The sequence below is a fragment of the Nonomuraea rosea genome (assembly GCF_039539705.1).
Classification (GTDB): Bacteria; Actinomycetota; Actinomycetes; order Streptosporangiales; family Streptosporangiaceae; genus Nonomuraea; species Nonomuraea rosea.
In genome coordinates, this window is the sequence record NZ_BAABDQ010000002.1 from 55,928 (window position 1) to 170,550 (window position 114,623).

96 protein-coding genes and 1 tRNA gene (2 of these 97 running past the window's edge) are annotated in these 114,623 nt (G+C 70.7%); 58 read left to right on the plus strand and 39 right to left on the minus strand.

What is annotated here, in order from left to right; genetic code table 11:
* Window positions 1-521 carry the start of a molybdopterin oxidoreductase family protein gene (locus ABEA43_RS04335; RefSeq protein WP_345558898.1) on the minus strand. Its footprint begins 1,381 nt before the window's first position, so the window shows 521 of its 1,902 coding nt (coding positions 1-521); its start codon is at window positions 519-521; its stop codon lies beyond the left edge, outside the window.
* Between the two features lie 38 nt (window positions 522-559).
* Window positions 560-1,537, minus strand: coding sequence for a 2-dehydropantoate 2-reductase (locus tag ABEA43_RS04340; RefSeq protein WP_345558900.1), 978 nt, complete (start codon window positions 1,535-1,537; stop codon window positions 560-562).
* A gap of 195 nt (window positions 1,538-1,732) precedes the next feature.
* On the opposite strand from ABEA43_RS04340, the gene ABEA43_RS04345 reads away from it, so the two are divergent.
* From ABEA43_RS04345 to ABEA43_RS04375, 7 genes are all read left to right on the plus strand, one after another.
* Window positions 1,733-2,944 (plus strand): molybdopterin molybdotransferase MoeA, encoded by a 1,212-nt coding sequence (locus tag ABEA43_RS04345; RefSeq protein WP_345558902.1) that lies wholly within the window; start codon window positions 1,733-1,735, stop codon window positions 2,942-2,944.
* A gap of 88 nt (window positions 2,945-3,032) precedes the next feature.
* On the plus strand, window positions 3,033-4,706 hold the full coding sequence (locus ABEA43_RS04350; protein ID WP_345558904.1) for a thiamine pyrophosphate-binding protein: 1,674 nt from the start codon (window positions 3,033-3,035) through the stop codon (window positions 4,704-4,706).
* A 12-nt stretch (window positions 4,707-4,718) separates the two neighbouring features.
* Complete coding sequence (gene frc / locus ABEA43_RS04355; protein ID WP_345558906.1) at window positions 4,719-5,942, plus strand: formyl-CoA transferase; 1,224 nt, start codon at window positions 4,719-4,721, stop codon at window positions 5,940-5,942.
* Entirely contained in the window at window positions 5,942-8,053 is a 2,112-nt protein-coding gene (locus tag ABEA43_RS04360; RefSeq protein ID WP_345558908.1) for an acetate--CoA ligase family protein, read from the plus strand. Before frc ends, ABEA43_RS04360 begins: the two co-directional genes overlap by 1 nt.
* A 169-nt stretch (window positions 8,054-8,222) precedes the next feature.
* A complete protein-coding gene (locus ABEA43_RS04365; RefSeq protein WP_345558910.1) occupies window positions 8,223-9,629 on the plus strand; it encodes an Nramp family divalent metal transporter in 1,407 nt (468 codons plus the stop codon).
* Window positions 9,629-10,120: a hypothetical protein gene (locus ABEA43_RS04370; RefSeq protein ID WP_345558912.1), complete on the plus strand. Its 492-nt coding sequence runs from the start codon at window positions 9,629-9,631 to the stop codon at window positions 10,118-10,120. Before ABEA43_RS04365 ends, ABEA43_RS04370 begins: the two co-directional genes overlap by 1 nt.
* An 11-nt stretch (window positions 10,121-10,131) precedes the next feature.
* Window positions 10,132-11,106 carry a TerC family protein gene (locus ABEA43_RS04375; RefSeq protein ID WP_345559842.1) on the plus strand — a complete coding sequence of 325 codons (975 nt, stop codon included), beginning with the start codon at window positions 10,132-10,134 and terminating at the stop codon, window positions 11,104-11,106.
* Between the two features lie 51 nt (window positions 11,107-11,157).
* On the opposite strand, the gene ABEA43_RS04380 is transcribed toward ABEA43_RS04375, so the two are convergent.
* The 3 genes from ABEA43_RS04380 to ABEA43_RS04390 form a co-directional block, all read right to left on the minus strand.
* Window positions 11,158-11,337 carry a hypothetical protein gene (locus ABEA43_RS04380; protein ID WP_345558914.1) on the minus strand — a complete coding sequence of 60 codons (180 nt, stop codon included), beginning with the start codon at window positions 11,335-11,337 and terminating at the stop codon, window positions 11,158-11,160.
* A 79-nt stretch (window positions 11,338-11,416) separates the two neighbouring features.
* Window positions 11,417-12,154 (minus strand): GntR family transcriptional regulator, encoded by a 738-nt coding sequence (locus ABEA43_RS04385; protein WP_345558916.1) that lies wholly within the window; start codon window positions 12,152-12,154, stop codon window positions 11,417-11,419.
* An 85-nt stretch (window positions 12,155-12,239) separates the two neighbouring features.
* Window positions 12,240-13,481, minus strand: a complete 1,242-nt coding sequence (locus ABEA43_RS04390) for an MFS transporter (protein WP_345558918.1) — start codon at window positions 13,479-13,481, stop codon at window positions 12,240-12,242.
* A 90-nt stretch (window positions 13,482-13,571) separates the two neighbouring features.
* Between ABEA43_RS04390 and sucC the strand changes: the two genes are divergently transcribed.
* The 6 genes from sucC to ABEA43_RS04420 are packed head-to-tail and all read left to right on the plus strand — an operon-like array spanning window position 13,572 to window position 20,565.
* Complete coding sequence (gene sucC / locus ABEA43_RS04395) at window positions 13,572-14,702, plus strand: ADP-forming succinate--CoA ligase subunit beta (protein ID WP_345558920.1); 1,131 nt, start codon at window positions 13,572-13,574, stop codon at window positions 14,700-14,702.
* On the plus strand, window positions 14,702-15,649 hold the full coding sequence (gene sucD, locus ABEA43_RS04400; protein WP_345558922.1) for a succinate--CoA ligase subunit alpha: 948 nt from the start codon (window positions 14,702-14,704) through the stop codon (window positions 15,647-15,649). Before sucC ends, sucD begins: the two co-directional genes overlap by 1 nt.
* 23 nt (window positions 15,650-15,672) lie before the next feature.
* Window positions 15,673-16,446: a hydroxypyruvate isomerase family protein gene (locus ABEA43_RS04405; RefSeq protein ID WP_425570160.1), complete on the plus strand. Its 774-nt coding sequence runs from the start codon at window positions 15,673-15,675 to the stop codon at window positions 16,444-16,446.
* On the plus strand, window positions 16,443-17,303 hold the full coding sequence (locus tag ABEA43_RS04410) for an NAD(P)-dependent oxidoreductase (protein ID WP_345558926.1): 861 nt from the start codon (window positions 16,443-16,445) through the stop codon (window positions 17,301-17,303). The genes ABEA43_RS04405 and ABEA43_RS04410 overlap by 4 nt, the downstream gene beginning before the upstream one ends.
* Window positions 17,300-19,021, plus strand: coding sequence for a glyoxylate carboligase (gene gcl, locus ABEA43_RS04415; RefSeq protein ID WP_345558928.1), 1,722 nt, complete (start codon window positions 17,300-17,302; stop codon window positions 19,019-19,021). The genes ABEA43_RS04410 and gcl overlap by 4 nt, the downstream gene beginning before the upstream one ends.
* Before the next feature lie 11 nt (window positions 19,022-19,032).
* Entirely contained in the window at window positions 19,033-20,565 is a 1,533-nt protein-coding gene (locus tag ABEA43_RS04420) for an aldehyde dehydrogenase family protein (RefSeq protein WP_345558930.1), read from the plus strand.
* Between the two features lie 12 nt (window positions 20,566-20,577).
* Here ABEA43_RS04420 and ABEA43_RS04425 read toward each other — a convergent pair whose 3' ends face one another.
* Window positions 20,578-20,922, minus strand: a complete 345-nt coding sequence (locus ABEA43_RS04425; protein ID WP_345558932.1) for a DUF6703 family protein — start codon at window positions 20,920-20,922, stop codon at window positions 20,578-20,580.
* 59 nt (window positions 20,923-20,981) lie between these two features.
* Here ABEA43_RS04425 and ABEA43_RS04430 point away from each other — a divergent pair, with 59 nt between their 5' ends.
* The 3 genes from ABEA43_RS04430 (at window position 20,982) to ABEA43_RS04440 (ending at window position 26,078) form a co-directional block, all read left to right on the plus strand.
* Window positions 20,982-21,269 (plus strand): antibiotic biosynthesis monooxygenase family protein, encoded by a 288-nt coding sequence (locus ABEA43_RS04430; RefSeq protein WP_345558934.1) that lies wholly within the window; start codon window positions 20,982-20,984, stop codon window positions 21,267-21,269.
* 94 nt (window positions 21,270-21,363) lie between these two features.
* Entirely contained in the window at window positions 21,364-22,749 is a 1,386-nt protein-coding gene (locus tag ABEA43_RS04435) for a glycine--tRNA ligase (RefSeq protein WP_345558936.1), read from the plus strand.
* 218 nt (window positions 22,750-22,967) lie between these two features.
* Complete coding sequence (locus ABEA43_RS04440) at window positions 22,968-26,078, plus strand: M14 family metallopeptidase (protein ID WP_345558938.1); 3,111 nt, start codon at window positions 22,968-22,970, stop codon at window positions 26,076-26,078.
* Window positions 26,079-26,160: 82 nt separating this feature from the next.
* Here ABEA43_RS04440 and ABEA43_RS04445 read toward each other — a convergent pair whose 3' ends face one another.
* The gene (locus ABEA43_RS04445) at window positions 26,161-27,081 is read right to left on the minus strand and encodes a dienelactone hydrolase family protein (RefSeq protein WP_345558940.1); all 921 of its coding nucleotides are present in this window, start codon (window positions 27,079-27,081) and stop codon (window positions 26,161-26,163) included.
* A 146-nt stretch (window positions 27,082-27,227) separates the two neighbouring features.
* Here ABEA43_RS04445 and ABEA43_RS04450 point away from each other — a divergent pair, with 146 nt between their 5' ends.
* Genes ABEA43_RS04450 through ABEA43_RS04480 form a run of 7 tightly spaced genes read left to right on the plus strand, consistent with a single transcriptional unit; the run spans window position 27,228 to window position 33,076 of the window.
* A complete protein-coding gene (locus ABEA43_RS04450) occupies window positions 27,228-27,374 on the plus strand; it encodes a hypothetical protein (RefSeq protein ID WP_345558942.1) in 147 nt (48 codons plus the stop codon).
* Window positions 27,371-28,375 carry an AAA family ATPase gene (locus ABEA43_RS04455; RefSeq protein ID WP_345558944.1) on the plus strand — a complete coding sequence of 335 codons (1,005 nt, stop codon included), beginning with the start codon at window positions 27,371-27,373 and terminating at the stop codon, window positions 28,373-28,375. The genes ABEA43_RS04450 and ABEA43_RS04455 overlap by 4 nt, the downstream gene beginning before the upstream one ends.
* Window positions 28,372-29,421, plus strand: coding sequence for a DUF58 domain-containing protein (locus ABEA43_RS04460; protein WP_345558946.1), 1,050 nt, complete (start codon window positions 28,372-28,374; stop codon window positions 29,419-29,421). Before ABEA43_RS04455 ends, ABEA43_RS04460 begins: the two co-directional genes overlap by 4 nt.
* Window positions 29,418-30,359, plus strand: coding sequence for a VWA domain-containing protein (locus ABEA43_RS04465; protein WP_345558948.1), 942 nt, complete (start codon window positions 29,418-29,420; stop codon window positions 30,357-30,359). The genes ABEA43_RS04460 and ABEA43_RS04465 overlap by 4 nt, the downstream gene beginning before the upstream one ends.
* Window positions 30,338-31,234 carry a S1C family serine protease gene (locus ABEA43_RS04470; protein WP_345558949.1) on the plus strand — a complete coding sequence of 299 codons (897 nt, stop codon included), beginning with the start codon at window positions 30,338-30,340 and terminating at the stop codon, window positions 31,232-31,234. The genes ABEA43_RS04465 and ABEA43_RS04470 overlap by 22 nt, the downstream gene beginning before the upstream one ends.
* Window positions 31,235-31,244: 10 nt before the next feature.
* A complete protein-coding gene (locus ABEA43_RS04475; protein WP_345558950.1) occupies window positions 31,245-31,910 on the plus strand; it encodes a response regulator transcription factor in 666 nt (221 codons plus the stop codon).
* On the plus strand, window positions 31,907-33,076 hold the full coding sequence (locus ABEA43_RS04480) for a HAMP domain-containing sensor histidine kinase (RefSeq protein ID WP_345558952.1): 1,170 nt from the start codon (window positions 31,907-31,909) through the stop codon (window positions 33,074-33,076). Before ABEA43_RS04475 ends, ABEA43_RS04480 begins: the two co-directional genes overlap by 4 nt.
* On the opposite strand, the gene ABEA43_RS04485 is transcribed toward ABEA43_RS04480, so the two are convergent.
* On the minus strand, window positions 33,073-34,425 hold the full coding sequence (locus ABEA43_RS04485) for a cytochrome b (RefSeq protein ID WP_345558954.1): 1,353 nt from the start codon (window positions 34,423-34,425) through the stop codon (window positions 33,073-33,075). The two genes, ABEA43_RS04480 and ABEA43_RS04485, sit on opposite strands and share 4 nt — an antisense overlap.
* Before the next feature lie 230 nt (window positions 34,426-34,655).
* On the opposite strand from ABEA43_RS04485, the gene ppdK reads away from it, so the two are divergent.
* The 3 genes from ppdK (at window position 34,656) to ABEA43_RS04500 (ending at window position 38,697) form a co-directional block, all read left to right on the plus strand.
* Complete coding sequence (gene ppdK / locus ABEA43_RS04490; RefSeq protein ID WP_345558956.1) at window positions 34,656-37,289, plus strand: pyruvate, phosphate dikinase; 2,634 nt, start codon at window positions 34,656-34,658, stop codon at window positions 37,287-37,289.
* Window positions 37,290-37,401: 112 nt separating this feature from the next.
* Entirely contained in the window at window positions 37,402-37,878 is a 477-nt protein-coding gene (locus tag ABEA43_RS04495; protein ID WP_345558958.1) for a GbsR/MarR family transcriptional regulator, read from the plus strand.
* A gap of 45 nt (window positions 37,879-37,923) precedes the next feature.
* Window positions 37,924-38,697 (plus strand): alpha/beta fold hydrolase, encoded by a 774-nt coding sequence (locus ABEA43_RS04500; RefSeq protein WP_345558960.1) that lies wholly within the window; start codon window positions 37,924-37,926, stop codon window positions 38,695-38,697.
* 48 nt (window positions 38,698-38,745) lie between these two features.
* Here the strand turns inward: ABEA43_RS04500 and ABEA43_RS04505 are convergent, their stop codons facing one another.
* Window positions 38,746-39,285 carry a GNAT family N-acetyltransferase gene (locus tag ABEA43_RS04505; RefSeq protein ID WP_345558962.1) on the minus strand — a complete coding sequence of 180 codons (540 nt, stop codon included), beginning with the start codon at window positions 39,283-39,285 and terminating at the stop codon, window positions 38,746-38,748.
* Between the two features lie 99 nt (window positions 39,286-39,384).
* Entirely contained in the window at window positions 39,385-41,124 is a 1,740-nt protein-coding gene (locus ABEA43_RS04510) for a DUF4832 domain-containing protein (RefSeq protein ID WP_345558964.1), read from the minus strand.
* A 225-nt stretch (window positions 41,125-41,349) separates the two neighbouring features.
* On the opposite strand from ABEA43_RS04510, the gene ABEA43_RS04515 reads away from it, so the two are divergent.
* Complete coding sequence (locus ABEA43_RS04515; protein ID WP_345558966.1) at window positions 41,350-42,081, plus strand: phosphotransferase; 732 nt, start codon at window positions 41,350-41,352, stop codon at window positions 42,079-42,081.
* Window positions 42,082-42,164: 83 nt separating this feature from the next.
* Here ABEA43_RS04515 and ABEA43_RS04520 read toward each other — a convergent pair whose 3' ends face one another.
* Window positions 42,165-43,658, minus strand: a complete 1,494-nt coding sequence (locus ABEA43_RS04520) for a M48 family metallopeptidase (RefSeq protein WP_345558968.1) — start codon at window positions 43,656-43,658, stop codon at window positions 42,165-42,167.
* Between the two features lie 81 nt (window positions 43,659-43,739).
* Here ABEA43_RS04520 and ABEA43_RS04525 point away from each other — a divergent pair, with 81 nt between their 5' ends.
* Window positions 43,740-44,960, plus strand: a complete 1,221-nt coding sequence (locus tag ABEA43_RS04525; protein WP_345559843.1) for a deoxyguanosinetriphosphate triphosphohydrolase — start codon at window positions 43,740-43,742, stop codon at window positions 44,958-44,960.
* 76 nt (window positions 44,961-45,036) lie between these two features.
* Window positions 45,037-46,194: an NAD(P)/FAD-dependent oxidoreductase gene (locus tag ABEA43_RS04530; RefSeq protein WP_345558970.1), complete on the plus strand. Its 1,158-nt coding sequence runs from the start codon at window positions 45,037-45,039 to the stop codon at window positions 46,192-46,194.
* On the opposite strand, the gene ABEA43_RS04535 is transcribed toward ABEA43_RS04530, so the two are convergent.
* Window positions 46,160-47,044 carry a peptidoglycan DD-metalloendopeptidase family protein gene (locus tag ABEA43_RS04535; RefSeq protein WP_345558972.1) on the minus strand — a complete coding sequence of 295 codons (885 nt, stop codon included), beginning with the start codon at window positions 47,042-47,044 and terminating at the stop codon, window positions 46,160-46,162. The genes ABEA43_RS04530 and ABEA43_RS04535 overlap by 35 nt on opposite strands.
* A 211-nt stretch (window positions 47,045-47,255) precedes the next feature.
* On the opposite strand from ABEA43_RS04535, the gene dnaG reads away from it, so the two are divergent.
* Both dnaG and rpoD read left to right on the plus strand, forming a co-directional pair.
* Entirely contained in the window at window positions 47,256-49,097 is a 1,842-nt protein-coding gene (gene dnaG / locus ABEA43_RS04540; protein WP_345558974.1) for a DNA primase, read from the plus strand.
* A gap of 604 nt (window positions 49,098-49,701) precedes the next feature.
* Window positions 49,702-50,805, plus strand: a complete 1,104-nt coding sequence (gene rpoD, locus ABEA43_RS04545) for an RNA polymerase sigma factor RpoD (protein WP_425570163.1) — start codon at window positions 49,702-49,704, stop codon at window positions 50,803-50,805.
* A gap of 118 nt (window positions 50,806-50,923) precedes the next feature.
* Here rpoD and ABEA43_RS04550 read toward each other — a convergent pair whose 3' ends face one another.
* Genes ABEA43_RS04550 through ABEA43_RS04580 form a run of 7 tightly spaced genes read right to left on the minus strand, consistent with a single transcriptional unit; the run spans window position 50,924 to window position 59,148 of the window.
* Window positions 50,924-51,730 (minus strand): transporter substrate-binding domain-containing protein, encoded by an 807-nt coding sequence (locus ABEA43_RS04550; RefSeq protein WP_345558978.1) that lies wholly within the window; start codon window positions 51,728-51,730, stop codon window positions 50,924-50,926.
* A complete protein-coding gene (locus ABEA43_RS04555) occupies window positions 51,727-53,085 on the minus strand; it encodes a hypothetical protein (RefSeq protein ID WP_345558980.1) in 1,359 nt (452 codons plus the stop codon). Before ABEA43_RS04555 ends, ABEA43_RS04550 begins: the two co-directional genes overlap by 4 nt.
* Window positions 53,082-53,747: an FHA domain-containing protein gene (locus ABEA43_RS04560; RefSeq protein ID WP_345558982.1), complete on the minus strand. Its 666-nt coding sequence runs from the start codon at window positions 53,745-53,747 to the stop codon at window positions 53,082-53,084. The genes ABEA43_RS04555 and ABEA43_RS04560 overlap by 4 nt, the downstream gene beginning before the upstream one ends.
* Window positions 53,747-55,033, minus strand: a complete 1,287-nt coding sequence (locus ABEA43_RS04565) for a vWA domain-containing protein (RefSeq protein ID WP_345558983.1) — start codon at window positions 55,031-55,033, stop codon at window positions 53,747-53,749. The genes ABEA43_RS04560 and ABEA43_RS04565 overlap by 1 nt, the downstream gene beginning before the upstream one ends.
* Window positions 55,026-55,844: a PP2C family protein-serine/threonine phosphatase gene (locus ABEA43_RS04570; RefSeq protein WP_345558985.1), complete on the minus strand. Its 819-nt coding sequence runs from the start codon at window positions 55,842-55,844 to the stop codon at window positions 55,026-55,028. The genes ABEA43_RS04565 and ABEA43_RS04570 overlap by 8 nt, the downstream gene beginning before the upstream one ends.
* Window positions 55,841-57,985: a serine/threonine-protein kinase gene (locus ABEA43_RS04575; RefSeq protein WP_345558987.1), complete on the minus strand. Its 2,145-nt coding sequence runs from the start codon at window positions 57,983-57,985 to the stop codon at window positions 55,841-55,843. The genes ABEA43_RS04570 and ABEA43_RS04575 overlap by 4 nt, the downstream gene beginning before the upstream one ends.
* Window positions 57,982-59,148 carry a hypothetical protein gene (locus ABEA43_RS04580; RefSeq protein WP_345558989.1) on the minus strand — a complete coding sequence of 389 codons (1,167 nt, stop codon included), beginning with the start codon at window positions 59,146-59,148 and terminating at the stop codon, window positions 57,982-57,984. Before ABEA43_RS04580 ends, ABEA43_RS04575 begins: the two co-directional genes overlap by 4 nt.
* A 179-nt stretch (window positions 59,149-59,327) precedes the next feature.
* On the opposite strand from ABEA43_RS04580, the gene ABEA43_RS04585 reads away from it, so the two are divergent.
* The 3 genes from ABEA43_RS04585 to ABEA43_RS04595 are packed head-to-tail and all read left to right on the plus strand — an operon-like array spanning window position 59,328 to window position 61,263.
* Window positions 59,328-59,486 (plus strand): hypothetical protein, encoded by a 159-nt coding sequence (locus ABEA43_RS04585; protein WP_345558991.1) that lies wholly within the window; start codon window positions 59,328-59,330, stop codon window positions 59,484-59,486.
* Window positions 59,487-59,518: 32 nt separating this feature from the next.
* Complete coding sequence (locus ABEA43_RS04590; protein ID WP_345558993.1) at window positions 59,519-60,793, plus strand: amylo-alpha-1,6-glucosidase; 1,275 nt, start codon at window positions 59,519-59,521, stop codon at window positions 60,791-60,793.
* Window positions 60,790-61,263, plus strand: coding sequence for a hypothetical protein (locus ABEA43_RS04595; RefSeq protein ID WP_345558994.1), 474 nt, complete (start codon window positions 60,790-60,792; stop codon window positions 61,261-61,263). Before ABEA43_RS04590 ends, ABEA43_RS04595 begins: the two co-directional genes overlap by 4 nt.
* Before the next feature lie 239 nt (window positions 61,264-61,502).
* On the opposite strand, the gene ABEA43_RS04600 is transcribed toward ABEA43_RS04595, so the two are convergent.
* Window positions 61,503-61,820 (minus strand): YtxH domain-containing protein, encoded by a 318-nt coding sequence (locus tag ABEA43_RS04600; protein ID WP_345558996.1) that lies wholly within the window; start codon window positions 61,818-61,820, stop codon window positions 61,503-61,505.
* Between the two features lie 125 nt (window positions 61,821-61,945).
* Here ABEA43_RS04600 and ABEA43_RS04605 point away from each other — a divergent pair.
* A tRNA-Asn gene (locus ABEA43_RS04605) sits at window positions 61,946-62,020 on the plus strand.
* Window positions 62,021-62,182: 162 nt separating this feature from the next.
* On the opposite strand, the gene ABEA43_RS04610 is transcribed toward ABEA43_RS04605, so the two are convergent.
* Complete coding sequence (locus tag ABEA43_RS04610) at window positions 62,183-62,368, minus strand: hypothetical protein (protein ID WP_345558998.1); 186 nt, start codon at window positions 62,366-62,368, stop codon at window positions 62,183-62,185.
* Between the two features lie 29 nt (window positions 62,369-62,397).
* Window positions 62,398-62,583 (minus strand): hypothetical protein, encoded by a 186-nt coding sequence (locus tag ABEA43_RS04615; RefSeq protein ID WP_345558999.1) that lies wholly within the window; start codon window positions 62,581-62,583, stop codon window positions 62,398-62,400.
* A 74-nt stretch (window positions 62,584-62,657) separates the two neighbouring features.
* On the opposite strand from ABEA43_RS04615, the gene ABEA43_RS04620 reads away from it, so the two are divergent.
* The 4 genes from ABEA43_RS04620 to ABEA43_RS04635 all read left to right on the plus strand — a co-directional run bounded on the left by ABEA43_RS04620 (window position 62,658) and on the right by ABEA43_RS04635 (window position 66,544).
* A complete protein-coding gene (locus ABEA43_RS04620) occupies window positions 62,658-63,914 on the plus strand; it encodes a sensor histidine kinase (protein WP_345559001.1) in 1,257 nt (418 codons plus the stop codon).
* Window positions 63,902-64,513 (plus strand): response regulator, encoded by a 612-nt coding sequence (locus ABEA43_RS04625; protein WP_345559003.1) that lies wholly within the window; start codon window positions 63,902-63,904, stop codon window positions 64,511-64,513. The genes ABEA43_RS04620 and ABEA43_RS04625 overlap by 13 nt, the downstream gene beginning before the upstream one ends.
* An 84-nt stretch (window positions 64,514-64,597) precedes the next feature.
* A complete protein-coding gene (locus ABEA43_RS04630) occupies window positions 64,598-65,014 on the plus strand; it encodes a hypothetical protein (protein WP_345559005.1) in 417 nt (138 codons plus the stop codon).
* A 453-nt stretch (window positions 65,015-65,467) separates the two neighbouring features.
* A complete protein-coding gene (locus ABEA43_RS04635; protein ID WP_345559007.1) occupies window positions 65,468-66,544 on the plus strand; it encodes a nitric oxide synthase oxygenase in 1,077 nt (358 codons plus the stop codon).
* A gap of 9 nt (window positions 66,545-66,553) precedes the next feature.
* On the opposite strand, the gene ABEA43_RS04640 is transcribed toward ABEA43_RS04635, so the two are convergent.
* On the minus strand, window positions 66,554-67,279 hold the full coding sequence (locus ABEA43_RS04640; protein WP_345559009.1) for a tyrosine-protein phosphatase: 726 nt from the start codon (window positions 67,277-67,279) through the stop codon (window positions 66,554-66,556).
* Between the two features lie 52 nt (window positions 67,280-67,331).
* Here ABEA43_RS04640 and ABEA43_RS04645 point away from each other — a divergent pair, with 52 nt between their 5' ends.
* Window positions 67,332-68,105: an enoyl-CoA hydratase-related protein gene (locus tag ABEA43_RS04645; RefSeq protein WP_345559011.1), complete on the plus strand. Its 774-nt coding sequence runs from the start codon at window positions 67,332-67,334 to the stop codon at window positions 68,103-68,105.
* A 5-nt stretch (window positions 68,106-68,110) separates the two neighbouring features.
* On the opposite strand, the gene galK is transcribed toward ABEA43_RS04645, so the two are convergent.
* Entirely contained in the window at window positions 68,111-69,226 is a 1,116-nt protein-coding gene (gene galK, locus ABEA43_RS04650; RefSeq protein WP_345559013.1) for a galactokinase, read from the minus strand.
* A gap of 43 nt (window positions 69,227-69,269) precedes the next feature.
* Between galK and ABEA43_RS04655 the strand changes: the two genes are divergently transcribed.
* Entirely contained in the window at window positions 69,270-70,202 is a 933-nt protein-coding gene (locus tag ABEA43_RS04655; RefSeq protein WP_345559015.1) for a 1-aminocyclopropane-1-carboxylate deaminase/D-cysteine desulfhydrase, read from the plus strand.
* Here ABEA43_RS04655 and ABEA43_RS04660 read toward each other — a convergent pair.
* The 3 genes from ABEA43_RS04660 to ABEA43_RS04670 all read right to left on the minus strand — a co-directional run bounded on the left by ABEA43_RS04660 (window position 70,136) and on the right by ABEA43_RS04670 (window position 71,870).
* Window positions 70,136-70,807 (minus strand): DUF6766 family protein, encoded by a 672-nt coding sequence (locus ABEA43_RS04660; RefSeq protein WP_345559017.1) that lies wholly within the window; start codon window positions 70,805-70,807, stop codon window positions 70,136-70,138. The two genes, ABEA43_RS04655 and ABEA43_RS04660, sit on opposite strands and share 67 nt — an antisense overlap.
* Window positions 70,808-70,886: 79 nt before the next feature.
* Window positions 70,887-71,270, minus strand: coding sequence for a hypothetical protein (locus tag ABEA43_RS04665; protein ID WP_345559018.1), 384 nt, complete (start codon window positions 71,268-71,270; stop codon window positions 70,887-70,889).
* Window positions 71,271-71,324: 54 nt separating this feature from the next.
* A complete protein-coding gene (locus ABEA43_RS04670; protein ID WP_345559020.1) occupies window positions 71,325-71,870 on the minus strand; it encodes a hypothetical protein in 546 nt (181 codons plus the stop codon).
* Window positions 71,871-71,989: 119 nt separating this feature from the next.
* Here ABEA43_RS04670 and ABEA43_RS04675 point away from each other — a divergent pair, with 119 nt between their 5' ends.
* The 5 genes from ABEA43_RS04675 to ABEA43_RS04695 all read left to right on the plus strand — a co-directional run bounded on the left by ABEA43_RS04675 (window position 71,990) and on the right by ABEA43_RS04695 (window position 81,068).
* A complete protein-coding gene (locus tag ABEA43_RS04675; RefSeq protein ID WP_345559022.1) occupies window positions 71,990-77,086 on the plus strand; it encodes a hypothetical protein in 5,097 nt (1,698 codons plus the stop codon).
* A gap of 64 nt (window positions 77,087-77,150) precedes the next feature.
* Window positions 77,151-77,873, plus strand: a complete 723-nt coding sequence (locus ABEA43_RS04680; protein ID WP_345559024.1) for a helix-turn-helix domain-containing protein — start codon at window positions 77,151-77,153, stop codon at window positions 77,871-77,873.
* Window positions 77,870-80,353 carry a PEP/pyruvate-binding domain-containing protein gene (locus ABEA43_RS04685; protein WP_345559026.1) on the plus strand — a complete coding sequence of 828 codons (2,484 nt, stop codon included), beginning with the start codon at window positions 77,870-77,872 and terminating at the stop codon, window positions 80,351-80,353. Before ABEA43_RS04680 ends, ABEA43_RS04685 begins: the two co-directional genes overlap by 4 nt.
* A 50-nt stretch (window positions 80,354-80,403) precedes the next feature.
* Window positions 80,404-80,556 carry a hypothetical protein gene (locus tag ABEA43_RS04690; protein WP_345559028.1) on the plus strand — a complete coding sequence of 51 codons (153 nt, stop codon included), beginning with the start codon at window positions 80,404-80,406 and terminating at the stop codon, window positions 80,554-80,556.
* A gap of 86 nt (window positions 80,557-80,642) precedes the next feature.
* On the plus strand, window positions 80,643-81,068 hold the full coding sequence (locus tag ABEA43_RS04695; RefSeq protein WP_345559030.1) for an SRPBCC family protein: 426 nt from the start codon (window positions 80,643-80,645) through the stop codon (window positions 81,066-81,068).
* Window positions 81,069-81,132: 64 nt separating this feature from the next.
* On the opposite strand, the gene ABEA43_RS04700 is transcribed toward ABEA43_RS04695, so the two are convergent.
* The gene (locus ABEA43_RS04700) at window positions 81,133-83,109 is read right to left on the minus strand and encodes an APC family permease (RefSeq protein WP_345559032.1); all 1,977 of its coding nucleotides are present in this window, start codon (window positions 83,107-83,109) and stop codon (window positions 81,133-81,135) included.
* A 196-nt stretch (window positions 83,110-83,305) separates the two neighbouring features.
* Here ABEA43_RS04700 and ABEA43_RS04705 point away from each other — a divergent pair, with 196 nt between their 5' ends.
* Window positions 83,306-85,351 (plus strand): GTP-binding protein, encoded by a 2,046-nt coding sequence (locus ABEA43_RS04705; RefSeq protein WP_345559033.1) that lies wholly within the window; start codon window positions 83,306-83,308, stop codon window positions 85,349-85,351.
* Here ABEA43_RS04705 and ABEA43_RS04710 read toward each other — a convergent pair.
* The 4 genes from ABEA43_RS04710 to ABEA43_RS04725 all read right to left on the minus strand — a co-directional run bounded on the left by ABEA43_RS04710 (window position 85,348) and on the right by ABEA43_RS04725 (window position 88,952).
* Window positions 85,348-86,079, minus strand: coding sequence for a helix-turn-helix transcriptional regulator (locus ABEA43_RS04710; protein ID WP_345559035.1), 732 nt, complete (start codon window positions 86,077-86,079; stop codon window positions 85,348-85,350). The genes ABEA43_RS04705 and ABEA43_RS04710 overlap by 4 nt on opposite strands.
* A gap of 42 nt (window positions 86,080-86,121) precedes the next feature.
* On the minus strand, window positions 86,122-87,111 hold the full coding sequence (locus ABEA43_RS04715) for an alpha/beta hydrolase (RefSeq protein ID WP_345559037.1): 990 nt from the start codon (window positions 87,109-87,111) through the stop codon (window positions 86,122-86,124).
* A 70-nt stretch (window positions 87,112-87,181) separates the two neighbouring features.
* Window positions 87,182-88,039, minus strand: coding sequence for an intradiol ring-cleavage dioxygenase (locus tag ABEA43_RS04720; protein ID WP_345559038.1), 858 nt, complete (start codon window positions 88,037-88,039; stop codon window positions 87,182-87,184).
* 91 nt (window positions 88,040-88,130) lie between these two features.
* Window positions 88,131-88,952, minus strand: a complete 822-nt coding sequence (locus ABEA43_RS04725) for an intradiol ring-cleavage dioxygenase (RefSeq protein ID WP_345559040.1) — start codon at window positions 88,950-88,952, stop codon at window positions 88,131-88,133.
* Between the two features lie 327 nt (window positions 88,953-89,279).
* On the opposite strand from ABEA43_RS04725, the gene ABEA43_RS04730 reads away from it, so the two are divergent.
* The 4 genes from ABEA43_RS04730 (at window position 89,280) to ABEA43_RS04745 (ending at window position 97,540) form a co-directional block, all read left to right on the plus strand.
* Window positions 89,280-90,668 (plus strand): glycoside hydrolase family 43 protein, encoded by a 1,389-nt coding sequence (locus ABEA43_RS04730; RefSeq protein WP_345559041.1) that lies wholly within the window; start codon window positions 89,280-89,282, stop codon window positions 90,666-90,668.
* Window positions 90,665-93,910 carry an MGH1-like glycoside hydrolase domain-containing protein gene (locus tag ABEA43_RS04735; RefSeq protein ID WP_345559043.1) on the plus strand — a complete coding sequence of 1,082 codons (3,246 nt, stop codon included), beginning with the start codon at window positions 90,665-90,667 and terminating at the stop codon, window positions 93,908-93,910. The genes ABEA43_RS04730 and ABEA43_RS04735 overlap by 4 nt, the downstream gene beginning before the upstream one ends.
* Window positions 93,911-94,070: 160 nt before the next feature.
* The gene (locus ABEA43_RS04740; RefSeq protein ID WP_345559045.1) at window positions 94,071-96,182 is read left to right on the plus strand and encodes an ATP-binding protein; all 2,112 of its coding nucleotides are present in this window, start codon (window positions 94,071-94,073) and stop codon (window positions 96,180-96,182) included.
* A 134-nt stretch (window positions 96,183-96,316) separates the two neighbouring features.
* Complete coding sequence (locus tag ABEA43_RS04745) at window positions 96,317-97,540, plus strand: cytochrome P450 family protein (RefSeq protein WP_345559047.1); 1,224 nt, start codon at window positions 96,317-96,319, stop codon at window positions 97,538-97,540.
* Window positions 97,541-97,587: 47 nt separating this feature from the next.
* Here the strand turns inward: ABEA43_RS04745 and ABEA43_RS04750 are convergent, their stop codons facing one another.
* Complete coding sequence (locus ABEA43_RS04750) at window positions 97,588-99,843, minus strand: pectinesterase family protein (RefSeq protein WP_345559048.1); 2,256 nt, start codon at window positions 99,841-99,843, stop codon at window positions 97,588-97,590.
* Window positions 99,844-100,068: 225 nt separating this feature from the next.
* On the opposite strand from ABEA43_RS04750, the gene ABEA43_RS04755 reads away from it, so the two are divergent.
* Window positions 100,069-102,990: an endo-1,4-beta-xylanase gene (locus ABEA43_RS04755; protein WP_345559050.1), complete on the plus strand. Its 2,922-nt coding sequence runs from the start codon at window positions 100,069-100,071 to the stop codon at window positions 102,988-102,990.
* Between the two features lie 104 nt (window positions 102,991-103,094).
* Complete coding sequence (locus ABEA43_RS04760; protein ID WP_345559052.1) at window positions 103,095-104,120, plus strand: LacI family DNA-binding transcriptional regulator; 1,026 nt, start codon at window positions 103,095-103,097, stop codon at window positions 104,118-104,120.
* A 285-nt stretch (window positions 104,121-104,405) separates the two neighbouring features.
* Here ABEA43_RS04760 and ABEA43_RS04765 read toward each other — a convergent pair whose 3' ends face one another.
* From ABEA43_RS04765 to ABEA43_RS04780, 4 genes are all read right to left on the minus strand, one after another.
* A complete protein-coding gene (locus ABEA43_RS04765; RefSeq protein WP_345559054.1) occupies window positions 104,406-104,804 on the minus strand; it encodes a RidA family protein in 399 nt (132 codons plus the stop codon).
* A 582-nt stretch (window positions 104,805-105,386) separates the two neighbouring features.
* Window positions 105,387-106,049 (minus strand): hypothetical protein, encoded by a 663-nt coding sequence (locus ABEA43_RS04770; RefSeq protein WP_345559055.1) that lies wholly within the window; start codon window positions 106,047-106,049, stop codon window positions 105,387-105,389.
* Between the two features lie 187 nt (window positions 106,050-106,236).
* On the minus strand, window positions 106,237-107,028 hold the full coding sequence (locus tag ABEA43_RS04775; RefSeq protein WP_345559057.1) for a class I SAM-dependent methyltransferase: 792 nt from the start codon (window positions 107,026-107,028) through the stop codon (window positions 106,237-106,239).
* Window positions 107,029-107,264: 236 nt separating this feature from the next.
* Complete coding sequence (locus ABEA43_RS04780) at window positions 107,265-108,038, minus strand: hypothetical protein (protein ID WP_345559059.1); 774 nt, start codon at window positions 108,036-108,038, stop codon at window positions 107,265-107,267.
* A 797-nt stretch (window positions 108,039-108,835) separates the two neighbouring features.
* Here ABEA43_RS04780 and ABEA43_RS04785 point away from each other — a divergent pair.
* The 4 genes from ABEA43_RS04785 (at window position 108,836) to ABEA43_RS04795 (ending at window position 111,891) form a co-directional block, all read left to right on the plus strand.
* Window positions 108,836-109,417, plus strand: a complete 582-nt coding sequence (locus ABEA43_RS04785) for a DinB family protein (RefSeq protein WP_345559061.1) — start codon at window positions 108,836-108,838, stop codon at window positions 109,415-109,417.
* A 97-nt stretch (window positions 109,418-109,514) separates the two neighbouring features.
* Window positions 109,515-109,982, plus strand: coding sequence for a DUF5946 family protein (locus tag ABEA43_RS68105; RefSeq protein ID WP_425570192.1), 468 nt, complete (start codon window positions 109,515-109,517; stop codon window positions 109,980-109,982).
* A gap of 119 nt (window positions 109,983-110,101) precedes the next feature.
* Window positions 110,102-110,689 (plus strand): RNA polymerase sigma factor, encoded by a 588-nt coding sequence (locus tag ABEA43_RS04790; RefSeq protein WP_345559063.1) that lies wholly within the window; start codon window positions 110,102-110,104, stop codon window positions 110,687-110,689.
* On the plus strand, window positions 110,689-111,891 hold the full coding sequence (locus ABEA43_RS04795) for a hypothetical protein (protein WP_345559065.1): 1,203 nt from the start codon (window positions 110,689-110,691) through the stop codon (window positions 111,889-111,891). Before ABEA43_RS04790 ends, ABEA43_RS04795 begins: the two co-directional genes overlap by 1 nt.
* A 15-nt stretch (window positions 111,892-111,906) precedes the next feature.
* Here the strand turns inward: ABEA43_RS04795 and ABEA43_RS04800 are convergent, their stop codons facing one another.
* Complete coding sequence (locus tag ABEA43_RS04800) at window positions 111,907-112,977, minus strand: LacI family DNA-binding transcriptional regulator (protein ID WP_345559067.1); 1,071 nt, start codon at window positions 112,975-112,977, stop codon at window positions 111,907-111,909.
* Window positions 112,978-113,115: 138 nt separating this feature from the next.
* On the minus strand, window positions 113,116-114,108 hold the full coding sequence (locus ABEA43_RS04805) for a hydroxyacid dehydrogenase (protein WP_345559069.1): 993 nt from the start codon (window positions 114,106-114,108) through the stop codon (window positions 113,116-113,118).
* A 272-nt stretch (window positions 114,109-114,380) separates the two neighbouring features.
* Between ABEA43_RS04805 and ABEA43_RS04810 the strand changes: the two genes are divergently transcribed.
* Window positions 114,381-114,623, plus strand: the beginning of a protein-coding gene (locus ABEA43_RS04810) for a glycoside hydrolase family 43 protein (protein WP_345559071.1). The gene runs 1,251 nt beyond the window's last position; the window shows 243 of its 1,494 coding nt (coding positions 1-243); the start codon lies at window positions 114,381-114,383; its stop codon lies beyond the right edge, outside the window.

Consider the following 114,623-nt stretch of genomic DNA (forward strand, 5'->3'; position numbering starts at 1 on the left):
TCGCGGGCCACCGCGTGGGCGAGCGGGATGTCGGTGCCCACGTTGAGGCCCAGCCACAGGTCGGCCCACTGGGCGGTGCCGGTGCGCCGCGGATCGACCGCGAACATCCGCGCGCCCTTGCGGATCCCCTTCAACACGTGCTGGAAGAAGATGGGGTGGGCGTTCCGCGCCGCGGAGCCCCACATCACTATCACGTCGGTGTCCTCGACCTCCTGGTAGGAGGAGGTGCCGCCACCGCTGCCGAACACCGCCGACAGCCCCGCCACGCTGGGCGCGTGACAGGTGCGGTTGCAAGAGTCCACGTTGTTGGTGCCGATCACGACGCGGGTGAACTTCTGCCCCACGTAGTTCATCTCGTTGGTGGAACGGGCACACGACAACATCGCGAAGCTGTCGGGGCCGTGCCTGGCGACGTTGCGCCGGAACCCCTCGGCCGCGCGCTCCAGCGCCTCGTCCCATGTCGCTTGGCGCAGTACGCCGTTCTCGCGCACCAGTGGATGGGTCAGGCGGTCATAGCTCATGATCCCTCCATTCTGTATACAGGCTACGGTATTCCCAGCTAGACCGCTCGGACAAGGTTCTCGTTCAGCAGATCGCTCACCGCGTGGATCGCACGCAGCGTCGGCACGTCGGCCCCGGTGAGGTCGGCCAGCTCGACCACCGCGGCCAGCAGCACGTCGAGCTCCAGCGGCTTGCCCTTCTCCAGATCCTGGAGGGTGGAGGTCTTGTGCTCGCCGGCCTTCTCCGCGCCCTTCAGCCGGCGTTCGATCGAGATGCCGGGGTCGCAGCCGACCCGCCGCGCCACCTCGACCGTCTCCCGCATCATGGCCACGACCAGCTCTCTGGCGCCGTCGTGCCGGCAGATCCCGGCCATCGTCGCCCTGGCCAGCGCGCTGATCGGGTTGAAGGAGATGTTGCCCATCAGTTTGATCCAGACGTCCCGGCGCAGGTCGCGCTCCACCGGGCACTTCAATCCGCCCGCGACGGCGGCCTCGCTGAAGGCGGCGCACCGGCCGGTCAGCTCGCCGTCCGGCTCGCCGATGGAGAACCGGGTGCCTTCGAGGTGGCGGATCACGCCAGGCGCCTCGATCTCGGTGGCGGCGTAGACGACGCAGCCGATCGCGCGGTGCAGCGGCAGCGCGGCCGTGACCGCGCCGCCAGGATCGACGCTCTCGATGCGGTAGCCCTCGTGAGGGCCCTTGAGCCCGTGGAAGTACCACCACGGGATGCCGTTCTGCGCGGCGATGATGCTGGTGGTGCCGTGCAGCAGCGGCTCGATCATGGGGCCGGACGCGGCGTAGCTGTTCGCCTTGAGGCCCAGGAAGATGTGGTCCACCGGGCCGATCTGGGCGGGGTCGTCGGTGGCATGGGGATGGGCGACGAAATCGCCCCTGGGGGTGAGCACCCGCACACCGGCGCTGCGGATGGCCTGCAGATGCTGGCCTCTCGCGATGAGGTGGACCTCGACTCCCGCCCGGTGGAGGGCGGCTCCCACGTATGCGCCGATGGCGCCGGCGCCAAGAACAGCGACCTTCATGCGCGCTCCGTTCTCGCGTCGGATCGTACGTACTGGCCCCCGTAACTTTGCGGCGGGCCGCTGGACGTGACCCGCCGTAACTTGTGGCGGGCCGCTGGACGCGACCCGCCGTGCATTCGGTATACAGTATGGAAAAAGGTGGGTCAAGGAGCGGTGCCTATGCCCGATGTTCGGCATGATCCAGTGGTGGAAGCGATGTCATGGACCTCGGCGCGAGCGCTCGCGGCCGGGGCCGCCCGTCCGTTGGAGCCCTCGTCGGTGCCCCTTTCCGAGGCGCTCGGCTCCCGTCTCGCCGCGCCCCTGCGGGCCCTGGTCGCCGTGCCGGGGGTGGACGTCTCGGCGATGGACGGCTACGCGGTGACGGGGGAGGGACCCTGGCGCATGGTGGGGCGGGTGCTGGCCGGAGGCTCCTTGTACGAGGCGGAGCTGCGGCCGGGGGAGGCGGTGGAGATCGCCACCGGCGCCCCGGTGCCCGCCGGGACCGAGGCGGTGCTGCCCTGGGAACGCGTCACGGTCGCCCCGCACTCCCGGGGGGACGCGGTGCCTCGGATGCAGGCGGCGACGCCCGCCTGGGGCGAGGACGTGTGGATCGAGGGCGTCGCGGAGGCGGGGCGGCACATCCGGCGCCGGGGCGAGGACATCGCCGAGGGCGCCGTCGTGCTGGGCGCGGGCGCGGCGGTGACGCCCGTGCTGCTCGGGCTGGCCGCCGGGCTCGGGCACGACGAGCTCCTCGTACGGCCCAAGCCGCGCGTGGCGGTGCTGGTCACCGGGGACGAGGTGGTCCAGGAAGGGCTCCCGGCGCCAGGACGCGTGCGCGACGCCATCGGGCCGTTCCTTCCCGGGCTGGTCGAGTGGGCCGGCGGGCAGGTGACGAGCACCCTCCGGCTCCCCGACGGCCCCCTCCCGCTGCACGACGCCCTCGCCCCGTCCGCCCCTGCTCCATCCGACGTGCTGGTCGTCTGCGGAGCCTCGTCCAAAGGGCCCGCCGATCACCTGCGGAAGGTGCTCGGCGACCTGGGCGCGGACGTGCTGGTCGACGGCGTGGCCGTGCGTCCTGGCCACCCGCAGCTGCTGGCCAGGCTCCCCGCCGGGCGCCTGCTCGTCGGGCTGCCGGGAAACCCGTTCGCGGCCCTCGCCGCCGCCCTCACGCTGCTGGCCCCCATGCTCCGCGAGCTGGCCGGCACGCCGGCCCGCCACGAGACGAGCGCGCTGGCCGGCCCGGTACGTGCGCACCCGCGCGACACCCGCCTGGTCCCGGTACGGCGGTCGAGCCGGGGCGCCGTTCCCGTGGGCCACGACCGGCCAGGTTCGCTCTGGGGAGCGGCGCTGGCCGACGCGCTGGCCGTCGTCCCGCCGGGGTGGTCCGGTGACCAGGTGGAGCTGATCGAGTTGCCCGCTGGGGTCTAGACAGGCCCATCACGAGGGAGTAAGCATTGCGTTCATACGGTATGCAGTATGCGGAAGACAGCGCGGTCCGTTGCCAGGAAAGGGTGGCATGATGTCTGAAACGATCTCTGGTGGTCATCTCGTAGCCAAGGCGCTCAAGGCCGAGGGCGTGGAAGTGATCTACACGCTCTGCGGCGGCCACATCATCGATATCTATGACGGCTGCGTCGATGAGGGCATCGAGGTCATCGACGTACGCCACGAGCAGGTGGCCGCGCACGCCGCGGACGGCTACGCCCGCATCACCGGCAAGCCCGGCTGCGCGGTGGTCACGGCGGGGCCGGGCACGACCGACGCGGTCACCGGCGTGGCCAACGCCTTCCGCGCGGAGAGCCCCATGTTGCTCATCGGCGGGCAGGGAGCGCTGAGCCAGCACAAGATGGGCTCACTGCAGGACCTGCCGCACGTGGACATGATGACCCCGATCACCAAGTTCGCCGCGACGGTGCCCAGCACGGAACGCGTGGCCGACATCGTGTCGATGGCCTTCCGCGAGTGCTATCACGGCGCTCCGGGGCCGTCGTTCCTGGAGATCCCGCGTGACGTGCTCGACGCGAAGATTCCGCTGGAGAAGGCCCGCATCCCCGAGCCCGGCCGCTACCGGGCCTCCACCCGGCAGGCCGGCGACCCCGAGGCGATCGAGCGGCTGGCCGACCTGCTGGCCCACGCGGAGAAGCCGTGCATCCTGCTCGGGAGTCAGGTGTGGACGTGCCGGGCGACGGACGCCGCCATCGACTTCGCCAGGACACTGAACGTGCCCGCGTACATGAACGGCTCGGGCCGCGGCACGCTGCCGCCGGGCGACCCGCACCACTTCCAGCTCAGCCGCAGGTACGCCTTCACCGAGGCCGACCTGATCATCATCGTCGGCACCCCGTTCGACTTCAGGATGGGCTACGGCAAGCGGCTGTCGCCGACCGCGACCGTGGTCCAGATCGACCTCGACTACCGCACTGTCGGGAAAAATCGGGACATCGACTTGGGGATCGTGGGCGACGCCGGCCTCATCCTGTCGGCGGCGGCCCAGGCGGCCAGCGGCCGGATCGAGGGCCCGGCGGGCAGGCGCAAGGAGTGGATCGACGAGCTGCGCGCGGTCGAGACCAAGGCGTACGAGAAGCGCCTGCCCCGCCAGCTCTCCGACGCCCAGCCCATCGACCCCTACCGCCTGGTCCACGAGATCAACGAGTTCCTCACCGAGGACACGATCTACATCGGCGACGGCGGCGACATCGTCACCTTCTCCGGCCAGGTCGTCCAGCCCAAGTCGCCCGGCCACTGGATGGACCCGGGCCCGCTCGGCACGCTCGGCGTCGGCATGGCCTTCGCGATGGCCGCCAAGCAGGCCAGGCGCGACAAGGAGGTGCTGTGCCTGTTCGGTGACGGCGCCTTCAGCCTGACCGGCTGGGACTTCGAGACGATGGTCCGCTTCGACCTGCCGTTCATCGGCGTCATCGGCAACAACTCCTCGATGAACCAGATCAGGTACGGCCAGGCCGCCAAGTACGGCGCGGACCGCGCCCGCGTCGGCAACACCCTCGGCGACATCCGCTACGGCGACTTCGCCAAGCTCCTCGGCGGCCACGGCGAGGAGGTGCGCGACCCCGCGGAGATCCGTCCCGCGCTGGAGCGGGCCAGGGAGTCGGGCAAGCCCTCGCTGATCAACGTGTGGGTGGACCCAGAGGTCTACGCCCCCGGGACCATGAACCAGACCATGTACAAGTAGGGGTTTCTCGACATGAAGGCTCTCGAAGGTGTCCGCGTCCTCGACATGACCCACGTCCAGTCCGGCCCGTCGGCCACCCAGCTGCTCGCCTGGCTCGGCGCCGACGTGGTCAAGCTGGAGGCCCCGACCGGCGACATCACCCGCCAGCAGCTCCGGGACGTGCCCGGGGTCGACAGCCTCTACTTCACGATGCTCAACTGCAACAAGCGCAGCATCACCCTCAACATGAAGAGCGAGCGCGGCAAGGAGCTCTTCACCGAGCTGGTGCGGAGCGCCGACATCCTGGTGGAGAACTTCGGCCCCGGCGCGGTCGACCGCATGGGCTTCACCTGGGAACGCCTCCAGGAGCTCAACCCCCGCCTGATCTACGCCTCGATCAAGGGCTTCGGCACCGGCAGGTACGCCAAGTTCAAGGCGTACGAGGTGATCGCCCAGGCGATGGGCGGCTCGATGAGCACCACGGGCTTCGAGGAGGGCCCGCCGCTGGCCACCGGATCCCAGATCGGCGACTCGGGCACCGGCATCCACGCGGTCGCCGGCATCCTGGCCGCCCTCTACCAGCGCGAGCAGACGGACCGCGGTCAGCGCGTACAGGTGGCCATGCAGCACGCCGTGCTGAACCTGTGCCGCGTCAAGCTGCGCGACCAGCAGCGGCTGGCGCACGGGCCGCTGCGCGAGTACCCGAACAAGACGTTCAACGACGAGGTGCCCCGCTCGGGGAACGCCAGCGGCGGCGGCCAGCCCGGCTGGGCGGTGCGCTGCGCCCCCGGCGGCCCGAACGACTACATCTACGTGATCGTCCAGCCGGTCGGCTGGAAGCCCATCTCGTCCATCATCGGCCGCCCCGAGCTGGCCGAGGACCCCGAGTGGGCGACCCCGGAGTCGCGGCTGACCAAGCTGGACAAGATGTTCCAGCTCATCGAGGAGTGGACGATCCGCCACGACAAGTGGACGGTGCTCGACCGGCTCAACGCCGAGAACATCCCCTGCGGGCCGATCCTGTCCACCAAGGAGCTGGTGGAGGACGTGTCGCTGCGCGACGAGGGCATCGTCGTCACGGTCGACCACCCGGAGCGCGGCGAGTTCGTGACCGTCGGCAGCCCGCTGCAGCTCTCCGACTCGCCGGTGGACGTCATCACCCCGCCGCTGCTCGGCGAGCACAACCAGGACATCTACGGCGAGCTCGGCGTGAGCGCCGATGAGCTGGCCCAGCTGAAGACGAACGGAGTCATCTAGTGGTCCGGGAAGTCATCGAGAAGGCGCTCGCCGAAGGGCGCACGGCGCTGACCGCGCCGGAGGGTCGCAAGCTGTGCCAGGCGTACGGCATCGCCACCCCCGGCGAAGGGCTGGCCACCTCGGCCGACGAGGCGGCGCGGCTGGCCGTGGAGATCGGCCTGCCGGTCGTGTTGAAGATCGTCTCGCCCGACATCCTGCACAAGACCGACGCCGGCGGCGTGCTGGTCGGCCTGAAGACCGAGGCGGAGGTGCGCGAGGGCTACGACAAGATCCTCGTCAACGCCCGCGCCTACAACCCCGACGCCACGATCGACGGCATCCAGGTGCAGCAGCTCGTCAACGGCGGGCACGAGGTCATCGTGGGCGCCGTCACCGACCCCACCTTCGGCAAGATCGTCGCCTTCGGACTGGGCGGTGTCCTGGTTGAAGTACTCAAGGACGTGACCTTCCGGCTTGCCCCGGTTTCGGGTGATGATGCCCTTGCGATGCTGGACGACATCAAAGCGGCTGAGGTGCTGCGCGGTGTCCGTGGGGCCGAACCCGCCAACAGGGCGGCGCTCGCGGCGCTGATCGAACGCGTCGGCCAACTGGTCTCCGACTTCCCCGAGATCACCGAGGTGGACCTCAACCCCGTCTTCGCCGACGCGAACGGCGCGGTCGCCGCCGACGTGCGGGTCCTCATCGGGGAGCCGCCCGCCGAGGTGCCCAGGCTGCCGCGCGAGGAGATCCTGCGGCAGATGACCCGGATCTTCAAGCCGCGCGCGGTCGCCGTCATCGGCGCCTCCGCCGAGAACGGCAAGATCGGCAACTCGGTCATGCGCAACCTCATCGACGGCGGCTACCAGGGGAAGATCTTCCCGATCAACCCGAAGGCCGACGAGATCATGGGGCTGACGGCGTACAAGAGCGTCTTGGACGTGCCCGGCGACGTGGACGTGGCCGTGTTCGCGATCCCCGCCAAGTTCGTCGCCCCGGCGCTGGAGGAGGTCGGCGAGAAGGGCGTGGCGGGCGCCATCATGATCCCCTCCGGGTTCGCCGAGACCGGGAACGTCGAGGGGCAGCAGGAGATCGTCGAGATCGCGCGCAGGCACGGCGTGCGGATGCTCGGCCCCAACATCTACGGCTACTACTACACGCCGGAGAACCTCTGCGCGACGTTCTGCACCCCGTACGACGTCAAGGGCAGCGTGGCGCTGACCTCGCAGAGCGGCGGCATCGGCATGGCCATCCTGGGCTTCAGCCGGACCACCAAGATGGGCGTCTCGGCCATCGTCGGCGTCGGCAACAAGGCCGACGTGGACGAGGACGACCTGCTGACGTTCTTCGAGCAGGACGACAACACCAAGGCCGTGGCCATGCACCTGGAGGACCTCAAGGACGGGCGCGGCTTCGTCGACGCGGCCCGCAGGGTCGTCAAGGAGAAGCCGGTCATCGTGCTCAAGGCCGGGCGCACCGCGATGGGCGCGCGGGCCGCCGGATCCCACACCGGGGCGCTGGCCGGCGACGACAAGGTCTACGACGACATCCTGCGCCAGGCCGGGGTGGTGCGCGCGCCGGGGCTCAACGACATGCTGGAGTACGCCCGCGCGCTGCCCGTCCTGCCCGCGCCCAAGGGCGAGAACGTCGTCATCATCACCGGCGCGGGCGGCTCCGGCGTGCTGCTGTCCGACGCCATCGTGGACGCCGGGCTGACGCTCATGGAGATCCCGGACGACCTGGACGCGGCCTTCCGCGCCTACATCCCGCCGTTCGGCGCGGCGGGCAACCCCATCGACATCACCGGCGGCGAACCGCCCTCGACGTACGCGAACACGGTCCGGCTCGGCCTGTCCGACGACCGGATCCACGCTCTCGTCCTGGGCTACTGGCACACGATCGTGACGCCGCCGATGGTCTTCGCCGAGCTCATCGCCCGTGTGGTGGCGGAGGAGCGGGCGAAGGGAAACGTCAAGCCGGTCGTGGCGTCACTCGCCGGCGACACCGAAGTTGAGGAGGCCAGCGAGTACCTGTTCGAACATGGCGTGGTCGCATACCCGTACACGACTGAGAAGCCTGTGGCAGTCCTCGGCGCGAAGTACCGCTGGGCCAGGGCTGCCGGACTGCTGAGCTAAGAGCCGAGCGAAGCAGCTATCCAGGCGAGGGGGCTATTCGGGGCAGCGGACGAGAAAGGCAACACACCCCCCAGGAGGTCCGTAGGTGGATACATCGAATACACCCCCGGCGACGGCCACGCCGCCGGTCGAGGATCAACGAGTATGGAAAGCGGGCCGGCTTGAGCCGATGCCCATCAGGAAGCTCCCCGACGCGCCTCCCTCGGTGCACATTCTCGGGCCGACGGTGTTCCTCGTCGCCCTGGGCGTGGGCATGGGCGAGTCGTACATGTGGCCCCGCCTGGTGCTGCTGTTCGGGCCGGAGATCAGATGGCTGTTCCTGATCGGTGTCACCCTGCAGGCCGTGGTGATGCTGGAGATGGCGCGCTACGCCATGGCGACGGGAGAGAGCATCTTCTCCGGCGCCGCCCGGGTGTTCAAGCCGCTGATGTGGTTCTTCTTCGTCGTGGCCATCGCCGTCTACATCTGGCCGGGACACCTGTCAGCAGGGGCGGCGGCGTTCGAGGAGATAACCGGGATCCCCTGGATGGTGACCGCCGTCATCGGGTTGATCCTGGTGGGCGTGGTCTTCAGCTTCCTCAAGGTGATCTACAACGTCCTGGAGAACCTGCTGTCGTTACTGATCGGCACCCTCGTGATCGGCACGGCCGTCGTCGCGGCCATGGTGGGCACCTGGGCCGACGTGGTCAGCACGATCAGCGGCATGTTCTCCTTCGGCTACCTGCCGGCGGAGGCCATGACGGCGGCCTGGTTCCCGGTCATCGTGGGCGCCTGCGCCTTCGCCGGACCGTCGGGCATGCAGCAGATGTGGTACACGCTGCACCTGCGTGACTCCGGCGCCGGCATGGGCTCGCACATCCCGCAGGTCCGCGGGCTGCGCCACGCCGGCGAGGAAGAGGAGATGCCCGCGCGCGGGTTCATGTTCGACACCGAGGACCCGGCCGAGATGGCCAAGTGGAGGGGCTGGCGCCGCTGGGTCACGTTCGACGCGCTGCTGCTGTTCTGGGGCATCACCATGCTGGTCACGATCTCCTTCACGGTGATCGCCCAGTCGGCGGTGCGGCAGAACCCGGCCGTGCGGACCGTCATCCAGGGAGACGACCGGGAGGTGGCGCTCAGCGCCATGTCCGACGCCGTCTCCGCGGCAGGCAGCTCGGTGCTCGGAGGGCTCTTCCTCGGGTTCATCGCGCTGATCGGTCTGAACGCGACGCTGGGGCTGTTCGACTCCTTCTCCCGCGGCCAGGCTGACATGACCTACAACTTCGTCCGCGGGGCGAAGAAGCTGGGCATGTCGCGCCTGTACGGGATCTTCCTCTGGGGCGTCATCCTCTTCGGCATCCTGATCCTGCTGTTCGGGCCGGCCGACGGTCCCAGCGGAATCCTGGACACGCTGGCGTTCCTGTCCACGTTCGCGATGGGCGCGTACTGCGTGACCTTGCTGCTCGTGAACAACCGCATGCTGCCGAAACCGATCAGGCCCAAGTGGTGGACCAACGTGATCATCGGGTTCGGTGCGGTGTTCTACCTCGGCATGCTGCTCTACAGTCTGTTCGCCTTCGGCGTGGTCGTGGGCTGATGGACGGACGGCACAGCCTCGAACTCGCCCTGCCTGGGGCGTCGATCGGAGCCGTCGCCGGAGCCATGGCCGGTGGGCTGACCCTGCTCGCGGGGCAGCCCATCGGGATGGCCACGCTGTCGGCCCTGGCGCTCGCCGTACCGCTCGCCCTGTTCGGCGGCCTGTACGGCGTGCTACTCGGCCACGGCGTGTTCCGGCCCGGCACCTTCGGGCCGGTCGGCCTGTACTGGCTGGCGGCCTTCCCCGTGTCCAGGCTCATGCAGGAGAGCCTGGCCGGGACGGGCGGCCTCGCCGACGGCGTGCTGACGTTCCTGGCCTACCAGGCGATGGTGAGCCTCGGCTTCGCCATCGGCTTCCTCTGGCTGCACGAACGCCTCATGCCGCACTGGCTCGTCCGCCGTGCCGCCGGCAATCCGATCGCGAAGGAGCTGCTCGACCACTATCTCCGCTTCGCCCACATGATGCGGTCGCGGAAGGGAGGGCGTCGATGACGGTGGCGGCGATGGACCTGCCTCTGTGGATCTGGCTGGCCACGATCGGCGGCTTCTGCGTCGTGCTCGCCTTCGACTTCTTCCTCGTCGCCCGCAACCCGCACGAGCCCACGTTCAAGGAGTGCGTGGCCTGGGTGTCGTTCTACGTCGGCCTGGCCGTGGCCTTCGGCTTCGGCCTGCTGATCCTGTCGGGCCCCGCGCACGGAGGGGAGTTCTTCGCCGGCTGGATCACCGAGTACTCGCTCAGCGTGGACAACCTCTTCGTCTTCCTGCTGATCATGAGCAGGTTCCAGGTGCCGCGGCAGTATCGCCAGAAGGTGCTGCTCATCGGCATCATCCTGGCGCTCCTCATGCGCGGCGCGTTCATCGCCGCCGGTGCGGAGGCGGTGACCAGGTTCGACTGGCTCTTCTACGTGTTCGGCGCCTTCCTCGTCTACACCGCGTGGAAGCTGATCGGCCACGAGGAAGAGGAGGCGGAGTTCTCCGAGAACCTCGCGCTGCGCGCGGTGCGCCGGGTCCTCCCGACCACCGACACCTACCACGGCGGCCGGCTCACCGTGCATCTCGGCCGGCGCATGGTGACCCCGATGCTGATCGTGATGGTCGCCATCGGGACCACCGACCTGCTGTTCGCGCTCGACTCGATCCCGGCCATCTTCGGGCTCACCAAGGAGCCCTATCTGGTGTTCACCGCCAACGCCTTCGCCCTCATGGGGCTGCGGCAGCTCTTCTTCCTCATCGGCGGGCTGCTCGACCGGCTCGTCTACCTGAGCAAGGGGCTGTCCGTGGTGCTCGCCTTCATCGGTGTGAAGCTGATACTCGAAGCGCTGCACCACGACGGCGTCGCGTGGGCGCCGGAGATCCCGATCCTGGTCTCTCTCGGCGTCATCCTCGGCACCCTCGCCGTCACCACGGTGCTGAGCCTGCTCAAGTCGGCTCGTGACGCCAAGGCGGAGGAGGTGGAGCCGGAGCCCGCCGAGCGCTGACGGCTGCTCAGCTCACTGGCCGCGCGGGGGCGGAGGCGCCCCTGCCGCGGCTCAGTGGCGCGGGCTCTTCTGCTGTACGTCCTGGCCGGCGGTCCACTGGCGCAGATAGCGGTCGGCGTCGTCGGCGGAGTAGTGCTTCTTGAGCGCGGTGCTCAGCCCGAGGCCGATGGCTCTGCCGTCGGCCGACTGGCCCGCGGGATCACCGAGGAGAAAACGGATGAACGCCTTCATGGTCATGCACCTCCTGTCTGTTCGGCTCCATCCTCTACCCGAGGTGTTTCGAAGCATGTGGACTTCTGTGAACGTCACGTCAACCTAGCTGCCGCGGCCGGCGGCGGCGCACCGGCTTGGGCGCGGGCTCGACCGGCTCGCTCTCGCGCTGCTCCATGTAGGAGGCGCGGGTGTGCTCGGTGTGCTCCTGCATGATCTTCGCGGCCTTGCGCTCGTCGCCGGCCTCGATGGCGTCGATCAGCGACGTGTGCTCCTCCCACGAGGTCATGCCGCGCTGGCGGGCCACCGGCGTGTGGTACCACCGCACCCGCCTGGCCACCTGGCTGGCCAGCTCGGCCAGCACCGCGTTGCCCGACAGGGCGGTCACCAGGGCGTGCAGCTCGGAGTTGGTCGCCACGGCGGAGTCGACGTCGTCGGACTCGACGGCCGCGATGCCGCGCGCGCACAGGGCGCGCAGCCGCTTGACGCCGTCCTCGCCGGCGTGCTGCGCGGCGAGCCTGGCGGACTCGGTCTCCAGCAGCGTGCGCACGGCGAGCAGCTGGTCGGCCTCCGCCAGGGTCGGGACGTGCACGAACGCGCCCTGACCCGGGTGCAGATCGACCCAGCCCTCGCCGCTGAGCTGCTGCAGCGCCTCGCGGACGGGCTGCCTGGACACGCCGAGCAGCTCGGCCAGCTCACTCTCCACGAGATGCTGTCCTGGCTTGAGCTGGCTGGAGACGATGAGCTCTTGGATAGCCTCGATGACGCTCTCCCTGAGCGTGGCGGGGCGGGGAATCTTGGCGGCCGCCGTCTGACCGGCCTGATCCGACAGCAACATGTTCATGTCTCCAGAGCAGCTTTAAAGTTTTTCGTCGACTGCCTACAGCATACCGTCCGGGGGTTGCCCGCGGTCGTGAGTCTCATCACAAGGGAATGGTGGCGGGCAGACCCGGGATCCGCAGGCGCGGGGTGGCCAGGGCGGGCAGCGCGGCGAGGGCGGCGGCGGCCAGCAGGGCGCTCGCGGGGGCGCTCAGCGCGAGCAGGGCCAGGGCGACGGCGCCCGCTCCGGCCAGGGCCTTGGCGCTGTAGACGACGGCGTGGATCTCGCCCGCGCGCTCGGCGCCGAAGAGCTCGCGGACGAGGCTGGCGATGAGCGGGTAGAACGCGCCCCCGCCGAGCCCGGCGAACACGACCCCCGCCCACAGCAGCACCCCGGCGCCCGTCGCTGCTGTTACGGCGGTCGCCAGAAGGAGCTGCCCGGCGGCGAGCGCGGTCAGGACGGCGGCGAGCACGTGCCTGCGGCCGAACACCTCCGAGCAGCGCATGGCCACCGACCGCCCGGCCCCGTTGAGCGCCACGAGGACGGCCACGGCGCTCCACGACCCGGTGCCCGCGACCACGATGACGTCGAACACCGACACCGCTCCCGCGCAGGTCAGGATCAGGGCGAGCGCGGGCAGCGTACGCGTGCGCAGCGCCTGGGCGAGCCTGAACTGCCTGGCCGGCTCCGGGGTCGTGCGCAGCCGCGCCGCGTCCAGGGCGTGCGAGCGCGGGTCCACGTCGCCCGGCCACCACAGGGCGGGCGGCAGCCGCAGGTGCCTGGCCGCGATCCCGATCACGCCCGCCGCCAGGACCGCCGCGACCAGGAAGGCGGCGGACGTGGCGGACGGGTCGATCCCGGCCCAGAGCAGCAGGGGCGCCGCGCCGTACCCGAAGGCGCCGGTGATCAGGCCCACCCGGCCGGCCGGACGTTCCGGGTACCAGGCGGCGACCACCTCGGCGCAGGCCCCGTAGACCAGGCCCGCGCCGAGCCCGCCGAGCAGCGCGTAGCCGATGAGCGTGATCGGCCATCCGGCGGGGAACGCCGCCGCGGCCAGGCCCAGGCCGCTCAGCGCGGCTCCGGCGGCCAGGCAGGCGCGCACGCCCAGGCGGCCCCGGCGTACCAGGTGCAGGGCGGGGAGCGCGCCGGCGGCCTGGCAGGCGATCCAGACGGCGAGCAGGGTCAGGCTCGCGGCCTCCTTGGCCAGGAGGGCGGCGTAGCCGTACTGGAGCGGGCTGATCGCGGCCATGGCCGCCAGGGCCAGCCAGAACATGCGCGGACGGTCGGCGGGGACGGGCCCGGGGAGGTACGAGCGGCCGCGCCAGTCTCTTACTGCATTCTCCATACTGTATGGAATATCCAGAAGACAGACGGTCTGTCGAGACCCTAGACGGAGGATATTCCATACGGTATACCGTCTACAAAGGAGGCTCGAATGGACCTGTACGAGTATCAGGCGAAGGAGCTCTTCGGCCGTCACGGCATCCCGGTTCCCGCGGGCAGGGTGGCGGCCACCCCCGCCGAGGCCCGTGCGATCGCGGCCGAGCTGAACACCCCCGTCGTCATCAAGGCCCAGGTGAAGACCGGTGGGCGCGGCAAGGCAGGCGGCATCAGGACCGCGGCGGGCCCGGTCACCGCCGAGATCGAGGCCGATCGCGTCATCGGAATGGACATCAAGGGGCACATCGCGCACAGCGTGCTGGTGGAGGCCGCGACCGTGCCCTTCGAGGAGTACTACGCGGCTTTCCTGGTGGATCGTGCTGAGGGTGGCTTCCTGGCGATGGTGTCGGGCCAGGGCGGCATGGAGATCGAGGAGCTGGCGGCCACCGACCCCGACGCCCTGGTGCGCCTGCCGATCGACCCGGTGACGGGGGTGGACGCGGACACCGCGCGGCTGCTCGCGGCCAAGGCGGGCCTGCCGGAACAGGCGCCCGAGGTGCTGGAACGGCTGTGGCGGGTGCTGGTCGCGGAGGACGCGCTGCTGGTCGAGGTGAACCCGCTGATCTGCACCACCGACCAGCGGATCGTGGCACTCGACGGCAAGGTCACCCTGGACGGCAACGCCGCGTTCCGGCACTCCTGGGCGTACGCGGAGGACGCCGCGGGGCTGGAGGCGCAGGCCAGGGCCAAGGGACTCAACTACGTCAAGCTGGACGGGAACGTCGGCGTCATCGGCAACGGCGCCGGGCTGGTCATGAGCACGCTCGACGTGGTGGCGGGCGCGGGCGCGGCGCCCGCCAACTTCCTGGACATCGGCGGCGGGGCCTCCGCCAAGGTCATGGCCGACGGGCTGGAGATCATCCTCGCCGACCCGGACGTCCGCTCGGTGCTGGTCAACGTGTTCGGCGGCATCACCGCCTGCGACGCGGTGGCGAACGGCATCGTGACCGCGCTCGGGCTGCTCGGCGAGCGCGGCCTGGGCCGGCCCATCGTCGTACGGCTGGACGGCAACAACGCCGAGGTGGGCCGGCGGATCCTGAGCGACGCCAGGCATCCGGCGGTCCGGCAGGTCTCCACCATGGACGGCGCCGCCGAGACGGCGGCCAGACTCGCGGCAGGTGCGTGATGGCGATCTTTCTGACCAAGGACAGCCGGGTGCTCGTCCAGGGCATGACGGGCGCGGAGGGCACCAGGCACACGGCCCGCATGCTCGCCGCCGGCACCGACGTCGTGGCCGGCGTGACGCCCGGCAAGGGCGGCAGGTCCGTCGACTTCGGCGAGCGCACGGTGCCCGTCTTCGGATCCGTCGCCGAGGCGGTGTCGGAGACCGGGGCGGACGTCTCGGTGATCTTCGTGCCGCCGCGGTTCACCGGCGCGGCCGTGGAGGAGGCCGTCGCGGCGGAGGTGCCGCTGTGCGTGGTCATCACCGAGGGCGTGCCCGTGCACGACGCCGTGCGCTTCCGCGCCCTGGCGAACGGGCGCAGCAGGATCATCGGCCCCAACTGCCCCGGGCTGATCAGCCCCGGTCAGTCCTCGGCCGGGATCATCCCCGCCGACATCACCTCGGCCGGCCGGATCGGGCTGGTCTCGAAGTCGGGCACGCTGACCTACCAGCTCATGTACGAGCTGCGCGACCTCGGCTTCTCCACCGCCGTCGGCATCGGCGGCGACCCGGTCGTGGGGACCACGCACATCGACTGCCTCCAGGCGTTCCAGGACGACTCCGGGACGGACGCCATCGTCATGATCGGCGAGATCGGCGGGGACGCCGAAGAGCGGGCCGCCGCCTACATCGCCGCCCACGTCACCAAGCCGGTCGTCGCGTACGTGGCCGGGTTCACCGCGCCCGAGGGCCGGACCATGGGGCACGCGGGGGCGATCGTCTCCGGCTCGTCCGGCACCGCCCAGGCCAAGAAGGAAGCCCTGGAGGCGGCGGGCGTCCGCGTCGGCCGCACCCCCTCCGAAACCGCCCGCCTGATGCGCTCGGCCCTGTCCCGGGTTTGCGAGGGAGTGCCGTCGGCTGGAGGAGCGGCGGGAGCGCAGCGACCAGAGCGGGGGAAGACGACGGCATGAGGCGACCGAGCCCGCCTCACGGAGTGAGGCCATTGAACGCAGCCCTCAACCTTTCCATTCTGCTGACCGACCTGCCGCTGCTCGAACGGCCGGCCGCGGCCGCCAAAGCGGGGTTCGACGCGGTCGAGCTGTGGTGGCCGTTCGACACGCCCGATCCGGGCGGCGCGGAGCTGGCCGCGCTGCGCCAGGCCGTCGAGGACGCCGGAGTCCGCCTCGTCGGGCTGAACTTCGACGCCGGCGACATGGCCGCGGGCGAGCGCGGCCTGCTGTCCAGCCCCGAGGGCTCGGCCAGGTTCCAGGCGAACATCGACGTCGCCGTCCGGCTGGCCGGCGAGCTCGGGTGCGAGGTGCTCAACGCCCTGTACGGCAACGGGCCGGGCGACGACAGGGACCTGGCCGTGGCGAACCTGAGGAAGGCGGCGGACGCGGCGGCCGGCATCGGCGCGACCGTGGTCGTCGAAGCCCTCAACTCCCACGAGAACCCGAAATATCCGATCACGTCGTCGCAAGCGGCGTTCGACCTGATCGACGAGGTGGACAGGCCGAACGTGGCCTTCCTGGCCGACCTGTACCACCTGCACCGGATGGGCGAAGACGTCCTGGCGCTCATCGACGCGCACAGCGGCAGGTTCGGCCACGTCCAGATCGCCGACGACCCCGGAAGAGGCCGGCCGGGCAGCGGGCGCATGCCGTACACGGAGATCTTCGCGCGGCTGGCGGCGGCCGGCTACCAGGGGCACATCGGCCTGGAATACCGGCACGAAGGACCGGGCGCGTTCGACTGGAGGCAGCGATGAACATCGGGTTCGTGGGCTTGGGGATCATGGGCAGCCCGATGGCCGCCAACCTCCTCAACGCCGGGCACGCGGTGACCGGCTACGACGTGAGCGACGAGCGCGTGGAGCAGCTCGCCGGCCTGGGCGGCAAGGGCGCGTCGAGCGTGGTCGAGGCGGTCGGCGGCGCGGACGTGGTGATCACCATGCTGCCCGACTCGCCGCAGGTGGAGGAGGTGGCGCCGCTGGTCATCGAGTACGGCCGCCCGGACCTCCTCTACATCGACATGAGCACCATCAAGCCGGAGACCTCCCGCGGGGTCGCGCGCCGGGCGGCGGCGCAGGGCGTACGCGCGCTGGACGCCCCGGTCAGCGGCGGCGAGCGGGGCGCGATCGACGGCACGCTGTCGATCATGGTCGGCGGCGCGGCCGAGGACGTCGAGGCGGCCAGGCCGGTGCTGTGGTCGCTCGGCACGACGGTCGTGCACGTCGGCCCGGCGGGTGCGGGGCAGACCGTGAAGGCGGCCAACCAGCTCGTCGTCGGCGGCATCTACGGGCTCGTGTCGGAGGCGATCGTGCTGCTCGAAGCCTCCGGCGTGGACCCGATCGCCGGGCTCGACGTGCTCGCGGGCGGCCTGGCGGGCTCCAGGATCCTGGAGCTGAAGCGGCACACCATGGTCAAACGGGAGTTCGCCCCCGGATTCCGGATCGACCTGCACCACAAGGACATGGGCATCGCCGTCGCCGCCGCCCGCGAGGCCGGGGTCAGCCTGCCGCTCACCGGCCAGGTCGCCCAGCTCGTGGCCGCGGCCAGGGCGCAGGGCCACGGCTCGCTCGACCACTCCGCTCTGCTCAAGGTGATCGAAAGGCTGAATGGATGAAGCGCATCCCGTGCATGGAGGCCGTGGTCGCGGTGCTGGAGTCGGAGGGGGTGGACACCGTCTTCGGCATCCCCGGCGCGGCCATCCTGCCCCTCTACGCCGCTCTCCAGCACAGCTCGGTCAGGCACATCACGGTACGCCACGAGGAGGGCGGCACCCACGCGGCCGACGGCTGGTCCCGGGTGACCGGGAACGTCGGCGTCTGCATCGGCACCTCGGGACCGGCCGGCACGAACATGATCACCGGCCTCTACACCGCGCTGGCCGACTCGATCCCGATGATCTGCATCACCGGGCAGGCGGCCACCTCCAAGCTGCACCAGGAGGCGTTCCAGGCGGTCGACATCGTGGAGATCGCCAAGCCGGTGACCAAGTGGGCGGTGCAGCTCAAGGAGCCCGCCCAGGCGCCGTGGGTGTTCAGGGAGGCGTTCAGGATCGCGCGCTCGGGCCGTCCTGGACCGGTGCTCATCGACCTGCCGATCGACGTCCAGCGCGGCTCCTGCGTGTACGACCGCGAGCTGGACGCGCCGCTGCCCGTCGAGGTGCCCGAGCCGCTGCCCAGGGCCCTGCACAGGGCCGTGGACCTGCTGACCGGGGCCAGGCGGCCGATCATCCTGGCCGGCGGCGGCGTGATCATCGCCGACGCCTGCGACGAGCTGCGCGCGCTGGCCGAGCACCTCCAGGTGCCCGTGCAGGTGACGCTCATGGGCAAGGGCGCCTTCCCCGAGGACCATCCGCTGTTCGCGGGCATGGCGGGGACGCAGACGCAGACGCGGTGGGGCAACGCCGCGTTCCTGGAGAGCGACCTCGTGCTGGCCGTGGGCGCCCGGTTCGGCGACCGCCACACCGGCGACCTCGACGTCTACCGCCGGGGGCGCACGTTCGTGCACGTGGACATCGAGCCCATGCAGATCGGCCGGGTCTTCGAGCCGGACCTGGGGATCGTCGGCCATGCCAGGCCGGTGCTCGCGGGGCTGCTGGACGAGGCGCGCGGGCGTACGGGGCCACGGGAGCCGGGCAAATGGGCCGGCCGGGTCGGCGAGCTGCGGCGCACGATGGCCAGGCGCGACGACTTCGACGACGTGCCGATCAAGCCGCCGAGGGTGTTCAGGGAGATCAACGACTATTTCGGCAGGGACACCACCTTCGTCACCGCGATCGGGCTCTACCAGATCTGGTCCGGCCAGTTCCAGACCACGTACCTGCCGCGCCGCTACCTGGTCTGCGGGCAGGCGGGGCCGCTGGGCTGGGAGGTGCCCGCGGCCATGGGCGTGAAGCTGGCGCATCCAGAACGGCAGGTCGTGGCCGTGGTCGGCGACTACTCCTTCCAGTTCCTCATGGAGGAGGTCGCGGTGGCGGCCCAGTACCGGATCCCGTTCGTCATCGTGATGATCAACAACGAGTACCTGGGGCTCATCAGGCAGGCCGAGCTCCCGTACGACATGAACTTCGCCGTGGACCTGCACTACGGCGAGGGCGGCATCGACCACGTCAAGGTCATGGAGGCCTTCGGCTGCCCGGCGCGCCGGGTGGAGCTGCCCGGCGACCTGCGCGACGCGCTGGCCTGGGCCTCGGCCGAGCCCGCGCGGGAGCGGCTGCCGGTGCTGGTGGAGGTGATGGTGGAGCGCGAGGCGAACGCCGCCATGGGGCCTTCGCTGGAGGCGATCAAGGAGTTCGAGCCGCTGCCCGAGCTCATCACCGCCGACTGGTCCGACTGAGGAGGGGCCGCATGCAGCTCAAGCCTGGCACGGCCTGGCCCGACGCCTACGAACGATGCTGTTCCGCCGCCCCGGAGGCCTTCCACGACGACCGCGTGCTGAACCACTGGGGCGGCATCTGGCACCGCGACGGGCGTCCTGTGCCCGGGTTCTCGCCCGTGGACGGCACCGCCATCGCCGGCCTGCCCAGGCTCGACCGGGCGGGCGCCGGGCGGGCCGTGGCGGGCGCCGCCGAGGAGCACAACCGGTGGCGCTACCTGCCGCTCGCCGAGCGCAAGGCGATGGTGTCCGCGGCGGTGGAGTCGATGGCCGCCCACCGCGACCTGCTGGCCCTGCTGCTGGTCTGGGAGATCGGCAAGCCGTGGAAGACGGCCTGCGCCGACGTGGACCGCTGCCTGGACGGCGTGCGCTGGTACCTGACGGAGATCGACCGCATGGTGGCCGGCCGCGTGCCGCTGCCAGGGCCGGTCAGCAACATCGCGAGCTGGAACTATCCGATGAGCGTGCTCATGCACGCCATGCTCGTCCAGGCGCTCGCCGGCAACGCGGTGATCGCCAAGACGCCCACGGACGGCGGGCTGTGCTGCCTCACCCTTGCCTGCGCGCTCGCCGTCCGTGAGGGGCTGCCGTTCACGCTGGTCAGCGGGGGAGGGGCGGAGCTGTCGCCGGTGCTGGTCGGCGCGCGCTCGCTGGGCTGCGTGTCGTTCGTGGGCGGCAGGGACGCGGGGGCGAAGGTGGCGACCGGGCTGGCCGACCTCGGGCGCAGGCACGTGCTGGAGCAGGAGGGGCTCAACTGCTGGGGCGTGTGGGAGTACGGCGACTGGGACCTGCTCACGAGGCAGATCCGCGCGTCCTTCGACTACGGCAAGCAGCGGTGCACCGCCTATCCGCGGTTCGTGGTGCAGCGGTCGCTGTTCCACGAGTTCCTGGGGGCGTATCTGGGGGCGGTGGGCTCGCTGCGCTTCGGTCATCCGCTGGCGGTGGCCGAGCCGGGCGATCCGCTGCCGGAGCTGGACTTCGGGCCGCTGATCAACGCCTCGAAGGCCAAGGAGCTGGCCGATCAGGTGGACGAGGCGGTCGCGCGGGGCGGGGTGCCGGTGCATCGGGCGGAGCTGGCTGCCGGACATTTCCTGCCGGGGCAGGATATTTCCGCTTACGTGGCTCCGACCGCGCTGCTCAACCCGCCGCGGTCCTCCCCGCTCTTCCACGCCGAGCCGTTCGGGCCCGTGGACACGTTCGTGCTGGTGGACACCGAGGCGGAGCTGCTCGCGGCGATGAACGCCAGCAACGGCGCCCTGGTGGCCACGCTGTCCTGCGAGGAGGAGGAGACCTTCCACCGGCTCGCGCCCGAGGTGCGGGCGTTCAAGGTCGGCCACAACAAGCCGCGCTCGCGCGGCGACCGCGAGGAGCTGTTCGGCGGGCTCGGCGCGTCGTGGCGCGGCGCGTTCGTCGGCGGCGAGCTGCTGGTGCGGACCGCCACCACGGGCCAGGACGCCGACGAGCGCCTGCCCGGCAACTTCCCGCACTACACGCTGCTGCCTTGAGCAGGGTGCAGCTCAGAACGCCCCGAAGCGGGTCGCCACCAGCAGGACGAGGAAGGTCAGCATGGCGACCCGCAGCAGTTTCCCGCCGATCCCCAGCGACGGCCACGACAGATAGCCCAGCCAGCCGATGAAGGCGATCACCGGCAGCACGGCCACCCCGCCGATCGGGTTCGCCACCGCGAACCCGGCCAGCAGCAGGATCACCAGCACTACGGGCGCCACCCACCGGGGCACCTGCGTGAAAAGGAACGTCATCGGCACCGCGCTGCGCTGCTCCACGGCCTTGCGCAGGCCGGTCGCACCCGGGGTGAAGAACTGCTCGCCCTGGGGCAGCGGGCGCTTGTTGTCACGAGCCACCCCCAGAGCCTACGGGAGTTCGCGCGTCAGGCCGGGCGCAGCGCCTCTAGGCTGGTCGCGTGCTCGCAGTGATCCGATACACCGTTCCAGAGTCCCAGTCCCAAGACTTCCTCAAGCAGGGTCACACGATCCTCGACACCTTCGCCGCCCAGCCGGGCTATCAGCGGGGCAGGCTGGCCCGTTCGGTCGACGAACCCAATCTGTGGGCTCTGGTCAGCGAATGGGAAGGCGCGGGCTTCTACCGAAGAGCGCTCTCCGCCTCCCGGATGGCGATGTATCCCTTGATGATCCTGATGGTCAACGAACCCAGTGCGTACGAGGACGTCTATACGCAGGACGGGGCCTAGCGATACTCGCGCGCGAGAGCGGCGGGCGTCCCCTAAGCTGGGATCTCACCGATTTCACCTCGCCGACCTCCAGCCGGAAAGAGAATCAACCAAAATGGCACGACGCACCGACGTCATGGACACCATCGTCAGCCTCGCCAAACGCCGCGGGCTCGTTTACCCGTCGAGCGAGATCTACGGCGGACTGCGCGCGTCGTGGGACTACGGTCCACTGGGTGTCGAGCTGAAGAACAACGTCAAGCGGCAGTGGTGGCTGTCGATGGTCCAGTCGCGCGACGACGTCGTGGGCCTCGACTCCTGCGTAATCCTGGCCCCCGAGGTCTGGCGGGCCAGCGGTCACGTCGAGACGTTCACCGACCCGCTGACGGAGTGCCTGTCCTGTCACAAGCGCTTCAGGGCCGATCACCTCATCGAGGCGTACGAGGAGAAGAACTCCAAGACGCCGGAGCACGGCCTGGCCGACATCACCTGCCCCAACTGCGGCAACAAGGGCACCTTCACCGAGCCCCGGCAGTTCAGCGGCCTGCTCAAGACCTACCTCGGCCCGATCGAGGACGAGTCGGGCCTGGCCTACCTGCGGCCGGAGACCGCGCAGGGCATCTTCATCAACTACCTCAACGTGCAGCAGTCGGCGCGCAGGAAGATCCCGTTCGGCATCGGCCAGGTCGGCAAGTCCTTCCGCAACGAGATCACGCCGGGCAACTTCATCTTCCGCACCCGTGAGTTCGAGCAGATGGAGATGGAGTTCTTCGTCAAGCCGGGCACGGACGAGGAGTGGCACCAGTACTGGATCGACGAGCGCTTCCGCTGGTACTCCGACCTGGGCATCAACAAAGACAACCTGCGCCTTTACGAGCACCCCAAGGACAAGCTGTCCCACTACTCCAAGCGCACGGTCGACGTCGAATACCGCTTCAACTTCACCGGTTCTGAGTGGGGTGAGCTGGAGGGCATCGCCAACCGCACCGACTTCGACCTGACCGCCCACTCCAAGGCGTCGGGCGTCGACCTCAGCTTCTTCGAGCAGGACACCGGGGAGCGCTACGTCCCCTTCGTCATCGAGCCGGCCGCCGGCGTCGACCGGGCCACGCTGACGTTCCTGCTGGACGCCTACAGCGAGGACGAGGCGCCCAACGCCAAGGGCGTCCTGGAGAAGCGCACGGTCATGCGGCTCGACCACCGGCTCGCGCCGGTCAAGGCCGCGGTGCTGCCGCTGTCGCGCAACGCCGACCTGTCGCCGAAGGCCCGCGACCTGGCCGCGCAGCTGCGCCGCAGGTGGAACGTGGAGTTCGACGACGCGGGCGCGATCGGCCGGCGCTACCGCCGCCAGGACGAGATCGGCACGCCGTTCTGCATCACGGTCGACTTCGACACCCTTGAGGACCACGCGGTGACGATCCGCGAGCGCGACTCGATGGCGCAGGAGCGCATCTCGATCGACGGCGTGGACGCCTACCTCCGCCAGCACCTCAACGACTGATCGCGGACCACTCCGCCGGGCCGCCCGCCACCGCGGGCGGCCCGTGCTTTTTGCGGGCCTCACCCGTTTCGCGTGCTCTTACGTAATCGGACACCGATCGGATCACGCGAGACCAAGAGTGACCACATGTGGCCGTCGTGATTGACAAGCCTCCGACGTACGCGGACATTGCGGGCATCCCTTTGCGGCATTCGGGGGCCTGATTTCTCGGAGGCGCGATGAAGCGCACGCTCATTTTGATCGCCGGCATGCTTCTCTTACTCGGCTCGTTCACGGTCCCGCCCGCCTCGGCGGTGCCGAAGCCGTCGGCGGGGCCCGACGGCGTCTTCGTCTACACCGGCGAGCTCACCGCGGACCAGCTCACCAAACTGGTGGCGGCGGGCATCGACCGCGAGGAGATGAGGATCGTCAAACGCGCGGACGGCAAGGTCACCATCGAGGTGATCCTCGCCTCCGCGCTGGCGGACAAGCTCGCCGGGCAAGGTGTCACCCTGAAGGCCCAGACCGCTGCCGCCTCCAGGCTGGCGGCGAAGGGCGACGGGGTCTTCAAGCGGTACGCGGGGGCGGGCGGCATCCGCGAAGAGATCATCGCGGCGGCCAACGCCAAGCCCGGCATCGCCAAGGTCGTCACCATCGGCACCTCTCTCAACGGCACGCCGATCACCGCGATCAAGGTGACCAAGGACGCCCGGGGCGTGGCCGACGGCAAACGCCCGGCGATGCTCTATTCGGCCGCCCAGCACGCCCGGGAGTGGATCACGCCCGAAATGATACGGCGGCTGCTGCACCACTTCCTCAACGGCTACGGGAGCAGCCCCGAGCTGACGCAGCTCGTGAACACCACCGAGCTGTGGTTCGCCCCGGTGCTCAACCCCGACGGCTACGACTACACCTTCACCCCCGACAACCGCCTGTGGCGCAAGAACCTGCGCGACAACGACGGCGACGGGCAGATCACCAGCGCCGACGGCGTGGACCTCAACCGCAACTTCACCTACAAGTGGGGCTACGACAACGAGGGCTCCTCGAACGTCCTGTCCAGCCAGACCTACCGCGGCAAATCACCGGCCTCGGAGCCGGAGACCCTGGCCATCGACAACCTGGCCAAGCGGGTGAAGTTCCGGTACATGCTGAACTACCACTCGGCGGCCATGCTGCTCCTCTACGGCGTCGGCTGGCAGCAGGCCACCCCCTCGCCGGACGACCTGATCTTCGAGGCGCTGCTCGGCGACGACGCCAACCCGGCCGTGCCGACGTACGACCCGGACATCGGCGCCGAGCTCTACACCACCAACGGTGAGAGCGACGGCCACATGACGAACGTGCGGGGCGTCATGTCGATCACGCCCGAGATGTCCACCTGCGAGGCGGCGGCCGAGAGCGACCCGAACGACGAGTGGGAGCTCGCCGACTGCGCGGGCGGACTCGGATTCACCTTCCCCGACGACGAGGCGCTGATCCAGGCCGAGTTCCTGAAGAACGTCCCGCTGGCCGTGGCGACCGCCAAGACGGCGCTCACGCCGGACAAGCCGGTCTCGGTGGTCGGGCGCACCGTGCCCGACTTCGCGCCCGACTCCTTCACCGTGTCGTACGGCGACCCGCAGCCGGTGGCCGTCACCGCCCGCAGATCGCTGCTGGCCAAGGTGGCGCGCTTCCGCATCAACAACGGCCCGGCGCAGATCAGGCTGCTGTCGGAGTGGCAGGGCGGTGAGCGGTACGGCGACGAGAACGACCTCTACTTCGCCGAATACCGCGCGACCGTGAGCGGGGCGAAACCGGGCGACAAGGTGGAAGTCTGGTTCCAGGGCCTCAAGCCCGGCGTCGGCGTCGTCTCCAGCTCGCACTTCACCTACACCCTGGCCAAGGACTCCGCGGCCAAGGTCCTGGTGGTCGCGAACGAGGACTACACCGGCTTCAACCCGGACTATCCGGCCTCGGTGACCGCGCCCAAGTACGCCACCAAGTACAAGCAGTCCCTCCAGGCCGCCGGGTACGCCTCCGAGACGTGGGACGTCGACGCGCAGGGCGTGCCGCACCACCTGGGCGTGCTGTCGCACTTCAAGGGCGTGGTGTGGGAGCTGGGCGACAACCGGCTGTCCATGGCCCAGCAGGACGTGGTCACGGTCACGCCGCTCGGCAACCTGCCCGACGCGGACGTCAAACGGTCGCAGCAGGACCTGACCATCTCCATCCGCGACTACCTCAACGAAGGGGGCAAGCTCCTCTACACCGGTGAGACCGCCGCGTACTACGGCATTCTCGACACGATCATCGGTGGCATCTACTACGGCATCGACGGCAACCCGGACGGCGACTGCGTGGTCACCACCGTCCAGGGCCTGTTCGACGAGTGCCTGCTGCTGGCCGACGACTTCACCCAGTACTACCTGGGCATCGGCGGCCGCATCCCGCGCAGCAGCCCGGCCGGCTTCACCGGCTCGGGACCGCTGGCCGGGGTGAGCGGCACGTTCGGCGGTCCTGCCACGGTGGACAACCCGCTGGACGAGGCGGGCGTGCTCCAGCCGATGGGCACGGACCTGCCGCGGTTCACCGGCACTCCGGCGGCCGACTACGTGCTCGGCGCGGGCGGGCCGTTCGACCCGGTCGAAGGCCAGTGGTTCGTCAGGGGACAGCATGCCGACGACTCGTACATGCGGCTGGCCAGGACGGTCAACCTGGGCTCCGTGACGGCGGCGCAGCAGCCGAGACTGGCGTTCCAGCTCTCCTTCGACACCGAGCCCGGCTATGACAACGTCATCGTCGAGGCCCACACGGTCGGGCAGGACAACTGGACCACGCTGCCCGACCTGAACGGCGGCACCGACACCGGCGTGCCCACGGAGTGCGAGGCCGGGTTCTACCTGGACGAGCACCCGTGGCTGCTGCACTACCTGACCCCGGGCAACCCGTGCACGCCGACCGGGACCAGCGGGTCCTGGAACCGGTTCACCGGGGACTCGGGCGGCTGGCAGCAGGTGGCCATCGACCTGTCCGCGTACGCGGGACAGCAGGTCGAGGTGTCGATCAGCTACGTGACCGACCCGGGCACCGGCGGCGTCGGCGCGTTCGTGGACGACACCAGGATCACGACGACGGCGGGCAACCTGGAGGCCGAGGGATTCGAGACCGGGCTCGGCCCGTGGGCGATCCCCGGACCGCCGGCCGGCAGCCCGGTCGGCGGCGGCGACTTCGTCAGGGCGCAGGCCGACAAGACGGCGGCGGTGGCCACCAAGGACACCGTGCTCGTGGGCTTCGGCCTGGAGCAGATCGCCAGTGACAGTGAGAGGAACGCGGCGCTGAAGAAGATGCTGAAGTATCTGATCGGCTGACCCACCCAACGGGACGGCCACCCCGCACGGGGGTGGCCGTCCTTTGACGTCGGAGGGTGCGGGGCGAGGGTCCCGGGGGCTGTCAGGTGAGGTGGCGGTCGAACCAGGACAGGACGCGCTCGTACGCCTGCGCCGCCGCCTGCGGGTTGTACCGCTGGCCGGTGTCGTTGAAGAAGGCGTGCCCGGCCCCGGGGAAGGTGACCAGCTCGTGCGTGAGCCCCGCCTTCTCCAGGGCGGCCTTGGCGGCGTCCCTGGTGGCGTTCACCCGGTCGTCCTGCTCGGCGTACACCCCCAGGACGGCCGCCTTGGTGCCGGCCATGTCGGCGTTGTCGGGCAGCGGCCCGTAGAAGGGCGCGGCGGCGGCCAGGCGCGGCTCCGCGGACGACAGCAGCAGCCAGGTCATCCCGCCGCCGAAGCAGAAGCCCATCATGCCGAGCTTCGCCCCGTCGGCCCGGTTGGCCAATTCGCCCACCGCCGCCTTCATGTCGGCCACGAAGCGCGCCGGCGCGATCTCGCCGAGCTTGGCGGTGGCCTGCGCGGTGTCGGTGAACGACGCCGTCCCGCCCTCGCGGGACAGCAGGTCGAGCGCCAGGGCCGAGTAGCCGCTCGCGGCCAGGCGACCGGCGACCGAGCGGATGTGGTCGGTCAGCCCGCGGTTCTCGTGGATCACCAGGACCGCGCCCTTGGGCTCGGCGGCGGCGGCCCAGGCGGCCTGCAGCGTCGTCCCCTCGGGGCCGGAGAAGGTGATCGCCTCCGTGGGGAGCGGTGAGGGGCCCGCGGGGCTCGCCGTGGCGGACGGAGTACCGGATCCAGGAGAAGGCGCGGGGGAGGGGGACGAGGGCGCGGACTCCGGGGTCGCGCCGCAGGCTGTGAGGAGGGCGGTGGCCGCCGGGAGACCCAGGCCCAGCAGGACGAGCCGCCGCAGCGCCTCGCGCCGCGGGATCAGGCCGTCGACGTGGTCGTGAGCCACCTCTTCTGCGAGATAGCGCTGGATGGGCGTCATGTCGGAGGTGTACCCCCGCACACCGAAAAATCGTGTAAAGGGCGGGGTTACGCCGGTTTTCGCGGTCGCCTGATGACATGCCTCCTAAGCCGATACAAGGCCGATCCGAAGTCGACAAGAGGCCGATTCGAGGGACGAGGGAACCCATGCGTACATCACGTTTCGCTCTTGTGCTGCTGGCCGCCGGCGCGGTGCTCATGACGGGGAGCGCCGCGTTCGCCGATCCCGAGCCGACCGCTCTGGAGCTGCGGGTGGTCGTGGACGACTGCCCCAAGAAGGTCGTGCAGCCATGACCGACCCCGCGCTGCTCGAACGAGCGTTGTTCGAGGTCAAGCGAGTGATCGTCGGGCAGGACCGCATGGTGGAGCGGCTGCTCGTGGCGGTCCTCGCCAAGGGACACTGCCTGCTGGAAGGCGTGCCGGGCATCGCCAAGACGCTCGCCGCCGAGACCACGGCCACCGTCGTGGGCGGTACGTTCGCCCGCATCCAGTTCACGCCCGACCTGGTGCCGTCCGACATCGTCGGCACCAGGATCTACCGGCCCTCCACCGAGACGTTCGACGTCGAGCTCGGCCCGGTCATGGTCAACCTGCTGCTCGCCGACGAGATCAACAGGGCGCCCGCGAAGGTGCAGTCGGCCCTGCTGGAGATCATGGCCGAGCGGCAGGTCAGCATCGGCGGGGTCACCCATGACGTGCCCAGGCCGTTCCTGGTGCTGGCCACGCAGAACCCGATCGAGTCGGAAGGCGTCTACCACCTGCCCGAGGCACAGCGGGACCGCTTCCTCATGAAGATCGACGTGGACTATCCCAGCGAATCGGAGGAGCTGGCGATCGTCTACCGCATGAGCGTGGACCCGCCCGCGGCGCAGCCCGTCCTGGACCCGGCGCACGTCATCGCGCTCCAGCGGCGGGCGGAGGAGGTGTTCGTGCACCACGCGGTCGCCGAGTACGCCGTCCGCCTCGTCTACGCCACCCGCGACCCGGACCGGTACGGAGTGGCGGACGTGCGGCGCCTGCTGGGCTTCGGCGCCAGCCCCAGGGCCACGCTCGGCCTGCTGGCGGCGGGCCGGGCTCTCGCGCTCATGCGGGGGCGGGACTACGTGCTCCCGGAGGACGTACGGGATCTGGCGCACGACGTGATGGCGCACCGGCTCGTGCTCTCCTTCGACGCCCTGGCCGACGGGGTGACCCCCAGGGAGATCGTGGACCGGGTGCTGGACGCGGTCCCGTTGCCGATCATCGCCCCTCAGCAGCGGGACCTGGAGAGCCGGCGGCAGGACGCGGTGGCATGAAGCCGTACCTGATGGCCGAGCCCGCGCTGCGCAGGCTGGAGCTGACGATCACCAGGAGGCTGGATGGACTGCTACAGGGCGAACACCTCGGCCTGGTACCCGGTCCCGGGAGTGAGATGGCGGAGGCCAGGGCGTACCAGCCGGGGGACGACGTACGGCGGATGGACTGGAACGTCACCGCCCGCACGGCCGAGCCGCATGTGCGGGACCTGGTCGCCGACCGGGAGCTGGAGATCTGGGCCCTGCTCGACGCCACCGCGAGCATGGACTTCGGGACCGCGACGATGGAGAAGCGGGAGCTGGCCCTGGCCGCGCTGGCGGCCGTCGGCTTCCTCACCCAGCGGACCGGCAACCGGATCGGCACCCACCTGCTGCACGGCGGCGGCGTCAGGACGCTGCCCGCCAGGACGGGCCGGCCGCACCTGATGGCGCTGCTGCAGGCCGCGTTCGGGCTGCCCAGGACACCGCCGGGGGTGGCGGAGCCGCTGCTCGGCGTGGCGGCCGGCCAGCTCGGCCGGGTCGTGCGGCGGCGCGGGCTGATCGTGGTCGTCTCGGACTTCCTGGACCCGCCCGAGACCTGGGAGCAGCCGCTGCGGCGGCTCGCGAGCAGGCATCAGGTGCTGGCCGTGGAGGTGCTCGACCCGCGCGAGCTGACCCTGCCGGACGTCGGGATCCTGACGCTGATCGACCCGGAGACGGGCCGGCGGCGCGAGGTCGCCACCGGCAACGCCCGGCTGCGCCGCAGGTACGCGGAGGCCGCGGCTGAGCAGCGCGACGCCGTCGCGCAGGGGCTGAGCCGGGCCGGGGCGAGCCGGCTGCGCCTGCGCACCGACCGCGACTGGGTGCGCGACCTCGTCCAGTACGTCATGAGCCAGCGCCGCCTGGCGGCCCTGGCCGCCCCGAGCCCCGTTTCGCGCCCCGTTTCGCGCCCCGTTTCGCGCCCCGCCCCGAGCCCCGCCCCGAGCCCCGCCTCGCGCAGCCGTCCCGAAAGCTCGCGCCGGAACGAAACGGGCGGACGATCCGACAAGGGAGGTGATGCGGCGTGACGCTGATCGCGCCCTTCTGGTTGCTGCTGCTGATCCCCGTGGCTCTGCTCGCCGTCACCTACGTGGTCATGGCGCTGCGCAGGACCTCGTACGCCGTCAGGTTCACCAACCTCGACCTGCTCGACAAGGTGGCGCCGAGCCGGCCGGGCTGGCGCAGGCACGTTCCGGCGGTGGCGCTGCTGTTCATGTTCGCCCTGCTCGTGGTCGGCTTCGCCAGGCCGACCACGGAGGTCCAGGTGCCGCGGGAACGGGCCACGATCATGGTGGCGTTCGACGTGTCCGCGTCCATGGGCGCGACCGACGTCTCCCCGAACCGGTTCGAGGCGGCCAAGCGGGCGGCCAGGCAGTTCGTCGAGGGGCTGCCCGAGCGGTTCAACCTGGGCCTGGTGTCGTTCTCGTCGGCGGCGACGGTGGCCGTGCCGCCCACCCTGGACCGGCAGGCCGTGCTGCGGGCGCTCGACCGGCTCGGCACCGCCTCGGGCACCGCCATCGGGGAGGCGGTCTACTCCTCGCTGGAGGCCATCGCCGCCCTCGACTCGGAGGAGGAGGCGCCGCCCGCGCACATCGTGCTGCTGTCGGACGGCTCCAACACCACGGGCCGCACGCTGAGCGACGCGGCGGCGGAGGCCACCGCGCGGGGCGTGCCCGTCACCACCATCGCGTACGGGACGGCGGACGGCACCATCAGCCTTTCCGGAAACGAGGTCCCGGTGCCCGTGGACGGCCCGGCGCTGCGCGGGCTGGCCGAGTCGGCCGGCGGCGGGTTCTACGAGGCGGCGAGCGGCGATGAGCTGCAGGCGGTCTACGAGGACATCGGCACCTCGGTCGGCTATCGCACCGAGCGTCAGGAGGTATGGCAGTGGTTCGTGGCAGCGGGGCTGATCTTCGCGCTGATCGCGGCGGTGACGTCGATGCTGTGGTTCTCGAGGCTGCCGTGAGGGGCCTGGGCAGCCCGCGCGGGCCGGAGTTCCGGACGCCGCCCCTCCGCGAGGAGCCCGCGATCACACAGACGCCGGCACCGCCCACGACCGCGCAGGCACGGCCGACGCCGCAGGCGCCGCCCACGACCGCCGGGACGCCGCGCAAGGGACGCCTGCTGGTGACCGCCGCCCTGGTCGCGGCGCTCACCGGCACGGCGGCCGGCGTGGTGGGAGCCCGGATCTACGCAGGAGGCGAGCCGGCCCCCGCCGCCGCCCTCCCCAGGGCGCCGGCCGCCCCGGCGGCCGCGCCGAGCGGGATGAGCGCGACGGCGGCCCGCGTGCTGCCCAGCGTGGTCTCCGTGGAGAGCGGCAGCGCGGGCGGCTCGGGTTTCGTGGTGGACGACCGCGGCCACATCCTCACCAACGCCCACGTGGTGGACGGGAACGCCACGGCGACCGTGGTGCTGAGCGACGGCCGCCGGCTGAGCGCCCGCGTGATCGGCGCGGACGACGACGAGGACCTCGCCGTGCTGGAGGTGGGCTACCCCGGGGAGCTGACCCCGGCCACGCTCGGCAGGTCCGCCGGCCTGTCCGTCGGCGACCAGGTGCTCGCGATCGGCTCGCCGCTCGGCCTGTCCGGCACGGTCACCGCGGGCATCGTGAGCGCACTGGACAGGGAGGTACGACTGGGCGGCGCCCACAGGACGGCGGTGCAGACGGACGCGTCCATCAACCCCGGCAACTCGGGCGGCCCGCTGGTCAACGCGCGCGGCGAGGTCGTGGGGGTGAACACCGCGATCGCGGCCGGCCGGGGCGGCGGGAACATCGGCATCGGCTTCGCCATCCCCATCGACAGGGCCGCGCCCATCGCGGAACGCATCATCCGAAATTAGGGTCCTTGGCATGCGACTGCTTGTGGTGGAGGACGAAGAAGACCTGGTCGACGCGTTGCGTGTCGGGCTCGTCCGCGCGGGATACGCGGTGGACGTCGCCTACGACGCTCCTTCCGCGCACGAGAAGCTGCTGATCAACACCTACGATCTGGCGCTGCTCGACCTCAACCTGCCCGGCGGCGACGGCTTCCAGCTCTGCCGCACGGTGCGGGCGGCGGGGCAGGGGATGCGGATCATCATGGTGACCGCCCGCGACCGGCTGGACGACCGCGTCCGCGGCCTCGACGAGGGGGCCGACGACTACCTGGTCAAGCCGTTCGCGTTCCCCGAGCTGCTGGCCAGGGTGCGGGCGCTGCTGCGCAGGGACGCCGGCGGCGGGACCTCGGTGATCGAGGTGGGCGGGCTGCGGATCGACACGGCCAGGCTGGAGGTGTCGCTGGACGGCAGGTCGCTGGCGCTCACCCCCAAGGAGTACGGCGTTCTGCACTACCTGATGACCCGGCCGGGCCACGTGGTCTCCTCCGAGGAGCTGCTCGAACACGTCTGGGACGAGCACACCGACCCGTTCACCAGCACCGTGCGCGTCACGGTCGGCAACCTGCGCCGCAAGCTGCAGGAGGAGGGCCTGATCGAGACGGTGATCAGCAGGGGCTACCGGCTGAAGGAGCCGTCATGATCCACACGATCCGCTTCCGGATCACGGTGCTCTATTCCGGCCTGCTGTTCGTGCTGGCCGCGCTCGTGCTCGGCGGCATCTACTTCGCGGTCTCCAAGACCACCGACCAGCGCCCGTACACGACCGAGTACGCCAAGGCCTACTCGGGCAGCCAGTACGTGGGCAAGCAGGAGGTCGTCTTCGTCGAGGAGGTCGAGAACGCGATCAACTTCAGGACCATGACCACGCTGCGCGACTACTCGCTGATCACCCTGGGCGGCCTCTACGCCGCCAGCCTGGGCATCGGCTGGGTGCTCGCGGGCCGCGTGCTGCGCCCGGTCAGGTCGATCACCCACACCACGGAGGAGATCCAGGCCACCGACCTGACCAGGCGGATCAAGCTAGGCGGCCCGCGCGATGAGCTCAAGGACCTGGCCGACACCATCGACACCATGCTGGACCGGCTGGAGCAGGCGTTCAGCGCGCAGCGCCAGCTCATCGACGACGCCTCGCACGAGCTGCGCAGCCCGCTGACGATCATCCGGGCGAACGTGGACGCCGTGCTCGCCGCCCCCGACGCCAGCGAGGAGGAGCGGGTCAGGGCGGTGGCCATCGTGGACCGCGCGACCACCCGGATGACCAGGCTCGTCGAGGATCTGCTGGCCAGCGCCAGGCGGCAGGGCACCGCGTTCGCCGACGCCGACCTCGACCTGGCCAGGGTGGCGGGGGAGGCGTGCGAGGAGTACGCGGCCCCGGCCACCGCCCGCCAGGTGAGCATCACCCGTGACCTGCGGCCCGGCCTGGAGACGACCGGCGACAGCGACGCGCTGCGCCGCGCGGTGGCGAACCTGCTGTCCAACGCCGTGCGCCTGTCGCCGCCCGGCGGCGAGATCCGGGTGGCGGCGGGCAGGTCGGACGGCTGGCTGTGGACGGCGGTCCGCGACGCCGGCCCGGGGCTGGAGAAGGCGGACCAGACCAGGGTGTTCGACCGGTTCTGGCGCGGGGAGTCGAGCCGCCGCGACCGCCACACGGGGCTGGGGCTGGCCATCGTCCGCCAGATCGTGGAGTCGCACGGGGGCAGGGTGGCGGTGTTCTCCACGCTGGGGGCCGGGGCGACGTTCGTGCTCTGGCTGCCGCCCCGCGACGGCGTGCCGGGCACGCCGCCCGAGGACGATCCGCTCGGCTAGGGCGTGCGTCTGCGGCAGAGCGCGCGGGTGATGAGGAAGGCCAGCACCGGCAGCACGAACACGGCCACCCGCAGGCCCAGCACGACCATCGAGTAGACGTCGTGCGGGACGGTCAGCAGCGCGGCGGGAGCCGGCGGTGGCGGCGGGAACCCCGGCGCGGAATGCATCTCAGGCGGCGCCTCCGACACCCACATCCCGGCCCACAGCACCGTGAAGAACGTGATGACCGCGACGCCCAGCGCCGTGCGCACCGGCGCCTGCGACGGCCGGTCCAGGAGCTGGTGGTGGTCGCCGTCGCCGGTGAAACGCCGCTCCAGGAACGGATAGACCAGCAGCACGCAGAAGAACGCCAGCAGGATCAGCGCCGGGATCCACAGCCCGATCTGCGCCACGTAGCCGCCGATCGTGATCTCCCACGGCGGGACCAGCCGCTGCGCCCCGTCGAGCACCCCGGAGTACCAGAACGGCTGCGCCGAGGGCGGATAGGCGCCCCCCTGGTACGTCCCGTGCTCCCACACCGGGTTGACCCGCACGAACGTGGACACCAGCGCGATGGCCGCGATCGTGAACAGCGCCGTGGCGCCGTTCTTGACCGCGAAGTACGGGAAGAACGGGCCGCCGGTGACCCGGTGCTCGTCGGCGGCGGTGGCGCGGCGCTCGGTGTGCTTCTGCCGCCAGGTGAGGATCAGGGCGTGCACCGGCACCACGGCCAGCAGGATGCCGGGCACCAGCAGGACGTGCGTGACGAACACGCGCGGGATCACCTGCCCGGGGAACCCGCCGTCGAACACGAACGCCGCCAGGTAGGTGCCGACCAGCGGAACCGACAGCAGCAGCCCGTGCGCCTGCCGCAGCCCGGTCATGGCGAGCTGGTCGGCGGGCAGCGAGACCCCGAGGAACGACTCGAACAGCGCCAGCCCGAACAGCACCACCCCGAGCATCCAGGTCAGCTCGCGCGGCTTCCTGAACGCGCCGGTGAAGAAGACGCGGCACATGTGGGCCACGATCGCCAGCACGAACACCGTCGCCGACCAGTGGTGCAACTGGCGCAGCAGCAGCCCGCCGCGCACGTCCAGGCTGAGCTCGGAGACGGAGGCGAAGGCCACGTCGGGATTGGGCTTGTAGAACAGCGTCAGGAACGTCCCGGTGAGGATCAGCAGGACGAACGAATAGAGCGCCAGCTCGCCCAGCAGGAACGACCAGTGGCTCGGGAACAGCTTGCGCAGCTGCGGCCGGAGCCAGCGGCCGAACGGCAGCCGGTCGTCCAGGTAGATCGCCGAGTCGCGGGCGACCTTGGCGGAACCCACGACGAATCGGGTGCCGCGTTTGGGCTTGGTAGGAGTGGCCATGGGCGCCTCCTGGTGGGGGTGTGATCCGATTCTGCACCCACCTCGCTCCTTTCTCAAGAATTGGTGTAAACCAATTGGTCTAATCCAATTTCTCGTCTGCCGGTCGTATAATTGGATTAGACCTGTCCTAGGCCGTTTACCAGCACAAATACTGACTTAACCGAGGAGTGCAGTTTCGTCATCAATTCCGCCGGTAGAGTCCGGAGCAGAGGCGTTGGATTGGAGCTGTGGTGGCCAAGTACGTTTACGACTTCACCGAGGGCAACAGGAATCTCAAAGATCTTCTCGGCGGTAAGGGAGCGAACCTCGCCGAAATGACCAACCTCGGGCTGCCCGTTCCTCCAGGATTCACGATCACCAGCGACGCCTGCCGCCATTACCTGGCGGAAGGCGTCGTGCCGGATGGCCTGGAGCAGGAAGTCGCGGAGCACCTGGACGCGCTGGAGAGCCAGATGGGCAGGACCCTCGGGCAGGCCGACGACCCGCTGCTGGTGAGCGTGCGGTCGGGCGCCAAGTTCTCCATGCCGGGAATGATGGAGACGGTCCTCAACATCGGGCTCAACGACGAGTCCGTCCACGGGCTGGCCAAGCAGGCCGGCGGCAACGACCGCTTCGCCTGGGACTCCTACCGCAGGCTCATCCAGATGTTCGGCAAGACCGTGCTCGGGATCGACGGCGACCGCTTCGAGGAGGCGCTCGAGGCGTTGAAGGACCGCCGCCAGGACACCGACCTGGACGCGAACGAGCTGCAGCAGCTCGTGGAGACGTTCAAGGGCATCGTCCGCGAGGAGACGGGCAAGGACTTCCCCGCGGATCCGCGCGAGCAGATGCGCCTGGCCGTCATGGCCGTCTTCGACTCCTGGAACGCCCCGCGCGCCATCCTCTACCGCCGCCAGGAGCGCATCCCCGCCGACCTCGGCACGGCGGTCAACATCGTGGCCATGGTCTTCGGCAACGTCGGCAACGACTCGGGCACCGGCGTCGCCTTCACCCGCGACCCCGGCACGGGCCGGCAGGGCCTCTACGGCGACTACCTGCAGAACGCCCAGGGCGAGGACGTGGTGGCGGGCATCCGCAACACGATCCCCCTGGAGGAGCTCGAACGCATCGACAAGCACTCGTACGACGAGCTGCTCACGATCATGGAGACCCTGGAGAACCACTACAAGGACCTCTGCGACATCGAGTTCACGATCGAGCGCGGCAAGCTCTGGATGCTGCAGACGCGGGTCGGCAAGCGAACGGCGGCGGCCGCGTTCTGCATCGCCACCCAGCTCGTGGACCAGGGCCTGATCACCCTCGACGAGGCCGTCACCCGGGTCACCGGCGACCAGCTCGCCCAGCTCATGTTCCCCCGCTTCGACGCCGCCGCCGAGAAGAAGAAGATCGCCAAGGGCATGAACGCCTCGCCCGGCGCGGCGGTGGGCAAGGCCGTCTTCTCCTCCGCGCGCGCCGTGGAGCTGGCGGAGCGGGGCGAGGACGTCATCCTCGTCCGCCGTGAGACCAACCCGGACGACCTGGCCGGCATGATCGCCGCCAGGGGCATCCTGACGAGCAGGGGCGGCAAGACCTCGCACGCGGCCGTGGTCGCCAGAGGGATGGGCAAGACCTGCGTGTGCGGGGCGGAGGAGCTGGAGGTCTCGACGGCCGAGCGCACGTTCACCGCCCCCGGGGGCGTGGTGGTCTCGGAGGGCGACGTCATCTCCATCGACGGGACCTCGGGCCAGGTGTTCCTCGGTGAGGTGCCCGTGGTGGACTCGGCGGTCGTCGAGTACTTCGAGGGCGCCGCGCCGGACGACGACCTGGTCAGGGCGGTGGACCGGATCATGCGCCACGCGGACGCCGCGCGCAGGCTCGGCGTCCGGGCGAACGCCGACACACCCGACGACGCGGCCAGGGCCCGCAGGTTCGGCGCGCAGGGCATCGGCCTGTGCCGGACGGAGCACATGTTCCTCGGCGAGCGCCGGCAACTGGTGGAGGACCTGGTCCTGGCCACGGACGACGCGGAGCGCCAGGCCGCACTGGACGCCCTGGAGCCCCTGCAGAAGGCGGACTTCACCCAGATCTTCGAGGCCATGGGCGGCGACCCGGTCACGATCCGCCTCATCGACCCGCCCCTGCACGAGTTCCTCCCCGACATCGTGGAGCTGTCGGTCAAGGCCGCCACGGAGGAGGCCACGGAGAAGGACCGCAAGCTCCTGTCCGCCGTGAAGCGCCTGCACGAGCAGAACCCGATGCTCGGGCTGCGCGGCGTGCGCCTGGGGCTGGTCATCCCCGGCCTGTTCGCCATGCAGGTCAGGGCCATCGCCCAGGCGGCCAAGGAGGTGCCGGGCGCGACGCCGGAGATCATGATCCCGCTGGTGGCGGCCGTACAGGAGCTGGAGGCCGTACGCGACGAGGCCGCCGGGATCCTCGCGGAGGCCGGCGTGGAGGCCCTGATCGGCACCATGATCGAGGTCCCCAGAGCCGCGCTGACGGCGGGCCAGATCGCCGAGGCGGCGGAGTTCTTCTCGTTCGGCACCAACGACCTCACCCAGATGGCGTGGGGCTTCTCCAGGGACGACGTGGAGGCGTCCTTCTTCTCGAACTACCTGGACCTGGGCATCTTCGGCGTCTCCCCGTTCGAGTCGCTGGACAGGGAGGGCGTAGGCCGCCTGATCGAGATCGCGGTGCGTGAGGGCAGGGCGGCCCGTCCCGGCCTGCACCTGGGCATCTGCGGCGAGCACGGCGGCGACCCCGACTCGGTGCACTTCTGCCACGAGGTGGGCCTGGACTACGTGTCCTGCTCCCCGTTCCGCATCCCGGTCGCCCGGCTGGAGGCCGGCCGCGCGGCACTGGCGGAGACCGACTCCGACACCCGCTGACCTGGTACTGAGCGCGCGCTGCCGTGTCCGGCAGCGCGCGCTTCCTCATGTCTGACAAAACTGAAATGACACAAATCTGTGTTATCTCAGTTTTTGCGGTTATATTAGTTGCATGACCTCACCCGCAGAGCTCGCCTTCACCGACCGGGTCGCCCACTTCTACGCACGGGAATACGGCTTCCCCCCCGTGGCCGGAAGAGTGCTGGGCTACTTGTTCATCTGCCGGCCTCCCCAGCAGACGATCGCGGAGCTGAGCGAGGCGCTGCTCGCCAGCCGCAGCGCGATCACGGGAGCGGTCGCGCTGCTGGCCGGCCACAACGTCGTGCGCCGGACGCGCTCCGCTGGGCAGCGGGTGGACCACGTCACCCTCGACCCCCGTGCGCTCGACCCGTCGGGGTTCGCGGGGGAGATGTACAAGGAGCAGGCGGCGATCGCGCGCACCGCGCTCGACCTGCTCGAAGAGGACGACTCGGAGCGGCGCCGGATGCTCGAGGAGGGCGCCGCGTTCCATGACTTCCTCGCGGAGCGGATGCCCGCTCTGCTGACCGAGTGGCACGCCAAGCGCGCCGGTCTCGGCCACCGCGACTGACCTTCCGCGTACCGACATTCTTCACTGACCGAAAGGTGCTTCACCATGTCCGCAGCATTCACCGTCCCGGCCGCCGACACCCAGCTCAGCGGCACCGACACACCTGGTAAGACGCCCTCGCTGGTGTTCCTGAACGGCGGTTTCGCGACGCAGAAGCACTGGGGGCGCGTGCTTGAGCGGCTCGGCGGCGCCTACCGGACCGTCACCTACGACGGGCGGGCCCGCGGCAAGTCGGGCACGTCGGCCGACTACTCGATGCGCGGCGCGCTCGACGACGTCGGCCGCGTGATCGAAGCCACCGGCGTCGAGCGGCCGGTCCTGGTCGGCTGGTCGAACGGCGCGACGCTCGCGGTGCGTTACGCGACCGAGCACCCGGACAAGGTCGGCGGGCTCGTCCTCATCGACGGCGCGTACCCGATCACCATGTTCGACGAGGCCGGCAAAGAGGGCGTGCGCCGGCAGTTCCGCCGCATGGGGTGGCTCTTACGCGTGGCGGCCCGGCTCGGCCTGGCCGCCAGAATGACGCCTGACCAGTGCGCTCAGGTCGTCATCGACACGGACGCCACGAACGGCGAGTTCGCGGCCGACTTCGCGGCGCTGCGCGTCCCGGCCGCCTTCGTCGTCTGCACCGGGCCGCACTCCGGCGCGAGCGAGGAGGAGACCAGCACGATGCGCGCCGCCGCCGCCAAGGCCACGGCGATCAACGAGCACGTGACGGTGTTCGCGACCGCCCCCAGCAACCACGTGCAGGTGCTCAGCAAGGACGCCGCCCTCGTCGCCGACGCGGTCGAGGACGTCGTCAGCCGCTCGGCGGCGTGAAGCAGCAGGCCGTTCCTCTCGCGAGGGGCGGCCTGCTGTGCTCGCGGTTCAGGCGCCGGGTTCGTCGTGCCAGTCGGGCGGCGTCACCGTCCCGGACGCCCAGTCCTGCCGCAGGATCGCGTAGCCGACCGAGTCGTAGAGCTGGCCGTCCTGGCCCGGCCAGGCCTGCCGGTAGTGCGCCTCCTTGGCGTAGCCGCTCCGGCGGAAGATCGCCCGCATCGCGTGGTTGTCCTGCCGGGTCGTGCCCTCGATCCGGGCGATGTCCGGCAGCTCGGTGAAGAGGTAGCCGGTCAGCCACGTCACCGCCCGCGCGCCGAGCCCCCGGCCGCGCCAGGCCTTCTTGATCCGCAGGTCGAACATGGGCGTGTCGTCGGCGAAGTCCTGCAGCCGCACCAGCCCCGCGTGCTCGCCGACGGCGAGCACCCAGAACGATCGGGTCTCCTCGTCGTCGTAGAGCCCCTCGCCGGCCCGCTGTCTGACCGCCTCCGGGTCCTGTGTCCCGGCGTGGAAGGGCCACTCTTCCTCGGTCATGAACGCGACGAGACGCTCGGTGTCGTCCGGCGAGAATCTGGTGAACTCGATATGCACCGCCCGATCGTCCTGGCGGCTTCCGAGCGGGGTCAACTGCTTTTCCGCCGCCGCGAGTCTCCCGCACGGGCTCGCGGCGGCGAAGCGGTCAGCTCACGGTCAGCTCACGGTCACGGTGTGCAGGAGGTTGTTCAGGCCGGTGCCCGCCTCCCAGGTGTTCTGGTTGGCGAGCCGGACCGCGTACTCGGCGCGGGCCGGCAGCTGCGGGTCCGGCAGGGCGAGCAGGAGCGCGTAACTGCCGGCGGGCACGGACGCCGGAACCGTGACGGTCTGGGTGATCGTCGAGGTGGCCCCGGCCTGCCAGGTGCGGGGGTCGGCGGAGAGCGGGAGGCGGTACACGGCCGAGGTGGCGGTGTTCCGCAGGACCAGCTCCAGGTTGCGCGGATTGAAGGGGGCCGCGTACCCGTCGTTCCTGAGGGTGATGCTGACCGGCAGGCCGCCGCCCCTGGTGGCCGTGCCCGGGTACGTGCCGCTCTGCAGGGCGAGGCGGTAGCCGAGGCTGCGGGTGATCTCGGCCAGGCAGCCGCCGGTGTTCCAGCCGCTCAGCACGCCGGTGTGGTAGTCGGTGTTGAGGTAGGACCAGTGGAAGCCGGACAGCTCGCTCTTGGCGGTGGGGCAGTCGGTGCGCGGCGGGTTCGGGTTGCAGGTCTCGCCGCCCATCGCGACGTACGCGGTCTCGGCCTGCAAGTACGGATATTCCACCGCGGCGTTCTCGTACGTGCCGTAGTCGTCGGGGCTGGCCAGGAAGCAGTCGTTGTGGTGACCCAGCCGCGCCAGGGCCGAGCCGTTGTGCGCCTGACCGGGCGGCAGGGCGCTGGCCGAGTACAGCGTGCGCTTGAACTTGGGCGTGCGCAGCTGCACCATCCGCGTCGAGGGCAGCACGCTGAGCAGCTTGTCGACGACGGCCTTCCTGTTGGCCCAGTCGGCCGCGGTGACCGTGCCCGCGTTGCCGAAGTTCTGGGTGTAGTACCACTCGCCCCAGGCGCCGATGAAGCCCGCCTGCATGAGGTAGATGACGTCCCTGTTGGCGCTCAGGTAGGGGGCGAGCTGGTCGAGGTGGGCGAGCACGCGGTCCTTCGAGGCGTCCGCGCCGTCGGTGGAGGTGGTGTAGGCGAAGCGCAGGATCATCTTCATGCCCGCCGCGCGTACGGTGTCGAGCTGCTGCTGGAGCTGGTCCAGGGCGGCCTGGGCGATGGGGGTGGTCTTGTACTCGGCCAGGTAGAAGACGCACATCACCAGGGAGATGTTCTGGCTGGTGCGGTAGCTCTGGAGGGTGGCCAGGGCGAAGTCGTTCTTGTCGCAGTCTCCGGTGTGGTGGTAGAGGCCGCGCTCGGGGTTGGCGACGTCGGCGGTGGTCTGCGCGTAGGTGACGGTCTGGCCGCCGCCCCCGCCTCCACCGCTGTAAACGTGCGTGTACTTGGCTGAGGTCTCCACTGGGGACTCGACCTGGAAGACGAGGTCGGCGTCGTTCGGCGTGGCGCTCTCGCCGAGGTCGGCGCGGTTCACCGTCCACGTCGCGATGCCGCCGGAGGCGGAGTAAGTGACCGAACGCACCAGCGTCCAGCTCCAGCCGCCGCCGTTGTGCCGGTAGAGGCTCGCGTTCTCCAGCAGGTAGTCCGCACCTGTGCCGCCTTGGGCGAAGCCCGTCGCGGCGTTGCGGTCGGTGTCCACGTACGTGCGCGCGTAGGCGGGGCTGCCGGTGTAGCCGAACCGGTACGTCACGGTGGTGGCGGTGTTGGTGGCCGACTGGCCGGAGATGGCCGCGAAGGCGGGCGGCGCGACGAGCACGGACGCGCACAGGAAGAGGAGGAGGGTGAGGCTGCGTACGAGTTTCGACATGGGGCTGCGGCTCCTAGGGGCCGGGGCGGACGACGGGGGGCGGCCGGTGCGGGGCTCGGATCCGCTCGTGACTAATAATGGAGTCCATTGAAATCAAGTCAAGACCCCAATCTGCCCATCGCAGCCCGGCACGGGCATCTGCCCTGGATAATCAGGGACTCCCCGATAATCGAGCCCGATCAGCCCGGGTTTCCAGGAGCGGGAAGATCGGGCAGTCTGGGACGCATGCCCGAGACCCATCTCCCCGGCGGATTCGTCAACGCCGTCGTCCGCGTCGGCGACACCGTCCGCCGCACACCCGCGCAGCGGTCCGCGTTCGTGCACGAACTGCTCGGCCTGTTCGAGCGCCGCGGCTGGCCGGGCGCGCCCAGGTTCCACGGCTTCGACGAGCGGGGGCGCGAGATCCTCGGCTTCGTGGCCGGGCACGTGGCCTGGGAGGAGGCCCAGCCGGACGGCGTCACCTCGGACGCGAGCCTGGCGCGGGCGGCGGAGCTGGTGCGGGAGTTCCACGACCTGACCGCGGGCACGCCGCTGGCCGGCGCGGAGGAGGTCGTCTGCCACAACGACCTGTCGCCCAGGAACACCGTCTACCGGGACGCGGACGGCGAGGGGCTGCGGCCGGTCGCGTTCATCGACTGGGACCTCGCGACGCCCGGGCGGCGCATCCACGACGTGGCCCACGTCTGCTGGCAGTACGCGGGCCTCGGCCCCGGCGCCACTGACGCGCCCAGGCGGGTGCGGCTGATCTGCGACGCCTATGGGCTGGCGGATCGCGGCGGCGTGGTGGCGGCCATCCTCTGGTGGCAGGACAGGTGCCGGCGCGGCATCGAGGCGGACGCGGCGGCCGGCCTGCCGCACGCGGTCCGGCTGCGCGCGGCCGGGGCGGTCGAGCAGGTCGGCGCCGCCCACGACTGGGTCGCCGCCCACCGCGCCGACCTGGAACGCGCCTTGCTCTAGCGCGCCGGCCCGGAACGCGCCCTGCTCCAGCGCGCCGACCTGGAACGCGCCCTGCTCTAGAGCTCCGGACGAGAGGATGCCGGTCAGTTCGGGGAGACGGCTTCCTGGGTGGGGACGTAGTCGTGGCGCATGCCATGATCGCCCAGCCACTGGCGCAGCCCCGCCACGGCCGCCGGGTTGGCCGCCACCTGGGCCGCGTACTCCGACAGGGCGACCTCCTCCCCGTCGTCGAACAGCAGCCGCGCGGGACCGGCCCACGACAGCGTCCACTTGGCCTCGCCGAGCTGGATCAGTACCGCCTCCAGCGCCTGCCCCAGCACCCCCGCGAGCAACGTGTCCGACGGGGCCCAGCCCTGTTCGAGCAGCACGGCCGCCAGCTCCGCCTGCCGCCCGCGCGCGATCGCCTCGAAGGCCGCGTCCAGGTACGGCTTGTTCGCCCCCATCACCCGCTGCCCGGCCATCGCCAGGTCGTGCAGGGCGTCGGCGTTGCGGCCCGCGTACATGCCGTGCGACACCAGCTCCTCCCACGACACCGGCCGCAGCGCGGACAGCGCCTCGGGCGTCCACATGGACTGCTCCACCGCCTGCACCGCCACGTTCGCGTCCCTGAGCAGCGTCAGGGCGGAGCGCGGGTCGGGAACGTGCTCGGGCTCCGGCAGATGCTCGATGGCGGCCAGGCGTTCGGCCAGGCTGGGGTGGGAGTCGTACGGCGAGATCTCCTCAGGCTCCTCGGTCAGCTTGGCGATCTCGGCCTGCCGCCCCGAGTCGCTCATCAGCGCGTGGAAGCCGCCGAACACCGTCGCGGGCCGCGTGCCGCCGGAGCCCGTCAGCGACAGGTAGTTGCTGACGTACACGTCCCAGCCCAGCGCGGTGCTGTGGATCTTGCGCAGCGCGCCGGCCATGGCCTGCCGCCCGCCGATCGCCACGGCGAACCGGTCGGCCTCCAGCTCCTGCTTGCGCGAGACGGCCTGGGAGACCCGCAGGTAGAGCTTGGTGTACCAGGTGAACAGCCGCTGGATGAACGGGTGGTTGGCCAGCCCGCGCACGGTCGCGATCAACGACACCCGCCCCCGGTAGACCGGCGCGCCCAGCCGCGTGTGCGCGCCGCTGTAGTGGCCGAGCTCGTGCCCGAGCACCGCGCGCATCTCGTCCACCGTGAGCGTCTGCAGCAGCGGCAGACCGACGAACATCCGCCGCCGCGTCGCCTTCAGCCCCAGGAAGCGCGTGTCCTCGGAGACGGCCGCGTTCACCTCGGGCACCAGGCGGATCTCGTCGGGCGGGGCCGTGCGCACCCGCTGGGCGAGCTCCTCGACCGTCTGCCAGAGCGCAGGCTCGTGCTCGCGGCCCACCGGCACGCCCGGCTGCTCGCCGCCGCCGCGCCGGCTCACCATGAACAGGGCGCGGACCAGCGCCCCCGCGGCCAGGGTGAGCACGACCGCGATCTTGATGGTGTTGGCGTGGAAGTCCACGAGGAGCAGGACGTCGAAGAAGACGGCGGCGGCCAGGATGAGGCCGACCAGCACGTAAAAGCCGGCGAGCAGAGTAAAAGCCAGCACTGCTCGGAACGCTGTCGTCATGGGGGAGGGCTCCCAGGGGAATGGGTTCTCGCGAGGCTCGACACTAGCGGAGACATGAAACTGGATAAAATCACTCCACTGATGCCGTACTACGACGACCACGACCAAGAGCGCTGGATTCCGGAACTTCCCGGCAATCCGGAGCGCTCCGCGTTCGAGCGCGACCGCGCCCGCGTGCTGCACAGCGCGGCGCTGCGCAGGCTGGCGGCGAAAACCCAGGTCGTAGGCCCGGGGGAGACGCTCGGCGGCGGCCAGCACATCCCGCGCACCAGGCTCACGCACTCGCTCGAATGCGCCCAGGTGGGGAGGGAGATGGGCGCCACCCTCGGCGTCGACCCCGACCTGGTGGAGACCGCCTGCCTGGCGCACGACCTGGGGCATCCGCCGTTCGGGCACAACGGCGAGATGGCGCTCAACGCCCTGTCGGCCTCGTGTGGCGGCTTCGAGGGCAACGCGCAGAGCCTGCGCCTGCTCACCAGGCTCGAGGCCAAGGTGCTCACCGAGGACGGCCACAGCGCCGGGCTGAACCTGACGCGCGCGGCACTCGACGCCTCGATCAAGTACCCGTGGACGTGCGAAAAGTCCCCCAAATACGGCGTCTACGACGACGACCTGCCGGTGTTCGCGTGGATCAGGGAAGGCGCTCCGGAAGGACGGGTGAGCTTCGAGGCGCAGATCATGGACTGGGCCGACGACGTGGCCTACTCCGTCCACGATCTGGAGGACGCGCTCCACTCCGGCCACGTCACCCCCGAGGCGCTCCAGTCGCGCGACGAGCGCAGCCAGGTGTGCCAGATCACCCGCATCTGGTACGCCGCCGGCACCGACCTCGGCGAGCTGGAAGAGATCTTCGCCAAACTGATCGCCGACCCCCTCTGGCCACGCCGCTTCGAGGCCACGATCGCCGACCTGGCCGGGCTCAAGGCGCTGACGAGCGGGCTCATCGGCCGCTTCTGCCAATCCGCGCAGACCGCCACCAAGGAGGTGTACGGCTCGCGCCACCGCGCCGACCTCGTCGTCCCCCGGTCCACCCGGTTGGAGTGCGCCTTGCTCAAGGGCGTGACCGCCCACTACGTGATGACCACCGCCGACCACAACGCCAACCAGGCCAGGCAGCGCGACCTCATCACCGAGCTGGCCTCGCTGATCACGCTCGGCGCCCCCGGCACCCTGGAGCCCGCCTTCAGGCCCGCGTGGGCGGAGGCCCCCGGCGACGCCGCCCGCGTCCGCGTGGTGATCGACCAGATCGCCTCACTCACCGACACCTCGGCTGTGGCCTGGCACAGAAAGCTGTCGCGCTGACCAAAGTTTTCCAATGAGGCAGGTCACCTGACCCAACCCGCTTTCCCGGCGGGTCCAGGGGGCGGATACTGCGGCCATGGCGACATATGTGATCGTCGGGGCCGGCCTGGCGGGCGCCAAGGCGGCGCAGACCCTGCGCGAAGAGGGCTTCGACGGCGAGATCGTGCTGATCGGCGCGGAGGACGAGCGACCCTACGAGAGACCGCCACTGTCCAAGGACTACCTCCAGGGCAAGGGCGAACGCGAGCAGATCTTCGTACACCCTCCGGACTGGTACGCGGACAACGCCGTCGAGCTGCGGCTCGGGCTGCGGGTCACGCGCATCGAGCTCGATCACCACGTGGTCAGGTTCGGCGACGGGTCCCGGCAGCCGTACGACAAGCTGCTGGTCGCCACCGGAGCCACCCCCAGGCGGCTGCCGGGGCCCGGGAGCTACCTGCGTACCGTCCGGGACTGCGAGGCGCTCAAGGAGCGTCTGGCCGCCGCACAGAGCGTGCTCATCGTCGGCGCGTCATGGATCGGGCTGGAGACGGCGGCCGCGGCGCGCGCGGCGAACTGCGCGGTCACCGTCGTCGAGCCCGAGCCCACCGCACTGAACCGGGCGCTCGGGCCCGACCTCGGCAACCTGTTCGCCCGCCTGCACGCGCGCAAGGGCGTGGACCTCCGTTTCGGCACCGCCGCCGCGGAGATCACCGAGGCCGGCGTCCGGCTCAGCTCGGGCGAACGGCTCGCCGCCGACCTCGTCGTGGTCGGCATCGGCGCCGCGCCGGAGGTCGGCCTCGCCCGCGACGCCGGGCTCGACGTCGAGCACGGCATCCTGACGGACGCCGCACTGCGCACCTCGCACCCCGACGTGTACGCGGCCGGCGACGTGGCCGAGTCCTTCCATCCCCTGTACGGCCGGCGCCTGCGCGTCGAACACTGGGCCAACGCCCTGCACGGCGGCCCCGCCGCCGCCAGGTCCATGCTCGGACAGGAGGTCTCCTACGACCGGATCCCCTACTTCTACACCGACCAGTACGAGCTCGGCATGGAGTTCTCCGGCGACATCGAGGGCTACGAGGAGATCGTCTACCGGGGCGACCCCGAGAGCCTGGAATTCATCGCCTACTGGCTGCGCGGCGGCCGGGTGATCGCCGGCATGAACGTCAACGTCTGGGACGTCGTGGACGACATCCAGGAGCTCATCAGGTCAGGCGTCATTGTTGACCAAAAGGAGTTGTCGACGGGTTGACAGTGATCACGTCGTCGTCGTTGTCGCGGGTCTTCCTGGGCTTGGGGGTCTTCCCGGCCTGCGGCGTCTTCTTCGACGAGCACTGAACGGCGCAGCGGGGCGTCTCCCCGAGCCGGCCGCGCAGCGCCAGCGTCTCCTCGCGGGGCGAGTACGTGCGGTTGCCGGTCTGCCAGGCGTCGAGGTAGCTCCACGGCTTCACCATGCCCCTGCGCACCCACCAGAAGGCCGGCCCCGTCTTCCACGAGATCGCGAAATAGAGGTTGGTCGCGGTGTCGCGGGCGTTGCCCGACCTGCCCACCCGCCCCAGCAACTGGCCGGCCTTGACGCGTACGCCCGGCCTGACGCCCTCCGCGACCGAGTCGAGGTGGCCGCCGAGATAACGCACGCCGTCGTCACCGACGATCGTGACGAACCTGCCCTCGCGGTCCGCGCCCGCGTCCGTGGCGGGGCTCCACCTGTTCTGAATGTTCACCTCGTCCACCACGCCGCCGATCGGCGCCACGAACGAGCACCCCTGCCCGGCCCAGATCGTCGTCTTCGGCAGCACGAGCAACTGCCGCTGGTAGGTGGTCTTGCAGCCCTTGACCGGGAACGTGTACTTGTACTTCGACAGCTTCGGCGGCGGCACCTTGACCGGGTCGCCACCCTCGGGCGGCTCCTCGGCGGCCTGGTGCTCGGCCGACGGGATGGGGCCGGGGATCGTGGCGGTCACCGAAGGCGTCCCCGTGGCCGCGGCCGTGGAAGGCGAGCTGGCGCTGACGCCGGCCAGCCCGGTGGCCTGGGTGCAGGCACCGGTCAGCAGCAAGGCGCCCGCGACGGCCGCCCATTGTCCGATATGCCCCGATCGCATGATCTCCACCCGTGTCACCGTTTCCACCGACAACCTTTACCTTTGTAGCCGACCGCGGGACCTCTCAGAGCCGGTTTCCTCCTTTAGCAACCCACAGGTAATGCCCGTCTACCCCGTACGCCTCCCCTCCGGGATTCATCGGGCACTCATCCAGGTGCGCGGACACCCGTACCGGCCGGAAGCGTCGGTGGGGCGGAATAGACTCACCGGCGTGGCTGGCCGGATCCGTGATGTCGACATCGCGCTCGTTCGCGAGCGTTCACCCATCGCCGATGTGATCGGCGAACACATCCAGTTGCGCAACGCGGGAGGCGGCAACCTCAAGGGGTTGTGCCCGTTCCACGACGAGAAGAGCCCGTCGTTCAACGTCACCCCCGAGCGCGGAATGTATTTCTGTTTCGGCTGCTCAGAAGGCGGCGACGTGATCACGTTCGTCGAGAAGATCGAGCATCTGCCGTTCAGCGAGGCGGTCGAGCGGCTGGCGCAGCGGGCCGGGATCCAGCTCCAGTACGAGCAGGGCGGCTACGTCCCGCGGCGCGACCACGGCGAGCGGGCCCGGCTGATCGAGGCGCACAAGGCGGCGGCCGAGTTCTACGCCGGCAAGCTGCTGGCGCCCGAGGCGTCGACGGGGCGGCGGTTCCTGTCGGAGCGCGGGTTCGAGCGGGCCGACGCCGAGGCGTTCGGCGTGGGCTACGCGCCCAACGAGTGGGAGGCGCTGGCCCGCCATCTCCTGGGCCGCGGGTTCACCGCCGACGAGATCGTCAAGGGCGGTCTGGCGAAGGAGGGGCGGCGCGGGCCCATCGACCGGTTCAGGGGCCGCCTGATCTGGCCTATCAGGGACGCCACGGGCGATGTGATCGGTTTCGGGGCGCGGAAGTTGCTTGATTCCGATGACGGCCCGAAATACCTCAATACGCCTGACTCGCCGCTTTACAAGAAGAGCCAGGTGCTTTATGGGATTGATCTCGCAAAACGGGAGATCTCTAAGCGGTCCCAGGCGGTGATCGTCGAGGGATACACCGACGTGATGGCGTGTCATCTCGCCGGTGTGCCGACCGCCGTGGCCACCTGCGGCACCTCTTTCGGTGAGGAGCACATCAAGATCCTGCGCCGGTTCCTCTTGGACCAGGCGGAGTTCCGCGGCGAGGTCATCTTCACCTTCGACGGTGACGCGGCGGGGCAGAAGGCGGCGCTGCGGGCTTTCGCCGACGAGCAGAAGTTCGTCACCCAGACCTACGTGGCGGTGCAGAGCGACGGGCTCGACCCCTGCGACCTGCGCATCAAGCAGGGCGACGCGGCCGTCCGCGATCTGATCGCGAGCCGGGAGCCGTTGTTCCAGTTCGCGATCAGGAGCACGATCTCGCGCTACGACCTGCGCACCAACGAAGGCAAGATCGGCGCGCTCGACGCCGCCGCGCCGATCGTGGCCGGGATCAAGGACGCCGGGCTGCGCAAGCGTTACGCCATCGACCTCGACCGGTGGCTGGGGTTCATGGACGAGCGCTTCGTGATGCAGCGCATCGCCGAGGTCTCCGGCGCGCAGCAGGGCCGCCCGCAGCGGGCGCCCAAGTCCGCGCCGATCGACCCGAGCGTGCGGGTGGAGGGGGAGCTGCTCAAGCTCGCCGTCCAGCGTCCCGCGCTGCTCGGGCCGCGCTTCGACGCCCTCGACCCGCAGGCGTTCACGGCTCCCGACCACGTCATCCTGCACAAGGTCATCGTCGCCGCCGGCGGTGCCGCCGCGGGGCGGGGCGGCGGGCGGGAGTGGGTGGACCGGCTGCTGGAGAACGCGCACGAGGACGGTGCGCGCGCGCTGGTGACCCGCTTCGCGGTGGAGGCCATCCACGCGGACGCGCACGCCGAGGAGCGCTACGCCGGCGACATCCTGACGGCGGTGGAGGCGATGCCGGTCGATCGGGCCATCGCGCAGGTGAAGTCTCGGATCCAGCGGCTCAATCCGGTGGAGGAGCAGCAGGAGTACAACAAGCTGTTCGGGGAGCTGGTGGCGCTGGAGCAGCAGCGCCGGGTCCTGCGCGACCGCGTCTCCGGCACCTGACAGGCTGGGCCGCGTGCTAGAACGCGTCGCCCGGCACGTGATAGGCCGCGTGATAGGCCGTGTCTCCGGCGCCTGATCGGCTGCCGCTGTCCGGCCGGGGCGCTCCCGGCCCACAGAGCGGCCCATAGGGCGGTCCACTGTGCGGTCCACAGAGTGGACCTGTTGCCACCCGTCAGGGCCCGGACCGGCGTGCGCTGACGCGTCACCGTGGCCTCCCAGCGCCCACCGAATCCCCGGAAACAGGGCATACCCGGCGAGCCACAGGTAACAGTTCGGCCGCGATCGCAAGCGGTAAACCAGGGTGGTTGACCAGGGAACTTGGCCCGGTCCAAGATGCGACAAAGCGGGTGGACAACACGGTCCGGGCAACGAGAGAGTTGCGTCCGGCCGGGGGGTGTAGCCGGGCGCGTGTATCCAGACCGCGTAATTGACTTTACTTTCCTGATCAAACTCGTGCTAAACCTTATTACGATCTCAATTCGGTAAGGACGATCGTCTTACCTTCAGTGCCAAAAATGGGTCTGCCATTTGCTGGAACCAATACTGCAGACTGTCTCCCGTGGGTGCATCGGTGCTGCCAAGCGGACCGCCATCGGTAGATCAGGTGGCGGATCTCGTCGCGAAGGGAAGGGAGCGCGGAAGCGTCACCGTAGATGACGTCGCAGCCGCGCTTGACCGATCCGAGTTGCCGTCCGACGCGCTGGAACGCGTCGTGCGGATGCTCGCCGAGAACGGTGTGGAGGTCCTCGAGCCCCAGGGCGACGAGGAGACCACCCGCGCCGATGAGGAAGACGTAGGCAAGCGGGCGCCGACCAGCGATCTGGTCCGTATTTATCTGCGGGAGATCGGCCGCGTCCCTCTGCTGACCGCCGAGGAGGAGGTGGAGCTCGCCAAGTCGATCGAGGCCGGCCTGTTCGCCGAGGACAAGCTGTCCAACGGGGTCTCGCGTCTGGCCTTCCCGGAGTTCAGGGAGCTCGTGTGGCAGGGCACCCGGGCTAAACAGCGGCTCATCGAGGCCAACCTCAGGCTCGTGGTGTCGATCGCCAAACGGTACGTGGGCCGCGGCATGCTGTTCCTGGACCTGATCCAGGAGGGCAATCTCGGGCTGATCCGCGCGGTCGAGAAGTTCGACTACACGAAGGGCTACAAGTTCTCCACCTACGCGACCTGGTGGATCAGACAGGCGATCACCCGGGCGATCGCCGACCAGGCGCGGACGATCCGCATCCCCGTGCACATGGTGGAGACCATCAACAAGCTCGTCAGGGTGCAGCGTCAGCTCCACCAGGACCTCGGCCGCGAGCCGATTCCCGAGGAGATCGCCAAGGAGATGGACCTCCCGGTCGATCGCGTGGTGGAGATCCAGCGCATCGCCCAGGAGCCCGTGTCGCTGCAGTCGCCGATCGGCGAGGAAGACTCCGACCTCGGGGACTTCATCGAGGACGCCGACGCGGTCGTGCCCATGGAGGCCGCGGCCTTCATCATGCTGCAGGACCAGCTCGACGACATTCTGGCCACGCTGTCGGACCGTGAGCAGCGCATCATCCAGCTCCGCTTCGGCCTGGCCGACGGGCATCCGCGCACGCTCGAGGAGGTGGGCAGGGAGTTCGGCGTCACGCGGGAGCGCATCCGCCAGATCGAGTCGAAGACCCTGGCCAAGCTCCGCCACCCGACCCGGGCCCAGATGCTCCGGGACTATCTGGACTGACCGCAGGCGGACGACCGGCGGGTCCGGGCCACGAAACGGCCCGGACCCGCCGCACGTCCAGGCCCGCCCGCCACGGCGTCCAGGCCCGCCCGCCACGGGCCGTCGCTGGCCCGCGGGGTCAGGAGCAGCCCTCGAACTGCGGCACCGCGATCGTCGTCAGGTCCAGCCCCGCCTTGCCGAACCACTTGTGCAGCAGCTTGGCCGCCGTCCCGTCCTGGTACATGTCGGTGATCGCCCGGTTCACCGCCTCACACCCCGGCACGTCGCCCTTCCTGAGCCCGACCCCGGTCCGCTGCTCGTTGAACTGGGCCCGCGCCAGCCGCAGCCCCGAGCCGTCCTGCTCCGCCAGCCCGGCCAGGATGACGTCGTTGGTGGTCACCGCGTCGACCTGCTTGCCCTTCAGCGCCGCCAGGCACTGCGCGTAGTCCTCGAACGGCACCACCTCCGCCGCCACCTTCCGCTCCTCCACGACCCGCTGGGCCGCGTTCGAGCCCTTGACCTCGCAGATCTTGCGCCCCTTCAGGTCGCGCACGTTCTTGATCGTCTCGTCGGGCCTGATCAGGATGTCCTGATAAGAGATGTGGTACGGCCCCGCGAACAGCACCTTCGCCTTACGGTCCTGACTGATCGTGTACGTCGCCACCACCAGATCGGCCGGCCCGCTGACCAGCACCTTCTCCCGATCGGATGCCAGCACGGGCAGGAACGAGAAGTCCTTGTCCAGCTTCCCCGCCACATACCTGGCCACGTCCACGTCGAAGCCCTGGAACTTGCCGTCCGGCCCGCGGAACCCGACGGACGGCAGGTCGGGACGTACCCCGATGACGAGACTGTCCTTGTCCATGATCGACTCGGGCCCGCCGACCCCGCAGCCCGCGACGACCGTCGCGGCCAGGGCCAGGACCACTGCCAGCACCCGTTTCACCGGTACTCCTTGAGTCGTGGCCACACGCCGGCGATCACCAGCAGGCCGATGGCGCCGATGGCGAAGGGAAGCAGCCGCCACAGGTTGTTCAGTGCGCCTTCGCCCCGGTCGATCGCGCTGGTGAACACGGCCTCGTGCGTGTCGGCCAGGGCCACCAGCGCCTCGTCGTAGGCGTCGAAGGCCGTCGTGACCGACCCCAGCCGCTCGGCGACCGCCTCGTTGGTCCGCCCGCTCAGCGCCAGCTCGCGGAACTTCGTGTCGGCGAGCTGGAAGGCCCGGTACGCGTTCACCACGTCGTCGCCCGGCTTGCCGACGATCTCCGGCCCCAGCATGCCGAGGAAGTTGTCGGAGCCCTTGGCGACCTCGGCGTGGTAGGCGTCCAGGTTGCCCGCCTCGAAGTAGAGGACGGACAGCGACTTGTCCAGGTAGGTGTGCTCGTAGGTGTCGGCCCGCTCCTTGTCCAGCAGGTAGCGGCTCTGGTCGCCCTGCATGCTGTTGCTGATCGCCCGCGTCTTGGCCAGCGTCAGCACCGAGTCGAACCCGGCGGACTTGGCCGTACGCAGGGCCTGTTCGTCCTGGCCGAGCACGTTCGCCCCGAAGACCAGCGCGACCGCGGTGGTGATCGTGGCGGCCAGCAGCGCGGGCCCGAACAGCCGGCGGAAGCGCTGCGCCAGGAAGATCTGCAGCCAGATCAGGCAGCCCAGCGCGAGCAGCCCGGCGAGCAGCACCGCGACCCGGATGAGCGGCACCATGAGGGCCTTGTCGTCGTAGGTGCGGCGGACGATCGTGCCGCTCTCCAACGTCAGGTTGTAGGCCTGGGGGAGCAGCACGAGCCGCATCAGGTCGGTGGCGGCGCGATAGGTCTGCACCACCTCCTGCGGCGGCGGGCCCGGCGCGTGCTTGGAGCGCTCGTCGAGCAGCAGCGCCTGCCCGGCCAGCCGCTCGTAGCGGCCCAGCCCGTCGAGCACCGACTGCACGGTCCTGCGCTCCGCGGGGTTGTCGCCCGACAGCTCGAACGCCTTCAGCAGCGCCTGGTTGGCCGCGGAGCGCCGCTCCTCGTACCGGGCGAGCGCGTCGCCGCGCTGCTGGCCGTACTGGTCGCCCATGACGAGCGCGTTGGCCACCTGCGCGTCCATGTCGCTCAGCGCCAGGTAGAGCCCGGCGGTGGCGACGACCTGCGGGCCCGCGTCACGGCCGATGACCCGCAGCCCGTCGCGGGCCGAGGAGCTGCCGACCGCGAGCGCCGCGAAGAGCAGCGCCAGCGAGGCGACGGTGATGCCGGAGATGACCCGGATGCGGCCCGGCACGCTGCGGCGTACCGGTAATGGGGCGCCCCGCGTCTGTACCAGGGTCACGGTGTGCCCTCCCTGATCGTGATGACGGTCCAGGCGCCCAGGTGGATCCGGTCGCCCGCGCCGATTCTGACCGGCACGTTGATCTTGACGGGCCTGCCGTTGACCTGCGTGCCGTTGGCCGAGCCGGGATCCACCAGCATCCACGTCCGGTCCGGCTGGGCCAGCAGCACGGCGTGCAGGTGGGAGACGCCGGGGTCCTCCGGCGGCCCGGTCAGGTCGATCTCGGGGGCCAGGTTCCTGGCCTTGCTGCGCCGCCCGATGCGGACCTGCTCGCCGTACAGGCCGAAGGAGCGCTCGGGGCAGTACGGCGGGAACGCCACCGCGTCCGCGTCAGGCCCGCCCTCGGCGATGATCTTCTCGTAGTAGGCGCGGTCGGCGGCGGTGACCGCCTCCCACTGGGCCCCGGTCACCGGGAGCTGGACGGGAGCGCCTGTGCCGGTGTAGTCGTGGCCGCACACCTCGCAGAACTGCCCGGCGCGCGGCGTCTGGCAGACCGGGCAGCCCTCGGCGCCGGGCTGCTGGGACCCGGCCTGCGCGCCCGGCTGCTGGGATGGTGCGGACTGCTGGGACGCGGGCTGGGCGGCGGCCCCGGCCATCTGCGTGCCGCAGACGTCGCAGTATTCGTCGTCGCCCGAGGCGTGCCCTTGTGGACAGGTCGCCATCAGCTTCCTTCCTTGCGCAGCCGGCTCGTCCGCACGGAGCCGGTGTCGAGCTCGATCTCGTCGGCCTTCTCCACGTTCCTGCGCAGCCTGGCCGTCCCGGTCGCCGGATCGACCTCGACCACCTTCTCCAGCAGGCGGGCGGTGTCCTCGCGGCCGGACGCGGTGGCGATCTGCTGGGCCTTGGCCAGCCGGGCGGTCGCGGTGTCCACGTCGCCGTTGGCCCTGGCGCTGAGCCCGTCCTGGATGAGCTCGTGCAGCTCGGCCTGGCCGGTGTAGTGGGCGACCTTCCGGTTGATCCGGGTGGACTGCGCCAGGTCGTCGGTCCACTGCGCCAGCACGTTCCCGCTGGCTACGACCTCCTGGGTGTCAGGACGTACGAGTTTGACCCAGCCTGCCCTGATCTCGTTGCCGATCTGGCCCGGCGGCACCTCGACGCAGATGTGGTACTCGCGGTCCTCCGACCCCCACGAGCCCGTCGGGTAGTCGCCGGTCAGCGGGTTCACGTCGGTACGCTTGCCGGTCAGGTCGAGCAGCGTGGGGGAGACCTGCTTGACCCACTTCAGCGTCGCCGTCTGCGGCACCCACACCCGCAGCGACAGCTCGGCCACCGTCTTGCTCATCGACGCCTGCGTGAGCCGGCGGAAGAACTCCGGCAGATCCCCCTGGTTCCGTACGAAGTCGAACGTGCCGAGCATCGCCTCGGCCACCTTGCGCAGCTCCCCGGGCACCCAGTCGTCGCCCACCCCGAGGCAGTCGCAGACGAACTTGCCGCTCCAGGCCGACAGCACCGAGCCGAACACCTCGGCGCGCTCGTTGTTCTGGCCGTCGGTCATCAGCAGCGCGTGCCTGATCGCCGAAGGGCGGCTGTTCAGCAGGTGCCCGGCCAGCTTCAGCCACTCGCCCATCGCGGTGCCGCCGTGCGCGAGCAACTGGCCGACCGCCCGCACGGCCTCCGCCTTGGTGGCCGGGGTGGCCTTGACCAGGGACGGGGTGCCGCCGGGAAAGACGACCTTGGCCTTGTCCGTCCCGGCGATCACCGCGAAGTAGACGCCGTCGCGCAGCGTCTGTACGGCCGTCACGGCCGCCTGCCTGGCCTCGCGGATCTTGCTGCCGCTCATCGACCCCGACGTGTCCACGATGATCACTTCGGCGGCTTCCGTGCTCACCGCCTGCGTGACGACGCCACCGGTGGAGCCGATGGTGAGGATGGCGTGCACCTCGCGGCCGTCAGTCGGGAGGTACTTGTTCTGATCGATGTTCAGCGTGAAAACGGGCTGCTCACCCATGCGACTCTCCTAGGGGGATCAAAGCGATCGTCACGTTGTCCTGGCCCCCGGAGTCGAGCGCGTGGCGCAGCATCTCGCGGGCCATCTCAAGGGGGGTCCCCGTGGCGGGGAAGACGTAGCCGTCCAGATAGCGCCAGAGGCCGTCGCTGCAGACGAGCAGCAGACCGGGCTCCGGCGGGACGAGGGTGCGCACGTGGAGGGCGACGCCCTCGGCGTCGGCGCCCAGCCAGGCGGTGATCTCGCCCGTCTCCACCGCGTCGTCCTCGGTCAGCAGGATGCCGCCGGGCAGCCAGTAGGCCCGCGAGTCGCCGGCCCAGGCGAGCGTGAAGCGGTCCCGCGTGGCGACGGCGGCGACGTAGGTGCACGCGGGGGCGTCGTTGACGGAGGTGGCCAGCTTGCTCACGGCCCGCGCCGCCAGCTCGAACGCCTCCTGCTGCGACTGCCCCCTGGCCAGCGCGGCGGCCGCGGTCTCGACGGCGATCGCGGACGCCTCGTCCGCCCTGGGCGAGCTGCCCACGCCGTCGCAGACCACGGTCACGATCGCGTCGCCGGCCGCGACCAGGGCCATCGCGTCCTCGTTGCGGCTGCGGCGCAGACCTCTGTCCGTCACGGCGGCCGCGCCGCCGTCGAGCTCCGTCTCCGCGTGGTCCCTGCCGGTGGGCTGGCGCAGCCCGCACCGCTCGCAGTAGCCCTCCGCGTCCACGGCCGCGGCGCCGCACGACGTACAGGTCGGCGCGCCCAGCGCGTGGCCGCAGGCCTCGCAGTAGGTGTCGCCGTCCAGCACGGGAGCCTCGCATACAGGACAGATCACAGCCACGTCCTCGGTCGTACGGCGTTCGCCTGGTCGATGAGCGCGTGACGCTCGTGCCGGGACTCGGCGGCGACGGCCAGCTTGCGATAGATGGACTCCAGCCGCCTGCGCAGCCCCTGTTCGGTGAACGGGGCGTCGGCCAGCTTCAGGCCGGGGGGCGGCTGATTCGTGTCGAGCCAGTACAGGGCGTTGCTCAGCAGCTCGGCGGTGAGCAGGTCGCGGCGGCGCGGGTCGAGGTCGGCCAGGCCGGCCAGCCGCCCCGTGGCGCCCACCAGGTCGGTGGCGGCCAGCCCGGTCAGGTCGGGCCGCCGTACGACGGAGGCGGCCAGCGCCACCTGCGCCGCCATCCGGTGGCTGGAGGTGGACGGCACCTCGTCGAGCATGCCCATCTTGCCGGTCCTGGCCAGGCCGAACGCCGCGCTCACGTAGGAGCGGTCGGTCCGCCAGACGACCTCGTACCAGGAGGCGGCAGGACGGCCCGCGCACTCCAGCGCGAACGCCAGCGCCAGCTTCGGCGCCAGCTCGCCGGGCAGCATCGACAGGCACGAGTCGAACATCGACACCGCCAGGTCCGGCTGCCGCGTGGACAGCGCGAGCACCCCGCGGTACCAGGTGACCCGCCAGTCACCGGGGAGCAGCGCGGCCAGCTCGTTCAGCGCGACCGGCGTCTCCGCCGCGCCCTCCTCGGCCAGCAGCCTGGCCCGCATCAGCTTGGTCTCGGGCGTCGCCGGCATGGCGGCGAGCTGGTCGATCAGCTCCTTGCCGTCGCCGCCGAGCAGCCCGGCCAGCGCGCCCGCCGCCGGGTCGGCCGGATCGACCAGCGGCACCGGCAGCGCGTCGGCCACCAGCGCGGGGTCGAGCGGACCGAACACCGCGTGCTGGTCCTCCTCCGACAGCGCTGTCCCGACCGCGCGCCTTTCCGGCCCGAACAGCGTCGAAGGAGCCGGGTACGGCACGCCGTCCTCGACGGCGCTGATCTCCCGCAGCACCCCGACGAGCTGGTCCTCCATGTCCCACGCGCTCTGGAACCTGTCGGCGGGATCGACGGCGGTGGCCTTGCGCAGCAGCCGGGTGAACGACGGATGCCCGCAGTCCTGCGGCAGCGGCACGGCCACGCCCTTCGAGGCCGGGCTGAACCCCGGGATCGTCAGCACCGCCAGCGTCCTGGCCACGGTGTAGAGGTCGGAGGCGACCGACGACGACATGGTCTCCAGCTCGGGCGCGTGATAGCCGACCGTCGCCCAGGACGAGCCGGGCGGCGAGCCGATCGGCTGCACCGCGCCCATGTCGATGACCTTGAGCCGCTTGCCGACCCTGATCACGTTGGCCGGTTTGAGGTCGCAGTAGACCAGGCCGTGCTCGTGCAGGTAGCCGAACGCCTGGAGGATCTCCCGCCCGTACATCAGCGCCTCACGCAGCGGCAGCGGGCCCTGGCGGCGCAGCTCGTGCAGGGACTGGCCGCCCACGTAGTCCATGACGATGTAGCCATGGCCGCCCGTGCGCTGGAAGTTGAGGATCTTGACGATGTTGGGATGGTCGACCGCGATGAGGAACTTACGCTCGGCCTCCGCCGCCGCCAGCGCCTCGGGGTCGTTCGTGTTGAGCAGGCCCTTGAGCACGACCCACATGCCGTCGAGGTTCTCGTCGGCGGCCAGGTAGATCCAGCCGAGGCCGCCGTGGGCCAGGCAGCCCAGCACACGGTACTGGCCGGCCACCAGGTCGCCCTTGCCCAGCTTCGGGGTGAAGGAGAACTGGGAACGGCAGTGCGGGCAGAACCCTTCGGTCAGCCCGGGCCGCCCGTCCCTGGAGCGCCCCACCGGCTGGCCGCACGCCGGGTTGGTGCAGAAGCGCTTCTCCTCGGAGACCTCCGGATTGGTCATCACGGCACCGGCCGGGTCGCGCGCGGGGATCGCGGGCAGGTCGGCGATCGTGGCCAGCACACCGGCCCGCGACCTGCCGCTGCTCACCGGCGAGCTCAGGGATCTGCTCACCGGCTGGGTCTGCGGCGAGGGCGCCGACGACTGTCCGGACGACGGCGCGGATGCCTGTGCGGGTGGCGGCGAGCCCGCCGCGGTGCCGCACAGGTCGCAGTAGCCCTCGTCGATCGTCCCCGTGCAGCCGGGCTGCGCGCAGCGGGTCATCGCTTACCTCCGTGTATCGCGCGCTGGTAGGTGTCGACGGCCGCCGCCGCCTTCGTCAGATCGCAGGGAGCGCTCCACAGCAGCGCCCGCGACCGCTCGAACAACTCGGAGACGGCCGGGTCCTCGGCCATCCCCTTCCGCACCGCCATCACCTGACAGGCGCCGAGCCGCCCGCGCAGCTCGTCGCGCCTGCCGACCAGGCCGTACAGGGCCTTCGCGGTGGCCTGGGCCTGGTCCGCGGCCTTGCGTGCGTCGCCTTCCAGCGCCGCCAGCCGTTTGGCCCTGATCACCCAGGTGTCGGCCGAGGCGTCGAGCCCGTCCAGCTCGCCGGCCAGCGCCTCGGCCCGGCCGCGCGGCTGGGCCTGGGGCGGCAGCGCGATCTTGACGACGACCGCGCCGTGGGCCAGCCTGGCCTCGCTCTCGGCCCCTCTGACCCGGTCCAGCGTGGCGACCAGGTCCTCGCGCCGCCTGGCGTACTCGTTCTTGACGGTGATGGCCAGGTCGAGCTCGGCGCGGGAGGCGGACAGCAGGCGTACCAGCCGGTCGAGGTCCTGCCCGACGGCCGTGCCGAGCGGATCCTCCAGCACGGAGACCCGGATCCGCCGCAGCTCCGTCTCCTGGTCCGCCAGGCCGGCGCCCTCGCCCAGCTCACGTTCGAGGTCACGGATCCTGCGCAGGTCGCTGTCGGCGTCGTCGAGGCGGGGCAGCACCGCGTTCCACACGGCGTCGATGTCGTTGAGCGTGGAGGTGACGTCCCTGAACGCGGCGTCCATCCGCGTCACGGTCTGGTCGAGCGTCAGGCGCTCGTCCGACTGCGGGAGCAGCGAGCGCTGCTCGACGGGTTTGGCCGCGGCCCGCAGCACGACGGAGGCGCCGTCGAGCAGCCCCGTCAGCTCGGCGAGCTGCTCGGTGCCCAGCTTGGCGCGCGAGGCCCTGATCTGCTCGGCGTCGCGCAGCACCGCGCGATAGGCGTCGTTCAGCGACCACAGTGTCGCCAGCGACTCATGCGCGGCCGCCCATCGCCGCTCGGTCGCCCCCCGTAAGGAGGCTCCCTTGAGTAACTGGTAGGTGGTGTGGGATTCGAGATCGAGCAGGTCGCCCGAGATGCGGTCGCGCTCGTCTGCGCGAGCGCGCAGCGCGTACTCGGCGCCCTCCCTGCTCATGGGTGGTCCCAGACTCATCACGCTCCCCGTGAAGCGGGCCCCCGTAGCCCCGGGTTCTAACCGGCACAACGGGGGGATTGACCGGTTGGTTCCTAAGGGTAGGGGGGACCCCTGACTTGTCCCTGATTCAACCCTGTCTCGCCTGCAATCGGCTTAAAGGATCTCTTACCGTTAGAGACATGGGACGCATACTTCTGATCATCGCGGCAATCATCGCCGCGCTCGTGCTGCTCGGCCCCCTCGTGGGATTCGCCCTTACGCTGCTCAAGTGGGGCCTCATCATCGGCGCCGTCGCGTTCGGCGCCATGCTCCTGACGAAGTGGGCCAAAAGGACATAGCTTCCTGAGGCATCCCCAGTCATAGTTGGGTGATGGAAGCGCGGCCGGCGGTCGACGACGCCGCGCTCGGGCGTGAGGCGCTGGCCGTGCTCGAGGCGAACTGGACAGGCAGCGGCACGGTGCCCGCGCCAGGTCTCTACCCGCACCAATGGAGCTGGGACTCCGCGTTCGTCGTCATCGGCCTGGCCAGGCATCGGCCGGACCGGGCCCAGGACGAGCTGCTGAGCCTGCTGCGCGGGCAGTGGGCGACGGGGATGGTGCCGCACATCGTCTTCCACACCCGCGAGGCGTACTTCCCCGGACCGTCCGTGTGGCGCTCACAGGAGCACGCGGCCGCGCCGAGCGTTCTCACCTCCGGGCTCACCTCACCCCCTCTGCACGCACTGGCCCTGTGGTGGCTCTACCGCCACACCGGCGACGCCGCGTTCGTCCGGCAGGTGTTCCCGGCGCTGGTGGCCCAGCACGCCTACCTCGCCTCCGCCCGCGACCTGGGCGGGGCCGGGCTGGCCGCGATCGTGCACCCCTGGGAGTCGGGCATGGACGACAGCCCCGCCTGGGACCAGCCGCTCGCCGCACTGCCCATGATCAGGTACGGCTATCGCAACGTCGATCTGGACGAACGCCACCCGGACAGCGACCACGACCGCTACGTCTGGCTGGCCATGCGGTACCGGGACGCCGGCTACAGCGCCGAATACCTGCGCGACGAGCATCCGTTCGCGATCGAGGACCCGATGTTCAACGGGATCTGGCTGGCCTCCTGCCAGGCCATGGCCGAGCTGGCGCCACTGGCCCGCGCCGACCCCGTACCTCATGCCGAGCAGGCCGAACGCATCAGGGCGGCGATGGTCGAGCGGCTGTGGGACGGCTGCTACTACGCCAGGGACCTGCGTACCGACCGGCTGATCAAGGTGTGCACCGTGGGCGCGTTCGGGCCGCTGCTCGACCCCGGCGTGCCCGCCGACCAGCTGCACGCGGCCGTGGAGGTGCTGGAGTCGGCCAGGTTCATGGGCGCGACCGGCTATCCCGTGCCGAGCTGCGAGATCCGCGCCGCCCAGTTCGACCGTACGCGGTACTGGCGCGGGCCCTCCTGGGTGAACACCAACTGGCTGTTACGCAGGGCCGCGGCCGTCCACTCGCTCGACCAGCTCGGCCACCAGCTCACCAACGGCACCCTGCGGCTGGTGCGGCAGGCCGGCTTCCGCGAGTGCTTCGACCCGTTCGACGGCAGCGGGCGCGGGTGCAGGGACTTCTCCTGGAGCGCGGCGCTCACCCTCGATCTGCTCGCCGATACCGTGGTGGAATGAGCATTCTCCGCCGCCTGCCCGCCGACGTGCGCAAGTCCCTGGACACCGAGCCGGGGGAGCGGGTGCTGACGTTCGCCGCCGCCGCCGAGGGCCACGTGGTGGCCACGAATCTCGCGCTCCACCTGTCCGACGGGACGCGGCTGCCGTACGAGGAGATCGACAAGGCCTCCTGGGACGAGGAGGGGCTGCGCATCATCACCACGGACGGCGCGCGGCATGCCGAGCGGGTCGCCGAGCCGCGGCTGCTGCCCGAGACCGTGCGCGAGCGCGTCAACTCCACGATCGTGGTGAACAAGCACGTCGGCCTGCCCGGGCGGGGCGGCGTACGGCTGGTGGCCAGGCGCCGGCCCGGGGGCGACATGCTCGGCTGGACCTTCGTCTTCGACGACGGCCTCGACCCCGAGGACCCGGGGCTGCGGGCGCAGGCCGAGCAGGCCCTTGAGGGGATCCGGCGCAGCATGGGCGTGTGACGCCACCTCTTCAGAGCCTCTTCAGGGCCCTTCAGTGGGTGGCGCTGCGCATGGGCGTCTTGGGGTGCGATCCGGCGCTGCGCATGGGCGGGTGAGCGCCCCAGGCGTGGCGTGCGGGGGTGTGGGGGCCGCCCACACCCATGCGTCGCGCCAGCACGGACCGCCGCCGGTTACGACCGGCCCGTCAGAGTCCGGTAAACACGGCCCGCTGGACGGTGGCCCGTCGAAGGACGGACGGCTCAGTAAGTGATGCCGCTCTCCCGGGCCTTCTTATCCATGACGTCCTCTTCCGGCCAGCCGGTACCGGCGTCCGCGTGGCCGTCATTGCCGTTGAGGAACGGGATCCGATGCTGCAACGTGTCCCCGACCCTCGTCCTGGCCATCCCGGCGAACTTGGACGCCTGCGCTCCGACCACCCCCGCGACCTCCTGGACCCTGGGGTTGTCGGCGACGCGTTGCGCCGTCCGCTTGATCTGTTCGTACCGCTCGTGTCCAGCCCGGCTGCCCAGCACGTAGCCGACTGCCAGACCAACAGCGAATGTCATCCGATAACGCATTTTGCACCTCCGCTGTCTCCGGGCCTACCCCACTTACGATGCGACACGCACTCTCGGAGTGCGCTAATCTATTCCTGCGCACGACGGAGGGGCCAAGCAGCCCCGCCAAGTGGGCAGACGATCGATCCCGCGTAGCTCAACGGCAGAGCAGCCGGCTGTTAACCGGCAGGTTATAGGTTCGAGTCCTATCGCGGGAGCCATAGCGCGAAGCCCCCTCCCAGAGTCTGGGAGGGGGCTTCGCGGCGTTCCAGGAGCCTTCTCCAGACGTTCGGCAGCCGGCCTCCTCCCGCGCCGGCGACCGCTCTGGAGTACGGCCGCCGCATCGCCGGCTGGCCGGACGAAGCGAGCCCTCAGGAGTGGGATCAGGACTCCCAGATCTCGCGGAACGACGGCCACCAGCGCGGCAACTCATCCCGCCGCACGCCGTGCGGCGGGAATCGCTCGACGGCGATGCATGGCGGGTTCATCCGGCGTTTCAGATGAGCGGCCAGCTTGTGGTGGCCGTCGAGGAGGAACCAACCGGGGAACTGGCTGTGACGGATCGCCACGGTGAGCGGACGGCGGCCTTCGGTGCCGGTCAGGAGGCGCGGTTGCTTTTGCCGGTCAGGACGGCGGTGAGGGCCCAGCCGAGGCCGAGGATGATCCCGCCGACGGCGGCGACGATGCCGATGTCGCCGATCTGGAGCAGCGCGAGGACGGCGATCAACGCACCGAAGACCAGCGTCAGGGCGAGCATCAGGCGGCGGTAGGACTTCTGGTTCATGTTCCTACGATCACGTGGAGCGGGCAGGCTTGGTGTCCACCGATCGGTGGACATGTCGTCGTAAGATGCCATCCATGGCTCGCGGGAGCCCGGTGGACGCGCGGGCGGAAAACGCCTGGTTGCGTTCCTATCCCTACTGGGACGCTTACTTCGCGATCGTGCTGGTCGCGACCATCGCCATCATCCTGGTGGACGGCGGCGCGCCGGTCGCCATCGTGCTGCTGCTCCTGATCACCGGCTCCTACGTGAAGTGGGGCCGCAGGGCCGTGCGGGCGCCGGTCGTGCCCGTCAGGGAGAGCTGGGTCCACGCGGCCGTCATGATCGTCCTGTTCTCCCTGGCCGACCTGGTCGCGCCGCAGTCGGCGGTGGCGCTCTCGGCGCTGATCCCGATCGCGTTCATGTCGCTGCGGGTGCCGCAGGCGGTGGCGGTGATGGTGGCGATGTTCGCCGGTCCCGGGATCCAGCTCCTGGTGACGCTCGGGTCGCATCCGGTGCTGATCGCGACGGCGATCGTGGTGGGGTTGTCGGCCAGCTCGCTGCTCGGGGTGTTCATCGGGCGGCTCGGGCGGCAGAACACCGAGCGGGCGCGGCTGATCGAGGAGCTCGACCGGACTCGGGAGGAGCTGGCCGAGGTGAGCAAGGAGGCCGGGATGCTGGCCGAGCGGGAGCGGCTGGCGGGTGACATCCACGACACGCTGGCCCAGGGTTTTGCCGGCATCATCATGCTGCTGCAGGCCGCCGGGACCGGGGTGGGCGCCGGGACCGGGACGGGCGACGGGCAGGACAGGCAGGACGGGCAGGACGGGCGGGACGGGCAGGTTGGGCGGGAGCGGCATCTGGCGCGGGCTATGCAGACGGCCAGGGAGAACCTGGCGGAGACGCGGGCGCTCATCGCCGCGCTCGCGCCGCCCGCGCTGGACGGGGCGTCGCTGGAGGAGGCGCTGATGCGGCTGGCGAAGGGGTTCGAGTTGCCGGTGGAGGTGAGTGTCCCCGACTCGGGTTCGAGTGCGGGTGTGCCCGTTGACGTGCTTGTTGAGGTGCCGGTCGAGGTGCAGGAGGTGTTGGTGCGGGCGGCGCAGGAAGGGCTGGCCAACGTGCGTAAGCACGCTCGCGCACGTTCCGTGCGGCTCACCCTCCACCATGTCCGGGGTACGGCCGTGCGGATGACGATCAGCGACGACGGGTGCGGCCTCGACCCCGGAGCGGTCACCGACGGGTACGGGCTGCGCGCGATGCGGAACCGGGTGACGCGGCTCGGCGGGACCGTGTCCGTGACCGGTGCGCCGGGCGAGGGGACCACGGTCACGGTGGAGCTGCCGTGCTCCGGGTGATCGTCGTCGACGACCATCCCGTCATACGTGCGGGCCTGCGCGGGATGCTGCTGGCCGCGCCGGACATCGAGGTGACCGGCGAGGCGGGGTCGGCGGACGAGGCCGTGGCGATCGTGCCCCGTCTGCGGCCGGACGTGATCCTCATGGACCTGCGCATGCCGGGCGGGGACGGGGTGAGCGCGATCAGTCGGCTGGGGCCGGGGCATCGGGTCATCGTGCTGACGACGTACGAGGACGATGGGGAGATCTTGCGGGCGGTCGCGGCGGGCGCGGCCGGGTACCTGCTCAAGGACGTGTCGCCGGCCGAGCTCGCCGAGGCCGTGCGGGCGGCGGCGCGCGGCAGGACGGTGCTGTCGCCGTCGGTCGCGGCGCGGCTGGCCGTGCGGAGAGACGCGCCCGTGCTGTCCGCGCGGGAGCGGGAGGTGCTGGAGCTGGTGGCGGAGGGGCTGACGAACGCGGAGGTCGGCAGGCGGCTGTACATCGGGGAGGCCACGGTCAAGACGTACCTGCTGCGGGTGTTCGGGAAGCTGGGCGTCTCCGACCGGACGTCGGCCGTGCTGGCCGCACTGGACCTGGGCCTGGTGCGGCGGCGAACCTGAAGATCACTTCGGCTGCGTTAAGCCTCGCTTCAGGTGTGGCGGGCCACTCTCAGGGTGTCGATTCCATCTCGGGGAGGAGATCCCATGTTGAAGCGACGCGTCGCCATCGTCGTCACGGTCGCCGCGCTCGGTCTGACGGGAATGGCCGGGTCCGCGCTGGCGGCCGGTGGTTCCACAGGCTCGGGCGGCGATCCGGGCGGCAGCCTGGTACGGGAGCACGGCCGGAGCGAACCGGCCGCCCACGGTGGCAGGCTCACGTGCTGGATGAACGACGGCAAGGTCGTCAAGTTCTCCAAGACCAAGGTCGCGGAGCTGGTCGAGGAGGACTTCATCGAGCCCGCGCAGGCCGAGCTGGTCACGGAGGAGGGCGTCACGACCGCGCCCGCCCGGGTGTCGATCAGCGTTCCGGCGGGGGAGCTGCCGCGCAAGATCGGCAAGCGCTGGCATCACGGCCGAGTCGTCCACCTCACGTGCGTCTGGGACGGCCACGTGAGCAGGTAGGCGGGCTCGCGCATCCGGGGGCGCCCAGGGGAGTGGGGGCGCCTCCGGGAGCGCCGTCGTGCGCCTGGGGCGTCCCCGGGCGTACCTGGTCTGAGGCGTCCTCGGGCGTCCCCAGCTTGGAGGTGTCGTGGGGCGAGCGGGCGGTTGCGGGGGCGTGTCCGTACGAGCCTTCGGGGCTGAGGAGGCAGATGGGTCGTCACGCTTTGTCAGGGGATGATCACTCGGTTTTCGGTTTGGCGGGACAAATCAGCGTTCGGTGGGGAAGATAAGGAGGCCGGTCCCTGGGCCGGAGCCGCGGGCAAGTCGTGACGGAGGCGAGGAGAGGGCGCCGCCACCAGGACGTGCCGCCGACCCGGAATCGGCGGGGCGATCCGCTGACGGAGAAGTGCTGAGTGCCGCGTGCCTACCTGGATCAGGTCCCTGCGCCCTTTCGATGCCCTCGCCGCACGAGCGGTGATCGACCGAACGACAGACCTCCGCGAAGCGGAGCGTTTCATCAAGCTCTTCCATGCCGAGAATCCCTCCGCCGGAGGCCAGTACGCCCGGCTGCGCGACGTCGCCCGAGACGTGGCCAGGTACGGGACCTACACCCACACGTTCGAGGAGCTGGAGTTCGGCGCCCGGGTGGCGTGGCGCAACAGCAGCCGGTGCATCGGGCGGCTCTACTGGCGTTCGCTGCGCGTGCGTGACCGGAGGCAGGTGAGCACGCCCGAGGGAGTGGCCCTCGAATGCGTCGCCCACCTGCGCGAGACCACGGCGAACGGCAAGATCCGCCCCACCGTCACCGTCCTGCCGCCCGACACCCCGGCGCTGCGCGGTCCCCGGATCAAGAACGAGCAGCTCATCCGGTACGCCGGATACCGCACGCCCGACGGGGTCGTCGGCGATCCGCGCAACGTCGAGCTCACGGAGCTGGCGAGAGAGCTGGGGTGGCGAGGCGGGTCCGGGCGGTTCGACGTGCTCCCGCTGGTCATCCAGCCGGGGATGGGCGATCCGCTCCTGTGCAACCTGCCGGGGGACGCCGTGCTGGAGGTGCCGATCGTTCATCCGGAATATCGGTGGTTCGAGGAGCTCGGCCTACGCTGGCACGCCGTTCCGGCTATTTCGGATATGTGCCTGGAGATCGGCGGAATCTGCTACCCCTGCGCCCCCTTCAACGGCTGGTACATGGGCACCGAGATCGGCGCGCGCAACCTGGCCGACGCCGACAGGTACGACCAGCTCGGGGCGGTGGCCGCCCGACTCGGGCTGGACACCTCCACCGAACGTTCGCTGTGGCGCGACCACGCGCTGGTCGAGCTGAACGTGGCGGTGCTGCACTCGTTCGAGCGGGCGGGGGTGACGATGACCGACCACCACACCGAGTCTCGCCGCTTCCTGACCCATCTGTCGCGGGAGGAGAAGGCCGGGCGCGTCTGCCCGGCGGACTGGTCGTGGATCGTGCCGCCGCTGTCGGGCAGTGCCACGCCCGTCTTCCATCGCTACTACGACACCCGGGTCCTCACCCCCGCCTTCGTCCACCGCCATTGAAGCGCCCGCTCAGGTCGCGACCCTGGTGAGGTCGGCAGGGGCGGGGGTGGTCAGGCGGGCGCGGAGGGCGGCCAGGTCGGAGGAGGTCAGGCCGCCGCCGCGCAGGTATGCCTCGGCGTCGAGGCCGTCCAGCACGGCGCCGACGGCCTCGGCCGTCGTGGTGCCCGCCGCGGCCATGCGCTCCGCCACGCGCAGGCCGTTGTCGGGCTGGCCCAGGAGGGCGTAGAGCGGGCGCAGGCGGGCCGCCGACAGCTCGTAGTCGGCCAGGATGTCCGCGGGCGCGACCCCGGCCAGCGCGAGCAGCAGGATCGCGAGCAGCCCCGTGCGGTCGCGGCCGGCCACGCAGTGCACGAGCACCCCGCCGGGCGGCGCCTCGGCGATCGCGCGCAGGGCGCGGGCGCAGCGATCGGGCCACCGGTCCAGGAACGACCGCAGGTAGAGGGGCGTCCCGTACAGCTCGCTGCCGGGGTCGCCGGGCTGGTCGAGCGGCATGCTGACGACGGTCATCCCCGCCGGCCGGAGGCCGGGCTCCGCGTGGTGCTGGCCGGGGGTGCGCAGGTCGAGAATCGTCCGTACGCCGTGCGCCGCCGCGGCCTCCCACCCTTGTGGGGTCAGCCGGTCGGGCGTGTCGGAGCGCACCACCGCCCCCCAGCGTGTCCGCCCACCGCCCGCGACCGCCAGCCCGCCCAGGTCACGAACGTTGTGACAGCCCTCCCACGCCAGATCTCGCTCCATGGGGATCATCGTATCCTTGCTTTCTTTGCCTAGAACATGGTTCGGTTGGGCCATGGCGGAACTCGTGCTCTCATCAGCCGACCAGGGCGTGCTCACGCTGACCTTCAACCGTCCCGACACGCTGAACGCCTGGACGGACGCCATGGGGCGGCGCTACTTCGACCTGCTGGCCCAGGCGGAGAAGGACCCGGACGTCCGGGCCGTGGTCGTCACCGGGGCGGGCAAGGGCTTCTGCTCGGGCGCCGACTTCAAGACGCTGACCGCCATCCAGACCGGCTCCTACGCCAGTGAGCCGGACCCCAGGCCCAACACGTTCCCCACGACCATCGGCAAGCCGATCATCGCCGCCGTCAACGGGGCCTGCGCCGGGCTGGGCATGGTGCACGCCCTCGTCTGCGACCTCGTGTTCACGGCCGAGGACGCCAAGTGGACGACCGCGTTCCCGCGCCGCGGGCTGATCGCCGAGTACGGGCTCTCCTGGGTGCTGCCGCGTGTCATGGGGCAGCAGCGGGCCATGGACATCCTGCTGTCCGGGCGCGTGTTCACCGGCAGGGAGGCCGCCGAGCTGGGGCTGGCCAACCGGGCGGTGCCGGGGGAGTCGCTGCTCGCGCAGGCGCAGGCGTACGCGGGGGAGCTGGCGACGTACAGCTCGCCCGCGTCGATGGCGGTGATCAAGCGGCAGGTGTGGCACGACTGGGACGCCACCCTGGAGCAGTCCGCCAAGGTGGCCACCCAGGAGATGGTCGCCTCGTTCGGCCGGCCCGACTTCGCCGAGGGCGTGGCCAGTTTCCTGGAGCGGCGGCCGCCGGCGTTCCCGCCGCTGTAGAGGCGTCACGCCACGCGGTGCGCGCCCTTGGCCGGGGTGGCGTTCAGGAAGCGGGGAGCCTGGAAGCCGCGCTCGGCGTACGCGTTCGAGACCGACTCCTTGACGCTGTCCAGGCGCTCCTGCGGCACGAGGGCGATGGCCGAGCCGCCGAAGCCGCCGCCCGTCATCCGCGCGCCCCGCGCGCCGCCTCTGACGGACGCCTCCACCGCCAGGTCCAGCTCGGGGGACGACACCTCGTACTGGTCCCTGAGCGACAGGTGCGAGGCGTTGAGCAGGGCGCCGATCTCGGTGACGGCGCCCGCGCGCAGGAGCCCGATCAGCGCCTCCACGCGGTGGTTCTCCGTGACGACGTGCATCGTGCGCTTGCGCTCGTCGCCCTGGAGGAGGTCGAGGGCTCCGGCCAGGTCGGTGACGTCGCGGAGCGCGGGGACGCCGAGCTTGCGGGCCGCCGACTCGCACTCCGCGCGGCGCTTGGCGTATTCGCCGCTCGCGTGCTCGTGGTGCACCTGCGTGTCGATGATGAGCAGGCTCAGGCCGTGGGCGGCCAGGTCGAGCGGGATGTTCCTGGAGCCGAGCGAGCGGCAGTCGAGGAAGAGGGCGTGCCCCTCCTGGGACAGGGCCGAGGCCGCCTGGTCCATGATGCCGCAGGGCATGCCGACGAAGTCGTTCTCGGCCTTCTGGCTGAGCAGGGCGATCTCCATCGGGGACATGCCCAGGTCGTGCAGCTCGTCGAGGGCCGAGGCGACGGCCACTTCGAGCGCGGCGCTGGAGCTGAGGCCCGCGCCCTGCGGTACGTCGCCGTCGATGGCGATGTCCGCGCCCGCCACCCGGTCGCCCAGCATGGCCAGGACGCCCACGACGTAGCGGGTCCAGCCCTTCGACTGGTCGCGGCTGGTCATGGTGACCGGCTCGCCGTCCGGGGACTGGAGCGACAGCAGGCGGATGGTCCCGTCCGCGCGCGGAGTGATCGCCGCCGTCACGCCCCACGGCACGGCGAAGGGCAGCACGAAGCCGTCGTTGTAGTCGGTGTGCTCGCCGATCAGGTTGACCCGGCCCGGCGCACGCCAGACGGTCTGGGGGGACGCACCGTACGCGGCACGAAAAGCTTCAACAACGCGCATAATCGAACACTCCTCAACAAAGGCCCGACCGTAGACTAGCGCCATGGAGGAGCTCCTGGATCCAGGGCTCGGCCGGGTCCGGGTGTTCCTGAAGCATGACGACAACAAGCCGCGCAAGCTCAAGTACAACCTGGGCCATTCCCGGTTGCTGACCTTCGGCGGCGCCTACTCCAATCACATCAGGGCCGTGGCCGAGGCGGGGCGGCGGCACGGGATCGAGACGATCGGCGTCATCCGCGGCGAGGAGCACCTGCCACTGAACCCCTCGCTCGCCCACGCCGTCGCCTGCGGCATGACGATCACCTATCTGGACCGCGCCTCCTACCGGCTCAAGCACACCGAGGAGGTGCAGGCCGGGCTGCGGGCGCGGTGGGGGCAGGATGTGGCCATCCTGCCCGAGGGCGGGAGCAACGCGGCGGCCGTACGCGGGTGCGCGGAGCTGCCGGGGGAGATCGGCGTGGAGTACGACGTCATCTGCTGCCCGGTCGGGACCGGCGGGACGCTGGCCGGGCTCTCGGCGGGGCTGCCGGAGGGGAAGCGGGCGCTCGGGTTCGCGGTGCTGAAGGGGGGCGGGTTCCTGGGCGGGGAGGTGGCCAGGCTGCAGCGGGAGGCGTACGGGCGGACCTGGGCGAACTGGTCGGTCAACCTGGACTATCACTTCGGCGGGTACGCCAAGTCGACGCCCGCCTTGGAGGGATTTATCGCGAAATTTCGCGTCGAGAGGATCTACGTGGCGAAGATGCTCTACGGGATCCTCGACCTCGCCCGCCAGCACGCCTTCGCCCCCGGCACCCGCATCGTCGCCGTCGTCACCGGCCGCCCGGACCCGCCGGCGATCGGCGCCCAGCCGGCCCCGCTCGTCACCGGCAACCAGCCGGACCCGCCGGTGGCCACGCCTGAGGGCGGTGCTCAGCCTTCGACGCCGGTGGCCGTGTGGGAGGCGCCGACCGGCTTGGACTCGGGCGAGCCGCGCTGACGCAGGTAGATCGACAGCACCACCATCGACAGCACGGCCAGCAGCTCCGACTGCCAGTTCTGCAGGCTGCGGTTCCAGAACTCGGCGGAGGTCACGTACGAGCCCCACGAGACCGGATCGCGCAGGTCCGAGAGCCGCTCCGCGTTGTACGACGCCTGCCCCGCCACCGACTGCGCCAGCCACGACAGCAGGAAGACCGCGCCCATCACCAGCCCCAGCGAGTTGCTGAACAGCCAGAGCCGGCCACCTCCGGCCCTGGCCCACGCGGGTGAGTCGGCCCGTGCGTGCGCCCCGACCCGCTGCTGCTCGTCGGACTCCGCGCCCGCCTCATCCAGCTTCTTGGACTCGGGCGACCCCTTCTGGACGAGCCAGACGGTGAGCATGATGAACAGGAAGAACTGCAGGTATTCCGACTGCCAGTTCTCCGCCACGTCCACCGCGAACGAGGACGACGTGACGTACTGGAGGATCGAGACCGGCTCGGCGCCCTCGGCGAGCTGCTGGTCGTTGTACTGGAACATCCCGGCGACGGCCTGCCCGAACAACGCCAGCACGAACATGATCAGGAACGCCAGGGCCAGCGAGTTCTCCTTCAGCCACCTCATAGATGCGACCATCCCAGGGCGAAGAACCAGGCCAGGCCCACCACGATGATGGCCAGGGTCAGGGTGAACATCACGCGCATCAGTCGTCCACCTCGCACTCGTAGGGAAGGTCGCGCACCGGCTCGCAGCCCGCCGCCTGAACCCGCCAGCCGTCGCTGAACCGGTGCAGGAAGAGCGTGTCGCCGGCCAGCCGTACCTGCGCGTCGTCGCCCCAGACGCTCACCGACGTCACCGCCCCGCCCGGGCCGAGCCCCAGCTCGCGCAGGGCGTCCGGGCAGGTCTGGCCGGCGTCCGGCAGACCTTCGGCGGTGCGGCGGGCCAGCAGCGCGCAGGCCGCCGCCTCCTGGTGCGCCGACACCGCGGCGTGGAAGCGCTCCGCCGCACGCGCGGGGGCCGCGGTGTCCACCGAGCAGCCCATGACGCCCAGGATCAGCGCCGTCGCGACGATGAGCGGGATCCTCATGAATCCCGTGCTACCCAGGAGTGACCACGCCATGCTGACCCGTGGCCAGGCAGGTCAGCCGAGCTGGTCGAGCACCGGGGCGACGAGCGCGTTGAGCTCACGGGCCAGCACGGCCACCGCGCGGTGCGCGCTCTGCTCGACCTGGTCGTGCGGCCCCTCCGGCTCCGGCGGCAGGTCGTCGAGCGGCACGGGGGCCTCGACGAGCAGCGTGGCGCGCAGGAACGGGATCCTGGCCAGGTCCTGCTGCGTCGGCTCGACGTACTGGCCGAAGGTCTCCTGCCAGCCCAGCCAGCCACGGTCGCGCCACCAGGTCCGCGACCGGGTGAGCTCCTCCGGCAGCGGCGAGACCACCCTGACCCGCGCGTAGAGCGTGCCGTCCCAGGTGTTGCGGTGACAGGTCGCCTCCAGCACGCGCCGGTCCCACCGCACGAAACCGGGCATCAGCGACGGCGGCGTGGCCAGCCGCCACGCCGCGCACGCGAATCTGACGGGCGCGATGTCGCCCCACTCGAACTCAGCCAGGTTCTTGCGCACGTGTACGGCATAGCGCCCGTCACGGTCCCTGTCGAACTCTTGATCGATCCAGAACGCCTTGCCCATGGGGTACACGCTACGGCGCTCCCCGACTTCCCCGCGCAGGGACCGGAGATCTCAGAATGCCCTGTGACGTGGGTGACACATGTGTAGCGTTTTCACATTATTGGATGACCTTGGAGTGAATGATGGCGTCAGAACAGCTCGACGCGGCCATGGAGCACTGGAAAGCGGGAGAGCTCGATACGGCCGCCGCGCTGTTCAGGCAGATCGCGGCGACGGGGGATCCGGAGGCGTCCCACCTGCTGGCCGGGCTGCTGCACGAGCAAGGGGACCTGGACGGCGCCGAGGCGGCGCACAGATCGGTGATCCAGTCGGGCGACCCCGTGTTCGGCCAGCGCTCGGCGATGGCCATGGGGATGATGCTGGTCGCCGCCAAGGAGTGGCCCGCCGCGCACCGGGTGCTGTCGATCGCGTCGAGCGGGGCCGACTTCGAGGTGGCCGCGCTCGCCGACACCGCGATGGTGCTGGTGTTCACGCAGCTCGGGGACGCGCAGGGCGCGCAGGCGGCGCTGGAGCGGGCCCGCAGGTGTGACAGCCCGGCGGTGGCCGAGCTGGCCGCGCGGCTGGAGCTGCCCGAGTTCGACCAGGACCCGGCCTCGGCCCGCGACCTGTACGAGGAGGCCGAGGACGAGGACGACTACCGGGCGCTGCTGACCTGCGGCGACCCCGACGTGGTGGCGCTGTCGGCGTTCCAGCTCTACCAGTTGTACGCCGAGGAGGAGGACTTCGAGCAGGCCCGCGAGGTGTGCGAGCACGCCATCGCCGTCGGCCACCCCGACCACCTGGCCATGGCGCACAAGCTGCTCGGCGCGGTGCTGGTGGACCTGGGCGAGTACGCCGAGTCGGCCGCCGCCTACCGCGTGGCCGCCGAGGACCCCAGGCCGGACGTCCGGCTGCCCTCGCTCATCGAGCTGGCCAAGGTGACGGCGCAGCTCGGCGACGTGGAGGAGACGAAGGCGATCTTCCGCAGGGTGGTCGCCAGCGGGCAGCGGGACTACGTCGTCCAGGCCCAGGCTTGCCTGGCGCAGATGCACACCGAGGCGGGCGACGTGGCCGAGGCGCTGACGGCGGTGCGCGCGGTGCTGGAGTCGGGCGACAGCGAGTGGGCCTCGATCTGCGTGACCCTCCTCGGCATGCTGCTCGAACAGCGGCCGGACGCCTCCGCCGAGATCATGGCGGTCGCGGAGTACGCGGCCGGGCACGAGGACGCCGACGCCGCGTTCAAGGCCGGGCTGCTGCTGGAGCACGCCGCCAGGCAGCAGCCGCTCGCCGACCCCGTGGAGGAGCAGGCGCTCCAGGACACCGACGACGGCCTGGCCCTGGTGCGGGCGGGCGACCTGGCCGGCGCCAGACGGCTGCTGCGCAGGGCCGCCGACTCGGGCGCGGTCACGCAGTCGCTGCGGGCCATGGTGACGCTGGCCGAGCTGGAGATGGGCGAGGGCGACAGGGAGCAGGCCGACGAGCTGCTGGCGTACGTGGCCGAGAGCGACGACCTGCTCCAGGGCTTCAACGCGGCCTTCCTGCTGCACCTGCTGCGGGAGTCGGGCGACGAGCTGCACCCGGTGCTGGGGGCGATGCTCGACCATCAGCGGCTGGGCAGGGAAGAGGGGCTGCTGCGCTACCGCGCGGCCATGGACCACGGCGACCCGGCCGTCTCCGCGATCGGGACCGCCGTGTTCGCGCAGGTCCTGGCCTCGATCGGGTACGACCTGTCGGACGCGGCCGAGCTGTTCGCGGCGGCGGCCGGCACCGGTGACCCGCTGGCGCTGTCGTACACGGCGCTGATCTGCAAGGACATCCTCGCGGAAGAGCACGAGGCGATCGCGCTGCTGCACAAGGCCAGGGAAGGGGGCCACCCGGCGCTGGCGGCGTGGGTGGCGAACGGGCTGGGCACGCTGATCGCGGAGCAGGACCTCGCGGGGGCGCGGGAGGCGTTCACGGCGGCGATGGAGAGCGGCAACCGCGGGCTGCGGACCGATGCGACCGGCTCGCTGCTCGTGGTGCTGGAGCAGCAGGGCGACCTGCTCGCGGTCTGCCGGGTGCACGAGCGGCGCCTGGCGGAGGAGCTGCCGGCGGCGGACGTCGCGCGCAGTGCCTGGCTGCTCGGGCTGTACCGGGCCAGGCTGGGCGACCTGGCCGCCGCACGGGCGGCGTTCGGCCTGGCCGTGGGGCAGCCCGAGGTGATGGGGCGCTTCGCGCGGTGCCTGCTCGACCTGGATTTCGCGGGTGCGGCGGCGGCGTTCGCGGTGATGGAGGAGGAGGGCGACCGGTTCCTGACCACCAAGCTCGCCATGGAATGCGCGCACACCTGGCAGCGGGACGGCGAGACGGCCGCCGCCGACGGGGCGCTCTCCCTGGTGGCCGAGGGCGGCGATCCGCGCTTCCGCCAGGAGGCGGCCTGCTATCTGGGCGCGTTGCGGAACGACGTGGGCGACAAGCCCGGCGCACTGCGTGCCTGGGAGCGCGCCGCGGAGGGTGACGACGAGCGGCTGGCCGTCATGACGCAGGGGGACATCGGCCGGGTCCGGCAGGAGCTCGGGCTGTACGCGGAGGCGGCCGCCGCCTACCGGCTGGCGCTCGGCCGGGAGGACCTCGACGAGCGGCGCGCGGCCGCCCTGATCACGCGGCTGGCCGAGGTGCTGGTGGCCGGCGGCGGGGCGGACGAGGCCGGGGAGGTGCTGCGGGAGGCGTTCGGAGATGCTGAGGGCCGCTTGCGGCTCGCGCGCCTGCTGCGCGACCACGGCGACCTGACGGCCGCGCTCTCCGCCCTGACGCCGCCGACCGGCGAAGCCGCCGCTCTGGGCGGAGACGCCGCACTGAACGGTGGCGGCGCGTCCGCGCCGGCCGGGGACGAGGCTCGGTTGCTCGGTGAGCTGCTCGCCGGGACCGGTGACGTGGCCGGGGCGCGGGCGGCGTTCGAGCGGGCCGTGGCCGCGGAGCCGGAGTCCGCGTCGGAGGTGCTGGTGACGGCGGCGAAGCTGCTGGGGGAGGCGGGCGACGCCGAGTACGCCCGCGCCGCCTGCGAGCGGGTCGTCGCGCTGGACGACGACGAGTGGTGCGTCGCCGTGGCCCGCGTCCGCCTCGGCATGGCCTCCGCCAAGGAACGCGGCTGGGTGCTGGCCGCCGACGGGGACCGGGAGGGCGCGGTGGCGGCGCTGACCGAGTTCGCCGGGTCGGAGCTGATGGCCGAGATGCTGCTCGCGCTCAACGACGACGACGCCCCCGCCGTACGCCGCCTGCTGGCCGCCGTGGACCCCGAGGCCCGGCGCGAGTGCCTGACTGAGACCCTGGACAGGGCGCGCAGCCTGGACGACGGCGCGGCGGCCGCCGCGCTGCACCGGGTGGTCATCGACCTGGGCGACCCCGAGATCGCCGCGGAGGCCGCGGTGGACCTCGGCGCGATCCTCGCCGAGGACGGCCACCACTGCCGGGCGGAGCTGAGCTTCCTCCCGGCCACCGAGCACGCGCACACGTCGGGCATGGCCTGGCGCAACATCGCGATCGTCCGCCGGCGCCGCGGCGACCTCGACGGGGCGATCGAGGCGGCGCGCGCGGCGATGCCGTTCACCGCCGTCTACCTGGCCGAGGTGCTGGGCGAGCGCGGCGACACCGCCGGCGTACGCGCGGCGCTGGAGGCCGGGGCGGCGGCCGGCGACCTCGACAGCCTGTGCCACCTGCTCGCCCACCTGCTCATGGAGCAGGACCACGAGGCCGTGGCGAGCCAGGCGGAGCGGGCGGTCGGCACGGGCGACCCCGAGACCGTGTCGATGGGCTACTGGGCCTGGGGCGACGCGTACAAGGCGGGGGGCGACCTGGAGAACGCGGCCCTCATGTACGGCAAGGGCGTCGACACCGGTTTCCCCGGCACCTCGGCCGGCATCCGGGTGGACCTGGCCAGGACCATGCGGGATCTGGGCGACGCGGCGGGCGCCGCCCGCGAGGTGCGGCTGGCGATCGAGTCCGGCGCCCGGGACGCGGTGGAGCGCGGCGGCGTGCTGCTCGGCGTCTGGCTGCACGAGGACGGCGACCATGCCGGTGCCGCGGCGGCGTTCGCGGCGGCGTACGAGTCGGCTGTCGCCTCCGGCAACGACCTGGCCAGGACCGCGATGGACAACCTGGCCGCCCTCGCCTACCAGGCGGCCGATCGCGGCGAGCACGCGCTGGCCGTCCGGGTGCTCAGGCTCGCGGGCGAGAAGGGCGCGGGGGAGCAGAGCGCCGAGGTGGCGCGCGAGCTGGCCGGGGCGTGCGACGACCCGGCGGCCGTGCGGGCGTACTTCGAGCTGTCGGGTGAGCTGGCCAATGAGCCGGAGGCGGCGCTGACCGGCAGCGGCCCGTTCACCGAGCTGAATATCGCCGACCGGCTGGCCGAGCTGGGCGAGCAGGCCGCGGCGCGGGCCATCTTCGAACGGCTCAGCGAGCACGACGACGCCGAGGTGCGCTTCGTGGCCGGCGGCCGGTTGCTGGAGCTGCTCGGCGACGAGGGCGACGACGACGCCTTCTTCGACGTCGCGCAGCGGCGGGCGGCCGACGCGGACAGCCCGATCAAGGGCGTGTTCGGGAGCCTGCTCGGCATGCTCCAGGAGAGCAGGGGCGACACGGAGGCCTCGCTGGAGACGCTGCGGGAGGCGGCGGCGGGCGGCGAGCCCATCGCGCTGTCCACGCTGGCCCAGACGCTGGTCGGCGTGGGGCAGGTGGAGGAGGGGCGGGAGACGTACCTGCGGGTGCTGGACGCGGGCGACGAGGACCTCGCCGCGCGGGCGATGGTCGCACTCGGGCAGACCTGCCAGGACGACGACGAGCGGCAGGCGCGCGAGTGGTACCTCAAGGCCGTCGACGCGGCGGAGGGGCACGTCGGCGCGCTCGCGGCGATGTACCTGGGCGCGCTGGCCAAGCGCGACCGGGACTTCCCCGAGGCGCTCACCTGGTACCAGCGGGTGATCGACGCGGGCGACTCGGAGTCCGGCCTCGCCGCGGCGCATCTCGGCGAGCTGTGCTACTGGCTGGGGGACCGCGACGGCGCGCTGCGCTACTACGAGCTGACGCTGGGGCTGACCGAGCAGGCCGAGCTGGTGGCCGAGGCCGCCTGCCGGCTGGGCGAGATCCGGTACGAGCGCGGCGACCTGGACCTGGCCAGGCTGCTGCTGGTCAGGGCCGTGGAGACCGGCGATCCCACGTTCGGCACGGAGGCCGAGGCGCTGCTGGGCAAGTTCGTCCGGTGAATGAACTTGCCGTTAATTAAATGACCAATTAACCTCATATGGTCAAACAAATGGGGTGAGACAGATGGTCAGGGTCGGACGGCCGCCGCAGGATCCTGCGCGCCAGCTCGAACGAGCGCACAGGATCCTCGACGCCGCCGCCGAGCTGATCCTGGACCGGGGCTACGACAAGACCTCGATCGACGAGGTGGCCAGGCGGGCCGGTGTCGCCAAGGGCACCATCTACCTGCACTGGAAGACCCGTGACGACCTCGTCAGCGCGCTGCTGCGCCGCGAGCGCGTCCTCCTGCTGGCCGACATCCGCGAAAGCGGGCCGGCCACGCTGAGCGCGCTGTTCGGCGAGTTCGCCCGCGCGCTGCTGCGCCGGCCGCTGCTGCGGGCGGTCCTGACCGGCGACTCCCAGGTGCTCGGCAAGCTCACGCGGCAGAAGCGGAGCAGGCAGGGCGCGTTCGACCTGGGCGGCGCCTACGACGGCTACATCGCGGAGCTGATCAAGCGCGGCGCGGTGCGTGCGGAGCCGGGAGACCAGGTCACGGTCGTCAACTCCGTCGTCTACGGGTTCCTGTTCCTGCCCGACGGTTCCAGCGGCGTGGCGAGGCTGCCGGACGAGAGGATCGCGGAGCTGGTCGCCGACACCATCGAACGCGCCACGGGCACGGGACGCCGGCTGTCCGCCGACGACCGGCGCGCCGTGGAGCGGGCCACCCTCGACTTCATCGACGCCCTGGCGGAGTCCGCCCAGCTCAGGCTGGCGGGCTCCCTGGGCTCAAAGGAGTGTGTGACGTGAGGGTCGTACTCCCTCTCGACGATGCCGCTGCAGACCTGGCCACCGTGGGCGGCAAGGGCGCCTCCCTGGCCAGGCTGACCAGGGCCGGACTGCCCGTTCCAGGCGGGTTCCACATCACCACCGACGCCTACCGCGCGTTCGTGTCGGCCTTCCAGGACGAGATCCTCGCGCAGGAGAGCGCGGAGGGCATCGCGGCGCTGTTCGCGGCGCACGACATGCCCGCCGAGGTCGCCGCGGAGATCGGCCGCGCGTACGCGGCACTCGGCGACGACGTGGCGGTGGCGGTGCGCTCGTCCGCCACCGCCGAGGACCTGCCGGACATGTCGTTCGCCGGCCAGCAGGACACCTACCTCAACATCAGGGGCGACGCGCTGCTCGACGCGGTCAAGCGCTGCTGGGCCTCGCTGTGGAACCCGCGCGCCATCGCCTACCGCGACCAGAACGGCGTGCCGCACGACGACGTGGCGCTGGCCGTGGTGGTCCAGGAGCTGGTGGCGGCCGACGCGGCGGGCATCATGTTCACCGCGAACCCGGTCAGCGGCGCCCGCGGCGAGACCGTCATCAACGCCTCGTGGGGGCTCGGCGAGGCGGTGGTCGGGGGCCAGGTCACGCCCGACACGGTCGTCGTGTCCGGCGGCGCGGTCACCGAGTCACGGACAAGCGACAAAACGGTCATGACCGTCCGCACCCCTTCAGGGACCCACGAGGAGCCCGTGCCGGAGGACCTGCGGCGGGCGGCCGTGCTCGACGCGGCCCAGGCGCTGGAGCTGGCCGCGCTCGGCGCGCGCATCCAGACCCTGTACGGCACCCCGATGGACGTCGAGTGGGCCAGGCGCGACGCCGCGTTCGCCATCGTGCAGGCCCGCCCGATCACCGGCCTCAAGCCGCAGGTCGAGGAGTGGAACGACAGCCTCAGGGGCGACTACCTGTGGACCGGCGGCAACCTGGGCGAGGCCATCCCCGACGTGATGACGCCGCTGACGTGGTCGCTCGTGCGGCTGTTCATCCATGAGGCGATGTCGGCCTCGGCGCTGCCCGGCTTCGACCTCGTGGGCAACATCGGCGGCCGCTTCTACATGAACCTGAGCATCGTCTACTCCATGGTGCAGGCCCTCGGCATGCAGAGCAGGCTCGGCGCGGTCGAGCAGGTCTTCGGCAAGCTGCCGCCCGGCCTGGACGTGCCGCGGCTGAAGGTCTCGCGCTGGGAGATCATCAAGCGCGTCCTGCCCATGGCCGTGCGCATCCGGCGCCGCGTACGCGTGAACCTCAAGGGCATGCCCGCGTTCCTGGCCACCTCCCGGCAGCGCTGCGAGGACCTGCGCGCCCGGATCGCCGCCACCGGCTCGGGGCCCGAGCTGGCCGAGCTGTGGGTGCGCGAGATCGAGCCGCACCTGGTCACCTCCTGCCGCATGCTGGAGGCGGCGGGCCGCCAGGGCGGCTCCACCCTGGTCTACACCCGTGACCGGCTGCGCAAGCTGATGGGCGTGGTGGACGCCGAGTCCATGCTGACCGGCGTCAACGCCGACGGCGAGCTGGCCAGCCTGGGCCCCGTCATGGGCCTGTCCAGGCTGGCCCGCGGGGAGATCACCAGGGACGAGTTCGCCCAGTCGTACGGGCATCGCGGCCCCCACGAGTTCGAGGTGTCGATCCCCCGGCCGGGCGAGGACCCCGCCTGGATCGACGCCCAGCTCGCGGGCCTGCGCGACATGCGCGCCGACACCGAGGCGCTGCTCGCGCGGCAGGAGAAGGCCAGGGAGGAGGCGTGGGGCCGCTTCGCCCAGCGCTACCCGGGCAAGGAGGCCAAGATGCGCGCCAGGGTCCGGCGCTGGAACGCGGTCGTGCGCGATCGCGAGTCCGCGCGCTCGGAGAACATGCGGGCGTTCTGGGTGCTGCGGGCGTTCGCGGTGCGCGCGGGGGAGCTGACCGGGCGCGGCGACGACGTGTTCCACCTCTACCTGGAGGAGCTGCTGGCCCTGCTGCGCGGCGACGGGAGCGGGCTGGAGCGGGTGCCGGTACGGCGGGCGACCTACGAGCAGTACGCGGGGCTGCCGCCGTACCCGACTCTGATCGTCGGGCATTTCGACCCCGTGCGGTGGGCAGCCGACCCCGGCCGGCGGGGCGACCTCTACGACGCCCGCGGCGGCTCCGCTCCGGTGAGCGACACCGTGACGGGCTTCCCCGGCGCGCCCGGCGTGGTGGAGGGCGTCGCCCGGGTGATCTCCGGCCCGGAGGAGGGCGACCGGCTCAAGGCAGGCGAGATCCTGGTGACGACGCTCACGAACGTGGGCTGGACGCCGATGTTCCCGCGTGCCGCGGCCGTGGTGACGGACATGGGGGCGCCGCTGTCGCACGCCTCGATCGTGGCCCGCGAGCTGGGCATCCCCGCCGTGGTCGGCACCGGCAACGCCACCATGCGCCTGCGCGACGGCGACCGGATCAGGGTGGACGGAGAGCGGGGCACGGTCGAGTTGCTGGCGTGAAAAGACTGCGCCAAGTCGGCCGTCCACCGGGCCGGCGTGTGATCAGGCTGATGGCCATGATCGAACAGTGGACTTCCGAGTACGAACGCGAGCTTGAGGCGCGGTGCGCCCGCTTCAGGATCGCCAAGCTGGCGCTCGACCGCACCGACGACGACCGGCGAGAGGAGGGCTGGCTGCCGGCCGAGGCGGACGGTGCGGCATAGGCGGGGCCGGAGACCCACCGGCGACGTGTATAAATGCCTCGTATCCCCATAAAAGGGGGTCTCCCCCCGCAACTAAGGTCAGGCTCATGCGTGAAATCAGCACGTCGATCGACATCCAGGCGTCCCCCGAGCAGGTGTGGGCGATCCTTGTGGACTTCGACGGCTACTCGTCGTGGAACCCGTTCATCAGGGAAGGGGCCGGCGAGGCGGTCGTGGGCGGCAGGCTGACGCTGCGGATGTTCCCGGAGAGTGGCAAGCCCATGGTCTTCAAGCCGGAGGTGCTCGCCGCCGAGCCGGGGAAGGTGCTCAGGTGGGTCGGTCACCTCATCGTGCCGGGGCTGTTCGACGGGACGCACCAGTTCCTCCTCACCCCCACGCCGACCGGCACGCATCTGGTGCAGAGCGAGTCCTTCAAGGGGCTGCTCGTGCCCTTCCTCGGCAAGATGCTCGAGGGCACGGCCCGCAACTTCGAGCGCCTGAACGAGGCGCTGAAGAAGCGCGCCGAGGGCTGAGCCCGGCGGGCCGCCGCAGTCCTCTGGCGCGTGCGGTCCTCAGCCCTCCTGTCGCGTGCGGTCCTCAGCCGCCGACGTGGATGCCCGGCCGCCGCGCGGGGTCGGGCTCGCTCTTACGGATGATCTCGCGTACGACCGGAGCCGTGTCGCCGCGGCCGAGGATGAGATAGCGGAGCAGGTGCAGCAGCGGCGACCCCTCCGCCCACTCGAAGTAGCAGTGCGGCCGGACCCCGGTGGCGTCGCGCAGGGCGAGCAGGATGGCGGCGACCGCGTTCGGGGCGGCGGGGCTGTCCGCGCGCAGGATGCGGTGGCCGTTCACCTCGATCCCGCGCACCCGGAGCACGTCGCTGAAGCTGGACGGATCGATCACGTCGATCTCCAGGAACAGCACGTCGGCCCGGCCGGGAACCGGGTTCATGCCGCGCTGCTCGGTCTCCTTGGCGGCGTATTCGTCCGCTGTGCCCGACTGGCGGCGGTTGGCGATGAGGTTCAGGGCGCCGTCGTAGGCGAGGGAGTCGGTCACGAACTGCCGCGCCGCCTGGTCGAACTCGATCCGGTCGGCGCGCAGCTCGGTCGTGCGCGACACGCGCGAGATCAGCGAGATGGCCACGATGCCGAGGATGAACAGCCCGGAGATGGCGATGCCGTCCGGCTTCTCCCTGATGTTCTCCACCAGCGCGTACAGCAGGATCAGGGTGAGGACGGTGAACCCGGCGATGGCCGGGCCCTGGCGGCGGCGAATGGCGGAGATCGTCACCGCGACCGCGCCCGAGACCATCATGGCCAGGATGCCGGTGGCGTACGCGCCCGCCTGGGCGTCGACGTCGGCGTCGAACGCGATGGTGAGCACGACGCAGATGGCGGTGTAGACCAGCACCACGGGACGCACGGCGCGGCCCCACTCGGGCGCCATGCCGTAACCCGGCAGGTAGCGCGGCACGATGTTGATCAGTCCGGCCATCGCGGAGGCCCCGGCGAACCACAGGATGAGGATGGTGCTGACGTCGTAGACCGTGCCGAACGCCTCGCCCAGCCGCTCGTGGGCCAGGAACGCCAGTGCCCTGCCGTTGGCCTGGCCGCCCGGCTGGAACTGCTCGGCCGGGATGAGCACGGTGGTCACGAAGCTGGTCGCGATCAGGTAGACGCTCATGATGAGCGCGGCCACGGTCAGCAGCTTGCGCGTGTTGCGGATGCGCGACTCCAGGCGCTGCTCGGCGTTCGCGCCCTCGGCCGCCACCAGCGGCATCATGCTGACGCCCGTCTCGAACCCCGACAACCCCAGCACCAGCAGCGGGAACGCGAGCACGGCCGGTCCGATGAGACCGCCGAAGCCGCCGCGCCCGCTGGTCAGCTCCTCGGTCCAGCGGGAGATCGCCGCCGGGTCGCTCAGGGCCTCACTGAGGCCGACGGCGACGACGACCGCGTTCAGCAGCAGGAAGATCGCGACCAGCGGGATCGCCACGCCGACCGCCTCGGTGAAGCCGAGCAGGAACACGCCGCCGAGCACCAGCAGCAGCACCACGGTCAGCAGCACCTCGTGGCCGTGCAGGAAGCTCGGGAAGTAGGGGTTCTCCACGACGTGCACGGAGGCGTCGGCCGCCGACAGCGTGATCGTGATGATCCACGACGTCGCCACGAACCCCAGCAGCACCAGCACGAACAGCTTGCCCCGCCAGAACGGCAGCAGCCGCTCCAGCATCGCCACCGAGCCCTGCCCGTGCGGGCTCTCCCTGGCCACCCTCCGGTACATCGGCAGCATGCCCAGCAGCGTCAGCGCCACGATGAGCAGTGTGGCCAGCGGCGACAGCGCCCCCGCCGCGAGCGCGGCGATGCCCGGCAGGTAGGCGAGCGTCGAGAAGTAGTCGACGCCGGTCAAGCACATGACCTTCCACCACGCCTGCGGCTTGGCGTGCGCCTCGGACGTCTCGGGACCGACCGGCTGGACGCGATGCTGCAGCAGCCAGCGCGTCAGCCCGCTCGACGGAGCCGCCGGGCGGGTCGGACTGTCCACGACCTCCGGGATCGCAAGCCCACCGCTCACCGGATCTTCCCCTTTCGTCAAGAACGGACACCACCCTAGGGGGTCCGGGGCGGCCAAAATAGGTTGCCCCGGCTGACGGGCTCTGCTGTTCTTGCGAGGCAGTCCGGACGAGCCGAGGAGCAGGAAATGCGAGCAACGTACATGTCCCCCGAGGAAGGAAGAGTCGCCAACACAGAGGACATGACGTTCGGTGCGCATGCTCAATTTGGGAATCCTGGCCCATGTAGACGCAGGTAAGACCAGCCTGACCGAGCGGCTGCTCTACGCCGCCGGTGTCATCGACGCGGTGGGCAGCGTCGACGACGGCAACACCCAGACCGACTCCCTGGCCCTGGAGCGGCAGCGCGGCATCACGATCAAGTCCGCGGTCGTCTCCTTCGTCATCGGCGAAACCACGGTCAACCTCATCGACACTCCCGGTCACCCCGACTTCATCGCCGAGGTGGAGCGGGTGCTGAGCGTGCTCGACGGCGCGGTGCTGGTCGTGTCCGCGGTGGAGGGCGTGCAGGCGCAGACCCGCGTGCTCATGCGCACGCTGCGCCGGCTCGGGATCCCGACGCTCGTCTTCGTGAACAAGATCGACCGCCGTGGTGCCCGCTATGACGGGATATTGCGTGATCTCGCCGCGAAGCTCTCGCCGGCCGTCGTCGCCATGGGGTCCACCACCGGCCTCGGCACGCCGGGAGCCGCCTTCACCCCGTTCGCGGCCGGCCGGGCGGCGGTCACGGACAGGTGGATGGACGTGCTCGCCGAGCGGGGTGAGGCGCTGCTGGCCGCGTACGTGGACGACGAGGACTCGATCTCCTACGCCCGGCTGCGCGCCGAGCTGGCCGCCCAGACCGGGCGGGGGCTGGTGCACCCGGTGTTCTTCGGCTCGGCGATCACGGGGGCGGGCGTGGCCGCGCTGATCGCGGGCATCGAGGAGCTGCTTCCCGCCGCCGGCGGCGACCGTGCGGGGCCGGTGTCCGGCACCGTCTTCAAGGTCGAGCGCGGCCCGGCGGGAGAGAAGATCGCGTACGCGCGGATGTTCTCGGGCGCGATCCGTACCCGCGACCGCCTCTGCTTCGGCGGTGAGGGCGGTGAGGGCGGCGAGGGCGGTGAGGGTGACGGGCAGCACGCGGCGCGCGCGGGGAAGGTCACGGCGATCAGCGTGTTCGACCGGGGCACGGGGGTCCGGCGGCCCTCGGCCGGGGCGGGGGAGATCGCCCGCCTCTGGGGCCTGGCCGACGTCCGGATCGGCGACACGATCGGCCTGCCCCAAAAGCCGGACCAGAAGCCGGACCAGAAGCCGGACCGGCAGACCGGATCGAGCGGTCACTTCGCGCCCCCGACCCTGGAGACGGTCGTGGTCCCGTGCCGCCCGGCCGACAAGGGCGCGCTCCACCTCGCTCTCGCCCACCTGGCCGAGCAGGACCCGCTGATCGGCCTGCGCCAGGACGACCTGCGCCAGGAGGTGTCCGTCTCGCTCTACGGCGAGGTGCAGAAGGAGGTCATCCAGGCCACCCTGTCGAACGACTTCGGCCTCGACGTCACCTTCCGCGAGACGACCACGATCTGCGTCGAGCGCCCGTCCGGCGAAGGCGCGGCGTTCGAGCTGATCGCCAAGGCGCCGAACCCGTTCCTCGCCACCGTGGGCCTCCGCGTCGAGCCCGGCTCCGGCGGCGTGGAGTTCCGGCTGGAGGTGGAGCTGGGGTCGCTGCCGTTCGCGTTCATGCGGACGATCGAGGAGACGGTACGCGAGACGCTGCTCCAGGGCCTGCACGGCTGGCAGGTCACCGACTGCGTGGTCACCTTGACGCATTCCGGCTATTACGCCAGGCAGAGCCATTCCGGCGGCGTGTTCGACAAGAGCATGTCGAGCACCGCCGGCGACTTCCGCAACCTGGTGCCGCTGGTGCTCATGGCCGCGCTCGAACGGGCGGGCACCACGGTCTTCGAGCCGATGCACCGCTTCCGGCTCGAACTGCCCGCCGACACCCTGGGCCCGGTGCTGCCCGTGCTGGCCAGGCTGGGCGCCGTCCCGCGTACGCAGGCGTCGGGGCTGGTCGAGGGCGAGATCCCGGCGGCCAGGGTGCACGAGCTGGAGCAGCTGCTCCCGGGCCTGACCCGCGGCGAGGGCCTGCTGGAGTGCGGCTTCGACCGCTATCAGCCCGTACGCGGCCCGATCCCGGACCGCCCGCGCACCGACCACAACCCGCTCGACAGGAAGGAATACCTGCTCCACGTCGTACGGCGGGTCTAGGGCGCACGAGGTGCCCGGTCCCGGCTCAGGGACCGCAGCGTGTCGGCCCGGCGGACGCGTTCGGCCAGCTTGTGGTCCAGCGACGGCACCGTACGGACCGGGCAGGGCTCCTCCCGCAGCTCGGCGGCGAGGATGCGGTCCAGGCGGAAGCCGCGCCCGGCCCGGCGGGTGCGGCACCAGCCGATCAGGTACCACGAGCCCGAGGTGGTGAGCAGGCCGCCCGGCTCGACCTCGCGCTCGCTCTCCCGCCCCGCCGAGTCGGCGTACCGGATCCAGAGGACGCGCTGGCGGGTCACCGCCTCCTCGACGACCGCGAGGACGCCGGAGGCGGTGCGGGCGGGCAGCACGTGGATGCGTTCGGTCAGCGCGCGCACCTCCTCGGCGGCGGATTCGCCCAGGGCGGCGGCCAGCTTGCGCATGGCGGCCGGTCCCGCGGCCGAGAACGGTGTCGTGTGCTCGGCCCCGGCCAGCGCGGCGGCCACCGCCAGCGCCTCGGCCGCGGTGAGGTTGATCGGCGGCAGGGCGGTGTCGCGGTCGATGAACCAGCCCCCGTGCGGCCCGGCCTCCGCACGCACCGGCACCCTGGTCTCCATCAGCGCCTGCAGATCACGCTGCACGGTACGCCGCGACACCCCGAACCTGTCGGCCAGCCAGCCCACGGTGCGCGGCCGGGGCGCGACCGCGCGCAGCTCGTCCACGAGGGCGTAGAGGCGTTCGGTACGGTTCATGGCGTCATCTGGGGCAGGAGGGCACGGGACAGGGCACTCAGCCTAGGCCACCCACCTGCGGACGAACTCCTCCTGGGCCGTCACCTCGCGCCGGGCCAGCGCCGTGGGGTGCAGCGTGAATCCGTGCCAGCCCTGCTCCGCCACCACCAGCTCGGCCGCGTTGCCGGCCGCCGTCCAGCGGGCCGCCATGAACAGGGTGTCGTCGAGCACGGGATCGGCCGTCCCCACCGTGAACCGGGCGAAGGGCAGGTCGTGCAGGTCCGCGTAGAGGGGGGAGATGTCGGGATCGAGGCGTTCATCGTCTGACATTCCCGGAAACGCCGTGCGCCGGAACCACTCCAGGATCGGCCGGTTGATCAGCCGGTTCCGATCGCCCGCCGCGCGGTTGCTGGGCGTGCCGTGGCCCAGGTCGTACCCGCCGAAGGAGAGCTGGGCGGCCAGGAACGCGCCCGCGGGAGACACGGCGTGCCGGTCGCGCAGCCGCAGGAGCGTGGTGACGGCCAGCCGCGCGCCGGCCGACTCGCCGCCGATGAGCAGCCGTCGCGTGCCGAACTCGGCGGCGGAGTTCGCCACCAGCCAGAGCGCCGCCTGCTCGGCGTCGTCGTTCGCGGCGGGGTAGGGGTGTTCGGGGGCGAGCCGGTAGGCGACGCTGAGCACGGCCACGCCGCAATTGGCGGCCAGGTCGCGCAGGCGCGGATCCTGCCCGTCCGCCGAGCCGATCACCCCGCCGCCGCCGTGGAGGTGCAGGTACACGCCCTCCGGCGCGCGACCGTCCGGTGGCAGAAAGGCCCGGAGCCGGAGCCGGCCGCCGTCAGGGGTGGTCACGGTGCGCCAGGTCGCCTCGGGGACCGTCGTCAGGGCGGGGAACCCGCCTCCGCCGGCCCGCCGGAACGCGCGGGCCGCCACCGGGTCGTCCTCGACGTGCAGCGGCACCTGGCCGTCGAGCAGCTTCTCCATGCGGTCGTTCACGGCGCGGGTCTCGGCCAGCTCGGCGGGGTCCAGACCGGTCATGTGCAGTGTGGGGAGGTTCATGCGCCCCAGCCTGCGGCCACGCCGCGACACCGTTATGTCACGGTTGTCGTGTGAGGCCGATCACATGCCGTTATGCGCCGTCCTTGTCGGAGTCCGCGGCGAAGACGATGACGCCCAGGTAGCCGTCGTCCTCCTCGGTCACCTTCATCAGCATGCCGTCCTTGTAGATGGTGTCGTCGTCGTTGAACGTGTCGCGCCCCGTGTGCTCCGCGTACGGCGCCTTCGCCATGACCGCGCTGTTGAGCTTCTCGTCGAACATGACCTGCGTCGTCAGCACGCGCTCGCTGCTGAAGTGGACCATGGCGTGGATGTGGATCGTGCGCCCCCGGTACCAGCCGGGCCAGATGGTGGTGAACTCCACGATGCCGTCGCTGTTGGTGACCTGCGCGCCCCGCAGGTAGCGCTTGTCGTCGGTGGGCTTCAGGTCTCCCATGTCGCCCCCGCCACCACCGGGATCGCCGCTCGGGGGCGGACCGGTCGGTGCACCGCTCGGCGGGTTGCCGCCGCCCCCGCCCGTCGACTGCGCCTCGGCCCCCGAGTAGAGCCCGGCCGCGTCGCAGTGCCAGATCTCCACCACGGCGTTGCCCAGCGGCTTGCACGTCTCGCTGTCCTGGACCTTGATGGCCACCCGCAGCCGCACGCCCTGCTTGTCCTCGCGGATGTCGCTGCGGATCTTGTCGGCGTCGAAGTAGTAGGGGCCCTGGGTGGTGGTGGCGGTGAGCGCGCAGGTGTTCGCGCCGGCGAAGATTGAGGTGAGGTCCTTGGCCGTGGTGGCCTGCGGCGTCACGGTGGCCCCCGTGGAGGTGGTGACGGACGCCGTGCCGGAGCCGCTGCTGCAGGCGGCCAGCAGGCCGCCCAGCCCGAGCGAGCTGATGCCGGTGATCAGCCGTCGCCGGCTGACCCGCTGGCCTTCGTGGTCGTGTCCCACTGCGCACCTCTCTGGTGTCCGATGTCTTCGGACCACACAGTAGGAGAGATGCCGTTTATGACTCCTTTGCGGACAATGAAGTTTTGGTGAGTCAGCCGCCGTCCCGATCGGAGTCGGCGGACAGCACGATGGCGCCCAGGTAGCCGTCGCCGTCCCTGGTGACCCGCACGAGCATGCTGTCGTGGAAGATGCCGTCGTCGCGGTTGCGGACCTTTCGCCCCTTGTGTCCCGCGTACGGGGGCCTGGACAGGACCTCCGTGTTGAGCGCCTCGTCGAACATGAGCTGCGTCCCCAGCACCCGCTGGTCCCCGGCGTGCACCATGGCGTGGATGTGGACCGTGCGCCCCGGGTACCAGCCCGGCCAGATCGTCGTGAACTGCACGACGCCGTCGTGGTCGGTCACCTGCGCCCCGCGCAGGTAGCGCTTGTCGTCGGTGGGCTTCAAGTCGGCCATATCGGACTTGTCGATGTCGACGAAGAGCGCAGGACCGCTGCTGGCGCCCCTGGTCGGTGGCCCGGACGTGTCGCTCTTCGACTCCGCCTCGGCCCCCGAGTAGAGCCCGGTCGCGTCGCAGTGCCAGATCTCCACCACCGCGTCACGCAGCGGCCGGCACCTCTCGCTGTCCTGGACCTTGATCGCCAGCCGCAGCCGCACACCCGGCCTGTCCTCGCGGATGTCGCTGCGGATCTTGTCCGCGTCGAAGTAGAACGGCCCCTGGGTGGCGGCGGCGGTCAGCGCGCACCTGCTCGTGCCCGCGCTGGCCAGCAAGGCCTTGAGGTCCGCGCCCGTCGGTGTGGTGGTCCCGGCCGCCCTGGCGCCCGGCGACGCCAGCAGCCCGCCGAGCGTGAGCGTGCTGACGCCGGTGATCAGCCGCCGCCGGCTGACCCGCTGACCTTCGTGATCGTGTCCCACTGAAGCTCCCCGTCTCATCAGGTGGTACGGTCACGAACTTCTCACGCGGGGCCCGGCTTTCCGCGCAGACACGAGCCGCGCAGCCACAAAACCATTACTCACCGTATCGAAAGCCTTTTCGGTGATATCAAAACGTAACCAAATGCGTGCGAGCTGATCAGCGGCTGATCGCGCGACGATCAAGCACGTCAACCGCTATGCAGCAGGTTGCAGTGGATGATTGACAGCCAGGTCGGCCTGTTCTACGTTCCCGAAAACCTTTTAGGTTCACCGCATCGATCCAGTCCCTGTGATGTTAGCGCTAACAGGAACGTAAGGGGCCAACACATGAGACGACGATGGGCGGCGGCCCTCGCCGCGGCACTCCTGCTCCTCCTCACCACCGCGCGGCCCGCACTCGCCGGCCCGCCGATCACCACCGCGATCTACACGGCCGACCCGGCCGCGCTGGTCGTGGGCGACACGCTGTACGTGTACACCGGCCACGACGAGGCCGCCTCCGGCGGCACCAACTTCGTCATGCGCGACTGGCACGTCTTCACCTCCTCCGACGCCGCCACCTTCACCGACCAGGGCGCCAAGCTGGCGATCTCCAACTTCTCCTGGGCCGGCGCCGACGCCTGGGCCGGCGAGGTCGAGCGCGGTGCCGACGGCCGCTACTACTGGTACGTCCCCGTCAACGGCAACGGCGCCGGCTGGATGGACATCGGTGTGGCGGTCGGCAACAGCCCGACGGGCCCCTTCACCGACGCCAAGGGCGGCCCGCTGGTGAGCGACAGCACCCCCAACTCCTCGCCGCTGAACATCGACCCGACCGTCTTCACCGACGACGACGGCCAGGTCTACATGTACTGGGGCTCCTACTACGGCCTGCGCGCCGCCCGGCTCAACGCCAACATGACCACGATCAACGGCTCGGTCGTCACCCCGAGCGGCGTGTCGAACTTCTGGGAGGCCCCCTGGATGTTCAAGCGCAACGGCGTCTACTACCTCGCCTACGCCGCCAACGACTCGGCCTGCTCGGCGCCCGGCTACGCCTGCATCCGCTACGCCACCGCGAGCAACCCGATGGGCCCGTGGACGCACCGGGGAGTCGTGCTCGACCAGGTCACCTCGACCACGAACCACCCGGCGATCATCGAGTACAAGGGCCAGTGGTACATGGTCTACCACAACGCCGCCAGCCCCGGCGGCGGCAACTTCCGCCGCTCGGTGACCATCGACAAGCTCTACTTCAACGCCGACGGCACCATGCAGAAGGTCGTGCAGACCGGCGGCCCCACGACGCCGGGCAACCTGGCGGCCAGTGCCACGCCGTCCACCTCCTACGTCTCCTCCTGGGAGACGCTCGCCGCGATCAACGACGGCTACACCCCGGCGAACTCGGCCGACCACAGCCACGGCGCCTACGGCAACTGGAACCACCAGGGCACCGAGTGGCTCGAATACCGCTGGACCGCCGCGCAGACCGTCTCCAGGTCCGAGGTCTACTGGTTCGACGACGACCTCGGCATCGACCTGCCGGCCTCGTGCCAGGTCCAATACTGGAACGGCAGCGCCTACGTCAACGTGCCCGGCGCGTCGGGCTGCGGCGTGGCGGCCGGCACGTTCAACGCCACCACGTTCAGCCCGGTCAGCACGACCCGGCTGCGGCTGAACATCACCTCCAGATCCGGCTTCTCGACCGGCGTGCTCGAATGGAGGGCCTTCTCATGAGGCGCGCGCTCTTAGCCCTGCTGCTCATCGCGTCCGCGCTCGTCGCCGGCGCACCGGCGTACGCGGACCAGACGATCGGCCTGCCTGCCTTCGGCGGCCCGGCCGTCCCCGCGCCGCCGGTCGCGTACACGACCGGCAACACCATGCAGGCCATCTACGACGCGGAGAGCTCGGGCACCGACTTCTGGATGGACCGGCTGCTCGCCCGGCCGGGCAACGACCCCGCGGGGACCTGGCTCATGTCGCGCGGGCGGGCGCTGTTCATGAAGACCCACACGCCGGGCACGCTCGGCTTCGCCGGGCAGACGGCCTACTGGGAGAGCATCAGCAACAACAACGCCTACACCGTCGCGATCACCCCCGGCACGTTCACCGAGCAGGTGGCCTCCCGCTGGCAGGCGCCCAGCCACTGGAAGAGCCGGCACACCAGCGGCTCGGTCACCGTCAACCAGACGAAGTTCATCACCGACAACAACGTCGCCGTGACCAACCTGGCCATCACCAACGGCGGCACCGCCTCGACGACGCTGCAGCTCAGAGCCACCTCGCCGTACGCCACCACCGGCAGCGGCAGCGAGCTGACCGGCCAGGTCAACGCCTACAACAACCTCACCACGCTCTACCCCAGGCTCACCGGCGACGGGTTCACCGTCTCCAGCGGCGGCCTGAACAGGTCCGTCACGATCGCGGCGGGGGCGACCGTCACCGTCAAGGTCGTCATGGGCTTCGTCACCAACGAGATCCCCGCCTCCCGCACCGAGTACGACGCCTACGCCGGCTACTCGGCCGCGACCGCCTTCGCCACCCACGTGCGCGCCTACAACCTGTGGTGGGCCCAGAACGTCCCCTACATCGACGTGCCCGAGCCGGCCATCAAGAAGAACATCTACTACCGCTGGTGGCTGATGCGCTTCAACCACCTCGACGCGGACATCCCGGGGCAGACGTTCCAGTTCCCCACCTCGACGGAAGGCGTCCTGGGCTACAACAACGCGATCGCGCTCACCCAGCCCATGCACATCGACGACCTCAAATACCTGCGCAACCCGATCTACTCCTACGGCGACTGGCTGAGCGTCGGCCAGATCTCCAAGAACGGCCGCTTCCTCGACAATCCCGGCGATCCCGAGAACTGGTCCAACAGCTACACCCAGTACATCGCCGAGGCGGCCTGGAAGAGCTACCAGATCCACGGCGGCCAGCCGGCCATCGCCGCCAACCTGGCCCGCTACGCCGAGCAGGACGTCAAGGGCCAGCTCGCCTTCTACGACACCGACAACAACAAGCTCATCGAGTACGACTGGGGCGCCCTGACGGGCAACGACGCCGACGCCGTCTCCTTCCACTGGAAGAGCGGCCGGATGGACCGCGCGGAGGCCGCCTACCAGTACAGCGGCGCGCTGGCCGCGGCCCAGGCGTACGAGGCCGCGGGCAACACCGCCAAGGCCACCGAGCTGCGCACGCTCGCCACCCAGATCCAGAACGCCATCGTGAACGTCCTGTGGAACCCCAGCAGGCAGCTCTTCGAGCACCGGCTCAAGTCCACGAACGAATGGGTGCCGTGGAAGGAGATCAACAACTACTACCCGTTCTCCGTCGGCGCGATCCCGAACACGGCCACGTACAAGCAGGCCCTGCGCCTCTACGACGACCCGGCCCAGTACCCGATCTTCCCCTTCTACACCGCCAACCAGGTGGACAAGGCGGCCGCCGCCGCGGCCGGCAACCCCGGCTCGAACAACTTCTCCACCATCAACTCCACCGTCCAGTTCCGGCTCTACTCCAAGGTGCTGCGCGACTACCCGAACGAGTGGATGACCGCGACCGACTACAAGAAGCTGCTCTACTGGAACGCCTGGGCCCAGTACGTGGGCGGCAACACCCAGTGGCCGGACGCCAACGAGTTCTGGGCCGACTGGAACGGCTCCTCGATCGCCTACCGCTCCTGGATCCACCACAACATCCTGGGCAGCAGCAACTGGACGGTGATCGAGGACGTCGCCGGGCTGCGGCCGCGCAACGACGCCAAGGTGGAGCTCTCGCCGATCAACATCGGCTGGACCCACTTCACCGTCAACAACCTGCGCTACCGCAACGCCGACCTGACCATCGTCTGGGACGACCCGGCCGACGGCGTCGTGCGCTACCCGGGCGTGCCCGAGGGCTACTCGATCTACATCAACGGCAGCCGCGCCGCCACGGTGTCGTCGCTGGTGCCGTTCACCTGGGATCCGGCCACCGGTGACGTCACCACCAGCGGCACGGTCACCCACCACGTCGCCGTCGCCGGCCTCCAGGCGCCCGCCCAGGTGACGCAGAACAGCGCGCGCATGGTGGACCTGCTCGCCAAGGCGGGCGTCGACCTGACCGCCAACCTCACCAACCTCGCCGCCGGCGCCACCGCCACGGCCTCCACCACGGCCTCGGGCAGCAGCACCGCGGGCGCCGTGGACGGATTCCCGATCAACGAGCCGTTCTGGGGCGGCAGCACCGCGGGCCAGGACTGGTACGAGCTGAACCTCGGCTCGGCCCGCACGCTCAACGAGGTGCGCCTCTACTTCAAGGACAGCCGTCCGGCCAGCGCCACCTACCGGGCGCCGGCGTCCTACGACGTCCAGTACCACAACGGCACCTCCTGGGTGAGCGTGCCGAGCCAGGCCAGGTCGCCGGCCACGCCGCGCGCCAACTACAACGTGGTGCAGTTCCCCGCGGTCTCCGCGCAGCGGGTGCGGGTGCTGGCCACGGCCGCCTCAGGGGCCAGGACGGGGCTCACCGAGGTCAAGATCTACAACAGGGGAGGCGTCCAGCCGTCCCCCAACCTGGCGAGCTCGGCGACGGCGTCGGGGTCCTTCACCTCGTCGTGGGAGAGCGTGACCGCCGTCAACGACGGGATCGACCCGCCGTCGTCGAACGACACGGTGAACCCGCGCTGGGGCTGCTGGCCGGAGACCGGGCAGCAGTGGGTGGACCTGACCTGGCCCGCGGCCCGCACCCTGAACCGGGCCGAGGTGTACTTCTTCGACGACGACCAGGGCATCGACATGCCGGCGTCCTGGAAGCTCCAGTACTGGGACGGCAGCGCGTACGCAGACGTGCCGGGCGCCTCGGCGTACTCGGTGGCCAAGAACCAGTACAACAACGTCACCTTCACCGCCACGAACACCACCCGCCTGCGGGTGCTGCTCACCGCGACCGGCACCAGCTCCCTAGGCCTGCTGGAGGTCAAGGCCTACGGAACCTGAGCCACCGGGGAGGGGGCGGCTCTGCCCCCTCCCTTGGCCGGTCCGGCGATATGGGCCTTTTCGGCTTCGCGAAAGAGTAGTTACTTTCTCACTTTTAGTGACGGACCACGCTGGAATCAGGCAAGCTGCTTGCACAACTTCATCTTGATGGGTGGCGATCATGATGGCAGGTAAGTGGCAGGCAGGTAATCTCCCCGCGGAACTGACGAGCCTGATCGGACGCCGAGTAGAGCTGGACCAGGTCAGCCGGTCGTGCCGTCGCTCGCGGCTGGTGACCCTCACCGGCGTGGGCGGCGTCGGCAAGTCGCGCCTGGCGCTGAGGGCCGCCTCCGAGCTCCGGCCCGGGTTCAGCGGCGGCGCGTGGCTCGTGGAGCTGTCCCCGCTGGACGACGGCACGCTGATGCCGCACGCGATCGCCGAGGCGCTCCGGCTCACCGACCAGACCACCCGTCCGATGATCGAGGTGCTGGCCGAGCACTTGTCCGGCCGCGAGGCCCTGCTCGTTCTCGACACCTGCGAGCACCTGGTCGCCGACTGCGCGGAGACCGTGGCGACCCTGCTGGACTCCGTGCCCGACCTGCACATCCTGGCGACCAGCCGGCGCCCGCTGGACGTGCCGGGCGAGCTGGTGGTCGTGGTGGACCCGCTGCCGATCCCCCCCGAGGGCGCCACGCAGGCGGGCGGTCACGACTCCGTGTCGCTGCTGGCCGAGCGCGCCGCCGAGACCGTGCCCGGCTTCGAGCTCGCCGACCAGGACCAGGAGGCCGTGGTCCGGCTGTGCCGGCGGCTGGAGGGCATCCCGCTGGCGATCGAGCTGGCCGCGGCGCGGCTGCGCGAGCTGCCGATCGAACGCCTGGCCGACCGGCTGGATGACCGGTTCGCCACCCTCGGCGACGAGGCCGGCCTGGGGGACGACGCCGACCCGCCGTGGCACCGGGCGCTGCGTACGGCGGTCGGGTGGAGCCACGAGCTGTGCGAGCCCGCCGAGCGGCTGCTCTGGGCGCGCGTCTCCGTCTTCGCCGGGGACTTCGACGCCGAGGCGGTCCGCAGCGTGTGCACCGACGAGCTGCTCCCGGAGGCCGACGTCGGGCTGCTGCTCGACGCGCTGGCCGACGAGTCGATCCTGACCTGGCTGCCGACAGGCGCGGGCGAGCGCTACCGGATGCTGGACACGCTGCGCGAATACGGCGCGGGCTGGCTGCGCGGCCTGGGCGAGGAGGAGCGGTTCAAGCAGCGGCACTTCGAGCACTACCTGACGCTGGCCACCAAGGGCGCGGCCGGATGGGTGGGCCCGCTGCAGATCGCCTGGTACGACCGGATGGTCGGCGAGCACGACAACCTGCGCGCCGCGATGGAGGTCGCGCTGAGCAGGCGCGACGGTCCCGCCGCGGTCGAGCTGGCCGGGTCGCTCGCCTTCTTCTGGTACGGCTGCGGCCACGCCAAGGAGGGCCGCCACTACCTGGAGCAGGCGATGGCCATCGGCGTCAAGCCCGGCAAGGCCCTGGTGCAGGCGCTGTGGGCCGACGGCCTGCTGGCGGCGACGCAAGGAGACGCGGACGACACCGAGGCCAGGGCCGACGACTGCGCGGCCGTCGCGGACGTCGACGACGCCTACGCGAAGACGTGCGTCCAGGCGCTCAGGGCGTCGACCGGGCTGATGCGCGGCGACCTGCTGCAGGCGATGGCCGAGTCGGAGGGCCCCTACCTCGGCCGGTGGAGCGACGAGCCCCTCACCCTGGCCACGCTGCTGTCCCTGATGGTCCGGGCGGTCACGTTCACCGTGGAAGGGCGGATCGAGGACTCCATCACCGTGCTCGACGACCTGCGCGCGCTGTGCGACCAGCGGGGCGAGCAGTCGATGCGCTCCCACGGCGACCTCCTGCGCGGCCAGGCCGAGCTGGCCTCCGGGCACGTGGCCGCGGCCGTCGCCTACGGGCAGGCGGCGCTGCGCACCAAGCAGCGGCTGCACGACAGCTTCGGGATCGGGCTGACGGTGGACCTGCTCGCGCAGGCGGCCGGCGCGGCCGGCCGGGCCGTGCGGGCGGCCCGGCTGCTCGGGCTGGCCGAGCGCGTCTGGAGCATCAACGGGCAGGCCCAGGTCGGCGTGCCCGCCTGGGTCGCGGCGCGGGAGGCGTGCGAACGGCAGTCCCGTGAGACGCTCGGCGACAACGCCTACCAGGTGGCCTTCCAGACCGGCTACGACAGCGACATCGACGCGGGCATCGCGTTCGCGCTGGAGCCGGAGGGCGAGGACCTGCCGAATGGCGCATGATCGCCCGGGATGCTGGAGCTCCGACGTGGCGGAAGGGGCAGAAGTCGCACTCCCGCCGGTGACAGCGTCGGCGACTTGGACACTCGTCCGCCATCACGGAGGGTGAGAGACAACTCGCACATTGGAGAAATGCCGTGGAAACCCCTCCGCTCCACCTGCCGGCCCTCGGCGAACGTACCTCGCAGACCGTCCACCGCCTGCGCGACGAACACGGACCGGTCGTCCCCATCCAGCTGCCGGGCGGGGTCAGGGCCTGGGCCGTGACCTCCTTCGACGCGGTCAACGAGGTGCTCGGCCACGACGACAGCCGCTACAGCAAGGACTCCGCGAACTGGCCCGCCCTGCACGACGGCACGATCCCCGCCGACTGGCCTCTGCGGCAGGTCCTCATGGGCGATCACCTGCTGACCAAGGACGGCGCCGACCACCGCAGGCTCAGGAGCCTGGTGAGCCGGGCCTTCACCCCCGCCCGCGTCCACGGGCTCGCACCCCGCATCCAGGCGCTGGCCGACGAGCTGCTCGACCAGGTGGCGGCCGCGGGCGACGGCGTGGACGGCGTGGATCTCGTGCCGCACTTCACCGAGCCGCTGCCGGTCACCGTGATCTGCGAGCTGTTCGGCGTGCCGGCGGCCGAGCGCGACGGGATCCGCGACTGGACGAAGGTGCTCCTGTCGCTCCGCTCCACCCCGCAGGAGGCGGCGGAGGCGGGGGCGGGGATCATGGCGTACCTGGCCGGGCACATCGCGCGGCGCAGGCACGAGCCGGGCGACGACCTGACCACGGCGCTGATCCACGCGCAGGACGAGGACGGCGACCGGCTGTCCGACAACGAGATGCTGTGGATCCTGTGGGTGGTGATCATCGCCGGGCACGAGACCACCGTGCACCTGATCGCCAACGCCGTCGTCGCCCTGTGCGCCGACCCCGAGCAGCTCGCCCTGGCCCAGAGCAAGGACGTGTGGGAGCAGGTGGTGGAGGAGACGCTGCGCAGCCGTACCTCGGTGATCAACGCCGTGCTCCGCTACACGCTGCAGGACGTCGTGATCGCCGGGGTGACGGTGCCCGCGGGGGAGGCGCTGGTCATCGGGTTCGGGGGGACGGGGACGGATCCGGCCAGGTTCGGGGCGGGCGCGGAGCGGTTCGACGTCACCCGGGCTCCCGAGACGCATCTCGGGTTCGGCAGAGGGCCGCACTTCTGCCTCGGCGCGCCGCTGGCCAGGCTGGAGTGCCGGATCGCGCTGTCGTCGCTGTTCGCCAGGTTCCCGGGGCTGCGGCTGGCGGTGGCCGAGGACGAGCTTCCGTACACGTCGTCGATCATCACGGAAGGTCCGATGGCGCTGCCCGTGCACCTCGGCTGAGCGCCGTCCAGGCGTGGCGCGGCGGGCGCCACGCCTGGTCGGCGGGGTCAGCGCAGGCGGCCGGCGCCCGCGCCCGCGGGGATGAGGAGGCGCAGGACCTGCGGCGGGTGGATCCGGGTGAACAGGGTGGGCGTCCAGCCCGCGTCGGAGCCGAGCGCCGTGCCGTTGGCGGCGTTGTACGCGGCCACCAGGTCGGCCGGCCGCCGGTCCACGAGGTTGTCCTTGGCGGTGATCGCGGTGCCCTTCAGCACCGACAGCACGCTCGCCGCCGGGACGCCGTCGAAGGCGTTGCTCTCCGCGTGGACCTGCGAGCCGTAGCCCACGCCGATGCTGTACGCGTAGGGGCCGCCGCCCGTGTAGTAGTTGTTGTAGACGTGCACCTGGCCGAAGCGCACCCTGGGCGTGCGCTGGCCGAGCCCCTGGAAATAGTTGTGGTGCAGGGTCACCTTGAGCTTGCCGGCCTCGCCGTACCTGCTCTCGGTGTCGGTGTTGCCGATCAGCGTCACCTTGTCGTGGTTGCTGAGGTGGTTCCAGGAGAGCGTGACGTAGTTCGAGGCGCGGACCACGTCGAGGAGGCCGTCGTGCACCTGGTACGGGCGGCCGAAGTAGAGCGGCTGGCCGGAGTCCGGGTTGTCGCCGTCGTTGAGGGTGTTGTGGTCGAGCCAGACGTGCGTGGCGGCGGAGACCTCGACGTTGTCGAAGGAGGCGTTCCAGTTGCCGTCGGCGCCGTCGGTCGGGTCCCACTGCGGGAAGCAGTCGGAGGTGTCGGTGATGGTGAGGTTGCGGACGATGACGTTGTCGGCGCCCGCGATCCGCACCCCGAAGCTCTTCAGCGCGGCGTCCCTGCCCGTGCCCACGAGGGTGACGTTGGAGCCGACCGCGATGGAGACGTGAGCGGCCATCTTGGCGTAGGACGCCTTGCGGGCCTCCTCAAGCGGCCCGGACGGGACGGCGGTCCTGCCCCAGACGGCCGGGTCGTAGGCGGCCAGGTAGGCCGGCAGGCTGTAGCCGTCCACGGCGTAGTCGGCGCAGGTGAGCGGGGCGCCGGAGTCGTCGGTGTCGGCGTCGATCGCGCCCTTGATATAGATGATCTTCGGCGTGTTGTCGGCCGGGTCGCCGAGCGCCGCCAGGAGCTGCGCCCTGGTCGAGACGGTGTGCACGTTCTCCGGACGGGCGGCTGATCCGCCCGTGGTGCCCGTCGTGGCCGCCGCCCAGCCGTCGTCGCGCGGCAGGACCTCGCGGCCGAGCTCGGGCGGGGCCGGGCGGTGGCGGCGTACCGGGTTCCAGCCGTCGGAGCCGGCCAGGTAGCGCTCAGGGGTGAAGGTCCCGGCCTGGCCGGTGGTGAGCTGCGGGCGGTCGTCGTTCACGGTGGCGCCCGGGCCGTGGTTGCGGTATTCCGACAGGCGGGCCTCTCGCCAGTTCAGGCCCGACATGTCGGTCCAGGGGGCGTCCTTGAACTGCTGGCCCAGCCACGACTCGCGCACCAGCACCTGGCCGCGGGCCGTGACGGAGCCGCCGGCCGGCCACGGGCGGCCGAGGTGGAACGTCTTGGCGGGGGCATCGCTGGTCAGCCGGCTGCGGTAGATCAGGAAGCCGTACGGGTTGCTCAGCTCGGTGCTGGCGGCGGTGACGTAGCCGTTGTTGTCGGTGCTGCCGCGGGTCAGCGCCTTGATGACGCAGTCGTCGAAGACGGCGGTCGCGCGGCCGAAGATGAAGTCGACGTCGCCCTCGACGTAGCAGTCGTGGAAGTACTGCCTGGCGGTCGTGGTGGCGGTGGCGGTGTTGGCGTACAGGGTGTCCTGGTTGCCGAGGAACCTGACGTTGTCGTACACCTGCCGGTCGCCCGTGGTCCGCACCGCCACGGCCTGGCTGTTGCCGTGGGCCGCCTCGTCGTAGGAGTTCTGGAAGGTGAGGTTGCGGGCGGTGAAGTCGGGGGCGCTGATCACGTACGAGGCGCTGCCGGAGGTGCCGTACGGGCCCGAGCCGTCCGGCTTGGGCGTGGCGGCCGCGGCGTCGAAGGTGAGCACCACCTCGCGCGGGTCACGCGTGTCGCCCACCAGGGAGATGTACGGCTTGTCGGCCGGGATCAGCACCTGCTGCCGGTAGGCGCCCTTGCGGACCAGGATGGTGACCGGCCGGGTGTTGCCGGCTGGAACGGCGTTGACGGCGTCCTGGACGGTGGCGTGGTCGCCGGAGCCGTCGGCCGCGACCACGAGGGTGGCGCGGGTGGCCGCCGTCGCGGGGGTCGCCGCCGTCGCGAGCACTGTCAGGGCGATCAATGGGGGGAGTAACAGAAGTCGCATGCGCAACCTCGCAGAGTGCGGCAATCGGTTGCATGAAACGTTCGCGTAACCAGCTCACTCCGTCAATGGAATGCAGTGAAACTGCACTTTTGCTGCGACAAGCGGTTGCATCTCGCTTGCTGGTCGGACAGTCTCTTGACCGCGCTGACGCGGCGCATCTACAGTCCGGCTGATATTTATCGGCACATTTCTGAAACTTTCATTCCCGCCTTTCCGAGGAGCACCGTGCGCACCCTTCGAGCCCTGGTGGTCGCCGTCCTGTTATGCCTCGTGCCGGTGCCGGCCGCGTACGCGGCGGCGGATCTCACGTACGACTTCGAGGACGGCACCACCCAGGGATGGGGGCCACGCGGCGGCGGCGTCTCCGTCACGGTGAGCGCGGACGCGGCGCGCACGGGCGCCGGCGGCCTGCTCACCACGGGACGGACGGCCACCTGGCACGGCACGTCGATCCCCGCGCCCTTCGTCAGGGGCACCGGCTACACCGTGACCGCCTACGCCCGGCTGGCCGGCGGCCAGCCGGGCAGCACGATCGCGATGACCGTGCAGCGGACGCCGACCGGCGGCGAGACCACCTACGAGCGCGTCGCGGCGGCCACCGTGACCGACGCCGGGTGGGTGCGGCTGTCGGGCGGCTACCAGTTCACCGCCGAGTCCGCCGACGTGCAGCTCTATGTGGAGAGCTCGGACGCCACCTCCCAGTACTACCTGGACGACCTCGTCATCGCCCCGCTCGGCGACCCCACGCGCGAGCCGATCGACTCCGGCTTCGAGGACGGCACCGCGCAGGACTGGGCGTCACGCGCCGCGGCCGTGCTGGAGCCGAGCACAGCCGCCGCCCGCACGGGCAGCCGCGGCCTCGCGGTGACCGGCCGGTCGGCCTCCTGGGACGGTCCGGCGCTGAACGTGTTCGGCCGGATGGGCAAGGGCGACAAGTACACCCTGTCGGTGTGGGTGCGGCTCGCCGCCGGCGCCACGCCGGGCCGGCTCGGCCTGTCGATCGAGCGCAGGAGCGGCGGCACGCCGAGCTACGAGCGCGTCGTCGCGCCCAAGGACCTGGCGGCCGGGCAGTGGGTGCAGCTCTCCGGCACGTACACGCTCGCGTACGACGTCGAGTTCCTCAGCGTGTACGTCGAGTCCGACAGCGGCACCTTCGCCTTCGACCTGGACGACTTCGCGATGCGGTACGTCCAGCCCAAGCCGATCGAGACCGGCCTGCCCGCGCTGAAGGACGCGGTGCCGTTCACCATGGGCTCGGCCTTCACCAGGGCGGAGACGCTCGGCGTGCACAGCGAGCTGCTGGCCAAGCACTTCAACGGCGTCACCCCCGGCAACGAGCTCAAATGGGACGCCACCGAGCCCAGGGAGGGCGAGTTCACCCTGGCCGACGGCGACCACCTGGTGGACTACGGGACCCGGCACGGCATGACGATCCGCGGTCACACGCTCGCCTGGCACAGCCAGACCCCGGACTGGGTCTTCGCGGACGGCGCCGCCGCGGCGAGCAAGGAGCTGCTGCTCCAGCGGCTGGAGACGCACGTGCGCACGCTCGTCACCCGGTACAAGGGCAAGATCTCGGCCTGGGACGTGGTCAACGAGGTGGTGGACGAGAACCAGCCGGACGGGCTGCGCCGCTCGAAGTGGTACCAGATCGCCGGCCTCGACTTCATCCGCACGGCCTTCCGCGTCGCCCACGAGGCCGACCCGGCCGCCAAGCTGTTCATCAACGACTACAACACCGAGTTCCCGCGCAAGCGCGAGGCCCTGTACGCCCTGGTCAAGCGGCTGAAGGCGGAAGGCGTGCCGATCGACGGCGTCGGCCACCAGCTCCACCTGAACATCGAGCAGCCGCCCGCCTCCTCCGTCGAGGCGACGATCGAGCGCTTCGCCACCCTCGGCGTGGACCAGCAGGTCACCGAGCTGGACGTGAGCGTCTACACCGACTTCGTCTCCTCCTACGACTCCATCCCGCCCGAGCTGCTCGTCCAGCAGGGACATCGCTACAAGGAGCTGTTCGACGTCTTCAGGCGGCACGCCGCCCAGCTCAGCTCGGTGACCGTGTGGGGCGAGTCCGACGACGTGAGCTGGCTGCGCTCCTGGCCGATCACCCGGCTCAACGCGCCGCTGCTGTTCGACGACGACCTGCAGGCCAAGCCCGCCTACTGGGCCGTCGTGGACCCCGCCGAGCTGCCGCCCCTGGTGCGCAGCATGGAGGCGCCGGCCGGCAAGCCCAAGGTGGACGGCACGCGGGACCTCGAATGGGACCTGCTGCCCGACTCGCCGATCGCGCGGGTGGGCGAGGTGTCCGCCGGCTTCCAGGCACGCTCGTCCGCGACCGGGCTGTACGTGCTCGCCGAGGTCACCGATCCGGTCGTGGACAAGGACGACCGGGTGACGTTCACCGTGGACGGGACCCCGTACGTCGTCAAGCGCACGGGCCCGGGGACCAAGCGGACCGCGACGGGCTACCGTGTCGAAGCCCTGGTCAAGACCGGCACGAACGTGGCCGTCATCGTGCATGACCGGAGCACCGACATCGCCTGGACGGGCAAGGTCACGGCCGCGCCCGCGGTCAAGCTCACCACCGCCGCCCGCCGTACCCCCGTGCTCGACGGGGTGGTGGACCGGGTGTGGTCGGCGACGCCGGAGATCTGCACCCAGACCTGGCTCCAGGGCACGTCGGGGGCCACAGCCCGGGTGCGGTCGCTGTGGAGCGGATCGACCCTGTACGTGCTCGCCCAGGTGAGTGACCCGACGCTGAGCGAGGAGTCGGCGAACCCCTGGGAGCAGGACTCCGTCGAGATCTTCGTGGATCCGGGGAACGGCAAGACCAAGGGGTACGAGGACGACGACGGGCAGTACCGGGTCAGCTTCTCGGGCAGGCTCACGGTGGGCGGGACGTTCGACGCGTCCGGGGTGAAGGACCACCTCAAGGCGGTGGCCAAGGTGGTGCCCGGCGGATATGTGGTCGAGGCCGCGATCGAGCTGCCTACCGTGGTGCTGGCGGAGGGCGGGCTGGCCGGGTTCGACGTGCAGGTGAACGATGCTACGGGGGCGGCTCGTACGGGTGCGGTGACGTGGAACGACCGGACGAACCGCGCCTACCTGGACACCAGCCACTGGGGGGTGCTGCGCCTGACGGGCTAGCGTCCAGGCGCTGGGCCGCCGAGCCATGGGCCTGGTCGGGCACCTGAGGCGGCCGGGTGATCGGGATCGCGCTCGCGGGTTGGGTACCCGACTACCATGTGATCGTGAACGCGAGCCCCCGACCTGACCGTAAAGGGGCCGTACCGAGCATCCGCGACGTCGCCGCCGCGGCAGGCGTCTCGCACCAGACCGTCTCGCGCGTGCTGAACGAGTCACCCAGGGTGCGGCCCGACACCCGCGCCGCCGTGCTGGCCGCGATCGACCGGCTCGGCTTCCGCCCCAACCGGGCCGCCCGGACGCTCGGGTTCGGCCGCGCCAACGGCATCACGGTCGTCACCTCCAACACCACCCTGTACGGGTACGCCCGCATCCTCCAGGGCATCGAGGAGGCCGCCAGGACCGAGGGCGTGGCGCTGGGCATCAGGGTCGTGGAGTCCGCCGAGGTCCGGCAGACCGTCGACTACGTGAGCGACCCGAGCGCGGGCGGGCTGGTGGTCATCGCGTTCGACCCGCTGGGCACGGCGGTCCTGGAAGCACTCCCCGCCCACATCCCGGCCGTCGTCGCCGCTGAGCCGGCCGCCCCCGACCTGGGCCGGGTCGCGATCGCCCTGGACGAGCGGCGGGCCGCCGCCGACGCCACCCAGCACCTGCTCGACCTGGGCCACCGTACCGTCCACCACGTGGCCATCCCCTCCGAGGGCCGGGCCGGCGGCCGGCACGCCGGCTGGCGCGACGCGCTCACCCAGGCGGGCGCCGAGCTCCCGTCAGCGCTGGGCTGCGGCTGGGACATCCAGTCGGCCTACACCGCGGGACGACGCCTGGCGGAGGACCCGGCCGTCACGGCGATCCTGTGCGGGAACGACGACATCGCGCAGGGCGTACGCAGGGCGCTGTACGACGCGGGCAAGGACGTGCCGGGGGACGTGAGCATCGTGGGGTTCGACGACATCCCGGGCTCGGCGTTCTGGACACCTGCCCTGACCACCGTACGGATGGACTTCGCGGGGCTGGGCCGGGCCTGCTTCCACGCGGCGGTCGCCGAACTGGGCGGACACCCGCAGCCGGCCATCTCCCTGGCACCACCCCGGCTCATCGTCCGAGAGTCAACCGCCCCACCACGCCAGCAGTAGGCAGACCCAGTTCCACCCACCCCTTGCCCTACTGGACTGTGGGCCGTCTGACACCCACCCCGATCGGTCTTCACGATGGGGGGCGCTTCGCGCTGGGAGTTCAGGCGCTCCTTCCGGGGGCGCGCCTGCGGCGTCCGTAGTGCGCCCGCACGTTGACCGGCTGGACGGTGGGCCTTGCCGAGAGGACGGGAGGATTCAGCGGCGCAGGATTCCCACGGGTTCAGGAGTCCCACGGGTTAGCGCCAGGTCATCCAGCGGGTCAGCCGCCGCCGATCGGGGTGGACCTCACGGGACGACGGCAACGGCCTCGACCTCGACGAGCTGGCCCTGGTAGCCGAGCACCGTGACGCCGAGCAAAGTGCTCGGCGCGTCGTGGTCGCCGAACCGGGCGCGCACTACGTTCCAGGCTGTGACCAGGTCGGCCTGGTCCGTGCTCGCGACGTAGACGGTCGTGCGCACGACGTCTGTCAGCGCAGCCCCTGCCGCCTGCAGCGCGACCTCAAGATTGTCCATGACCTGCCGGGCCTGCCCGGCGACGTCACCGGGCGCTACAACCTGGTCGTGCTCGTCGATCGGACACGCGCCGGCGGTGTGCACAAGCCGGGCACCGGCGGGGACTACTGAGGCGTAGGCATACGGGACAGCATCGGTAAGGCGGCTGGCGCGGATCAGTTCCACAGACATGGCGCCGACTGTGTCACATCCGCCACCTGCGATACCACCGAATTCACGGCGGCATCGGCGGATGCGCACGCCGCAGATCCGACCGGCTCATCTCTCCATCGCTGGCAGAGCGGCGGCCGCACACCCGCTACAGTGGCCGCGGTCAACGCCGGCTTTCAGGCCGTCGACCCGATCGTGAAAGCCGCCCGGGTACGCACCCACTTCGTGCACCGGTAAGCGTCGGTACCTGTCTTGTTGAGATCACCTCATTGAGGCCACGCGAGCTACACCCGCGAGCATCGCTGTCCGGCTTAAATTCATCATGCAACAAGGCCTCTGCATCCGCGGGGCCTCGTTGCGATGGGACGCCTACACAGGTTGAAGGCGTAGGGTCGATCATGGGTTTGCCAGAAGGTCGAGGGTGAGCTCAGTCCAGGCCAGGCATCCGGTCAGCGGGTGAGGCCGGTATTGGATTTTCTTCAGCCTGCGTTTCACGATCCGGAGGAGCCCGGTCAGGTCGGCAACGACGACGTTGGCCAGGGCATGGCGGAGTAGCGACCAGGCACCCTCGACAGAGTGCGGTCGGGAGCGGAACAGGCTGCCTCACCTGTCAGAACGGACCTGCCATGCCAGCAAATCGTAGGCCCGTGCCAGGTCATCGGCCCACGGCGCGTCGTGATCACGCTCGAATGCGTCGTACAGGCGGTCTCGTACCACGTCGCGGTGCAACCAGGAGAGGACCGCGGCGGGCAGTTGCGCGCCGCTGACCCACCCGATCACCAGGTCGGCGATGTGACGGTCAGCCGCCGACCCGCGGATGGCGTCCCAATCATGGAGGAAGAGTCCAAGGCTGCCGCTGAACCCGCCGGCCACGCCGAGGAATTCGGCCGCGTCGCAAAATGAGCCGACCCGCGGCGGATGCTCCGCCAGCAGCAACCGCCAGACCACCATCAGGTATCCGCCGACAGCCTCCTGCTCGGCCGGCGGCCAAGTCCGCCAGCCCTGCTGGACCAGCAAGCTGAAAACCATACTCGGCACAAGTTCATCTCCGGTGGCGAGCCGCTCCAGCAGCAACGGCACCAGGCTCTTCACGTCGTCGCCGGTCCCGACCGTGCCCCCGAGGCCGATCGTCAACGAGAACAGGTCATGCTCATCCACCAGCACAGAGCCACGACAGTGCGGACACCCTTCAAGCACTGCCCGCCGCGGGTAGCGGGCGAACGTCTCCCGGAGCCGTCCCACCGCCGCAGCCAGTCCGTCGTCCATCTGGCCAAGTGTCGCAGGATCATCCGCGGGTGTGGGAGTCAGAGGGCGCCTGGTTCCTGCTCCGGCGTCACCCTGGGCCTTCCGAAACCCCCATGGCAGGTACCACGAGGGACCGCTGGTCCACCACCCGTTGACCCTCTCGGGCCACGGTGAGCCAACGGCCGTCTCGGCCGGCCCCACGGCTGGGTCAGCCCGGCTTGACCGCCAGCGTCGCAAAATAGCTCGACATGTATTGAGCGGATGCGTTGGATTGGTGCGGCGCTTCCGCGAAGCCGGTGAGGATAAACCCCGCGGCGAGCTGCCCGCCGATCTGGTCGGTGAGGGTGTGGCTGTATTCAAGAGGGGCATCCGCGCCGAACTTCGTGGCGCGTTCCTCGGCGGAGTATTGCGTGACATCGCTGTAGGGCAGCTTGTGCACGACGATCAGCTCGCCGCGCTCGTCGAGCGCCTCGTGGTCGAACAAGTACGCATCAGGGTTGAGGAAGCCCACGAGCAGAGTTCCGCCCGGTCGCAGGACGCGGAAGCACTCACGCCATACCGGTGCCAAGTCTGGTACGAATACGTTAGAGACCGGATGGAATACGACGTCGAATGTTGCGTCGCCGAAGGCGCTGAGGTCGCGCATGTCGCCTAGGACGGTGCGCAGATCGAGTCCGTCGCGCGCCGCCACCATCTGGTCCTGGCCGAGCTGGCGGGGTGAGTTGTCGAATACGGTGACCCGCGCCCCTGCGGCGGCGAGGATCGGACCCTGCTGGCCACCGCCGGAGGCCAGGCACAACACGTCCTTGCCGGTCAGGTCCGTCGGCAGCCAGGAGCGGTCGACCGGCTCATGCCCGATGAGAACGATCGACCAGTCGCCCATACGGGCGCGCTCGACATCCTCAGCACTCACCGGCGTCGACCACTCGTTGCCCTCTTGGACATACTTGTCCCAGGCTGCCCGATTGTGGGCAACGGGGTCGACAACAATGTCCTGCACGTTCAACTCCCTGCTACAGCCAAGCGGGCACCTGCGGTACTGACAGTTCGGTGCCGCCAGCTAACACGATCGCAGGGTGCGGGCTCAACGAAATTAGCGGGCATCGAGGTGTCCACGGGCTCGGCGGGTGGTCGCGCAGCGAGTGCGTAAGCGCTGGTTGCCGGGGTTGCGGAAGCCGTAGGCGTCGCGGGCGATGGCTGACCAAGCTCCAACGGCGCTGACCAAGCTCCAACGGCTCAGTATGGCTCCGGGTCCAGACAAGTCCCGGTCTCGTGGACCTGGTCCGACGGTGGTGGGTCGATGAGCACGTCGCTGCCCCAGCCGGTGAAGTCGACCTCGATCACGGTGGTCTTGGGCTGGTCGTCTTCGGCCATGGGAGAGGTCGAGGTGAGGTGCACCCGACGGGGAAGCCGGTCCGGGCCGACCCACAACTGCCAGGAGACCTGTATCAAGTCGTTCCGCTTGCGCAATTGGGCGACGATCACGGGGTCGTCGGGTGGAGCCGCGATGGCGAATTCCGCCAGCGAACTGCTCCCGGTATGCACGACGGTGGCAACTCCGTCGATGGCCTTCCCCGAAGACGGAGCCGGGGCGGCCAGTTTTCGCAGCACCTCGGGTGAGACGAGGTTGAGCACGCCGAGCGAGCCGATGGCGCGCACCAACTGCGCGCACTCGGACCCGCGGCTGTGGCGCCAGGACTTGCCCGCGGGAACGTCCTGCCGATCAGCCCGGTATTCGTAGGTGCCGGAGCCTGCGATCGAGATCACCCTGGTCGTCATGGAGGACAGGTCTGTGGGGACGCCTTTCAGCTCATCGGGGACATTGGTCTGGTAGTAGGTCGCGGTCAGGTCGGAGGCGGTCGCGCCAAGGACTCCAGTGGTACGGCTCTCGCTGTATTCCCCGATGTTGACCGGCACGACGAAGTCGTCCTCCGCTGGAGGGGTGAACACTTTCTCGCCGTAGTCCAGGCGGACGAGCCTGCTGACCTGCACACCGGCCGAGCCCTTCATCCACTGAGTCACCGCATCGGCGGGCGTTCGCGCCGTGGCCGCAGCACCGCCTCCGCAGCCGGCCATTAGGGCGAGCATCGGGACGATCGTTACGATCCTCGGTAAAGCCATCCGGTGATCATAGGGGTGGATCGTCCTGCGGTACGTCCCTGACCGCATCCACCGCGTTGCCACGCTCGCTTGGCAAGAGGGGGGTCGTCCGAACCCACGCGGCGGTGCGGGTGCGATGGCCGGGGTGGTGGCGGCAGGTCCGGACTGCGCTGCCGGACCACTATCCCGTCCTTTGCTGGACCGGATACACGCCTCGGAACTGGAGCTTTCTTCCCCACCGACCCGCGCAACGCATCAGCCGATGTGCTGGCCAGAGCCGCAGCGGTCGACGTCGACGCTCGCATCGCCGAGATCAGCGCGCGGAGGGCTTCTGGGGATCTCGGCACCGGGGAGGAGGGATGCGACCTTGACGGGTACGACGTTACCCATTTGGGCAGCCGCAGGACCTGGTTATCCTGCCGCGGCCCGAACCATGGGCCGCGTTCGCCTACCTGGACTCCTATTATTCGTCCGGACATGAGCCTGAGTTGCTGGTCGCGGCGGTTCACCGCTGGTAGGACCAGCACGGGGCCGAACCCACCGTGGTCCGTCTTGCCACCGGCTTCGTCGTTTCCGCCCGCCGACCAACCTCGCGGGCGCTCATGCACCTTGATCGGTGGGCTCTCTGCGATCGGCCCTGAGCCATCGGCATGGGATGAGCGATATTCGCTTGTCGGCCGCCATACGCATCGTCGAAGATGGCGGCCATGGCCACGACACGACGAGCCGACATGTTCACCGCGGACGGCAAGCCATCTGACGACGATCCGCGTGAGAGCGGGCCGACGTTGGGCGATGAGCGCACCACGCTGGCCGAGTGCCTGCGCTGCGCGCGTCTCACCTTGGAGATGAAGTGCGAAGGTCTTGATGCGGAGGCCATGGCGCGGCGCTCCGTCGAGCCGTCGACGATGTCGCTCCTGGGCCTGGTGCGGCACCTGGCCGAGGTGGAGCGGGCGACGTTCCGGGTGATGCTGGCGGGGCAGGACGTGCCCAAGCTCTACTGCTCCGAGACCGACCGTGACGGTGACTTCGACGGCGCTGTCGCCGACCCTCAGGTGGTGGCGGAGGCGTGGGACGCGTGGCGTGCGGAGGTGGACTTCGCCGAGCGGTTCGTGGCGGAGGCTCCGAGTCTTGAGATCGCCGGCGACGATCTGATGAATCTGCACGGCACCGGTGGCGGGTCGATGTCGCTGCGCGAGGCGCTGGTCGGAATGGTCTGGGAATATGGCCGCCACATGGGGCATGTCGACCTGTTGCGCGAGCGGATCGACGGACGTGTCGGTCAGTGATGAGCACGGGCAGGGCGCGCCGCGTTCGTTGAGGCACGGCCGAGGGGTGCGGGACGCCGGTCGGTGAAGGGGATCGGCCTCGGGAGGGGGCGAGGTGGTGGCCGGTTGTGCGGAGTGCGGGGCCGCGGCGGGCTCTTGCGAGGCTCTGTTCCATGAGCTGCTGGCACGAGACCTTTCAGGTCGCGTGCCGTGGGCGCCGCTGCACGCCGTGTCGGTGGCCTGCTACTCCTTTCAGCATCCGGGGCGCATGGGGAACACCGTTCCCGCGTACTACTGGGCGGTGTTGCACGCGTATGTGCGGGGCGGCGTCGACGCTCTCACGCACCTGACTCAGCGCACTCAGCAGCGCAACTCCCATCGGTACGGTGGGTCGGGTCCTGCGGCCGGTGACTTTTCCGATGTGCCGGAGTTTCCCCGGGGTGTCGGCCCGCCCGGGGCGTATGAGGTCACGATCCAGGACGTTGCGGTGGACGGTGACTTTCCTGCCGATGGGTTCGAGGAGTGGGCCAGGCGCTGGGCCGAGGCGACGATCTCGGCGTGGAATGGGGAACACGTAGGGCCGTAGCGCTCGGGCGCTTGTGGGCGGACGTCGCGGTCCCGTGCGGCGGGCAGGGCGTGAAGACGATCGGGGTTTGCGCCGAACTACTTCTGTCCTGACGTAAGCCCCCAAAGGAATCTGCCTCCATGCCGGCACCACCGCAAGACTCGGCGCCACGGGTCGAGGTCACCGACGCCTGCTTGATCGAGGAGTCGTGGCGTCACCCCGAACGATTCGGCGCCTTGTTCGACCGCTACTTCGACGCCATCCACCGCTACGCGCGCCTGCGTCTGGAGGAGTCGGCCGCCGATGACATCGCGGCGGAGACGTTCCTGCGTGCGTTCCGCGTCCGCGAGCGGTACGACATCGCCCGGCCCAGTGCCCGCGCCTGGTTGTACGGCATCGCCTCCAACCTGATCGCCGACCACGCCCGCGCCGAGGCCCGGCGTTACCGGGCGCTGGCCAGGAGCGTGCAGCCGGCGCAGGTCGCCGGTCATGACGAACGTGTCGCGCAGCGCGTGTCCGCGGCCGTCATGCAACCGCGCCTGGCCGCCGGGCTGGCGCGGCTGTCGCCCGGGGACCGCGACGTCCTGCTGCTGGTCGCCTGCGGGCAGCTCAGTTACGGGGAGGTCGCCGACGCCCTCGGCATACCCGCGGGAACGGTCGGTTCCCGGCTCAACCGCGCCCGCAGGAAGCTCCGCAAGCACATCGGCCCGTACGAGGAAGCGCTGTGATGAACGAACTCGACATCCTGAGGAACCACCACGACAGCCTTCCCGGTCCGAGCCCCGAGGCCACCGCGCGGGCCCGCGCCCTACTGACCGCCGAGGCCAGGACGGCGGCGGAGCAGCCCCCGGTGGTGGCGGCGGAGCGGTCCCCAGTGGCCGTGGCGGTGGCGGAGCGGCTCCCGGTGGCCGTGGATTCGACCCCGGCCGGGACAGAGCAGCCCATGGTGGATGAGGAGGCAGGTGCGCGCCGCACCTTCTGGCCGAGGCCGTTCCGGGGGCGGGTGATCCTCAGGGGCGGCATCGTGCTCGCCGTCGCCGCCGCGATGGTCGTCGGTGTGATCACCATGCGGGGCGGCCTCGGGGGCGCCGCCCCCGCCGGCGCCGCCGAGCTGCTGCAGAACGCCGCCGCGGCGTCGGCCGAGAGCGCCGCGCCGCGTCCTGGCCAGTTCACGTACGTCGATCGCCTCGACTACACCTGGGCAGTCGCCATCAAGCCCGGCGGCGTCACGTACGAGTACACGCAGGACGTTCGCCGTGAGGTCTGGATTCCCGCCGGCGACCCCGGCAAGGCGCTGGCCCGTTCGACGTTCGCCGAGCCCGTACGCGCCGACGGCGGCTCGACGGTCGAGGGCGGGATGAGGCCGGACGGGACGGTGGAGTACCAGCGGGCCGGCCAGTGCGCGATGGACGTCCTTCGTGTCCCCGTCGCCGGCATCCATGGTCTCGAACCCGGCGAGCTGCTGGCCAAGGTGCGCAAGGACGCCGAGACGATGGTCCGATCGGAGGAGCCGGGTGCGGTGAAGCAGACCGAGGATCAGGTCGCGCGGATGATCGAGCGGACGACGGTCATGGAGCTGTTCAGGCTGGCGGAGAGTCCGCTGGTCGATGCGCGGGGGCGGGCCACGGTGTTCGAGGCCGTGGCCGGGTTGCCCACCGCCACCCTGGTGCCTGATCTCACCGACCCGGCGGGCCGGCATGGGCTGGGCGTCTCGGTCAGGTATCAGGGGCCGGACGGATGGGAGCGCGAGGAGCTGATCTTCGAGCCGGAGACGTACGCGTTCCTGGGCTGGCGGAGCTGGACGCAGATCCAGCAGGCGGACGGGCGGATGAAGGAGACCATGCGGGCGGGCACGGCGGTGTTCGGGACCAAGGTCGTCGATGCCATGCCGGAGGTTCCGCGGGACGCCGGTGCGCCGACGTTGTGCTGAACGAGCGCGGGCGGCCTACGGGCGGCGGCTGGGCGGGCGGACCGACTTGCGGACGACGATGTGGGTGCCGAGCACGACGTGCTGGCGCTGGTCCCGGTTGAGGGCGAGCCGCACCGCCGTCCGCCCCAGCTCCTCCGTCGGGATGTGCACGGTCGTGAGACCCGGCTCCAGGTCGGCGGCGAACGGGATGTCGTCGTAGCCCGCCAGCGACACGTCCTCCGGCACCCTGATCCCCGCCTCGCGCAGGGCGGCGAGCACCCCGATGGCGACCATGTCGGTGGCCGCGAACACGGCCGTGAACTTCGCCCCGAGCGCGATCAGCCGGCGGGCCTGCTCGTAGCCGTCGGAGCGGCCGAAGCCGGCGGGGATGATCAGGTCAGGGTCGTACGGCACGCCGAAGGACTCGTGGGCCCGGACGAACCCGCGTACCCGGTCGAGCTTGGTCGTGCTCGCGTGGCCCGGCTGGTCGGCGCCGAGCAGGACGACGTGGCGGTGGCCCTGTGACAGCAGGTGGCTGGTCATGGCGTAGGCGCCGCCCTCGTTGTCGTACTCCACCACCGTCGTCGGCACGTCGTCGCCCAGCGGCGGACGCCCGCAGAGCACGAGCCGGGAGCCGGCCTTGTCGAGGGCGTGGGCGAAGTGCGACATGCGTTCGCGGTAGGTGTCGTCGAGGGAGCCGCCCCCGACCAGGATCACCGCGTCGGCCCGCTGCTCGCGCATGGCCTCGACCACGGCGAGCTCGCGGGCCGGGTCACCGTGGGTGGTGCACACCATGCACAGCCGGCCCTCGGCGGTGGCCTGCTGCTCGACGCCCTTGGCGACGTAGGCGAAGGAGGGGCCGGTGACGTCGTCGAGCACGAACGCCACCATCTTCGTGCTCGCCCCCGACAGCGCGCGGGCGTGCACGTTGAGGACGTAGTCGAGCTCGCGCATCGCCCGCAGCACCCGTGTCCTGGTGGACTGGGCGACCGGATAGTCGCCCTTGATCACCCTGGAGACCGTGGTGGCGGAGACGCCGGCTCGGGCGGCCACGTCGCGGATGGTGACATGCTCGTCGTCGCCGCCGGGGCTTACTTTTCGCGACAAGGCTGGCCTTCCACGGTCTTCGACAGGCGGAGTACGTCGATCACGTCCGAGGGGGAGTGCCGCCGCCACACCGCGAGGTGCGCCACTTCACCGCAGTCTATGGCCGGAGCGATCCGGACGGCAGCCCCGCGCGTCACGTCAGGCCACCCGGTCGAGGTCGTCGTGGTGCACCTGGTGGGCGAGGGGGTAGCCGGCGATCAGCCGCTCCAGCTCGTCGAGCACGGCGGCGCCCATCCTGGCCAGTTCGTTGCCCTGGGAGCCCGCGATGTGCGGGGTGAGGAAGGCGTTGGGCAGGTCGAACAGCGGTGAGTCCGGCGGCAGCGGCTCCGGCTCCGTCACGTCGAGCACGGCCGACAGCCGGCCCGTCCGCAGCTCGGCCACCAGCGCGTCGGTGTCCACCAGCGAGCCGCGGGCGGTGTTGACCAGCACCGCGCCGTCCGGCATCAGCGCCAGCCGGTCCCGGTCGATCATGTGCAGGGTCTCGTCGTTGGCGGGGGCGTGCAGGCTGACGATGTCGCAGGAGCTCAGCAGCTCCTCCAGACCGGCCTGCCGGACGCCGGCGACCTGGGTGTACGGGTCGTACAGGCACAGCTCCAGATCATGCGGCGCGAGCAGGTCGATCACCCTGCGGCCGATCCGGGAGGCCCCGACGATGCCGACCCGCCGGCCGTAGTTGCCGGTCGTCGCCTGGACCTCGCCGAGCGTGAACGTACGCCGCCGGCGGTAGCCCTCGCGCAGCCCGAACACGCCCTTGCCGGCCAGCAGCACGGCCCCGACGGTGTACTCGGCCACGGGGACGGCGTTGGCGTCGGCCGCGGAGGAGACGAGCAGCCCGCGCTCCCAGCAGGCCGCGCCGACCAGGCCCTTGACCGAGCCGGCGGAGTGCAGCGCGGCGCGCAGCCGGGGCGCGGCGGCGAGCAGGTGCTCGTCCAGCGGCGGGCAGCCCCAGCCGGTGATCAGTACGTCCACGCGGGGGAGCACCTCGGCCAGGCGCGGGTCGTCGAAGCGCTCGGCGACCAGCGACACGTCGATGTCGGCGAGCCCGCGCAGCCGCTCCATGGCGGCGGCGGGGAAGAGCATCGCGAGGTGTTCCGCGCGCATGGCGAACAACGCCTTCGGGCGGTGCAGCACGGGCAGGGGCCTCCATTCGAAGGACGTTTATAGAAACCGGTGTCTACCGTAGGAGGCAGGGGAGCATCGGTCAACGGCGAGGTCGTCCGAACGCGTCTCACGAGGGAGACGGCGGGTTCGAGGCTTCTATGTAACGTATGCGTAACGCGTTCTTGTGGTCAGAGCCGCACAGCCGTAGCGTTCGCAAGCGATCGGTTTCTGTTACAGGAGGCAGAAATGAGACGGACAGCGACCCGTCCTGGTCGCAGCGAACCGTGTCCCGTGGAGATCCGATGATCCGCAATCCCGTCCTGCCCGGCTTTCACCCGGATCCGTCCATCCTGCGGGTGGGTGACGACTACTACCTGGCCACCTCGACGTTCGAGTGGTATCCGGGCGTCCGCGTCCACCACTCGCGCGACCTGGTCGACTGGCGGCCCCTGGGCGGCCTCCTGACCGAGCGCCGGCTGCTCGACCTGTCCGGCGTGCCGGACTCCGGCGGCGTCTGGGCGCCCGACCTGACCTATGCCAACGGC

Coding starts and splice junctions, on each gene's coding strand:
- ABEA43_RS04340 (WP_345558900.1), bottom strand. CDS start 1,537: ATGAAGGTCGCTGTTCTTGGCGCCGGCGCCATCGGCGCATACGTGGGA.
- ABEA43_RS04345 (WP_345558902.1), top strand. CDS start 1,733: ATGTCATGGACCTCGGCGCGAGCGCTCGCGGCCGGGGCCGCCCGTCCG.
- ABEA43_RS04350 (WP_345558904.1), top strand. CDS start 3,033: ATGATGTCTGAAACGATCTCTGGTGGTCATCTCGTAGCCAAGGCGCTC.
- frc (WP_345558906.1), top strand. CDS start 4,719: ATGAAGGCTCTCGAAGGTGTCCGCGTCCTCGACATGACCCACGTCCAG.
- ABEA43_RS04365 (WP_345558910.1), top strand. CDS start 8,223: ATGCCCATCAGGAAGCTCCCCGACGCGCCTCCCTCGGTGCACATTCTC.
- ABEA43_RS04370 (WP_345558912.1), top strand. CDS start 9,629: ATGGACGGACGGCACAGCCTCGAACTCGCCCTGCCTGGGGCGTCGATC.
- ABEA43_RS04375 (WP_345559842.1), top strand. CDS start 10,132: ATGGACCTGCCTCTGTGGATCTGGCTGGCCACGATCGGCGGCTTCTGC.
- ABEA43_RS04380 (WP_345558914.1), bottom strand. CDS start 11,337: ATGAAGGCGTTCATCCGTTTTCTCCTCGGTGATCCCGCGGGCCAGTCG.
- ABEA43_RS04385 (WP_345558916.1), bottom strand. CDS start 12,154: ATGTTGCTGTCGGATCAGGCCGGTCAGACGGCGGCCGCCAAGATTCCC.
- ABEA43_RS04390 (WP_345558918.1), bottom strand. CDS start 13,481: ATGGAGAATGCAGTAAGAGACTGGCGCGGCCGCTCGTACCTCCCCGGG.
- sucC (WP_345558920.1), top strand. CDS start 13,572: ATGGACCTGTACGAGTATCAGGCGAAGGAGCTCTTCGGCCGTCACGGC.
- sucD (WP_345558922.1), top strand. CDS start 14,702: ATGGCGATCTTTCTGACCAAGGACAGCCGGGTGCTCGTCCAGGGCATG.
- ABEA43_RS04410 (WP_345558926.1), top strand. CDS start 16,443: ATGAACATCGGGTTCGTGGGCTTGGGGATCATGGGCAGCCCGATGGCC.
- gcl (WP_345558928.1), top strand. CDS start 17,300: ATGAAGCGCATCCCGTGCATGGAGGCCGTGGTCGCGGTGCTGGAGTCG.
- ABEA43_RS04420 (WP_345558930.1), top strand. CDS start 19,033: ATGCAGCTCAAGCCTGGCACGGCCTGGCCCGACGCCTACGAACGATGC.
- ABEA43_RS04435 (WP_345558936.1), top strand. CDS start 21,364: ATGGCACGACGCACCGACGTCATGGACACCATCGTCAGCCTCGCCAAA.
- ABEA43_RS04440 (WP_345558938.1), top strand. CDS start 22,968: ATGAAGCGCACGCTCATTTTGATCGCCGGCATGCTTCTCTTACTCGGC.
- ABEA43_RS04445 (WP_345558940.1), bottom strand. CDS start 27,081: ATGACGCCCATCCAGCGCTATCTCGCAGAAGAGGTGGCTCACGACCAC.
- ABEA43_RS04450 (WP_345558942.1), top strand. CDS start 27,228: ATGCGTACATCACGTTTCGCTCTTGTGCTGCTGGCCGCCGGCGCGGTG.
- ABEA43_RS04455 (WP_345558944.1), top strand. CDS start 27,371: ATGACCGACCCCGCGCTGCTCGAACGAGCGTTGTTCGAGGTCAAGCGA.
- ABEA43_RS04460 (WP_345558946.1), top strand. CDS start 28,372: ATGAAGCCGTACCTGATGGCCGAGCCCGCGCTGCGCAGGCTGGAGCTG.
- ABEA43_RS04475 (WP_345558950.1), top strand. CDS start 31,245: ATGCGACTGCTTGTGGTGGAGGACGAAGAAGACCTGGTCGACGCGTTG.
- ABEA43_RS04480 (WP_345558952.1), top strand. CDS start 31,907: ATGATCCACACGATCCGCTTCCGGATCACGGTGCTCTATTCCGGCCTG.
- ABEA43_RS04485 (WP_345558954.1), bottom strand. CDS start 34,425: ATGGCCACTCCTACCAAGCCCAAACGCGGCACCCGATTCGTCGTGGGT.
- ABEA43_RS04495 (WP_345558958.1), top strand. CDS start 37,402: ATGACCTCACCCGCAGAGCTCGCCTTCACCGACCGGGTCGCCCACTTC.
- ABEA43_RS04500 (WP_345558960.1), top strand. CDS start 37,924: ATGTCCGCAGCATTCACCGTCCCGGCCGCCGACACCCAGCTCAGCGGC.
- ABEA43_RS04510 (WP_345558964.1), bottom strand. CDS start 41,124: ATGTCGAAACTCGTACGCAGCCTCACCCTCCTCCTCTTCCTGTGCGCG.
- ABEA43_RS04515 (WP_345558966.1), top strand. CDS start 41,350: ATGCCCGAGACCCATCTCCCCGGCGGATTCGTCAACGCCGTCGTCCGC.
- ABEA43_RS04520 (WP_345558968.1), bottom strand. CDS start 43,658: ATGACGACAGCGTTCCGAGCAGTGCTGGCTTTTACTCTGCTCGCCGGC.
- ABEA43_RS04525 (WP_345559843.1), top strand. CDS start 43,740: ATGCCGTACTACGACGACCACGACCAAGAGCGCTGGATTCCGGAACTT.
- ABEA43_RS04530 (WP_345558970.1), top strand. CDS start 45,037: ATGGCGACATATGTGATCGTCGGGGCCGGCCTGGCGGGCGCCAAGGCG.
- ABEA43_RS04535 (WP_345558972.1), bottom strand. CDS start 47,044: ATGCGATCGGGGCATATCGGACAATGGGCGGCCGTCGCGGGCGCCTTG.
- ABEA43_RS04560 (WP_345558982.1), bottom strand. CDS start 53,747: ATGGCGACCTGTCCACAAGGGCACGCCTCGGGCGACGACGAATACTGC.
- ABEA43_RS04565 (WP_345558983.1), bottom strand. CDS start 55,033: ATGGGTGAGCAGCCCGTTTTCACGCTGAACATCGATCAGAACAAGTAC.
- ABEA43_RS04575 (WP_345558987.1), bottom strand. CDS start 57,985: ATGACCCGCTGCGCGCAGCCCGGCTGCACGGGGACGATCGACGAGGGC.
- ABEA43_RS04580 (WP_345558989.1), bottom strand. CDS start 59,148: ATGAGCAGGGAGGGCGCCGAGTACGCGCTGCGCGCTCGCGCAGACGAG.
- ABEA43_RS04585 (WP_345558991.1), top strand. CDS start 59,328: ATGGGACGCATACTTCTGATCATCGCGGCAATCATCGCCGCGCTCGTG.
- ABEA43_RS04590 (WP_345558993.1), top strand. CDS start 59,519: ATGGAAGCGCGGCCGGCGGTCGACGACGCCGCGCTCGGGCGTGAGGCG.
- ABEA43_RS04595 (WP_345558994.1), top strand. CDS start 60,790: ATGAGCATTCTCCGCCGCCTGCCCGCCGACGTGCGCAAGTCCCTGGAC.
- ABEA43_RS04600 (WP_345558996.1), bottom strand. CDS start 61,820: ATGCGTTATCGGATGACATTCGCTGTTGGTCTGGCAGTCGGCTACGTG.
- ABEA43_RS04615 (WP_345558999.1), bottom strand. CDS start 62,583: ATGAACCAGAAGTCCTACCGCCGCCTGATGCTCGCCCTGACGCTGGTC.
- ABEA43_RS04620 (WP_345559001.1), top strand. CDS start 62,658: ATGGCTCGCGGGAGCCCGGTGGACGCGCGGGCGGAAAACGCCTGGTTG.
- ABEA43_RS04630 (WP_345559005.1), top strand. CDS start 64,598: ATGTTGAAGCGACGCGTCGCCATCGTCGTCACGGTCGCCGCGCTCGGT.
- ABEA43_RS04640 (WP_345559009.1), bottom strand. CDS start 67,279: ATGGAGCGAGATCTGGCGTGGGAGGGCTGTCACAACGTTCGTGACCTG.
- ABEA43_RS04645 (WP_345559011.1), top strand. CDS start 67,332: ATGGCGGAACTCGTGCTCTCATCAGCCGACCAGGGCGTGCTCACGCTG.
- galK (WP_345559013.1), bottom strand. CDS start 69,226: ATGCGCGTTGTTGAAGCTTTTCGTGCCGCGTACGGTGCGTCCCCCCAG.
- ABEA43_RS04655 (WP_345559015.1), top strand. CDS start 69,270: ATGGAGGAGCTCCTGGATCCAGGGCTCGGCCGGGTCCGGGTGTTCCTG.
- ABEA43_RS04660 (WP_345559017.1), bottom strand. CDS start 70,807: ATGAGGTGGCTGAAGGAGAACTCGCTGGCCCTGGCGTTCCTGATCATG.
- ABEA43_RS04665 (WP_345559018.1), bottom strand. CDS start 71,270: ATGAGGATCCCGCTCATCGTCGCGACGGCGCTGATCCTGGGCGTCATG.
- ABEA43_RS04670 (WP_345559020.1), bottom strand. CDS start 71,870: ATGGGCAAGGCGTTCTGGATCGATCAAGAGTTCGACAGGGACCGTGAC.
- ABEA43_RS04675 (WP_345559022.1), top strand. CDS start 71,990: ATGATGGCGTCAGAACAGCTCGACGCGGCCATGGAGCACTGGAAAGCG.
- ABEA43_RS04680 (WP_345559024.1), top strand. CDS start 77,151: ATGGTCAGGGTCGGACGGCCGCCGCAGGATCCTGCGCGCCAGCTCGAA.
- ABEA43_RS04690 (WP_345559028.1), top strand. CDS start 80,404: ATGGCCATGATCGAACAGTGGACTTCCGAGTACGAACGCGAGCTTGAG.
- ABEA43_RS04695 (WP_345559030.1), top strand. CDS start 80,643: ATGCGTGAAATCAGCACGTCGATCGACATCCAGGCGTCCCCCGAGCAG.
- ABEA43_RS04705 (WP_345559033.1), top strand. CDS start 83,306: ATGCTCAATTTGGGAATCCTGGCCCATGTAGACGCAGGTAAGACCAGC.
- ABEA43_RS04710 (WP_345559035.1), bottom strand. CDS start 86,079: ATGAACCGTACCGAACGCCTCTACGCCCTCGTGGACGAGCTGCGCGCG.
- ABEA43_RS04715 (WP_345559037.1), bottom strand. CDS start 87,111: ATGAACCTCCCCACACTGCACATGACCGGTCTGGACCCCGCCGAGCTG.
- ABEA43_RS04730 (WP_345559041.1), top strand. CDS start 89,280: ATGAGACGACGATGGGCGGCGGCCCTCGCCGCGGCACTCCTGCTCCTC.
- ABEA43_RS04735 (WP_345559043.1), top strand. CDS start 90,665: ATGAGGCGCGCGCTCTTAGCCCTGCTGCTCATCGCGTCCGCGCTCGTC.
- ABEA43_RS04740 (WP_345559045.1), top strand. CDS start 94,071: ATGATGGCAGGTAAGTGGCAGGCAGGTAATCTCCCCGCGGAACTGACG.
- ABEA43_RS04750 (WP_345559048.1), bottom strand. CDS start 99,843: ATGCGACTTCTGTTACTCCCCCCATTGATCGCCCTGACAGTGCTCGCG.
- ABEA43_RS04765 (WP_345559054.1), bottom strand. CDS start 104,804: ATGTCTGTGGAACTGATCCGCGCCAGCCGCCTTACCGATGCTGTCCCG.
- ABEA43_RS04770 (WP_345559055.1), bottom strand. CDS start 106,049: ATGGACGACGGACTGGCTGCGGCGGTGGGACGGCTCCGGGAGACGTTC.
- ABEA43_RS04780 (WP_345559059.1), bottom strand. CDS start 108,038: ATGAAGGGCTCGGCCGGTGTGCAGGTCAGCAGGCTCGTCCGCCTGGAC.
- ABEA43_RS04785 (WP_345559061.1), top strand. CDS start 108,836: ATGGCCACGACACGACGAGCCGACATGTTCACCGCGGACGGCAAGCCA.
- ABEA43_RS04790 (WP_345559063.1), top strand. CDS start 110,102: ATGCCGGCACCACCGCAAGACTCGGCGCCACGGGTCGAGGTCACCGAC.
- ABEA43_RS04795 (WP_345559065.1), top strand. CDS start 110,689: ATGAACGAACTCGACATCCTGAGGAACCACCACGACAGCCTTCCCGGT.